This is a genomic window from Longimicrobiales bacterium (genome assembly GCA_035764935.1).
Taxonomy (GTDB): Bacteria; Gemmatimonadota; Gemmatimonadetes; order Longimicrobiales; family RSA9; genus DASTYK01.
The window spans coordinates 1-100301 of record DASTYK010000162.1 but is presented as its reverse complement, the minus strand read 5'-3'; the positions used below and the strand labels follow the sequence as shown (position 1 = coordinate 100301).

89 protein-coding genes and 1 tRNA gene are annotated in these 100301 nt (G+C 68.4%); 25 read left to right on the top strand and 65 right to left on the bottom strand.

Annotated elements, in window-relative coordinates:
- From VFU06_14415 to VFU06_14400, 4 genes are all read right to left on the bottom strand, one after another.
- A partial coding sequence (locus VFU06_14415) for an aminotransferase class V-fold PLP-dependent enzyme (GenBank protein ID HEU5210583.1) occupies positions 1-475 on the bottom strand: 475 nt, incomplete at its 3' end.
- Positions 468-773 carry a hypothetical protein gene (locus VFU06_14410; protein HEU5210582.1) on the bottom strand — a complete coding sequence of 102 codons (306 nt, stop codon included), beginning with the start codon at positions 771-773 and terminating at the stop codon, positions 468-470. The genes VFU06_14410 and VFU06_14415, both read right to left, overlap by 8 nt.
- Positions 770-1609 (bottom strand): ATP-dependent sacrificial sulfur transferase LarE, encoded by an 840-nt coding sequence (larE, locus tag VFU06_14405; GenBank protein ID HEU5210581.1) that lies wholly within the window; start codon positions 1607-1609, stop codon positions 770-772. The genes VFU06_14410 and larE overlap by 4 nt, the downstream gene beginning before the upstream one ends.
- A 246-nt stretch (positions 1610-1855) precedes the next feature.
- On the bottom strand, positions 1856-3385 hold the full coding sequence (locus tag VFU06_14400) for a YifB family Mg chelatase-like AAA ATPase (GenBank protein ID HEU5210580.1): 1530 nt from the start codon (positions 3383-3385) through the stop codon (positions 1856-1858).
- 284 nt (positions 3386-3669) lie between these two features.
- On the opposite strand from VFU06_14400, the gene VFU06_14395 reads away from it, so the two are divergent.
- Positions 3670-5169, top strand: a complete 1500-nt coding sequence (locus VFU06_14395) for a trypsin-like peptidase domain-containing protein (GenBank protein HEU5210579.1) — start codon at positions 3670-3672, stop codon at positions 5167-5169.
- A 93-nt stretch (positions 5170-5262) separates the two neighbouring features.
- Here the strand turns inward: VFU06_14395 and VFU06_14390 are convergent, their stop codons facing one another.
- Positions 5263-8997 (bottom strand): ATP-binding protein, encoded by a 3735-nt coding sequence (locus VFU06_14390; GenBank protein HEU5210578.1) that lies wholly within the window; start codon positions 8995-8997, stop codon positions 5263-5265.
- Between the two features lie 59 nt (positions 8998-9056).
- Here VFU06_14390 and VFU06_14385 point away from each other — a divergent pair, with 59 nt between their 5' ends.
- The 8 genes from VFU06_14385 (at position 9057) to bshB1 (ending at position 17497) form a co-directional block, all read left to right on the top strand.
- Positions 9057-9794, top strand: coding sequence for a creatininase family protein (locus VFU06_14385; GenBank protein HEU5210577.1), 738 nt, complete (start codon positions 9057-9059; stop codon positions 9792-9794).
- A 153-nt stretch (positions 9795-9947) separates the two neighbouring features.
- Entirely contained in the window at positions 9948-10643 is a 696-nt protein-coding gene (locus tag VFU06_14380; protein HEU5210576.1) for a hypothetical protein, read from the top strand.
- 133 nt (positions 10644-10776) lie between these two features.
- Entirely contained in the window at positions 10777-12273 is a 1497-nt protein-coding gene (locus VFU06_14375) for a TolC family protein (protein HEU5210575.1), read from the top strand.
- On the top strand, positions 12273-13583 hold the full coding sequence (locus tag VFU06_14370; GenBank protein ID HEU5210574.1) for an efflux RND transporter periplasmic adaptor subunit: 1311 nt from the start codon (positions 12273-12275) through the stop codon (positions 13581-13583). Before VFU06_14375 ends, VFU06_14370 begins: the two co-directional genes overlap by 1 nt.
- Complete coding sequence (locus VFU06_14365; GenBank protein HEU5210573.1) at positions 13583-14290, top strand: ABC transporter ATP-binding protein; 708 nt, start codon at positions 13583-13585, stop codon at positions 14288-14290. Before VFU06_14370 ends, VFU06_14365 begins: the two co-directional genes overlap by 1 nt.
- Positions 14287-15528 (top strand): ABC transporter permease, encoded by a 1242-nt coding sequence (locus VFU06_14360; protein HEU5210572.1) that lies wholly within the window; start codon positions 14287-14289, stop codon positions 15526-15528. Before VFU06_14365 ends, VFU06_14360 begins: the two co-directional genes overlap by 4 nt.
- Positions 15529-15531: 3 nt before the next feature.
- Positions 15532-16770 carry an ABC transporter permease gene (locus tag VFU06_14355; GenBank protein HEU5210571.1) on the top strand — a complete coding sequence of 413 codons (1239 nt, stop codon included), beginning with the start codon at positions 15532-15534 and terminating at the stop codon, positions 16768-16770.
- Between the two features lies 1 nt (position 16771).
- Positions 16772-17497 carry a bacillithiol biosynthesis deacetylase BshB1 gene (gene bshB1 / locus VFU06_14350; GenBank protein HEU5210570.1) on the top strand — a complete coding sequence of 242 codons (726 nt, stop codon included), beginning with the start codon at positions 16772-16774 and terminating at the stop codon, positions 17495-17497.
- Between the two features lie 283 nt (positions 17498-17780).
- On the opposite strand, the gene VFU06_14345 is transcribed toward bshB1, so the two are convergent.
- The gene (locus VFU06_14345) at positions 17781-18017 is read right to left on the bottom strand and encodes a hypothetical protein (protein HEU5210569.1); all 237 of its coding nucleotides are present in this window, start codon (positions 18015-18017) and stop codon (positions 17781-17783) included.
- A 189-nt stretch (positions 18018-18206) separates the two neighbouring features.
- Here VFU06_14345 and VFU06_14340 point away from each other — a divergent pair, with 189 nt between their 5' ends.
- Both VFU06_14340 and mnmA read left to right on the top strand, forming a co-directional pair.
- The gene (locus VFU06_14340) at positions 18207-19361 is read left to right on the top strand and encodes a cysteine desulfurase family protein (GenBank protein ID HEU5210568.1); all 1155 of its coding nucleotides are present in this window, start codon (positions 18207-18209) and stop codon (positions 19359-19361) included.
- 77 nt (positions 19362-19438) lie between these two features.
- Positions 19439-20515: a tRNA 2-thiouridine(34) synthase MnmA gene (mnmA, locus tag VFU06_14335; GenBank protein ID HEU5210567.1), complete on the top strand. Its 1077-nt coding sequence runs from the start codon at positions 19439-19441 to the stop codon at positions 20513-20515.
- Positions 20516-20567: 52 nt separating this feature from the next.
- Here mnmA and VFU06_14330 read toward each other — a convergent pair whose 3' ends face one another.
- The 13 genes from VFU06_14330 to dnaX all read right to left on the bottom strand — a co-directional run bounded on the left by VFU06_14330 (position 20568) and on the right by dnaX (position 30338).
- On the bottom strand, positions 20568-20801 hold the full coding sequence (locus tag VFU06_14330; protein ID HEU5210566.1) for a hypothetical protein: 234 nt from the start codon (positions 20799-20801) through the stop codon (positions 20568-20570).
- Positions 20802-20805: 4 nt separating this feature from the next.
- A complete protein-coding gene (dnaJ, locus tag VFU06_14325) occupies positions 20806-21951 on the bottom strand; it encodes a molecular chaperone DnaJ (protein HEU5210565.1) in 1146 nt (381 codons plus the stop codon).
- Between the two features lie 4 nt (positions 21952-21955).
- Complete coding sequence (locus VFU06_14320; protein ID HEU5210564.1) at positions 21956-22540, bottom strand: nucleotide exchange factor GrpE; 585 nt, start codon at positions 22538-22540, stop codon at positions 21956-21958.
- A gap of 81 nt (positions 22541-22621) precedes the next feature.
- A complete protein-coding gene (locus tag VFU06_14315) occupies positions 22622-23470 on the bottom strand; it encodes an alpha/beta hydrolase (GenBank protein HEU5210563.1) in 849 nt (282 codons plus the stop codon).
- Positions 23467-24726 (bottom strand): competence/damage-inducible protein A, encoded by a 1260-nt coding sequence (locus VFU06_14310; protein HEU5210562.1) that lies wholly within the window; start codon positions 24724-24726, stop codon positions 23467-23469. The genes VFU06_14315 and VFU06_14310 overlap by 4 nt, the downstream gene beginning before the upstream one ends.
- The gene (gene pgsA, locus VFU06_14305) at positions 24723-25376 is read right to left on the bottom strand and encodes a CDP-diacylglycerol--glycerol-3-phosphate 3-phosphatidyltransferase (protein HEU5210561.1); all 654 of its coding nucleotides are present in this window, start codon (positions 25374-25376) and stop codon (positions 24723-24725) included. The genes VFU06_14310 and pgsA overlap by 4 nt, the downstream gene beginning before the upstream one ends.
- A gap of 1 nt (position 25377) precedes the next feature.
- The gene (locus tag VFU06_14300) at positions 25378-25956 is read right to left on the bottom strand and encodes a gliding-motility protein MglA (GenBank protein HEU5210560.1); all 579 of its coding nucleotides are present in this window, start codon (positions 25954-25956) and stop codon (positions 25378-25380) included.
- A 13-nt stretch (positions 25957-25969) separates the two neighbouring features.
- Positions 25970-26461, bottom strand: coding sequence for a roadblock/LC7 domain-containing protein (locus VFU06_14295; protein HEU5210559.1), 492 nt, complete (start codon positions 26459-26461; stop codon positions 25970-25972).
- Positions 26458-26775 (bottom strand): hypothetical protein, encoded by a 318-nt coding sequence (locus VFU06_14290; GenBank protein HEU5210558.1) that lies wholly within the window; start codon positions 26773-26775, stop codon positions 26458-26460. The genes VFU06_14295 and VFU06_14290 overlap by 4 nt, the downstream gene beginning before the upstream one ends.
- A gap of 19 nt (positions 26776-26794) precedes the next feature.
- Positions 26795-27382 carry a recombination mediator RecR gene (gene recR / locus VFU06_14285; protein ID HEU5210557.1) on the bottom strand — a complete coding sequence of 196 codons (588 nt, stop codon included), beginning with the start codon at positions 27380-27382 and terminating at the stop codon, positions 26795-26797.
- Positions 27379-27702, bottom strand: a complete 324-nt coding sequence (locus VFU06_14280) for a YbaB/EbfC family nucleoid-associated protein (protein ID HEU5210556.1) — start codon at positions 27700-27702, stop codon at positions 27379-27381. Before VFU06_14280 ends, recR begins: the two co-directional genes overlap by 4 nt.
- 184 nt (positions 27703-27886) lie before the next feature.
- Positions 27887-28249: a YraN family protein gene (locus VFU06_14275; GenBank protein HEU5210555.1), complete on the bottom strand. Its 363-nt coding sequence runs from the start codon at positions 28247-28249 to the stop codon at positions 27887-27889.
- 256 nt (positions 28250-28505) lie between these two features.
- Positions 28506-30338 (bottom strand): DNA polymerase III subunit gamma/tau, encoded by a 1833-nt coding sequence (gene dnaX / locus VFU06_14270; GenBank protein ID HEU5210554.1) that lies wholly within the window; start codon positions 30336-30338, stop codon positions 28506-28508.
- A gap of 248 nt (positions 30339-30586) precedes the next feature.
- On the opposite strand from dnaX, the gene VFU06_14265 reads away from it, so the two are divergent.
- Positions 30587-31027, top strand: a complete 441-nt coding sequence (locus VFU06_14265; protein HEU5210553.1) for a CoA-binding protein — start codon at positions 30587-30589, stop codon at positions 31025-31027.
- A gap of 20 nt (positions 31028-31047) precedes the next feature.
- Here VFU06_14265 and aroF read toward each other — a convergent pair whose 3' ends face one another.
- The 35 genes from aroF to recA all read right to left on the bottom strand — a co-directional run bounded on the left by aroF (position 31048) and on the right by recA (position 66920).
- Positions 31048-32079, bottom strand: a complete 1032-nt coding sequence (gene aroF, locus VFU06_14260; GenBank protein HEU5210552.1) for a 3-deoxy-7-phosphoheptulonate synthase — start codon at positions 32077-32079, stop codon at positions 31048-31050.
- A 100-nt stretch (positions 32080-32179) separates the two neighbouring features.
- Positions 32180-33310 carry a DegT/DnrJ/EryC1/StrS family aminotransferase gene (locus VFU06_14255; GenBank protein HEU5210551.1) on the bottom strand — a complete coding sequence of 377 codons (1131 nt, stop codon included), beginning with the start codon at positions 33308-33310 and terminating at the stop codon, positions 32180-32182.
- Positions 33311-33329: 19 nt separating this feature from the next.
- Complete coding sequence (locus tag VFU06_14250) at positions 33330-34091, bottom strand: MBL fold metallo-hydrolase (protein HEU5210550.1); 762 nt, start codon at positions 34089-34091, stop codon at positions 33330-33332.
- A complete protein-coding gene (locus VFU06_14245; protein HEU5210549.1) occupies positions 34088-35074 on the bottom strand; it encodes an SDR family NAD(P)-dependent oxidoreductase in 987 nt (328 codons plus the stop codon). The genes VFU06_14250 and VFU06_14245 overlap by 4 nt, the downstream gene beginning before the upstream one ends.
- A 41-nt stretch (positions 35075-35115) precedes the next feature.
- Complete coding sequence (locus VFU06_14240) at positions 35116-38508, bottom strand: AAA family ATPase (GenBank protein ID HEU5210548.1); 3393 nt, start codon at positions 38506-38508, stop codon at positions 35116-35118.
- Positions 38505-40046 (bottom strand): SPOR domain-containing protein, encoded by a 1542-nt coding sequence (locus VFU06_14235; protein HEU5210547.1) that lies wholly within the window; start codon positions 40044-40046, stop codon positions 38505-38507. The genes VFU06_14240 and VFU06_14235 overlap by 4 nt, the downstream gene beginning before the upstream one ends.
- A gap of 231 nt (positions 40047-40277) precedes the next feature.
- Positions 40278-40709: a ribosome silencing factor gene (gene rsfS, locus VFU06_14230; protein ID HEU5210546.1), complete on the bottom strand. Its 432-nt coding sequence runs from the start codon at positions 40707-40709 to the stop codon at positions 40278-40280.
- 136 nt (positions 40710-40845) lie between these two features.
- Positions 40846-41307 carry a 50S ribosomal protein L9 gene (gene rplI / locus VFU06_14225; protein ID HEU5210545.1) on the bottom strand — a complete coding sequence of 154 codons (462 nt, stop codon included), beginning with the start codon at positions 41305-41307 and terminating at the stop codon, positions 40846-40848.
- 12 nt (positions 41308-41319) lie between these two features.
- The gene (locus VFU06_14220) at positions 41320-42270 is read right to left on the bottom strand and encodes a DUF2232 domain-containing protein (protein ID HEU5210544.1); all 951 of its coding nucleotides are present in this window, start codon (positions 42268-42270) and stop codon (positions 41320-41322) included.
- Positions 42248-42469 carry a 30S ribosomal protein S18 gene (gene rpsR, locus VFU06_14215; GenBank protein ID HEU5210543.1) on the bottom strand — a complete coding sequence of 74 codons (222 nt, stop codon included), beginning with the start codon at positions 42467-42469 and terminating at the stop codon, positions 42248-42250. Before rpsR ends, VFU06_14220 begins: the two co-directional genes overlap by 23 nt.
- 1 nt (position 42470) lies before the next feature.
- A complete protein-coding gene (gene rpsF / locus VFU06_14210) occupies positions 42471-42833 on the bottom strand; it encodes a 30S ribosomal protein S6 (protein ID HEU5210542.1) in 363 nt (120 codons plus the stop codon).
- A 71-nt stretch (positions 42834-42904) separates the two neighbouring features.
- Positions 42905-44014, bottom strand: coding sequence for a redox-regulated ATPase YchF (ychF, locus tag VFU06_14205; GenBank protein HEU5210541.1), 1110 nt, complete (start codon positions 44012-44014; stop codon positions 42905-42907).
- A gap of 71 nt (positions 44015-44085) precedes the next feature.
- On the bottom strand, positions 44086-45270 hold the full coding sequence (locus tag VFU06_14200) for a M20/M25/M40 family metallo-hydrolase (GenBank protein HEU5210540.1): 1185 nt from the start codon (positions 45268-45270) through the stop codon (positions 44086-44088).
- A 65-nt stretch (positions 45271-45335) separates the two neighbouring features.
- Positions 45336-47477 carry a sodium-translocating pyrophosphatase gene (locus VFU06_14195; protein ID HEU5210539.1) on the bottom strand — a complete coding sequence of 714 codons (2142 nt, stop codon included), beginning with the start codon at positions 47475-47477 and terminating at the stop codon, positions 45336-45338.
- 68 nt (positions 47478-47545) lie between these two features.
- Positions 47546-48109, bottom strand: coding sequence for an aminoacyl-tRNA hydrolase (gene pth, locus VFU06_14190; protein ID HEU5210538.1), 564 nt, complete (start codon positions 48107-48109; stop codon positions 47546-47548).
- Between the two features lie 16 nt (positions 48110-48125).
- The gene (locus VFU06_14185) at positions 48126-48785 is read right to left on the bottom strand and encodes a 50S ribosomal protein L25 (protein ID HEU5210537.1); all 660 of its coding nucleotides are present in this window, start codon (positions 48783-48785) and stop codon (positions 48126-48128) included.
- Positions 48786-48795: 10 nt separating this feature from the next.
- Positions 48796-49746, bottom strand: coding sequence for a ribose-phosphate pyrophosphokinase (locus VFU06_14180; protein ID HEU5210536.1), 951 nt, complete (start codon positions 49744-49746; stop codon positions 48796-48798).
- A gap of 140 nt (positions 49747-49886) precedes the next feature.
- Positions 49887-50471, bottom strand: coding sequence for a hypothetical protein (locus tag VFU06_14175; GenBank protein HEU5210535.1), 585 nt, complete (start codon positions 50469-50471; stop codon positions 49887-49889).
- A 159-nt stretch (positions 50472-50630) separates the two neighbouring features.
- Complete coding sequence (locus tag VFU06_14170; protein HEU5210534.1) at positions 50631-50792, bottom strand: hypothetical protein; 162 nt, start codon at positions 50790-50792, stop codon at positions 50631-50633.
- A gap of 150 nt (positions 50793-50942) precedes the next feature.
- Positions 50943-51013, bottom strand: a tRNA-Gln gene (locus VFU06_14165).
- A gap of 73 nt (positions 51014-51086) precedes the next feature.
- A complete protein-coding gene (gene ispE / locus VFU06_14160) occupies positions 51087-51935 on the bottom strand; it encodes a 4-(cytidine 5'-diphospho)-2-C-methyl-D-erythritol kinase (protein HEU5210533.1) in 849 nt (282 codons plus the stop codon).
- A complete protein-coding gene (locus VFU06_14155) occupies positions 51935-53023 on the bottom strand; it encodes a lysylphosphatidylglycerol synthase transmembrane domain-containing protein (protein HEU5210532.1) in 1089 nt (362 codons plus the stop codon). The genes ispE and VFU06_14155 overlap by 1 nt, the downstream gene beginning before the upstream one ends.
- Positions 53020-54318: a hypothetical protein gene (locus tag VFU06_14150; protein HEU5210531.1), complete on the bottom strand. Its 1299-nt coding sequence runs from the start codon at positions 54316-54318 to the stop codon at positions 53020-53022. Before VFU06_14150 ends, VFU06_14155 begins: the two co-directional genes overlap by 4 nt.
- On the bottom strand, positions 54318-55091 hold the full coding sequence (locus VFU06_14145; GenBank protein ID HEU5210530.1) for a pyridoxine 5'-phosphate synthase: 774 nt from the start codon (positions 55089-55091) through the stop codon (positions 54318-54320). The genes VFU06_14150 and VFU06_14145 overlap by 1 nt, the downstream gene beginning before the upstream one ends.
- Positions 55091-55987 carry a Rossmann-like and DUF2520 domain-containing protein gene (locus tag VFU06_14140; protein ID HEU5210529.1) on the bottom strand — a complete coding sequence of 299 codons (897 nt, stop codon included), beginning with the start codon at positions 55985-55987 and terminating at the stop codon, positions 55091-55093. Before VFU06_14140 ends, VFU06_14145 begins: the two co-directional genes overlap by 1 nt.
- Positions 55984-57234 (bottom strand): GTPase HflX, encoded by a 1251-nt coding sequence (hflX, locus tag VFU06_14135; GenBank protein ID HEU5210528.1) that lies wholly within the window; start codon positions 57232-57234, stop codon positions 55984-55986. Before hflX ends, VFU06_14140 begins: the two co-directional genes overlap by 4 nt.
- A gap of 128 nt (positions 57235-57362) precedes the next feature.
- Positions 57363-57842 (bottom strand): LEA type 2 family protein, encoded by a 480-nt coding sequence (locus VFU06_14130; protein HEU5210527.1) that lies wholly within the window; start codon positions 57840-57842, stop codon positions 57363-57365.
- Between the two features lie 89 nt (positions 57843-57931).
- Positions 57932-59338, bottom strand: coding sequence for a replication-associated recombination protein A (locus VFU06_14125; protein ID HEU5210526.1), 1407 nt, complete (start codon positions 59336-59338; stop codon positions 57932-57934).
- 20 nt (positions 59339-59358) lie between these two features.
- Positions 59359-60081, bottom strand: coding sequence for a ZIP family metal transporter (locus tag VFU06_14120; protein HEU5210525.1), 723 nt, complete (start codon positions 60079-60081; stop codon positions 59359-59361).
- Complete coding sequence (locus VFU06_14115) at positions 60078-61430, bottom strand: CCA tRNA nucleotidyltransferase (protein ID HEU5210524.1); 1353 nt, start codon at positions 61428-61430, stop codon at positions 60078-60080. Before VFU06_14115 ends, VFU06_14120 begins: the two co-directional genes overlap by 4 nt.
- Positions 61427-61828 (bottom strand): ferritin family protein, encoded by a 402-nt coding sequence (locus tag VFU06_14110; GenBank protein HEU5210523.1) that lies wholly within the window; start codon positions 61826-61828, stop codon positions 61427-61429. The genes VFU06_14115 and VFU06_14110 overlap by 4 nt, the downstream gene beginning before the upstream one ends.
- Positions 61825-62412: an SIS domain-containing protein gene (locus tag VFU06_14105; GenBank protein ID HEU5210522.1), complete on the bottom strand. Its 588-nt coding sequence runs from the start codon at positions 62410-62412 to the stop codon at positions 61825-61827. Before VFU06_14105 ends, VFU06_14110 begins: the two co-directional genes overlap by 4 nt.
- Positions 62409-62756: a hypothetical protein gene (locus VFU06_14100; protein ID HEU5210521.1), complete on the bottom strand. Its 348-nt coding sequence runs from the start codon at positions 62754-62756 to the stop codon at positions 62409-62411. The genes VFU06_14105 and VFU06_14100 overlap by 4 nt, the downstream gene beginning before the upstream one ends.
- Complete coding sequence (gene alaS, locus VFU06_14095) at positions 62756-65434, bottom strand: alanine--tRNA ligase (protein HEU5210520.1); 2679 nt, start codon at positions 65432-65434, stop codon at positions 62756-62758. Before alaS ends, VFU06_14100 begins: the two co-directional genes overlap by 1 nt.
- A gap of 427 nt (positions 65435-65861) precedes the next feature.
- A complete protein-coding gene (gene recA / locus VFU06_14090) occupies positions 65862-66920 on the bottom strand; it encodes a recombinase RecA (GenBank protein ID HEU5210519.1) in 1059 nt (352 codons plus the stop codon).
- A 315-nt stretch (positions 66921-67235) separates the two neighbouring features.
- On the opposite strand from recA, the gene VFU06_14085 reads away from it, so the two are divergent.
- Positions 67236-68807 carry a L,D-transpeptidase family protein gene (locus tag VFU06_14085; protein HEU5210518.1) on the top strand — a complete coding sequence of 524 codons (1572 nt, stop codon included), beginning with the start codon at positions 67236-67238 and terminating at the stop codon, positions 68805-68807.
- Positions 68808-68840: 33 nt separating this feature from the next.
- On the opposite strand, the gene VFU06_14080 is transcribed toward VFU06_14085, so the two are convergent.
- The 7 genes from VFU06_14080 to VFU06_14050 all read right to left on the bottom strand — a co-directional run bounded on the left by VFU06_14080 (position 68841) and on the right by VFU06_14050 (position 75047).
- Positions 68841-69176, bottom strand: a complete 336-nt coding sequence (locus tag VFU06_14080) for a zinc ribbon domain-containing protein (protein HEU5210517.1) — start codon at positions 69174-69176, stop codon at positions 68841-68843.
- Positions 69177-69205: 29 nt separating this feature from the next.
- Positions 69206-69424: a hypothetical protein gene (locus tag VFU06_14075; GenBank protein ID HEU5210516.1), complete on the bottom strand. Its 219-nt coding sequence runs from the start codon at positions 69422-69424 to the stop codon at positions 69206-69208.
- Between the two features lie 288 nt (positions 69425-69712).
- Positions 69713-71209, bottom strand: coding sequence for a glycerol kinase GlpK (gene glpK / locus VFU06_14070; protein HEU5210515.1), 1497 nt, complete (start codon positions 71207-71209; stop codon positions 69713-69715).
- Positions 71206-71835 (bottom strand): nucleoside triphosphate pyrophosphatase, encoded by a 630-nt coding sequence (locus tag VFU06_14065; GenBank protein ID HEU5210514.1) that lies wholly within the window; start codon positions 71833-71835, stop codon positions 71206-71208. Before VFU06_14065 ends, glpK begins: the two co-directional genes overlap by 4 nt.
- A complete protein-coding gene (dtd, locus tag VFU06_14060) occupies positions 71832-72278 on the bottom strand; it encodes a D-aminoacyl-tRNA deacylase (GenBank protein HEU5210513.1) in 447 nt (148 codons plus the stop codon). Before dtd ends, VFU06_14065 begins: the two co-directional genes overlap by 4 nt.
- A complete protein-coding gene (gene glmS / locus VFU06_14055) occupies positions 72278-74116 on the bottom strand; it encodes a glutamine--fructose-6-phosphate transaminase (isomerizing) (protein ID HEU5210512.1) in 1839 nt (612 codons plus the stop codon). Before glmS ends, dtd begins: the two co-directional genes overlap by 1 nt.
- A gap of 127 nt (positions 74117-74243) precedes the next feature.
- Complete coding sequence (locus VFU06_14050) at positions 74244-75047, bottom strand: alpha/beta hydrolase (GenBank protein HEU5210511.1); 804 nt, start codon at positions 75045-75047, stop codon at positions 74244-74246.
- Between the two features lie 173 nt (positions 75048-75220).
- On the opposite strand from VFU06_14050, the gene VFU06_14045 reads away from it, so the two are divergent.
- The 5 genes from VFU06_14045 (at position 75221) to VFU06_14025 (ending at position 80778) form a co-directional block, all read left to right on the top strand.
- Positions 75221-76375: a cystathionine gamma-synthase gene (locus VFU06_14045; GenBank protein ID HEU5210510.1), complete on the top strand. Its 1155-nt coding sequence runs from the start codon at positions 75221-75223 to the stop codon at positions 76373-76375.
- A gap of 80 nt (positions 76376-76455) precedes the next feature.
- On the top strand, positions 76456-77436 hold the full coding sequence (locus VFU06_14040) for a M48 family metallopeptidase (GenBank protein HEU5210509.1): 981 nt from the start codon (positions 76456-76458) through the stop codon (positions 77434-77436).
- 91 nt (positions 77437-77527) lie between these two features.
- Positions 77528-78817: a phosphoribosylamine--glycine ligase gene (gene purD, locus VFU06_14035; GenBank protein HEU5210508.1), complete on the top strand. Its 1290-nt coding sequence runs from the start codon at positions 77528-77530 to the stop codon at positions 78815-78817.
- The gene (gene mutM / locus VFU06_14030) at positions 78801-79625 is read left to right on the top strand and encodes a bifunctional DNA-formamidopyrimidine glycosylase/DNA-(apurinic or apyrimidinic site) lyase (protein HEU5210507.1); all 825 of its coding nucleotides are present in this window, start codon (positions 78801-78803) and stop codon (positions 79623-79625) included. The genes purD and mutM overlap by 17 nt, the downstream gene beginning before the upstream one ends.
- 40 nt (positions 79626-79665) lie before the next feature.
- Positions 79666-80778, top strand: coding sequence for a UvrB/UvrC motif-containing protein (locus VFU06_14025; GenBank protein ID HEU5210506.1), 1113 nt, complete (start codon positions 79666-79668; stop codon positions 80776-80778).
- Positions 80779-80797: 19 nt separating this feature from the next.
- On the opposite strand, the gene VFU06_14020 is transcribed toward VFU06_14025, so the two are convergent.
- From VFU06_14020 to VFU06_14005, 4 genes are read right to left on the bottom strand one after another with little or no spacing between them, the layout of a single operon-like run.
- Entirely contained in the window at positions 80798-81265 is a 468-nt protein-coding gene (locus VFU06_14020) for a metallophosphoesterase family protein (GenBank protein ID HEU5210505.1), read from the bottom strand.
- Positions 81266-81270: 5 nt separating this feature from the next.
- A complete protein-coding gene (locus VFU06_14015; protein ID HEU5210504.1) occupies positions 81271-81849 on the bottom strand; it encodes a flavin prenyltransferase UbiX in 579 nt (192 codons plus the stop codon).
- A gap of 31 nt (positions 81850-81880) precedes the next feature.
- Complete coding sequence (locus VFU06_14010) at positions 81881-82819, bottom strand: UbiA-like polyprenyltransferase (protein HEU5210503.1); 939 nt, start codon at positions 82817-82819, stop codon at positions 81881-81883.
- Positions 82820-82845: 26 nt separating this feature from the next.
- Entirely contained in the window at positions 82846-84201 is a 1356-nt protein-coding gene (locus VFU06_14005; protein HEU5210502.1) for a M24 family metallopeptidase, read from the bottom strand.
- 127 nt (positions 84202-84328) lie between these two features.
- Between VFU06_14005 and VFU06_14000 the strand changes: the two genes are divergently transcribed.
- The 7 genes from VFU06_14000 to treY form a co-directional block, all read left to right on the top strand.
- Entirely contained in the window at positions 84329-86323 is a 1995-nt protein-coding gene (locus tag VFU06_14000) for an alpha-1,4-glucan--maltose-1-phosphate maltosyltransferase (protein ID HEU5210501.1), read from the top strand.
- Positions 86316-89624, top strand: coding sequence for a maltose alpha-D-glucosyltransferase (treS, locus tag VFU06_13995; GenBank protein HEU5210500.1), 3309 nt, complete (start codon positions 86316-86318; stop codon positions 89622-89624). Before VFU06_14000 ends, treS begins: the two co-directional genes overlap by 8 nt.
- Complete coding sequence (gene malQ / locus VFU06_13990) at positions 89621-91654, top strand: 4-alpha-glucanotransferase (GenBank protein ID HEU5210499.1); 2034 nt, start codon at positions 89621-89623, stop codon at positions 91652-91654. Before treS ends, malQ begins: the two co-directional genes overlap by 4 nt.
- Positions 91651-93555 carry a 1,4-alpha-glucan branching protein GlgB gene (glgB, locus tag VFU06_13985; GenBank protein ID HEU5210498.1) on the top strand — a complete coding sequence of 635 codons (1905 nt, stop codon included), beginning with the start codon at positions 91651-91653 and terminating at the stop codon, positions 93553-93555. The genes malQ and glgB overlap by 4 nt, the downstream gene beginning before the upstream one ends.
- A 49-nt stretch (positions 93556-93604) precedes the next feature.
- Positions 93605-95440, top strand: coding sequence for a malto-oligosyltrehalose trehalohydrolase (gene treZ / locus VFU06_13980; protein HEU5210497.1), 1836 nt, complete (start codon positions 93605-93607; stop codon positions 95438-95440).
- Positions 95437-97857, top strand: a complete 2421-nt coding sequence (locus VFU06_13975) for a DUF3536 domain-containing protein (GenBank protein HEU5210496.1) — start codon at positions 95437-95439, stop codon at positions 97855-97857. The genes treZ and VFU06_13975 overlap by 4 nt, the downstream gene beginning before the upstream one ends.
- Positions 97854-100301 (top strand): malto-oligosyltrehalose synthase (gene treY / locus VFU06_13970; GenBank protein HEU5210495.1); only part of this gene is annotated, 2448 nt, incomplete at its 3' end. The genes VFU06_13975 and treY, both read left to right, overlap by 4 nt.

Sequence of the window (100301 nt, the reverse complement as noted above, 5' to 3'; positions counted from 1 at the left end):
TCGCTGTCCCCAGCACGTTGGACGCCGCCGTTATGGCCAGCAGCCGCGCGCCGCACAGCAGCGTCCGCGCGACGTCCAGGTCCAGCGTTCCGTCGCGCGCCGCAGGAATTTCGCGCACCGCGACACCGCGTGTGCGCTGCAGCACGCTCAGCGGACGCACGATCGCATTGTGCTCGTACGGCGTCGTCACCACGGCATCGCCGTCGTTCAACACGCCGAACAGAGCGGTGTTCAGTGCGTGCGTTGCGTTGAGCTGGAATGCGATGCGCCCGGTATCACCCGGGATATGGAGGAGCTCGGCAAGAAGTTGTCGGCAGCGGAGTGTCAGCCTGCCGGCGTCGATCGCGAGTCGGTGCCCCCCGCGACCCGGCGTCGCGCCGTTGGTTCTCAGCCAGTCCGCGATGCTGTCCGCGACAGCGGCCGGCCGGATCGCGGACGTCGCGGCGTAGTCCAGATACACGATGTCGTCATGCATCCGGCACGATCTCGATGGTCACGTAGCGGAACCCGAGCTTTCGCAGCTCCGCGGCACAGGCTCGGACATCATCGATGCGGCCTGGCGGCGCGGCCACGACCAGCATGTCACCCGCGTGTCCCGCGCGGTCCACGTCGCCGCTCAATCCGCTCGCAGCGAGTACCGCCCGTGCACGCTCCAGCTCGTCTGCGACAGCGGCGCCGCCGCGATCTGCCTCATCGGACGCGGCCGGTCCGCCGCTGCGGGCAGGCAGCCCGTTCTCGGGCCCTGAGGAGCGGTCCAGGTCAGCGTCGCTCATGCGCGCCCGAGCTGCACCAGCGGAAGCACCTCGTTCAGCGCACCGCGGCGGTAGCCGTGCACGTCGAGCAGCACGCGCGTGAAGCCGGCCGCTCGCACGGCCGCCGCCCACTTCCCCGCTTCCGCCGCCGCCCGCTCGATGTCCTGGGGGATCAGCTCCAGGCGGGCGGCATCACCATGATGCCGCACCCGGAATTCGCGCAGTCCCAGCGAGCGCAGGTTCTCTTCGGCGCGTTCCACCATGGAAAGGCGCTCACGGGTGACCGCCAGGCCGTACGGCAGGCGCGACGCGAGACACGGGGCGGCGGGCTGATCCCATGTGGGGAGGCCGAGCATGTGGGAGAGCATCCGGATGTCGCGCTTGGTGAGACCGGCCTCCTGCATCGGCGAGCGCACGCTGTTCTCGAGTGCCGCCTGCGCGCCCGGCCGGTAGTCACTCGCATCATCCGCGTTCGCGCCATCGACGACCGCCGCGATGCCGTGCTCGTCCGCAACCGCGCGCAGCTGACTCCACAGCTCGCTCTTGCAGAAGTAGCAGCGGTTTGATGGGTTCGCAGCGTAGTTCGGATCGTCCAGCTCGTCCGTGTCGATCTCGACGTGCGGCACCCCGAACTCGCGGGCGCACTGCCGGGCGACGTCGAGCTGGAGCCCCGGCACGGATGCGCTGCGCCCGGTAACGGCCAAAACTCGCTCCGGCCCCAGCGTCTGCACTGCTGCGACCGAAAGGAACACCGAGTCCACACCACCCGAGTAGCCGACGCAGACCGACCCCAGCTCGCGGAGGATCTGCTGGAGCCGCTGGTAGCGCGACCCGGTTTCGTTCGTGAGCTCTTCCATCTCCTCGCCTCCTGCCCGCCAAGCTACCGGCACGCCGGACGGGCAACAAGCGACGCCCGGCCTCGGCCGCACCGAACGCGGTGTCGTGCAGGGCCTCGTCGGCAGGTACTACCCCGGCCGGGCGGCGAGTCTGTTCCGGCAAGACGGACGGCAGGTCTCAGGTGGTCGCAGGCGAGCCCCGACGGAACCCGGCCGACGCGACCGGAAGTGGCAGGCGCGGGGCAGTTGGCCAGCCACCGCAACCCGTCAGTGCGCAGGCACCAGTGGTCGTTCGAGGGAACGGTACTGCACTGCCTCCGCGACGTGGACGGGTGCGATGTGATCCGTGCCGGCGAGGTCCGCAATCGTGCGCGCGAGCCGCAGCACCCGGTAATACGCTCGCGCTGACAGCCCGAAACGACGGATCGCCGTGCGCAGCAACGACTCCCCCGCTGCATCCACGGTGCAGTACGCGCGCACGTGCCGCGGCTGCATCTGCGCGTTCGCGTGAATCCCCGCCTCTGCGCGGAAGCGCCGCTCCTGCCTTGCGCGCGCGGCCTCGGTCCGCACCCGAATGGATGCGCTGCTCTCACCATCGCGTGCACCGAACAACTCGCGCTCACTGAGCGCCGCGACTTCGACCTGCACGTCGATCCGGTCCAGGAGCGGACCGGACACGCGCCCGCGGTAGCGCACGACCTGCGCGGGATGGCAGATGCAGCTGCCCGCGGAACCGTGATGCCCGCACGGGCACGGGTTCATCGCTGCGACCAGCATGAATGACGCGGGAAAGGTCGCCCCGCCCCGTGCGCGCCCGATATGGATGACCTGGTCCTCGATCGGCTGGCGGAGGGCCTCCAGCGCGCTGCGACGGAATTCCGGCAGCTCGTCCAGGAACAGCACCCCCGCATGCGCCAGCGATGCCTCACCCGGCCGCGGGATCGTGCCGCCACCCACGAGCCCTGCCTCGCTGATCGTGTGATGCGGCGCCCGGAACGGCCGCGTGCGCAGCAGCCCGCTCCCGGCCCGCAGCCGGCCCGCGACCGAGTGGATGCGTGTCACGTCGATTGCCTCGGAACGCTCCAGCGGGGGCAGAATCGTCGGGAGCCGCCGCGCCAGCATGGACTTCCCGGCCCCGGGCGGTCCGATCATCAGCAGGTTGTGCTGCCCGGCCGCCGCCACCTCGAGCGCACGCTTCACGTGCCCCTGTCCCTTCACCTCAGCGAAGTCGACCGCCCACGGATCGTCCTCCGGTGCGGGCGCACGCTCCGCGGCGGTCAGGGCATCGACGCCCGACAGGTGAGCGACGACGTCGTCGAGCGATTTCGCGCCGAGCACCGAGATCCCGTCCACCTCGGCCGCTTCCGCGGCGTTTGCCGCTGGCAGAATCAGGGACCGGAGACCGGCCGCCCGGCAGCAGAGTGCGATCGACAGGGCGCCCCGCAGCGGCCGCAGCTCACCGTCGAGACCCAGCTCACCGGCGAGGAGCACGTCGGTCGCCGCGTCCGACTCCAGTGCCCCCGTAGCCACGAGGATACCGATGGCAATGGGCAGGTCGAAGCCGCTGCCCGATTTCGGCACGTCGGCAGGTGCGAGATTCACGACGATCCTGCGGGGTGGGACCGGCCTCCCGCTGTTTGCAAGAGCCGCGGTCACACGCTCGCGCCCCTCTCGCACGGCACCCTCGGCCAGCCCCACCACGTTCATGCAGGGGAGGCCGTTCGCCAGGTCGACCTCGACGCGGACCGGATACGCGTCGATTCCGAACACTGCAGCACCGGTTACCTGCGCGAGCATGCGCAGCCCCCTTCCGCGGGCCGCGCCCGCACGAGCACCAACCGCTCTCCCGGTTCGTTCATGCGCAGGACGATCGCGGTCCCTTCGGGGCGCGGCCATGGATGGATCGGGCGTGTGCAGGGGCAACCGTCCACTGCCCTCCGGGATCCGACCCCGTGACGGCGCCGTACGGCCCGCCGTCGGAACAATCGATGGACAACCTGTTATTCTGACAGAGCGGCGGGGCATGCGCCCTGCACAGTCCGATTCAGCTGGTTACCGCGCTGATCCAGGAAGGAACGACGATGGTGAAGAAGACGTTCGGCTACGCGTCCATGATCGCCGTCGTATCGGCAGCAGCCCTCGGCTGCTCCGGCGGCGATCCTGCCCAGGCACAAACGAGTCAGGCGGCCCGCAACGAGGTGCGCGACGCCCTGGGCGATGTCCCGATCCGACTCGACACGCTGACGGCGAGCAGCCTCTCCGGTGCGTTCCGCAGCGCTGCCGCAACGGCGCTGCCCGCCGTCGTGCAGGTCGACGTGCAGTCCCGCATGACAACCGGCTCTCGCCGGCTGCCCTTTGCGATTCCAGGCATACCGCAGGACGAGGCACCTGTCCAGCGCGGGACCGGCAGCGGCTTCATCATCGACGAGCAGGGCCACGTGATGACCAACAACCACGTGGTCGAGGGTGCCGATCGCATCATCGTCCGTCTCGCGGATGGCCGCGAATACGACGCGTCCATCGTCGGCGCCGACCCCAACACCGACGTCGCCGTCATCCGGATCAACGGTGCGGACGGCGAATCGTTCCCCGTTTCGCAGTTCGGGGACAGCGACGCGATCAAGGTCGGTGACTGGGTGCTCGCGCTCGGCAACCCGCTCGGTCTCGACTTCACGGTGACGGCCGGCATCGTCAGCGCGAAGAACCGCAACATCAACATCCTGAGCAACGAGGCGGGCACGCAGCTCGAAGCCTTCATCCAGACCGACGCCGCGATCAACCGCGGCAACTCGGGCGGACCGATGGTCGATCTGCTCGGGCGAGTCGTAGGCATCAACACTGCCATCGAATCAGGCACCGGTTTCTTCGCCGGTGCCGGCTTCGCCATTCCGATCAACCTCGCCCGCAAGGTCGGCAGTGACCTGATCGAATACGGTGTCGTGCACCGGCCACGCCTCGGGATCCAGATCACGGAGGTGGATGCCGCCGACGCCCAGGTCTACAAGCTGCCTGGTGTGGCCGGCGCCGAGATCTCGACGCCGCCGGAGCCCGGCACACCCGCCGCCGAGGCGGGCCTCGAGATGGGCGACGTCATCGTGAGCATCGACGGCGACGAGGTGCGCACCGTCGCGGAGCTGCAGGCACGCGTCGCACGCATGCGTCCGGGCGAGACAGTGGATGTGGGGATCATCCGCTACGGCAACCGCATGACACGCCAGGTGCGGCTCGGTGAGTTCGAGCAGGTCGCCGCGCGTCAGCCGCGCACGAACGACGGACCGAGCAGCGAGATGCGCCTTGGATTCCGCGCGATGCCCGCACCCCCGGAGAGCGCGGAGCTCGTGAACGAGCGCGGCGACCGGTTTGTCGCAATCGCCGAGATCGATCCGACAGGCCCTCTCGCAGGGTTCCGTATCCCGCGTGGGGCAGTCGGTCCCGTGATCCTCAAGCTGAACGGTGAGGATGTACGCAGCGTCGCCGATGTCCAGCGAATTGCCCGATCGGTGAAGTCCGGCGACGTGGTCTCGATGGTGTGGGTGAACGAGAACGGCCAGCCCACGATCCTGAACTACCGCGTGCGCTGACAGGTCCTGACGGCAGCGTCGTTACGTCGCGTTGCAGGTAAGTAAGAGAGAGGCCCGGTCGCCGCCACGGCGGCCGGGCCTCTCCACTGCCGTTCACTCCCTGCTGTCATCGAACCGGTGCAGCCGGAGAGGCGGTCGACCGTCGTCGGCAGCCAGCATCCGCACGTGCATCACTGTCCCGGTGCCTGGGGTGCTCTCGACGGTGATCGTACCTCCCCAGCTCTCGACGATGCGTCGCACGATTGCGAGGCCCAGGCCCGTGCCTGACGAGCGTGTGGAGAAATGCGGATCGAAGATCCGCTCCTGCAGCGATTCGGGTATCCCCGGCCCGTCATCGACGACATCCAGCGCAACGCCGTCACCGACGGCATAGAGCTGCACCTCGACCAGCCCCTGGCCCTCGAGCGCGTCGCGGGCGTTTTCCAGCAGGTTCAGAATGACTTCCTTGAGCTCACCCGAACGCGCACGCACGAACGGCAGGCCCGGCTCGATCGACGAGCGGAACTCGATGGCAGAGTCCGAGCTGCGATACAGCGTCAGCGCGTCCCGCGCGACCGCGGTCGCATCGACCCGCTCCACGGGTCCGACCTCCGTTCCGGGCGCGCCGTAGCGCGAGAACGCGCGTGCGATCTCGGTGAGCCGATCGATCTCGCTCAGGATCTGCGTCACGTTGTCGTCGAGGATGTCGCCGAAGTCCGGCCGCCGATCCCGATACGCCCGTCGCAGGTGCTGCACGGAGAGCTTGATGGGCGTGAGCGGATTCTTGATCTCGTGTGCGATCTGCCGCGCCATCTCTCCCCAGGCGAGCACGCGCGCCGTGCGCAGCTCCTGTGTGCGCGCACGGCGCAGGCGGCGCACCATGCGATTGAACGAAGCGAAGAGCTGGCCGAACTCGCCGGATGGCGGCTGCGGCAGGCGAACGCGGAGACGGCCCGCACCGACTGCGGCCGCGGCACGCCGCAGCTGACCGATCGGGCCGGCCAGGGTGCGGCCCACCAATACCGAGAGCGCGAGCGAGAGCAGTGCGCCGACCAGCGCGGCGAAAAGCACGAGGTGCGCCAGCTCGCGCTGCCGTACGGCCGTGTCGCCCGCCGCGAGCGCCATGGGCACCGCCAGTGTGCCGGTTGCCGGCAGGCTGTGGAACGCGGTCAGGAACGGCCGGTCACCGATCGTGCGGGTTTCAACGGCGGCAAGCTCATCACCGCCCTCCAGGGACAGGTACACGGCGGGCGGCATCCACGCACCGTACACGCCGAGTGCGAGCGCCTCCGGCGACGACACGTTCGCCAGCTCACCGCGGAAGTAGTAGAGCACGTCACTGCCTGCATGCTCCGCAAGCTCGTGCAGGTTTCCGTCGACGTCGGGAAACTCCAGGACCGCGACCGCCGCAGCGCGCTGCGCTACCGCGCGGGTGGCGCGAGCGACCTCGCCTGCGAGCGCACCGTACGTCGCCCAGCCGAACACCGCGGTCGGCAGGAGGAAGAACGCGAAAAGCGCTACCGTGATCCGGGCGCGGAAGCTGCCCATCCAGCGCAGCCACCCGTGACGCGGCTTCGGCGCGGCTCCGCGGGCGGCGCAGCCTCCGTACCAGAGCATGACCAGCAGCCCGAGGTCGAGCACCAGGAGCAGCATGCCGCGCGCGAGGCGCACGCCGAGTGACGGCAGACGCACTTCCAGGTGGGCGTGAAAGGCCCCGTCCGGGAAGCGGACGAGAGTATCACTGCGCCACCCGCTTTCGCCCGGGACCCAGAGCGTGCCCTCGCCCAGCTCGACGCCCAGGCGCGCGGGCACGAGGTTCAGACGTGTGTCCTGCGCCGGCACGGCACCGAGGAAGGGCGCGATAACGCTGGTGCGTTCGAGCGAGCGGCGCGGTGGCACCGTGAACGTGATGATCCCGTCGCCTGCCAGCGGTACCGTGAGCAGACGACTGATCGCCGGGTTGTCGGCAAGTGCCTCGAGGTGAGGCTCGCGATCGTCGTGCTGCAGGCGCGCGATGCGGGTGAGCATCTGCGGAAGCGTATCGGGCGTAGCCATGTCACCCAGATTGAGCTGGGTCTGAGGTTGCCCGTTCGCATCCCACAGCACTGCCTGTACCGGGTACGACTCGCGCGCCATGCCGCTGGCCACCCAGGCACGGTAGAGAAGCTGCACACCTTCTTCGCCGGCTGCATACCGCCGTTGCGCTTCGCGCCCGAGATCCACCAGCAGGTAGTCGAGATACGGATCGGGCTGCATGCCGAGCGTGCCAACCTCACGCTCCGCATCATCGAGTCGTGCGCCGACGTGTGCTGCCCACACGTGCGGGATCACGGCGGTCCCTGCGAGCCATCCTGCAGCGACCCAGCGCAGCAGGCGGCCGGTGCTGCCAGTGAGACCGGCGAGCGCTGTGCCCAACAGCAGGAAGGGCGCGAACCAGAGGCCTGCGCTCCACAATTGCGCCCCGTTGAGCGGCTCCAGTCGCATGTGCAACAGCACGGCGAGCGCAACGCTCAGCGCCAAGCCGAGAATGGCGAGCCCGAGCTCGACCCTCGCGCCGCCCCAGGAGCGCAGGCGGGGCACGACGAGCGGCGGACGCTGCGGCAGCGCGAGCGCCGTGATCATCGTGAGCAGCAGCACGAGGGCGATCTGCAGGCCGAACCAGAGCGCGCCGCTCGTCGTCATGAGCTGCTGGGCCGCCGCGGCCAGCAGCAGCCGCAGGCCGGCCATGTAGCCGATCGCAACAGCGGCTGCACCCGCAATCAACAGCAGGCGGGTGTTGCGCCGCGGAACAGGCAGCCTCGCGGTCGCGGCGATACTCGCCAGCGGCAGCAGCAGGAGAAGCAGTGTGCCGAGCGTGATGTCTGCGAGCGGCAGCAGGAAGTAGAGGGGTGAAAAGAGTACGTTGGCGTCGAACGCAGAACCGATCGGCGCGAGCAGCAGGACCGGAATGGCGAGCAGCAGCGGCAGCACGCTCGGCCAGCGCGCCGTCGGTTGCGCCTGGGCCATGCCGATCGCCAGCAGCACGAATGCGAGCAGCCCGGCGATCACGGCGATGCGTTGCACCGTGCGCTCCACGTCCTCGCGCGCCTGTGCCTGCGTCAGGCGCTCGAAGCTGCCGTGCACGACTGTGTCGGCCCCTTCGACGAGCACCCAGTCCGCGTCGACGCCGCCGCCCGAGCGGAAGACCGGCCGGGCACCGGTCCGCTCCTCGAAGACACCGGTGAAGCTGCTGCTGCCGTGATCCTGGACGAGGCCCGTCTCCATCAGCATCGCTGCTACCACGTGCTGGCGGTTGCCGGCGACGGGGCGGGACAGGTACAGGTAGGAGTAGAGTGGGCGCTCGGCGAAGTGCGTTCCGCTCGGCACGCGCCGGACCGCTTCCGGGAGACTGCCGCGATGATCGCCCGCCCACGCGAGCAGGTCGCCACCATGTGTGAACAGGGCGAGCGCGTCCACCCCGGTTCGTTGGCGCACACCCTCGAGCTGCTGGAACAGCGTGCTCCCCGGTGCGGCGCGCAGCGCAGCCTCGGCCGCGAGATCCGTGGCGGTGACCGCGCGCTCCAGTGCGCTCTCCATGCGCCGCTCGAGCTGCTTCGCGAGGCCGACCTCCCGCTCGCGCACGATGGCGTCCCAGTCGTGTTCGATCGCGCGGAAACGCCTGCCCGCGTCCAGCCCCGCCAGCAGCGCGATTGCGACTGCAGCGAGCGCGGCATATAGGAAGGGGCTCGCGCCTTCACGACGGGCTGCCAGCACCGCGGCGCTGGTGATCAGCGTCGTCGCCACGAGATACCCGGCCTGGATCTGGCGTGCCCACGCCAGAACAAGGAATATGCTCAGTGCGGTGAGCACCCAACCCACACGCGCGCCGCGGATGCGCGCCAGAACGTCAGACCAGGATGCCGGCGTCAATGGAAGAGTTACTCGGTCTCGATGAACTGTCCTGGATCGATGTGGCGGCCCACCTCGCACGGGATCCGCGCCTCATCATACCTGCCGGCGCGCTGGAGCAACACGGTCCCCACCTTCCGCTCGGCTCCAATGTCCTTATCGCTCGCCACATCGCCGGGGACCTTGCGCGCGAGTTCCACGTCCTGCGGGCGCCGACCGTTCATTACGGCGTCAACGTCGCCAGCGACCGCGCATACGCAGGAACCGCATCGCTGATCCAGAAGACGCTGCATCGCGTAATGAACGAGCTGCTCGCCGCGTGGGAAGCACAGGGCATTCGCGAATTCATCATCATCACCGCACACCGTCACGAGCCTCACCTCGACGCCCTCGCGACGCTCGTGACGCGGCAGGCGCGGGTACGCGTCCTCTCGATCTGGGACATCGACTTGGCCGACCTGCTCGAGGCACAGCCAGGCCCGCTCCACGCCGGCGAGGCCGAAACCTCCGTGATGCTGCACCTCTACCCCTCCCTGGTACGCATGGAGCGCGCACGAGACTTCGAGCTGTCCGAGGAGTCATTCCGGCGCTATGTGCGTGACCAGCTCCCCAGCCCGCCCCCCGGCGGCGCCGGCGTCGTCGGCCGGCCGTCGTTCGCGACAGCGGAAAAGGGTGCCGCAATCTATCAGCGCATGCTGATGGCCATTCAGCGAGCCGTATTCCTGCCGGCGACGGAGGCCGACACCGATACGCTCTGACCGCTGATTCGCCTCCATTCACGTGATCTGGCGCGGTTGCCCGCTCCCTGCGCCTGCTGCGATACTTCAGGCTGCGCCAGAGGTTCCTGCCTTCGAACCACCCCTCCCCCGCCGGGGTAGAGGGTGCAACTGCCGAAACAACTGGGAGAGCCCATGCAGATTCGCAGAATGCTCACGATCGCAGGCGCCGCGCTGCTGGTGCCAGTCGCCCTCCAGGCGCAGACAGCAACGCTCGACGAGGGGGCGTTCCGGCTGCTCGTGGATGGCCGCGAGGTCGGCACCGAGACCTTCTCGATCCGCCAGAGCGGCGAGGGCGATCGCGCCGTCGTCATCGCGCAGGGACGCGTGGTCCTGGCGGACGGGGGCGGCGAGCAGGTCGTCTCTTCGCTCCAGCTCTCCGGCACGCCACTGCGGCCCGCCGCGTATGACCTGCAGGTCCAGGGCGGCGACGCCGAGCGCATCGCGGGCCGCGTCGTTGGTGGCCGCTTCAGTGCCCGGATCGTCCGCCCGTCGGGCGAGCAGATGCGCGAGTACCTGGTCAGCGACGGCGCGGTCATCGCCGACGAAGGCGTCGCGCATCACTATTACTTCCTGGCGCAGCGCGTGAACGGAAAGGACGGTCGCGTTCCGCTCGTGATCCCGCGCTCGAGCCGCCAGGTGTGGGCGAATGTAAGCGTGACCGACGGTCAGAGCGTTCAGATCGGCGGAAGCAGGGTGGCCGCCCGTCGCCTCGACGTACAGCCCCAGGGTGGCGATGCAGCGCAGGTCTGGGTCGATGCGCAGAACCGCGTGCTGCGTGTGGCGATTCCGTCCTCCAGCTTTGTCGCTGAGCGCACCGCAGCTCCATGACCGTGGCGCCGGGCCGATCGCCCGGCCGTGAAACCCGCGCGGGCGGCGCGCCGTAGGGCGCGCCGTTCGTGCACTCCCGACACAGGAGACCGCGTTGTTGCAGACTCATCGATGCAGATGTGCCATTCCGGTCGTGGCGCTGCTACTCGCTCCGCTGTCCTCGTTTCCGACCGCCAGCGCGCAGCAGCCACCGGAGACGCTCACCCTCGAGTACGCACTGCAGCTCGCCCGCGATCACAATCCGGATTACCTCGCCGCCGCCAACGACTTGCAGCTCGCGGACTGGAACGTCCGCGCCGCGTATGGCGATCTGCTGCCGGGCGCGAGCGTTTCCGGCAGCATGAACTACCAGGCCGCAGGCGAGCAGCGCTTCGGGGTCATCACTGGCAGCGATCTCGGCATCGGCAGCTCCACCGACTACTACGCCTCGAGCTACGGGCTCAATCTCAACTACAACCTGAGCGGAGCATCGCTGTTCGCGCCGTCGCGTGAGCGCGCTGCCCGGCGGGCCACGTCTGCATCCATCCGCTCGGCTCGCTCCGCGCTCGAGACCGACGTGACGGTGCAGTACCTGGCAGTGCGGCGCGCGCAGGATGCGGTTACGCTGGCCGAGCAGGAGCTCGCGCGCGCGACGGAGAACGCTCGCCTTGCCGCCGCGCGTGTCGCGGTCGGCGCCGCGATCCCGCTCGAGCAGACACAGGCAGAAGTCGAGCGCGGCCGGGCCGAGGTCGCGCTGCTCACGGCACGCAACGAGCTGCGCACGCAGCGCCTGGTGCTGGGCCAGATCATCGGCCGCCCGCTCACCGACAACGTCACCCTCTCGACCGAGTTCGAGGTGCAGGACGTTCCCTGGGAGCTGGACACGCTGCTCGAAAGCGCGCAGGGCGCCAACCCGGACATCCTCGCGGCGCGCGCCGGCGTGACCGCTGCCGAGGCAGGGGTGCGCATGGCGCGCTCGGCGTACTTCCCCACGCTCAGCATGTCCGCCGGCTGGTCGGGATTCGCGCGCGAAGCGGGCAACACCGGCCTCCTGATCGAGCAGGCGCGGGGGCAGATGCAGTCGGCACGGCTACAGTGTGAGCGTGAGAACCTGATCAGTGCAGGCCTCCCGACACCGCTGCCGGGCACACCCCGCGACTGCAGCCAGTTCACGCTGACCCCGCAGCAGGAGTCGGCGATCCGGGCGGACAACGACGTGTTCCCGTTCGGCTTCTCCCGTGAGCCGTTCAGCGCGCAGCTCACCCTCTCGCTGCCGATATTCAACGGCTTCGATCGCGAGCGGCAGCTTGCCCAGGCGCGCATCGCCGAGGACGATGCTGCGCAGCGGCAGCGTGCCGAGGAGCTGCGGATCCGCACAACCGTTGAACGGGCCCTGCTGAATCTGAGAACCGCCCGCGAGGCGGTCGTGCTCGAGGAGCGCAACCGCGAGCTGGCAGATCAGCAGCTCGAGCTCGAGCGCGAGCGTTACCGCGTTGGCGTCGCATCCTTCGTCGAGCTGCAGGAGGCGGAGACGCTGAAGGCGCGAGCGGACCGCGACTACCTCGTCGCACTCTACACATTCCATGAGAACCTCACCGCGCTGGAGGCCGCTGTCGGCCGGCCGCTGCGCGTGAACCCCGGAGAGGGCTGATGCGCAGGAAGACGAAGCTCATCATTGGTGGCGGCGCCGTTCTCGCCGTCATCGCCATTGCGACGCTCTCCGCCCTGCGCGGCAATGACGGCGTCGCAGTCCGGATCGAGCCGGTGCAGCGCCGGGACCTGGTCGCAACCGTCACTGCCAGCGGCTGGATCGAGCCGAACCGCAAGGTCGACGTGCAGGCCGACATCATGGGACGGATCATCGAGCTGCGCATCGTCGAAGGACAGCAGGTCAGCCGCGGCGACATCCTGCTGCGTATCGACCCGTCGCAGTACGAGGCGTCCGTGGCCCGCGCGCGCGCCGCGGTGAACGAGGCCGGTGCACGTGAAGCGCAGGCCCGGGCGAACCTGATCCAGGCGGAGCGACAGGCCCAGCGCATGCGCACGCTGGCGCAGCAGGAGAACATGGTGAGCCCGCAGCAGGTCGAGGAGGCCGAGACGCAGGAGCTCGTGCAGCGACAGCTGCTCGAGGCCGCCAAGTTCGGCGTCGCCCAGGCACGGTCCGCCCTGGTCGAGGCGCAGGACCTGCTCTCCAAGACCGTGATCCGCGCACCGATGGACGGAGTCGTAACTCGCCTGAACGTGGAGGAAGGCGAGACCGCCATCGTCGGCACCATGAACAACGTGGGATCGCTGCTGCTGACCGTCGCCGATCTCGGCGCCATGGAGGCCGTGGTACGCGTGGACGAGACCGATGTGCCGGAGCTCCACGTGGGTGACAGCGCCGTCGTGCAGATCGACGCGTTCCCCCGGCAGATGTTCACTGGCCGAGTGACAGAGATCGGCCACAGCTCGGTCACGCGCCCGGTCGCTGGTGGCGTCGCCTCAGCCAGCGGCGCGCAGGCCGTCGACTTCGAGGTTCGTATCCGCCTCGACAACCCGCCGCCCACGCTGCGCTCGGACCTTTCGGCCACGGCCGATATCGTCACGGCCCGCCGTGAGGGCGTGCTGTCGGTCCCGATCATCGCGCTCACCGTCAGGGAGCGGACGGGCACACAGCCGCTCCCCCAGGAAGACCCGACCGCCCAGGCCGCGGCCGAGCGGGCCGCAGGTGCCGATGAGCAGGGCGACCAGGAGGGGGTGTACGTCGTGCGCAGCGGCAAGGCGGAGTTCGTTCCCGTCCAGGTCGGCATCGCCGGCGCACAGCACTTCGAGGTGCTGAGCGGCGTGACCGAATCGGACTCGGTCGTGGCAGGCCCCTATGAGGCGATCCGCACCCTGGAGGATGGCCAGGCGGTGCGCCCGATGGGGACGCCGCCCGGCGGGCGCGGCGCCGCCGCGGCGCAACCCGCGGGCAACTGATGAACGGCGAGGTCATCCGGACCGAAGGGCTCCGCAAGGATTACGTGCTGGGCGCGGAGACGGTGCACGCCCTGCGCGGCGTGGACCTGCTCGTTCAGCGCAACGAGTACATCGCGATCATGGGCCCCTCCGGCTCCGGCAAGTCGACGTTCATGAATCTGATCGGCTGCCTGGACACACCAACCGGTGGACGCTACTGGCTGAACGGTGAAGAGGTGTCCGAGCTGGACGATGACCAGCTCGCCCGCATCCGCAACCGCGAGATCGGCTTTGTTTTCCAGACGTTCAACCTGCTGCCGCGCGCGACGGCGCTGCACAACGTCGAGCTGCCGCTCGTGTACGCGGGGGTCAATGCGAAGGAGCGACGCGAGCGTGCGGAAAACATGCTGGAGCGCGTCGGCCTCGGCGATCGCATGACGCACCGGCCGAGCGAGCTGTCGGGCGGCCAGCGCCAGCGCGTCGCGATCGCCCGCGCGCTCATCAACAACCCGTCGCTGCTGCTCGCGGACGAGCCGACCGGCAACCTGGACTCGCAGACCGGCGTCGACATCATGAACCTGTTCGCCGAGCTCCATGCCCACGGCCAGACGATCATGCTGGTCACGCACGAGCATGACATCGCGGACCATGCGCAGCGCACCGTCACGCTGCGGGACGGCATCATTTCAGACGACGTCCCCAACGCCCGCTACACTGCCGCCCGATGAATCCGGTCGAAGGCATCCGCCTCGCCCTGCAGCAGATCCGGGCGCAGAAGCTGAAGAGCTTCTTCGCCGTGATCGGCGTCGTCATCGGCGTCATGTTCCTGATCACTGTCGTCAGCGTGGTCGAGGGGCTGAACACGTACATGGAGGAGGACTTCGCCGGGGCGATCTACGGCCTGAACACGCTCACCGTCACACGCATCCCGTCCGTCAACTTCGAGTCGGACCCGGACGTGTGGCGCGCGTACCGCCGCCGCCCGCTGCTCGAGTTCGACGACGCAGAGTCCATCGAGGCGTCCCTCACCGTGCCGGCGCTGGTCGGCGTGGAGAGCTCGAGCAACGGCACACTCGTCAGTGATCGCGGCATCACGATCGAGAACGTGTGGCTGACCGCCGCGTCCGCCGACCTGTTCCGCATCCGCAACATGGACGTGGAGCGCGGCCGCGCCTTCACGGCACCCGAGGACCGGAGCGGTGCCAACGTCGTCGTGCTCGGCGCGGAGGCAGCGGACGCGCTCTTCCCCTCCCTCAACCCTCTCGGGCGAACGGTCAAAGTCAACAACGTGCCGTTCCGCGTGATCGGGGTGCTCGAGAAGCAGGGCTCCCTCTTCGGCATGTCGCTCGACAACCGTGCCATGGCCCCCGCGCACTCTGCAATGGGCCGGATGGTCAACCCGCACGGCGTCGTCGACAACATCCTGGTCCGGCCGGACGACACGAGCCAGATGCAGGCGGCCCAGGCCGAGATCGAGGCTACGATGCGCATCCGGCATCGCCTGCGCCCCGGCGAGGACAACGATTTCGCGATCGAGACGGCGGAGGAATCGCTCAGCTTCTGGGACAACATCAAGCGGGTGCTGATGGTCGCCTTCCCGATGCTGGTCTCGATCTCGCTGGTGGTCGGCGGCATCGTGATCATGAACATCATGCTCGTCTCGGTGACGGAACGGACACGCGAGATCGGGCTGCGCAAGGCACTCGGTGCGCGCCGTCGGGACATCCACCTGCAGGTGCTCGTCGAATCAGCGACGCTCTCGGGCGCCGGCGCCATGCTCGGCATCGGCATCGGCCTGGTGCTGGCGCAGATCGTGAGTGCCATCTCTCCGATGCCGGTCGCGCTCGCGCCGGTCTGGATGGCCGTTTCCGTCGCGCTCGGTGTCGGTGTCGGCGTGATCGCCGGGATCTACCCTGCATCGCGCGCGGCAAAGCTCGATCCCGTGGTCGCATTGCGGCAGGAGTAGCCCATGCGCATCGAGAGCCTCCAGGAAGGCGCGCGCCTCGCGATCGACCAGCTGCGTGCCAACAAGTTCCGCTCCGTCCTCACGATCATCGGCATCGTGATCGGTGTTGCGACGGTCATGGCGATGAGCGGAATGATCAACGGGATCCGCAGCAGCGTGATGGGCGCGTTCGAGGCGAGCGGTCCCAACAACTTCATGGTCGCCCGGTTCAACTTCAATTCGGTGCGTATTGTGAGCGACGGCAGCGGTCCGCCCTGGGGGGACAACCCGGCGATCACGGTGCAGGAAGCGCGCGCCATCGAGCGACTCCCGTCGATCCGCGCGGCTCATGTCGGGCTCGACCTGCAGGAGGAATTCTCCTTCGAACGGCAGCGCGTGGCATCCGTCGCGATTTCGGCGCGCGATGCCGGCTGGACCGAGTTCACGCAGGGCAGCATGATCGCCGGTCACGACATGCTGCCTTCCGACGTACGAGCCGCAGCGCGCGTCGTGGTACTGTCCGCTCCGCTGGCCGAGACGCTCTTCGGTACACTGGACCCGATCGGTCGGACGGTTCGCATCCGCAGCGTGCCCTTCCAGGTGATCGGTGTGTTCGAGCAGGAGGAGAACGTATTCGCCAGCCTGCAGAAGAACTTCGCGGTGATGCCGTTCAGCTCCGCGATCAAGCACCTCGACGCGTGGGACGGGATGCTGCTGGTGTTCGCAGTGCCGCGCTCCGGCGTCCCGCAGGAGCAGGCAATCGACGAGGTGATCACGCTGCTTCGCTCCACGCGCGGTGTGAGACCGGCGGAAGACAACAACTTCGCGATCATCCGCCAGGAGGAGATGGTCGAGACCTTCAACCGCATCACGGGCATCTTCTTCCTGGTGATGCTGCTGCTGTCTTCCGTTGCGCTGATGGTCGGCGGCGTCGGCGTGATCGCGATCATGATGATCGCCGTTACCGAGCGCACGCGGGAGATCGGGATCCGCAAGGCGCTCGGCGCGACCAAGCGGGAGATCCTCTGGCAGTTCCTCTTCGAGGCGACGACCGTGACGGTGATCGGCGGCGCCATCGGCATGGTGCTCGGTGGCGGCCTTGCCCTGCTGGTCGCAGCGCTGACACCGATTCCCGCGTCCGTGCCGGTCAGTGCGATCATCGCCGCTCTCGGCATGGCGACCGTCGCCGGCGTGCTCTTCGGGCTGTGGCCCGCCTGGCGAGCGGCGGGGCTCGACCCCGTCGAGGCACTGCGCTACGAGTGACATGAGCGAAGTCGACCTGCTGGCGATCATGGCGCACCCGGACGATGCCGAGCTGCTGTGCGGCGGCACACTGGCGCGCGCCGTCGATTCCGGTTACCGCGTCGGTGTGCTCGACCTGACCAGGGGCGAGAGCGGGACGTGGGGCAGCACAGAGGGACGCGCCCGCGAGGCACAGGCAGCGGCGGACATCATCGGGCTGACGCTGCGTGCCAATGCCGGCCTCGCGGACAGTGCTCTCGTGAACACGCCGGAAACGAGACTGGTCGTTGCAGGACACCTCCGCGCGCTGCGCCCGCGCACCGTGATCCTGCACTGGCCCGATCACGGCCGGCATCCCGATCATCGCATCGCCAGCCAGCTCGCCTACGATGCCTGCTTCGTCGCCGGGCTGCGCCGCGCAGCGATCGACGGCGCGCCGCACCGCCCACAGAAGATCCTCTACGCGATGAGCTACCGGGAAGAGGCGGTAAAGCCGAGCTTCGTCGTCGACATCACCGACCAGATCGAGCGCAAGTTGGAGGCGATCTTCGCGTTCGGCACCCAGTTCGAAGGCAAGACGGCGATGGGCGATGTGTTCGGCGGCGGTGAGCGACCACTGCGCGAGCAGCTTCTCGCGCACGCCGCACACTACGGATCGCTGATCCGCCGCCCCTACGGCGAGCCGTACTGGATGCGCGAAACGATGAAGGTCGACGACGTCGTCACTCTGGGCGTGGAAAGCATCTAGGGCTTCTTGTTCTACCACAGAGAACACAGAGGACACGGAGTCTCGTTCACTGCTGAGGCGCTGAGCGCGGCGAGGTGGGGCGTCGTCGGGAGGTGCACAACACGACTACTCCGGACGAGCTTACATCGTTTGTTGTAGCGCATGTTTCGCCAGGCAGCGTATCGGCGATACGCGCGTTGATGTCGCATGCCGGAACGTCAGCGAAACCTCCGCGCCCTCAGCGTCTCGGCGGTGAATTACAACTCTGTGAATTCGGTGTTCTCTGTGGTAGAAAAGAAGGAAGCTACGCGAGGCAGCGGACCTCGATCACCAGCCGCCTCCAGCTCGGCTCCTCCCGTCCGCCGACCCGCACCGCCCGCGCAGTTGCACGACCGCCGCGCAGCATCCAGGGCGTGAGCCACGATTCGATCTCGGGCGGCAGATGGCCGATCAGGTCGCCTTCGGGCAGGTGAACCCATACGCCGGGTTCCTCCTCGAGGGGCGGCCCTGGAATCAGCAGCAGCTCGTCGCCGGCATGCACATCCCTGAGATGGCTCGCACGCTGGCCGAAAACGGTGCCGTGGACGGTGGCGCGGAAGCAGGGGGGCCGCCCCGGGGGAAGCGGTGGTGGACGGCGCAGCATGTTTTTAAGTTACCCACGGTCAAATCAGTGCGCCACGGGCGGCGGCATACGCCCGCAGGCGTAATGCCGGTCAGAGCGGGAGGCGCTGTGGAGCCAATCTATCTCGATCATGCCGCGACGACGCCGATGCGCAGCGAAGTGCGAGAGGCGATGCTGCCGTTCCTCGGCGAGCGCTGGGGCAATCCGTCCAGCGTGCACCGCTGGGGCCGCAGGGCGCGCAACGCGATCGAGGAAGCGCGCGACCGCGTCGCAGCCGCGCTGGGCGCGCATCGCAGCGAGATCGTGTTCACCGGTGGCGGGACGGAGGCCGACAACCTGGCGATCCTCGGTTGCTGGCGGCAGGCGCGCGCGGAGGCGGGGCGTGCCGTCGTCGCCTGCTCGGCGATCGAGCACAAGGCGGTGCTGGCCAGCGTGAAGGCGGCCGAGGCGGAGGGGGCGGACGTCGTCATTCTCGGCGTCGACGGCGCTGGTCGCGTACCTGCAGATACGGCAGCGGAAGCAATCGCCGCGCGTCCGTGCGTACTCAGCGTGATGTGGGGCAACAACGAGATCGGCACGCTGCAGCCGATCGCGTGGCTTGCACGGCAGTGTGCGGACAGCGGCGTCGTGTTCCACACGGATGCCGTCCAGGCGTTCGGCAAGGTGCGCGTTCGCGTCGACGAGACACCGTGCGCGCTGCTTTCCATCAGCAGCCACAAGATCAACGGACCGCAGGGTGTCGGCGCGCTGTTCGTGCGCGACGGTGTGACGCTGCACCCCTCCCTTTTCGGCGGCGGCCAGGAGCGGCAGCTGCGCCCCGGCACGGAGAACGTCGCCGGAATCGTGGGCTTCGCGCGTGCCGCCGAGCTGGCGGCGCAGGAGCAGGACAGCGAAGAGCAGCGCGTGCGCGCGTTGCGGGACGAGCTCCAGCGGCGGCTTGTTGCCGCAGCGGATGACATCATCGTGCATGGTGGCGATGCCGAGCGGTTGCCGCACGTGCTGAACATCGGCGTGCCCCATTGCGATGCGGCTGCCCTGCTGATCGGGCTGGACCTCGAGGGGGTGGCCGTATCCGGCGGCTCGGCCTGCCAGAGCGGGAGTGCCGCCCCCAGTCACGTCCTGTCCGCCATCGGCTCCAGTGCCGAAGGCATGGCCGCGATCCGGATGTCGCTCGGCCATGGCACTACCAGCGCGGAGATCGAGCGGGCAGCGCAGGCGTTCAGCAAGGTGGTCGGCCGCATACGAGCGGTCGCAGCTCACTGAATGCGCGACGGTGCGGTGGACCTGCCTGCCGACGTGCCGCCCGGACCCTCGTCACGGTTCGTCGGTAGTACTCCCGCATGAAGAAGCAGTCGATCCTGGTGGCCATGTCCGGCGGCGTCGATTCGTCGGTCGCGGCCGCGCTGGTCGTGGAGCAGGGCCACGACGTCGTGGGCGTCACCATGAAGACGTTCTGCTATGGCGAGGGCAAGCCGCAGGGACGCACGTGCTGCGGACTGGACGGCATCCTCGACGCCCGCCGCGTTGCCGAGACCCTCGGAATTCCGCACTACGTCATCGACATGGAGGAGTCGTTCACGGCGGCCGTGATCGACGACTTCGTGAGCGAATACGCGGCCGGGCGCACGCCCAATCCGTGCGTGCGCTGCAACTCCAATACGAAGATTCCGCACCTGCTCGAGCGAGGTCGCATGCTCGGCTGCGACCTGATCGCGACCGGCCATTACGCGCGCACGGAGGTTCGTGCGGACGGCGGCGTACGCATGCTGCGCGGACTCGATCGCTCCAAGGACCAGACGTACTTCCTGTGGGGCGTCCCCGCCGACGTGGCACCCCATCTCCGCTTTCCGGTCGGTGAGCTGACGAAGCCACAGGTCCGGGCCCGTGCGCGGGCGCTGGGCCTGGTCACCGCGGACAAGCCCGAATCCCAGGAGATCTGCTTCGTCCCGGGTGGCGATTACACGGAGTTCCTGGCGGACCGCCTGGGCGCGGACCATCCCTCGCTCGTGCCCGGCTCCCTCGTGGACAGTGCAGGCAACGAGATCGGCCGACACGAGGGCTACGCGCGCTACACCGTGGGCCAGCGTCGCGGCCTGGGCGGTGGACGCGGAACGCCGCTCTACGTGATCGGCGTGCGACCGGAGCGCAACGAGGTGGTGGTCGGCGCGAGCCATGCATTGACGCGCGAGCGCTTCTCGCTCGTCGATCTGAACTGGATCGCAGCGGCGCCGACGGAAGGCGAGTCGGTCCTCGTACAGATCCGTCACCGCGCGGCCGTTGCACCCGCTCGCGTCGAGGCCATTCACGATACCGATGTGACGCTCGTCTTCGACGCACCACAGCGCGCGGTCACACCCGGTCAGTCGGGAGCGGTCTATCGTGGGGAGGAGCTGATCGGCGGCGGCAGGATCCGGTAGTGTCATCGAGTGCCTGTGCGCCCGGCGCAGCCGCCGGGCGCACACGCATCGTTCAGCCGATCTCGTGCGAACGCCTGAGCATGTCCAGCAGCTCCGCCGGCGCCGCTTTCAGAATGATGCGAGCCGCATCGGCAGAGTCGTCGTCGGTCTCGACGAAGCGCGGGCGGACCCGCCGGTCGGTGACACAGTGGAACACGATTCGCACGTCGTCATCGAAACCGAAGTTGCCGCCCGACGGGAAGGCCTCCCAGACGAGGAAATTCTCGTCCTGAAATGTCCTGCTCATCGCCTCAGTACCTCAGGTTGGTCGCGCGCGCAAAGTCGCGCATGAGCTCCGCCTGCTGATCATCGAGCGTTTCCGGCACTTCGATCTTCACCTGCACATACTGATCGCCGCGCCGGCCGCCTTTTTCGATCCCTTGCTGCGGGATGCGAAAGCGCGTGCCGGACTGCGTTCCGGGCGGAATCCGCAGCGCGACCTTCCGGCCGTCGACAGTGCGAACGCGGATGCGCGAGCCCAGCGTCGCCTGCGCGACGTTGATCGGCACGGTGCAGTGCACGTCGAGCCCGTCGCGGCGAAAGAAGCGATCGGGCTGGACACGGAACGTGACGATCAGGTCGCCCGCGGGAGCGCCGGCGTTGCCGCGCTCTCCCTGCCCCGAGAGTCGCAGCCTGGAGCCGGTATCCACGCCCGATGGAACGTTGAGCAGGATCTGCCGCTGCTCGCGCACCTGGCCGCTGCCGCTGCAGACCGGGCACGGCTGGGTCGGAACACTGCCCCGCCCCAGGCAGACCGGACACGGCCGCGTCACCGCAAAGCCGCCCTGGCCGAAGGAGATGGTGCCTGAGCCGCTGCACTCCGGGCAGGTCTTCGGCTTGCTTCCCGGTGCGTTGCCCGAGCCGCCGCACGTCGCGCAGGAGTCGGTTACCGGAACGCTGATGTTGACTCTGCCACCGCGTGCTGCGGTCTCGAACGGGATCTCGACCACGTATTCGACGTCCTGTCCACGCTGCGGGGCGCTGGTGCGACCGCGCGTACGCTGCTGCTGCTGCTGCTGCTGGCGCCGCCGATCGAAGAACGAGCTGAACAGGTCGCCCAGTCCACCCAGGTCACCCAGGTCCTCGAAGGTGAAGCGCTCCTCGTGCACGCCGCCCGGAGATGGGCGCGTGCCCGCCGCCCCGTGCCCGAAGCCGAAGCCGCCGAGCGGCCCCATCTTGCGCATCTGGTCATACTGCCTGCGCTTGGTCTCGTCCGACAGCACGGCGTACGCTTCACCGACCTCCTTGAAGCGTTCGGCCGCCTGTGGATCGCTCGGGTTCGCGTCCGGATGATTCTGCTTGGCGAGACGGCGGTATGCCTTCTTGATGTCGTCGGCGGTAGCGCTCTCCGAGACGCCGAGGATCTGGTAATAGTCCTTCGAGGCAGTAGCCGACATCGGCTCAGTCCTCGTGCTGGTATACGCGCACGCGCGCCGGCCGGACCAGGTGTCCGCTGAAGCGGTACCCCTTCTGGTACACGTCTGCCACCAGCCCGTCCTGCGCGGGGTCATCGGTGGCGACGATGCCGATCGCCTCCATCGCATTGGGATCGAACACCTGCCCCGCAGGATCGATCGCCTCGAGTCCGGCCGTGTTCAGACTCTGCAGCAGCTTGCGTTCGACCAGCTGAATCCCCTCGAGGATCGATGCGGCCGCAGCCGTGTCCGTGTAGTCGCCGACGCGCTCGAGGTCGTCGATGGGCTCGAGCAGCCGACGCACGAGATCGCCCTGCGCGCGCGTGTAGTTGTCGGCCCGCTCGCGCTCCGTGCGCTTCCGGTAGTTGTCGAACTCCGCGGCCAGTCGCAGATGACGATCCGAAAGGGTGGCGAGCTCGGCCTGCAGCGCCTCGAGCTGCGAACCCGCCCCGGACGCTTCGGCGGCCGCCGCGCCATCGTTCGTATCGCTCTCATCCATTGCGGCCGTCACACCGTTCTCCGGGGTGCCCTGCCCCGGCTCCGCGAGTCGTCCGTCCTTGTCTTCCACCATGTTCCCCTGCTGGCTGTACTGCCGCCGTACCGGTGCAAGCGCGGGACCACCCACGCCTGCCGATCCGGCACCTATCTTCGCCTAAAGCCGAGCAATGAGCCAGTCCCGCACTTCCCGGATCGTGGCTGCGTGGTCCGGCTCGTTGAGCAGCTCATGATAGTGTCCCGGATAGATGCGGATCGTGACATCGTCCGGCGGGAGTGAGCGGGCGAAGGCGAGTGTGCGCTGCGCGTCGACGATGCGGTCGGCGTCCGGCACCATCAGGAGGAGCGGCGTGCGGATGCGGTCACCACGACGCTGAACGGCGCCCATCGCGACGGACGCTTCGGTGAACAGGCGCGGCGTGATGCGGTCGTGAACGAGCGGGTCCTCGCGGTACGCGCGCACGACCTCCGGGTCCCGCGAAAGGGCGTTCGTATCGATGCCGTTCCTGATCGGGATCGACGGCAGCACCCGTGTGAACACACCCGCCATCGTCGTCTTCCAGCGCGGAATCTCGGCCGAGGTGCCGAGCCAGGGCGCCAGGACGATCCCACCCCGGAAGCGGGCATCGTACTCCTCGAGGTAGCGGAGCGCGACCAGCCCACCCATGGAATGACCGAGCAGAAACATGGGGAGCCGCACATCCACCAGCCCGCTCACCTCGCGCACGAAGCGGTCGAGGTCCTGCAGCAGGACATCGAAGCGGTCGGCGTGCCCGCGCCGTCCCTCCGACACTCCGTGCCCGCGCTGGTCGAAGGCGTATGTCGACACACCGCTCGCCGTCATGGCCTGCGCAAACCGCTCGTACCTGCCGGAATGCTCACCGAGCCCGTGTACGACGACGAGCGCGGCGCGCGGCTGCGGCACTTCCAGGGCGCGGTATCGGAGCCGAACCCTGCCGACACCTTCGAAGGCGCCCTCGCTGCTGCGTGCGCCGACGGCGCTCATGCGCTCTCCTCCTCGAGCAGCATGCGACGCAGGAGCTCCAGGGCGGCGACTGCCGACCGCTCGCGGACATCTTCCCGCGCACCGGGCACGGAGAGCCGCCGCGCCTCCGAGCGGGCCGGTGTCTCCACGGCAATGAAGACCGTACCAACCGGTTTACCGGGCGTGCCGCCTTCGGGTCCGGCCACACCGCTGATCGCAACACCGCATTCTGCGCCGGTAAGGCGCCGGACTCCGGAAGCCATCGCGCGAACGACCGGCTCGCTGACCGCTCCCTCGCGATCGATCACGGCCGCGTCGACGCCGAGAACCCCGGTTTTCACGGCGTTGTCGTAGGCGACAACGCCACCGAGCACGTACTCCGACGAGCCGGGGACGTCCGTCAACAGCTTGGCAGCGAGTCCGCCCGTGCAACTTTCCGCCAGGGCGACGCGCCAGGCGCGGGCGCGGAGCGCGCGTCCGACGACCGCGGCATGGACATCGCCGCTTCGTCCGAAATGGGCGCGCCCGATCCGCTGACTGAAGAGCGACTCGGCGCGCGCCAGCGCTGCGTCGGCTTCCGCCGGTGCCATGCCGCGAGCCGTTATGCGAATGTCGACGCCGGCGAGCGTGGGCAGGAACGCCACATCGAGCGGCTCGATCCCCTCGATCAGGTCGGCAACCTGCTCAGCCAGGCGGGACTCGCCGACACCCGTCGTGCGCACGCGCACGCTGCGGACAGGGGGCGCGTCCGGGAACCGGGCACGCAGGCGGGGCACGACCTCCTCCGCTCCCAGTGTGTGCAGCTCGACGGGCACGCCCGGCAGCACGATCACGATACGATCCTCGTGCTCGATCCAGAGTCCGGGCGCCGACCCGCGCGTGTTGTGCATCAGCTCGCCGCCGCGCGGTACCATTGCCTGGCGCAGATTGTTCGCGGGCATCGGGATCCCGCGCCGGGTGTAGCGCTCTTCCAGTACCGTGACCCACCGCTCGTTCTGCTCCAGCGGCCGGTCGAGCACTGCGGCGATCACCTCGCGCGTGAAGTCGTCGTGTGTCGGCCCCAGCCCGCCGGTCGTGATGACCACGTCCGCGCGCGCCAGCGCTTCGCGCAGCGCAGCCGACATCAGCTCGAAATCGTCGACCACGGCCGTGCGCCGAAGCACCGGCAGACCCGCGTCAGCGAGCGCGGCACCCAGCCACGCGGAATTCGTGTCGATCGTTTCACCGAGCATCAGCTCGGTGCCGATCGCCACGATCTCGATGACGGGCGTGCTCATCCCGTGCTGGCGGCTCGCAGCAGCCGCCGCCATTCAATGAGGTAGATGACGAAGGAGTAGACGGTCAGCCACAGCGCAATCGCGAGCGTCAGCACGAAGACGGTCCCGTGGAAGATCTGCCAGCGCTCCCACCAGATGCCGACCCAGGACCGGTTCACTGCCGCGCTCTGGAGCGCATACCAGAAGATGGTCGTGCCGATGAAGATGTTCTGGAACACGGCCTTCAGCTTGCCCGAGCCGCCTGCGGCGATGACGATGCCACCTCGTGCCGCGTAGGAGCGGATCACGGTGACGAGCAGCTCCCGGCCGAAGATGACGAGCAGGACCCAGAGCGGCAGCTCCCCCAGCAGCGGCAGCGGCGCATCCGGCGTGTCACGCCGCGACAGGATGTAGAACGGGATGAACGTCGCAACGAGCAGCAGCTTGTCGGCGAGCGGATCCACGAGCTTTCCAAAGTTCGAGATCCAGCCGTGCTTCCGCGCGAGGTAGCCGTCCCAGAGGTCCGAGAAGGCCGCGATCAGGAATACGATGAACGCCGTGAAGCGGGCCGTGAACGTCGGCACGAAGAGCAGCACGTAGACCACCGGGGTGAGCGCAATCCGCGCCACGGTGATCGCATTCGGCAACGTGCTGCGCTCGAACAGCGCCATATCAGCCGAGCGACTTGAGGACCAGCTTGCTGACCGCGCGCAGCGTGTCGAAGACGCCATCCCCGCGAACCGCGACAGCCTCGAACTCCGGCAGCCCGCCGGGATTCAGTTGTGCGCTCAGCTCACTGACCGGCACCGCGTTCGGCAGGTCCCGCTTGTTCCACTGCAGGGCGATGGGGATCTGCGTCGCATCGTAGCCGTAGTCGGCGAGATTCTCGTACAGGTTCTCCATCGCCGCGATATTCGCGTCCATCCGCTCCGCCTGCGAATCCGCGACGAACACGATGCCGTCCACGCCCTTCAGGATCAGGCGCCGACTCGCGTTGTAGTAGACCTGTCCGGGCACAGTGTAGAGGTGGAAGCGCGTCTTGAAGCCGCGGATCGCACCGAGGTCCACGGGCAGGAAGTCGAAAAAGAGCGTGCGCTCCTGCTCGGTGGCGAGGGAGATCAGCTTGCCGCGCGTCTCCGGGTTCACCTTGCCGTAAACATACTCGAGATTCGTCGTCTTGCCGCCCAGCCCCGGACCATAGTACACGAGCTTGCAGTTGATTTCGCGGCTCGCGTAGTTGATCATCGACATCGGCCGTTTCCCCTCACTCCGAGAAGAGGCGGTCGATCTCGCTCTCGACCTCCTCCACCCATTCCGCATCCATTTGGACGTGCTCGCCCGGAACCCCGCGCGCAACGGCGTCGTCGAACACAACACCGAGCTGCGGCACGTACTTCCGGCTCATCACGCGCACCAGGCCGAGCGTGGTGTGCGCATCGAACAGTGTTGCCAGAATCGCCCGCCCTCCGATGTCCGCCAGGTACATGGACTGCTGCTCACCGTGGTGATAGAGCGAGGCAAACTCGCGCTCACCGAGCAGTACGGCAAGCTGATCGCCGGCCGCAAAGTCTGCGGCGGCGAGGGACGCGAAGGTCGTGACGTCGAACGCACCCTGCTCACCTGACTGCGTGATCAGCCGGCCTGCCCGATCGAGCAGCATGGCCGTGCGGACCCCCGCCTCGCGCAGGTATGCGACGAGCAGATCATCCAGACGCTGGTGTTCCTGTTGTCCGAGAAAACCGATGCCGTCGCTCATCCCGCGAATCCGGCGCGTAGCTCGCCGGCGCCGAGCGTACGCTCCATGCGGTCCAGGATGTGGGCAGCCCGTCGCCGCAGCAGCGGGCGCTGCTCCCATGCCACGAAATCGCGCAGCAGCTGCACCAGCTCCACCGATGCGTTGGCTCCCGCAATGTGGCTGAGCGCAGCGAAACGGCGCAGCGCACGCGGACTGAACAGCCCACGCTGGTGGCGCTCGAGCTGATCACGCACGATCAGTGTACCGACCGTTGCCGCCACTCCCACGGCAACGAGCACGATTCCCGTCGTCTTCAGGATGCGACTGCGCTCCATGACTCGTCCGGCTCGAGGGTCAGAGCTCGCGGCGACCCGAAAGGGCCTCCGCGATCGTTACACCGTCAGCATACTCCAGGTCGCCGCCAACCGGCAGCCCGCGCGCCAGGCGGGTCACTCGCACGCCGAGCGGCCGGATCATCTTCTGCAGATACAGCGCCGTCGCTTCCCCCTCCACGCTCGGGTTCGTCGCGACGATCACCTCGCGCACCACGCCGTCCGACAATCGGCCGAGCAGCCCCTGGACGTTCAGCTCGTCCGGGCCGATCCCCTCCAGCGGCGAAATGCGGCCGCCGAGCACGTGGTATAGTCCCCGGTACTCGCCCGTCCGCTCGATCGGACCGATGTCCGACGCCTCCTCCACCACGCAGATGAACGTACCGTCCCGCCGCGGGTTCGAGCACAGCGCGCACGGATCCGTCTCCGTCAGGTTCCCGCACCGCGAGCACGGGTGCACCTGCTCCGCCACCCGCTCCAGCACCCGTGCCAGCCGACGCGATTCCTCCGCCGGCCGCTTGAGCAGGTAGTATGTCAATCGAAGCGCGGTCTTCCGGCCGATGCCCGGAAGCCGCGCCAGCTCCGTCGTCAGGTCCTCGATCGCACTCACGGGAACTGGGGCAGATTGAAGGGCAGCGGGAACCCGCCGGCAACCTTCTTCAGCTCCTCCTCGTATACCTGCTGCGCCCGCTGCTGGGCCTCCGCCACCGCCGCCGTCACCAGGTCCTCGAGCATCTCCACGTCCGAGGGGTCCACCACCGTCGGGTCGATCTTCACCTCACGCACGCGACCCCGCCCGTCGGCGGTCACCGTGACCATCCCACCGCCGCTCGAGCACGTCACCGTGCGATTCCCGAGTTCCGTCTGGAGTTGTGTCAGCCGGGCCTGCACCTGCTGGCCCATCTGAAAAAGCTGCTGGAAATTCGTCATGGAAAATCCGGACATCGCCTTCTGAAAGCGTTCCCGAGTATAGACGTCCGCCTTCGCCGCTCGCAAGGAGAGGACCCGGCCGTCCTGCGACATGATGGTACCCCGCGGGGTAGGCGAGTTCCTGTCTCTTTGTGCCTCAAAGGGCACGGGTCGCTGGCCGAGCCTGGCCGGCGGCTGGCAGCCCTCACAATCGCCAGGCGTCCTCCACGTGCTCGATGTCGAGCCGCCCGTCCGGCCGCACCGTTACACTGCACAGGTCGAAGCGGAACGCGGCGCAGGACGGCCGGTTCCGGCAGATCCATGCGTGAGCCGCGGCGGCCAGGTCGCGTCGTTTGGACAGAGTGATCGCCTCTGCCGGCTGGCCGAAACGGCTGCCGGAACGGCACTTCACCTCGATGAACGCGATCAGCTCACCGCGCCGGGCGATCACGTCGATTTCCTTGTGCCGGAAGCGCCAGTTCATGGCGAGCACCGACCAGCCGGTGCTGTCCAGGTGGTCGGCGACGGCCGCCTCGGCGCGCCGGCCCAGCTCATGGGATTCAGCCATGGCTCGACGGTGACATCCGCGCCGGGGCGGCGCGATGTCTGTTTTTTCCCGCGTTGAAAGTCTCGTTGTTAACCACGGAGACCACAAAGGACACGGAGGTCACTCGCCCGCCGCACAGGACACCGAAAAAATGAACGCTGCTCCGGCCCGGAAGCAGCGTCCGCCATGATTCCTTCGCGACTCTCATAGTCCCCCGCGGTAATCAGCTCTGCGCCCTCTGCGTCCTTCGTGGTTGAAAACGGTTGGAAGAGAGCACTCAGTCGTCGATCAGCTCCAGGTCCCAGGCCTCGACCGCTCGAGCCAGCATTGGCTGCTCGCGGGCGATGCGCGCCAGCCGGTCGGCGCGGACCTGCTCGGGGGTGAGGCGCCGGGGCGTGGCGGCCTCGCCGAGACTGGCCGCCTGGACCACGAGCTGGACGGTGCGGCCGAGTGCGTCGCTGAACGCCTGCTCGAGTGCGCGGGCATCGCGGCTGTCGCCGCTCAGGCGCTCGAGTCCGGGCCCCGGCGGAACCGACAGCACCACCCTGTCGGGACCCTGCTCTTCGACGCGTGCGACTTTCAGGAAGATGCCGAGCCCGTGCGGAATCCGGCTGCCGTCGCGCTGGAGGGCGCGCAGGGCGGCCGCGGCGGTGGCGCTGCGCGGAGCCACGGGAGCGGGCTGGTCGTTCGCGGTCGCGAGCGGAGCGGCCTGGTTCGATGCCGCCGGTTCCGCGACGGAGGGCGCGGGCGGGGCTGGCGCAGGCCCGGTGGCCGGAGCCTGTGCGGCAGGCGCGGGGGTGCGAGGACGCTCCTCTACGGCCGCTGCCGTCCGCGCCGTCGCTTCCCCGCCTCGCCCCGCCCGGCGCGGCGCGGAGGAGGCTTCAGGTCCCGGGGGATCGGGGATTGCCCGGGGCGAGCGCTCCGGCGGAGGCGCTCCGCCCGCAGCGCGGAGCAGCTCTTCCACGGCAATGGTACGGTCGAGGTATGCGAAGCGGAGGAGCAGCACCTCGAGCATGGTGCGTGGGTTGGCGCTCTTGCGGAAGCGGCCCTCGGTGTCGAGCTCCGACGCGAGCGCGAGCATGCGCAGCAGGTCGGTCGCCTCGAAGCGTGCAGCGACGTCCAGGTAGTGCTGGCGCAGGTCGTCGCGGACCTGCATCGCGTCCGCGCCGTCGTACTTGCCGATCAGCAGCGTGCGCAGCACGTCGGTGAGCCCGCGATAGAACTCGGTGAGGTCGTACCCGTCGTCCAGGATGCGCTGCACGAAGCGGAACACGTCGCCCGCGCGGCGGTCGGCCAGGATGCCGAAGAGCTCGAGGTAGAGCTCGTCGCCGATCAGGCCGAGCACGCGCGTGACGTCGTCGACCGTGACGGTGCGCCCCGAGAAGGACAGCACCTGGTCGAGCAGCGAGAGGGCGTCGCGCAGCCCGCCGTCGGCGCGCCGCGCGATGGGCAGCAGTGCATCGTCGCTGGCCTCGATCCCCTCCTCGGCCAGGATGGTCTTCAGCCGGACCACGATGTCATCGACCCCGATGCGCCGGAAGTCGAAGCGCTGCGTGCGCGACAGGATCGGTGCCGCGGCCTGCTGGATCTTCTGCGGCTCGGTGGTCGCGAAGACGAAGATCACGCGCGGCGGCGGCTCCTCGAGGATCTTGAGGAGCGCGTTCCATGCCTCGCGCGTGAGCATGTGCGCTTCGTCGATGATGTAGACCTTGAAGCGCTCATCGCCGGTCGGCGCGTACATGGCGCGCTCACGCAGGTCGCGGGCGTCATCGACGCCGCGGTTCGAAGCGGCGTCGATCTCCACGACGTCGAGCGAGGTGCGTCCGGCCCAGATGCGCTCGCACGACTCGCAGCGTCCGCACGGCTCGCCCGGCTTCAGCCCGTCCGCGGTCTCCTCCGTGACGCGGTTCGGGCAGTTGAGCGCCATCGCGAGCACGCGCGCCGCCGTCGTCTTGCCTACCCCGCGAGGACCAGAAAAGAGATACGCGTGGGCGACCCGGCCGCGCGCGACGGCCGCGCGCAGCGTCTCGGAGACGTGCGCCTGCGTCGCCATCTCGGCGAAGTTGCGTGGACGGTAGGTACGCGCGAGTGCGGCGCGGGTCGTGGCCATGGACTGCACCATCACGACGAGGAATTGCGAATCGAACGGGGATGCTACTGCGATTGACGGCAGCCGTGCAACCCGAGGCTACAGCATAGAAATCGCCCCAGGAAATCCGTAGCGACGCTCACGTCACTTACCGCTGCTGCCTGCGGGGCCCTGACGGGGTTCGTGAGCTCGCGCCCTACGTTTCCTGGGGCGACGTTCTTGCATCAAAGCTAACTGCAGCAACGAAATGGGTCAACCCGAGGTGAGCAGTGGCGACACAGGCGAACGAGAACCTGATCACGACGACGGAAGGGATGCGGGACGTGCTCCGCTCGGCGAAGCGGGTGGCGATCATCGGCATCAAGCCGGAGGACCGCGCGACGGCGCCGGCGTTCTATGTGCCCCGTTACCTGCAGGGCGCCGGCTACGAGATCGTCCCGGTGCCCGTGTACTACCCGGAGGTCACCACGATCCTCGGTGAGCGCGTCTACCGCAGGCTGACGGACATCCCCGGGGACATCGATCTCGTGGTGGTGTTCCGCCGGTCCGGCGACGTGGCAAAGCACGTGGACGAGATCCTCGAGAAGAAGCCGGACGCGGTCTGGCTGCAGCTCGGGATCCGCAACGACGAAGCGGCAGCCCGCTGGGCTGCCGCCGGAATCAAGGTGGTGCAGGACCGCTGCTCGATGGTGGAGCACCGCAGTCTGTAGGCTGCTGCGCTCTTGCCGCTTCAGACCGCCAGCTTTGCGATCGGCGCGGCGAGCCGGCGGCCGATCGCGTCGGCGATCCCGCCGACCTGTTCGACCAGCTCGTCGAACTGCTCCGGCCAGAGCGACTGGGCGCCGTCGGAGAGTGCGCGATCGGGGTCCGGATGCACCTCGATCAGCAGGCCGTCGGCGCCCGCTGCGACCGCCGCACGCGCCATCGGCGTCACCTTCGCGCGGATGCCCGTCCCATGGCTCGGGTCCGCGATGATGGGCAGGTGCGAGAGCGCCTTCACCACGGGGATGGCGCTCAGGTCGAGCAGGTTGCGGGTCTGGTCGTCGAAGGAGCGGATGCCGCGCTCGCAGAGGATGACCTGCTCATTGCCTTCCGCGAGGATGTACTCGGCGCTGAGCAGCAACTCCTTGATGGTGGCGGAAAGGCCGCGCTTGAGCAAAATCGGCCTGCCCGTACGACCGGCGCGTCGGAGCAGCGGATAGTTCTGCATGTTGCGCGCGCCGATCTGGATGATGTCGGCGTACTCCGCGACCACGTCTACCGTTTCCGTCTCCAGCGCCTCGGTGACGATGGCCAGTCCGCTCTCCTCACGTGCCCGCGCGAGCATGCGAAGCCCCTCGACACCAAGTCCCTGGAATGCGTACGGCGAGGTGCGCGGCTTGAACGCGCCGCCGCGCAGCACGGTTGCCCCGCTCTGCCGGAGCCGGTGCGCGATGCCGACGATCTGCTCGAGTGACTCGACCGAGCACGGCCCGGCCATCAGCACGACCTCGTCGCCGCCGATGCGCGTGCCGTTGGCGAGCTCGACAATGGTCGGCTCCTGGCGCCATTCACGCGAAACCTGCTTGTACGGCTGCGTGACGTGGATGACCTGCAGGACATTGGGCAGGCCCTCGAGGCGGGCGCCATCCACCTTGCCGTCATTGCCGATCAACCCGATCGCGGTGCGCTGGCGCCCCGGGATCGGTCGGGCCTCGTAGCCCATCTCGCGGATGACGTCGATGACCCGGCGGACGTCGGCCTCCGCCGCGCTGTTACTCATGACGACCAGCATACTTCCGGCTCACGAAGGAGTAAGCGGCGCGTGGGACGCGCCTCCCGGAAGCTAGCGGTGGTCCGCGACGGCGTAAAGCAGCCGCCGTTCAGCGCGTGGCGTAGAAGTCCTCGATCGACGCGACCACCCGCTGCAGCGCGACGTCCTCCAGCTCGGGGTAGATCGGCAGCGCGAGCACTTCGTGCGCGGCGCGCTCCGCGTGCGCAAAATCGCCCGCGCGATAGCCCAGGTCGGCGAAGCACTCCTGCATGTGCAACGGCAGCGGGTAGTAGACCTCCGTGCCGATTGCATCCGCCGTCAGGTGGTCCCGCAGAGCATCACGGTCGGGCACGCGGATCACGAACTGGTTGTAGATGTGCCCGGGCACGTCCCCGGGAAGCGTGACCTGCTCGAGGTCCGCCTGCGCGAAGAGCTCGCGGTAGCGTGCGGCATTGCGACGACGCGCTTCGTGCCACGCATCGAGGTGACGCAGCTTGACCCGCAGCACAGCCGCCTGCAGCGCGTCCAGCCGGAAATTGCCGCCAACCATGCTGTGGAAGTACTTGGGCTCCATGCCGTGGACGCGCAACTGGCGCAACAGCCGGTCGAGCGACCCGTCCGATGTCGTGACCATGCCGGCGTCGCCGAAGGCACCCAGGTTCTTGCTCGGGAAGAACGAGAAGGCGCCGATGTCGCCGATCGCTCCTGCGCGTCGGCCGGCGCCGTCCCGAGCACCGATCGCCTGCGCCGCGTCCTCCACCACCGCCACACCCGCGCCGCGCGCAACCTGCATCACGGTATCCATGTCCGCGAGCCTGCCGAACAGGTGCACGGGGATGATCGCTTTCGTCCGTGGAGAAAGCGCCGCCTCGACGCGTGCCGGGTCGATGTTGAACGTGTCCGGGTCGATGTCCACGAAGACGGTGCGTGCGCCGAGCCGTGCAACGGTGCCGGCGGTCGCAAAGAACGTGAACGGCGAGGTGATCACCTCATCACCGGGCCGCACACCCAGCGCCATGAGCGCGACGAGCAGCGCATCCGTGCCCGACGATACGCCGACAGCGTGCGCGGTGCCGCAATAGTCGGCCATCTCGCGCTCCAGCGCGTCGACCTCGGGCCCGAGGATGAAATGCTGCGATTCCACAACGCGCCTGATTGCCTCCTCGACGTCGTCGCGCAGCGATGCGTACTGCGCGCGCAGGTCGAGGAGCGGCACGCGCTGGACTGCTTCCCTGCTCATGCGTGTGGCTCCGTGCTGCTCATCGTAGTCTCATTCCATCGGCCGCCACGACCGTGCGGCCCTCCCAGCCGTGTGCACGCAGCTGCTCCGGTACCGTGCTGCGCTCGAGGTGCGGATAGACATGGGTCACCACCAGGCGCCGTGGCTGCGCGCGCAGCGCGAGTACCGCGAGCGACGAGGGCGTCAGGTGAATGTCCATGGCCTGCTCGTCCGGTACGGAGCACTCCGCGACCAGGTCGTCCACGCCGTGCAGGAAGTCGGCAACGTCGGCAGACGGCCCGGTATCGCCGGTGTAGCCGATCGTGCAATCGGCCGAGCGGACGCGGTACGCGATCGAGTGCTCCGTGTGTGGTGTTCGTGTGACGCTCAGCTCCACCCCGCCTGCGTGAACTGAGCCGCCCGGCACGATCTCGCACACGTTCACGCCGAAGGACGCGTGCGTGACGTAGTCACCGAACGCGCGGCTCATCGCCTGCAGCCGCCGGCGTGTTCCGCGCGGTCCGATGATCGTCAGCGGCTCTTCGCGCGGCGGATACATCCCGTACTGCAGCGCGAACAGCAGCGCCGGGACGTCGCCGATGTGGTCCGTGTGGAAGTGTGTGAGGGCAAGGTGCGTGAGGCGCTGCCACGGCAGCCGATGCCGGGCAAGGCTGTAGACGATGCCGGGGCCGCAGTCCAGGAGGAGAACCGTGTGTTCCGCCTCCACGAGGTACCCGGAACAGACGCGCTCACCGTCAAGCGCCGCGGTACCGCAGCCGACGACGGTGAGCCCGGTGCTCAATCCGTCCGGATCTCGCGCGCCCACTCGCGGTTCTCGTTGTACCAGTCGACCAGGTTGCGTACGCCCTGTGCGAAGCTGGTCTGCGGCCGCCACTCGAGCAACCGGCCCGCCTTGTTGATGTCGGCCCACGTCGCCAGCACGTCCGCCGGATGACGCGGCTGATTCACGATGTTCGCCTGCCTGCCGGTATACTCCTCGACCAGTCGCACGGCGTCCGCGAGCACCACCGGCTCATCGGAGCCGAGGTTGATGATCTCGTAACCGAGCGGCCGCATCGAGGCGATCGTTCCCCGCGCCACGTCGTCGACGTACGTGAAGTCCCGCTCCTGCCTGCCGTCCCCGAACACGGTGACGGGCTTCCCTTCACTGATCCACTGCACGAACCGGAACAGGCTCATGTCCGGCCGGCCTGCGGGGCCGTACACCGTGAAGTAGCGGCAGATGGAGACGTCGATCTGGTACAGGTAGTGGTACGTGTAGCAAAGCGCCTCGGCCGCCTTCTTCGAGGAAGCATAGGGCGAGAGCGGGCGGTTGGTGTCCGCGTCCTCACTGTACGGGCGCGGATTCTCCGTGCCATAGAGGCTCGACGTCGATGCCAGCATGAACTTCCCGACGTCGTGCTTCACGCACAGCTCGAGCAGGTTCAGCGTGCCCGTCGTATTGGTCTCGATGTAGACCCAGGGATTTTCCACTGACTGCCGCACGCCGGCCCGTGCCGCCAGGTTGATCACGCCGTCGATCGGCCCCTCGTCCGCTGCATCGCGAAACAGCCGCTCGACGCCGCTGCGGTCGCAGATGTCGAGCTCGTGAAAGCTGAAGCCGTCACGGCCCTGCAGGTTGCGCAGCCGCCAGTGCTTCAGCCGTACATCGTATGCATCATTGAGGTTGTCGACGCCGATCACGCGGTCCCCGCGTGCGAGCAGCTGGTCTGCCACGCGGGATGCGATGAAGCCTGCGGCGCCGGTCAGGATGTAGTTGGCCATGTCTCAGAGCACAGGACGACGAGTGTACCGGAGAGTCATCGTCACCCGACGACGCTCCCGTTTCCGTTTGCTGCACCGGCCAGCACCTCGTCGAGCTTGACGCCGACGATGCTGCTGATGCCCGGGTCCTCCATGGTCACGCCGTACAGCCAGTCGGCGCTTTCCATGGTCCTCGGATTGTGCGTGATGACGATGAACTGCGTCGTCTGCTTGAACTCCTTCAGCATCGCGATGAAGCGGCCGATGTTCGCTTCATCGAGTGGTGCATCGACCTCGTCGAGCACGCAGAAGGGACTCGGCTTGACCAGGTAGATCGCGAACAGCAGCGCCAGCGCGGTCAGCGCGCGCTCACCACCGGACAGCAGGTGGATGCGCTGCGTGCGCTTGCCCCGCGGCGATGCGGCGATATCGATCGGCGACTCCAGCGGATCCTCCGGATCTTCCAGGCGGATGTCGCACTCGCCGCCCTCGAAGAGCGTGGTGAACGTCTTCTGGAAGTTCTGCCGGATCTGCTCGAATGTCTGCTGGAACAGCTCCTTTGCCGTGCGGTTGATCTGCCGGATCGCCGACTGCAGGTCGTCACGCGCCCTCGTCAGGTCGTCGCGCTGCGTCTGCAGGAACTCGAGCCGCTGGCTCTCCTCGGCGTGCTCCTCGACGGCGAGCATGTTGATCGGCCCGAGGCGCTCGATGTCTGCACCGATCGCCTGCAACTCGGCGCGCAGCACATCCGGGTCGCCATCGACGATCTCCGCCTCCTCCATCAGCTCCTCGAACGATCGGCCCCACTCCGCCTCCAGGCGCTCGCGCACGCGGCGCTCCGCAGCCTGTGCTTCCGTGCGCTGGATCTCGAGCCGATGGCGCAGCTCGCTCCGCTCGTCGGCGGCGCGCCGGAGGCTGCGCACCTGCGTCTCCAGCTCCACCGCGCTGTCGGCCGCCTCCGCGAGCGCATCGTCCAGCCCGCGCAGCTCCACGGCAACCTCGTCGCGCTGGGCGAACATCTCTTCCAGCCGCTCGGCCGCCTCGGCGCGTCGCGCGCCGAGCTGCGTCAGGCTGTCGCGGTGCTCCGCCTCTTCGCGCTCCAGCGACTCCAGCCGCTGGCCGATCTGCACCTGCTCCTCGCGCGCGGCCGCCAGCCGGCGCTCGAGCGCGCTGAGCGCACCTTCCGCACGTGCATGCGCCACCCGCAGCTCGGCCTCCTCGTCGCGCACCTGCTCCCAGGCCTCCTCGCGCTCCGAGAGTGTCTGCGTGGCTTCCTGCCAGCCGGCGCGGTGTGCGAGGAGCTGCTCCTCGAGACCGGCGCGCTGTGCCCGCATCTGCTCGGCGTCGCTGCGCGACTTCTCGATGTGCCCCAGCAGCTCCGCGCGCCGGCGCTCCAGCTCCTCACGGGCGCGCGTGACCCGCAGATGCTGACCGGAGCGGTTCGCCTCGTCCGCGCTCGCGCGCCGCAGGTCCAGCTCGACCGCATCGACACGCGACTTGAGCTCACGCAGTGCCATCTCGGCCGCGGCCACTGCCTCGGCGGCTTCGGTGCGCGCGTCCGCCCGGCGCGTGCGCTCCGCTTCCGCGGTTTCTGCCGCGGCGAGCCGTTCGCGCAGTCGCTCGCGACGCCCGATCAGCACGGGCTCCGCTGCCGGCTCTCCGACGAACTCGATGACGTCGAGCAGTGCCTCGAGCCGGGGCAGCGCGTCCTGCGGCAACAGCGCCACCGTGCCGTGCCGGTTCTCCTGCGCGGCGAACCAGTCGCGGAAGCGCTGTCGCGCGTCCGGATCCTTGACGACGAGTGCCTGCAGCAGCGAGTTCAGCGCACTCTCGACACTGGACGCCCGCTCGGCGGGAAGCCGCAGGAACTCGGCGACCGGGCCGAGCACACCCGTCAGCTCACCACTGGCGTCCATCGCCGCAGCGACGATCGGTGCAAAGCCGTGGTGCTCGCGCTCGAGCGTCTCGAGCGCCGCGGCCTGGGATGCCAGTCGGCTCGCCTCCGCATCCGCGGCGGCCAGCGCCTCGCGCGCCTCCTGCTCGGCGCGCCGCAGCACCTGCAGCTCTTCCTCGGCGGCCGCATGCTGCGCGCGCAGCGTGTCGAGCTGGGAGCCCAGCGTGCGCGTCTGCTCGGCAAACAGGTCGCCCTGATCGTCCAGCCGGCTCAGCTCGGCGCTCAGCTCGTCGCGCTCGAGCTCCAGCTCCTCGAGGCGGTTCAGCGCGTCATTCGCGCGTGCCTCCGCGCCGCCCGCGTCGGCCTCCAGCCGCGCGAGCGTCCGCGTGAGCTCGGCCTCGTGCGCGCGCGCCTCCTCGTCGGCGCGACGCACGTCCGTGACCTCCTGGCGAAGCGCAGCCTGCCGCTCCTGCACCTCCGCGACACGACCGCTCAGCGACTCGACGATGCCCTGCTGCCCCGCATGCTCCGTCTGCAGCGACTGCAGCTCGCTCTCGAGCGCCTGCAGCCGCGCTGTCCGGTCGCCACGCTCGGCTGCGATCTGCTCGAGCCTGCGCTCCGCGTGCGCCCGGCGCTCATCCGCAATCGCGATCTCGCGCTCGCGCTCCGCGACCATCCGCGCCAGCTCCTCGAGACGCGCCGCCGCCGCGTTCCGCTGCCGGCTCGCTTCCGTCGATTCCAGGCGACGTCGCTCCAGCTCGGCCTCTGCCGTGCTCAGCGCTGCGCGCGAAGACGGGTCCTCCTCCTCGATGCCCGCGAGCCGCGTCGTCGTACGCTCGATCGTGTCACGCACCTGCTCGAGCTCGGCGCGCGCGACCGTCACCTCCAGGCCGAGACGCCGTGCGCGCAGCTCCTCGTAGCGCTTCGCCTTGCCGCGCTGCCGTGCCAGGCTGCGCACCTTGGACTCGACTTCTGCGACCAGGTCCTCGAGGCGTGCCAGGTCGGCCTCGGCAGCCTCGAGACGGCGCTGTGCCGACTTGCGACGATCCTTGTAGCGCCCGATCCCTGCCGCTTCCTCGAACATGTGCCGACGATCATCGGGGCGGTCGGACAGGATACGATCGACCATGCCCTGCTCGATGACGGTGTACGCGTTCGCGCCCAGACCCGTGTCACGGCAGATGTCGAAGATGTCGCGCAGACGAACGGACTGGCGGTTGAGCAGGTAGTCGCTGCCGCCCTCCCGGAAGACCACGCGCCGGATCTCCACCTCGCTCTGCGGGACGGGCAGCCGCCCTTCCTCGTTGTCGAAGGTGAGCGCCACTTCCGCCCGGTTCAGCGGCCTGCGCTGCACCGTGCCCTGGAAGATCGCCTCCTCCATCTTGGAGCCGCGGATCGCGGATGCGCGCTGCTCACCCAGCACCCAGCGGATCGCGTCACTCACGTTCGACTTGCCGCAGCCGTTCGGCCCGACGATCGCCGTGATGCCCTCGTGGAAGTGCAGCTCGGTGCGATCCGCGAACGACTTGAATCCCTGCAGTACCAGACGACGAAGCTTCATTGGGCGCTGCTGCCTACTCTCGTGACGAGTGAGTCCTGCACACCGGCATTGCGCAGGAGCTGTCGCATGACCTCCGCTTCACCGCGGCCGCTGTACGCACCGGCGTACACGCGGAAGCGCTCGCCGTCCGCCGCGGCGATGCGCACGATATAGGTCGGGATGTCGAGCTGCTCGAGCTCCGTCTGCCGCTCACGCGCGGCGCTGTCCGTCTCGAGCTCTGCTACCAGGAACGCGAGCGGCGTCGCGTGAACGTCGTTGTCGATGCGCCCGCTGCGAAGCCCGTTGCGCACCATCTGGTCGGCAACGCTGTCGGCGTACGCCGTGTCAGGCATGGGGCCCGCGAACACGCGGTAATACAGTGTGCTGTCCACCAGCGTCGGCGAGATCAGGAAGCCCACGTCCGGCTCGATCGCCGTGAGCGCGCGCTGCCGTTCGAGTGCGGCCGGCAGACTGGTATACGCCTCCATGGCGACCGACAGCGGCAGCGGCCGCACCGGCCCGCTCGCAACCGGCAGCGCCGGTGTCGCCACGGCCGAGTCGACCGGCGCAATGGGCGCAGGATCGCGACGCGACGCAAGCCAATCGCGTCCCCAGAAGTGCCACGCTCCCGCCAACAGGCTGAACAGCAGCACGACGAGCAGGGTCAGCAGCATCGCACCGGGCCCGGACCGCGTGCGTTCCGGCGGCTCCGGAAACACCGGCTGCTCCAGGTCGGACGCGGCCTCGACGGGGACGACGCGCTCCGTCGGCAATGGCGGCGCGGTCCGACCGGCAGCGGCGTCTGCCTGCTCCGTGGGCCGGCCGAGCACCGTCGCACGCTGCTGCATGCGCAGGTCGGCGATGTGCGACTCGCGCGCCTCGCCCTGCGGCAGACGAAGCCGCTCGAACTCCGCGTCCGGGCGTCGCGCCGCGACGCGGGCCCCGGCATCCGCAGCCGCGCCGCCCGCCGATGGCTGGAGCACCCCCCGCAGGTCGGCGCTGAACTGCTCCGGATCGACCTCGTCGTCCGCGGCCGCGAGAAGTACCACCGCGCCGACCCGCTCGGCCAGGGCGTCGACACCGGGCGCGCCCGCGGTCGCGTACACCATGAGACGACGGCCGATCGACAGCGTGTCCTCGAGCAGTCGAGACCACGCGCCGTGCCGCATCACCCCCTCTGGATCGAGGACGTACGCACCCGCCGGGATGAACTCGAAGGGATACCCTTCGACCGTGCGGCGCACGCGCCGGAGCGAGGCGCCGAACTGAAACACGTCCGCGACCCCCTCGCCGTTCTGCTCCGCCAGGAACCCGTGCAGCTCGGGCGACTCCAGGGAAGCGTCGGCGAGGATGACCGTGCCCGATCGCTCCGTCCACGCCGTCGCCAATGCGATCGCCGTGCGGGCGGCCCAGCCGTTCGCACGCGCACCCGGCGCGGCGAGCAGCAGCACACCCGCGAGCTCCGCGTCCGGCCCGCCGAACAGGAGCGATAACACCTCGTCGTCGACACCGTCCTGCAGATCAAACGGCGTCGGTTTCGGCCACGAACCGGCTGTCATGTATGCTTGTTATGCGATCCGCGTCGTACGCGATGCTCCGCTGGCCGCAGCCCGCGGGCGCCGCGCGTACCCCGGGTCGGGGACGGCGTAATGTATCCCGGCTCCACCGCCGGCGGTAGGGAATGCGTGGAAATCACCGCAGGCACGCGGCGTCCCGGAACCACTTGACAGGACACGAAATTCCTGCGTGCGCCGCTCGGACCTCGGCATGGGATCCGAGCGTGGCGCCTCTCAGCTCTCGTCGGGAAAGGCGTGCGAGGGGGCGTCGCCCCACAGCCGCTCGAGCTGGTAGAACTCGCGCGCGGCCGGGTGGAACACGTGAATCACGAAGTCGATGTAATCCATCAGCACCCAGCGGCCCGTGCGCACCCCCTCGATGTGCATCGGCTTGACGCCATCCTCCCGCAATTCCTCGAGGATGTGGTCCGCAACGGCCTTGACGTGCGTGTCGGACGTGCCGGTGACGAGCAGGAAGTAATCCGTGGCGTTGGAGATCCCGCGCAGGTCGAGCAGCAGCATGTCCCGCCCCTTGCGATCCTTCGCCAGGTCGATCGCGCGTGCGAGTGCTGCCGGCACCTCCATGCCGTCGCCGACCTGCACCACCCCGCCGTCGCTCTCCACCGAACCGCTGCGCGTCGTCCGCGCCCGCTCCTGATCGTTCATTCCCGTCCGCGCTCCAGAATTGTAGCCACCCCGGCACATCGCACGATCGAGGCCGATCCGGCCGATGTGCGGGTGGAAAACGACATGCGGCGGCCGTCCCGTGGACCGCCGCCGCAGAAGGCAGACAGCAGTGCTGCTACTCCGCCTTGATGACCCAGACCTTGACCTCGGGCTTCACGTCCGTGTGCAGCCGCACCGGCACGTTGTAGACGCCGAGCGCCTTGATCGGCTCTTCGAGCTCGATCCAGCGGCGATCCACCTCGAAGTCCAGCCCCTGCTCCTTCAGCCGCCCCGCGATGTCCGCGGCCGTGATCGAGCCGAACAGCTTGGACTCCTCGCCCGCGTTTACGTGGAACGTGAGCGACACGGTCTCGAGCTGCGCAGAACGGCGCTTGGCCTCGAGGTAGTCCCGGCGGGCACGCACCTCGACCCGCTTCCGCTCCTCCTCGAGCTGCCGCATGTTCGCCGCCGTCGCCGCGTACGCGAGCCCCTGCGGCAGCAGGTAGTTCCGGGCGTAGCCGGCACGCACCGAAACCACTTCGCCCGCTTCGCCCAGCTTGTTGATGTCCTGCCGCAGAATCAGCTTTGTCGTCTTCATCTTCGCGCTCCGTCAGGAGGACGGCGGCGCCGCAACGCGCCGCGCCCGAATATCCAACCACGTATCCGTTACGCCGACCAGGACCGTCATGGCCATGATCAGCGGATAGAGAAACAGCAACAGCACACCGCTGACTACGAGCCCCAGGGGCCCCGGCACTCCGGCAACCACCAGCAGCACGGCCAGCCCGCGCAGCGCGTAGAGCGCCGCCATGAACGTCAGCAGGTTCGTGCCCGCACGTTCCGCCGCCGCTCCCAGCGGCAGCACGAGCAGCAGCATCCCCGCAATCAGCACCCAGACGAGATCATCCGGGAACCGGAACTCCCGCAGCGGCCTGAGCGGCGCCGCATCCCCGATGCCCAGGCGCCGGTACACGAACCACGCAACGGCCAACCCGGTCAGCGAGCCGAGCGCGAGCAGCGCAGGAAACACCAGCACCTGCAGGTCCGCCGCGGCGAACATCGCTTCCTGCACCTGCGCCGACACCCGCTCGAAGCCGAGCATCTGGGTGAACAGCGCGATCGACTCGGAAGCGGCCGTTCGCATCTGCTGGCTCACCAGTCCTTCGACGAAGGACGGCCCGGGCCGGCTCGAGGCGACCACCAGCGCGGCCGACGCCATGGTCGCCGCCACGCTCGCCAGGCCACGCACGATGAACGAGCGGCGCGGCCACATCGCGCCGAACGCGATGAACCAACCCGCCAGCAGCAGGGCCCAGCCGCGCTCCACGTACCAGAGCGCGCCGCTCCGACTGCCGCTGAACAGGAACCAGAGCAACAGCGCCGCACCCACGACCAGCGGCGGCCGCCGCGGCGGCAGTGCAATCAGCAGGAGCGCGAACGGAACGAGGATCAGCAGCGTCGGGTGAAGCGACCAGAGCAGCAGCGTCGCAACGCCCAGCGCGATCGCCGACCCCCAGCCGCGCCGCCCGGGCCCGGCCTCAGTCCGAGTAGCGTCGGACATACGGGACCAGCGCCAGATAACGCGCCCGCTTGATCGCGGTCGTCACCTGCCGCTGGTGCCGCGCGCACATGCCCGTCATGCGACGCGGGAGCATCTTGCCCTGCTCGGTGATCAGACGGCTCAGCGTCTTCTCGTCCTTGTAGTTGATCTGGCGAATCCCCGCCTCACAGAGCGGGCACGCCTTTGCGCCGCGACGCATGCTACTCCTCCTCGTCGTCGTCGTCATCGCTCGGCCGGTCCGCGCGCGTCGCAATCGACATCGGCGCCGCCGGCTCACCGTCGTGCAGGACGACGAGGTAACGCAGCAGCTCCTCGTCCAGCTTCAGCAGACGCTCGAACTCCGGCAGCGATTCGGCCGCCGCGTTGAACTGCACGACCACGTAGCGGCCGCTCGTCTGCTTGCGGATGGGATAGGCGAGCTGCCGACGGCCCCAGTCGTCGCGGGCGGTGATCTCGCCCGCGCCGTTCTGCGTCAGCAACTGGTGATAGCGATCCAGCTTCTGCTCGATCGCCTCGTCGGCGACCTGCGGATCGAAGATGTAGACGACCTCGTAGCCTCTCACGATTCCTCCGGTCTGTGCGGCCCCTCCACCGTGGCGGGAGGGGCAGGAGTCCAGCCTTGTAGTATACCGCCTCAGACGTTGAACCGGAAGAGCAGGATGTCGCCGTCCCGGACGACGTACTCCTTGCCCTCGCTCCGGACCAGCCCCTTTTCCCGCGCTTCCTTCTGCGAGCCGGCCGCCACGAAATCGTCCCAGCCGAGCGTCTCCGCGCGGATGAAGCCGCGCTCGAAGTCCGAGTGGATCTCGCCCGCCGCGCCCGGCGCCCTGGTGCCGCGACGGATGGTCCAGCAGCGGACCTCCTTTTCCCCGGCCGTGAAGTAGCTGATCAGGTCGAGCAGCTCGTAGCCGGTGCGGATCAGGCGGTGCAGCCCGGGCTCCGCGAGCCCCAAGTCCGCGAGGAACGCCGCGCGCTCCTCGGGCTCGAGCTCGATCAGCTCGGCCTCGATCCGGGCCGAGAGGGGCACGATCTCGGCGGGCTCGCCGTCGGCCTCGATCGCCTGGCGCAGCCGCTGGACGTACTCGTTCTCGCCTCCGGGCAGGTCGCCCTCGGCGATGTTGGCGACGTACAGCTCGCGCTTGGCGGTGAGCAGGTTGTAGGTGCGCAGCAGGCGCGCTTCCTCGTCGTTCTTCAGCTCCACGAGCCGGGCGGGCTTGCCATCGCCCAGGAGCGCGTGCAGTCGCTTCAGCAGGTCGAGCTCGGCGACGGCCTCCTTGCCACCGGTCCGGGCCTCCTTCTCCGCGCGCTGCAGGCGGCGCTCGATCTGCTGGAGGTCCGAGAGCGCGAGCTCCAGGTTGATGATCTCGCGATCGCGGACTGGATCGACATCGCCGGCGACATGCGTGACGTCGGGATCCTCGAAGCAGCGCACGACGTGCACGATCGCGTCGACCTCGCGGATGTTGCCGAGGAACTGGTTGCCCAGGCCTTCTCCCTCCGATGCACCCTTCACCAGGCCCGCGATGTCGACGAAGGTGACGACGGCAGGAACGGTGCGCTGCGGCTTGACGACCTGTGCCAGCAGGTCGACGCGCGGGTCCGGCACTTCGACCACGCCGACGTTGGGGTCGACCGTGCAGAAGGGGTAGTTCTCGGACGGGGCACCCGCCCCCGTCAGTGCATTGAACAGTGTCGACTTGCCGACGTTCGGCAGTCCGACGATTCCGAGTCGCAGATTGGGCATTCTACTTCGATCTCCTCAGCGCAGGCGCCAGCGCCCCGGAGAGGATGTCGCTTTCAGTCAATTCAGTGGTGTCACAGTGCGTTCTGCACAGCAGCGATCAGCTCTGGATACACCGCATACGCGGAACGTGCCTGCGCGAGCGAAAGCCGCTCGCGGTTCGTGTGGGCGTAGCGCTCCTCGCCCGGGGCGAAGCCGATCGTCGGAATGCCGTGCACGCCGCACGCGTGGCCGCCATCCGTGGCGAAGGTCCAGGGGCGCACCCCCGGTGTGTACGACAGTCTGGATTCGATGGCATTCACTGCCGCGCCGACGATCGGGTGATGCGGGCTCAGCAGGAATCCCGGGGTGAACAACCGCCGATCGTCCGCGCGGCCGGTCCACGTGCGCTGATGCTCGACGGCGTAGCGCACGTCGAGCGACAGGCCGTCGGGCAGCGACAGCGTTGCCAAGTGGGCGCGCAGCGTCTCCTCTGCAGCTTCGCGCGTCATGGCGGGCAGCACGCGCCAGTCGCAGATGATGCGGACGCGATCGGGGATCACGTTCCGGCTGCGCGGCAGCGTTTCCAGTGCAGTGGGTGCCAGCGTCGAGGGGCCGAGCACGGGATCGCTGTCCAGCGACGTCGCGAACTCTTGCAGTGCAGGCACCACGAGTGGCAGCGCGTCCATCGGATTCCTCGCACGCTCGGGCGCACTCGCGTGACCGGCCAGACCCTGGATCTCCACGACGAGCTCCGCCCGGCCGCGGTGGCCGATGCACACGTCACCGTTCGTGGCCTCACCGATGATGATGGCGCCCGCGTCTGCTGCGCCGCTCTCGAGGAGCTGCTCCATGCCCCAGCCACCGCGCTCCTCGAGCACGGTATGCGCTACGATCACGTCGCCGGCGCCTGGCCTGTCCAGGAAGTGCGCGGCCGCGTACGTCTGCAGTGCGAGCGGCCCCTTGATGTCCATCGCGCCGCGGCCATGCAGGAACTCACCGTCCAGATGCGCAGCGTACGGTGGGTGCTCCCACGCCGCCTCGTCACCGACGTCGACGACGTCCATGTGGGAGTTGAGCAGCACCGCCGGCTTTTCGCCGCGCCCTGGTGCGCGGCCGATCACGTTGCCGGCGTCGTCGCTGCGAACATCGTGAAAGCCGAGGTCGTTCATCTCGGCGATCACGCGACGCGCGACGTCCCCTTCGTTGCCCGGCGACCCGGGAACCCGGATCAGCGCGCGTGCAAACTCGATTGCCGCTTCAAACGACAGGTCTCGCATCATCCTCCAAGCGAGAAGGCCCGGGGCGCACGCACCGGGCCTTCACGTCCAACGGCGTCGACCGATCAGCCGAGCAGTGCGGTGAACGCGGTGCGGATCGCGTCGAAGAACGCCGCACCCTGGTCAGCGCCCTCCAGCGGTGTGGCGCCGTGAATCCGCGCGAACCAGGGCGCGAGCACGAGGGCAACCACGCTCATCAGCTTGATCAGGATGTTCATTGCGGGACCGGCCGTGTCCTTGAACGGATCACCGACCGTGTCACCGACGACGGCTGCCTTGTGCGGGTCCGAGCCCTTGCCGCCGTGCGCGCCCGTCTCGATGTACTTCTTGGCGTTGTCCCATGCGCCGCCGGCGTTGGCCATGAACAGGGCCATCAGGACGCCGGTCACGGTCGCGCCCGCGAGCATGCCGCCCAGCGCGTTGATGCTGAAGTAACCGACGACCACGGGCGCGATCACGGCAACCAGCCCCGGCACGACCATTTCGCGCAGCGCGGCCCGCGTCGAGATGTCGACGCAGCGCGCGCTGTCCGGCTTTGCGGTACCCTGCATGAGGCCGGGGATCTCGCGGAACTGGCGGCGCACTTCCTCTACCATGCCCGCGGCGGCGCGGCCGACAGCGGTCATCGTGAGTGCGGCGACGAAGAACGGGATGGTCCCGCCGATCAGCATGCCCACGGTAACCGCGGGGTTGATGATGTCGAGCCCCGTGTCGCGCAGGCCGACCGCGGACGCGTACGCGCTGAAGAGCGCAAGTGCGGTGAGCGCGGCCGAACCGATCGCGAAGCCCTTGCCGATCGCGGCCGTCGTGTTGCCAAGTGAGTCGAGCCGGTCGGTGATCGAGCGAACCTCGGGTCCGAGGTGGCTCATCTCGGCAATACCACCCGCGTTGTCCGCAATCGGACCGTACGCGTCGACCGACATCGTCACACCGACGGTCGCGAGCATGCCCACGGCGGCGATGCCGATCCCGTAGAGGCCGGCCGTCCAGTAGGAGACGCCGATGCCCGCGGCGATCAGCAGGATCGGCGCAGCAGTCGACTGCATGCCGACGGCGAGGCCCGCGATGATGTTTGTGGCGGAGCCGGTCTCGCTCGCCTGCGCGATGTCACGCACCGGCTTGGCGGCCGTGTAGTACTCCGTTGCGAGGCCGATCAGGACACCGGCCAGTGAGCCGGCCACCAGCGCCCAGAAGGGGCCATGCTCGCTGTAGCCGCGGCCCGCGACCGGATCGAAGATCTCGAAGCCGAGACCGCCGACGATGAAGTACATCGCCACCAGGAAGAGGATGGCGGCTATGAACGTGACGTTCCGCAGCGCGGACGCGGGGCTGAACTTCTCCAGCACCTTCATCAGCCCGATGCCGATCAGCGACGCGATCAGGCCGACGATGATCGTGATGATCGGCAGCGTGACGGCCTCCATCCGGCTGCCGGCATAGAGCGGGCTGGTCGCCGCGATCGCGATCGTTGCGATCACGGACCCGACGTACGACTCGAAGATGTCCGCACCCATGCCCGCAACGTCGCCGACGTTGTCGCCGACGTTGTCCGCGATGGTCGCCGGGTTGCGCGGGTCGTCCTCCGGGATGCCAGCCTCGACCTTGCCGACGAGGTCCGCACCGACGTCCGCCGCCTTGGTGTAGATGCCGCCGCCCACGCGCGCAAAGAGCGCAATCGAGCTCGCACCCATGGCGTAGCCGCTGACGATCTCGCCGAACCGGACGAACTCCGCGTCGCTGATGGCAGCCGCGCCCTCGAGGAAGAACCAGATCCCGATGCCGAGCAGGCCGAGCGCCGCGACCGACAGGCCCATGACCGCGCCACCGAAGAAGGCGACGCGCAGCGCCTTGCTCTGCCCCGATTCCTTTGCGGCGGCAGCGGTGCGCACGTTCGCCCGTGTCGCGGCCGTCATGCCGAAGAAGCCCGCGAGCACGGAGCTGAGCGCGCCCGTGACGTACGCGATCGCGGTCGTCCAGCCGATCGCCCAGCCGAGCAGCGCCGCGACCACGATCACGAAGATCGCGAGCACCGAATACTCGCGTCGCAGGAACGCCATGGCACCTTCGTGGATCTGATCCGCCAGATCCTGCATCACGTCGGTGCCCGCGCTCTGCCGGCTCACGTACAGGTAGAGCACGAGCGCGCCCAGGAGTCCGATCACTCCCAGGATGGGCGCCCACTGTGCGAGCGTCGTCAGGTCCGTCACAACTCCTCCGTGCGTATGGCGCCCGGCGGGCGCCTGTTCGGTGTCATTCTCGAGTCACGACTCGGCGCTCAGGCGTTGACCGCCTGCATCGCCGCTTCCGTCCCTTCGTCCAGCCAGCGCCGCACACCGTTCACCGCGCGCGGAAAGGCGTCCAGCACTTCGGCTTCTTCCTCCGGCGAGAACGGGCCGAGCACCCAGTCCGCCAGGTCCATGTCCGGTGGAGCCGCACCTACCCCGATCCGCAGTCGCGCGTACTCGCGCGTCCGCAGTCCTGTCTCCACCGACTTCAGCCCGTTGTGTCCTCCGGCGCTGCCGCCCGGACGCAGGCGGAGCCTGCCGACCGGCAGTGCGACGTCGTCCACGACCACCAGCAGGTCCTGTGTGACGTCGAATCCTTCGAACTGCAGCAGTGGCGCGAGCGCGTCACCGCTGCGGTTCATCCAGGTGAGCGGCTTCATCAGCACGACGTCGTGGTCGGCGACGACGCCTTCGCTCACTTCCACGATGCCCGCGCGGCGGAACGGCGTCGTGCCCCATTCCTCGCGCAGCTCATCGAGCAGCCACCATCCGACATTGTGGCGCGTGGCTGCGTACTCCGCTCCCGGATTGCCGAGCCCGCACACGAGCTTCATGGCGAGCCCGGACGGATCAGGACTCGGAGCCCTCTTCCCTGGCGCGGCGGATCACTTCCGGCTCACCGCCCTCGCCCTCGGCCACTTCCTCGGCACCCGGCTCCGCGACGCCCGCCTGCGGCGGGATCACGCTGCAGATCGTGCGCTCCGGATCCTGCGTCGCCTCGACGCCATCGGGCAGCGGCACATCGCCCACGTGCTTCGAGTCGCCGATCTCCATCCCCTCGACGCTCAGCTCGACGAACTCCGGAATGTTGTCCGGCAGGCAGCGCACTTCCAGCTCCGTGAGTGCGTGCTGCATGAGGCCACCGGTCCGGACACCAGGCGCCTGCCCGACGAGGCGGATCGGCACCTCGACCGTGATCTTCTCGCCGGCGTGAATCTGATAGAAATCGACGTGCAGGATCACCGGCCTCGACGGGTGCCGCTGCACCTCCTTGGCGAGCGCCTTGACCGCCGCGCGCTCGCCGCTGATCTGGAGCTGCACGATCGTGTTCTCGAGATGCACGCGCTGCATCAGCAGCTCGAGCTCGTGCGCGTCCACCGAAAGCGAGCGCGTCTCCTCGCCTCGGCCGTACAGCACGACCGGGATCCGGCCGGCACCGCGCAGCTTGCGCGCCGTGCCCTTGCCAGCCGATTCCCGTGTTTCCGCCTTCAGTTTGGGCTGTGCCACCATGATATCTCCTTCAGTCGAACAGCTGGCTGACCGACTCGTTCAGGTGCGTGTAGCGGATCGCTCGCGCCAGCAGGTCCGCGACCGAGAGCACGCGCAGCTTCGGGAACTGCTTTTCCTTCGGCAGCGCGAGTGTATTCGTGACGACGACTTCGCAGACGTCGCTGTTCTGCAGCCGGTCGACCGCCGGACCGGAAAGCAGCGCGTGCGTGGCGGCCGCATGGATCTCCTTTGCGCCGCGCTCCTTCAGCGCCGCGACCACGCTCACCAGCGTGCCCGCGGTATCGATCATGTCGTCGACGATGATGCAGTTGCGGCCCTCCACCTCGCCGACCACCTCCATCACCTCGGCGATGTTCTGCTGCGGCCGGCGCTTGTCGATGATCGCGAAGCTGGCATTCAGCCGGCGCGCGAAGCCGCGTGCCATCTTGGCCGCGCCGACGTCGGGGGCGACCACGACCGGCTGTTCCAGCTTCTTCTCGCGGAAGTAGCCGGTGAGCACCGGCGCGGCATAGAGATGGTCGACCGGGACGTCGAAGAACCCCTGGATCTGGTGCGTGTGGAAGTCGATGCCCAGCACCTTGTCCGCGCCCGCGGCCTCCATCAGGTTCGCGACCAGCTTCGCGCCGATGGCAACGCGCGGCTGGTCCTTCCGGTCCTGCCGCGCGTAGCCGTAATACGGCACGATGGCCGTGACACGGGCCGCCGAAGCCCGCTTCGCCGCGTCGAGCAGCAGCAGCAGCTCCATGATGCTGTCGGCCGGCGGCGGTGTCGGCTGGATGATGAAGACGTCGCGACCGCGCACGTTCTGGTTCAGCCGCACGAAGATCTCGCCGTCCGCGAACCGCTTGATGGTCACGTCGGCGAGCTGGAGTTTCAGATGCTGCGCAACCTCCTGCGCGAGCGGCTGGTTGGCCGTCCCGCTCAGGAGCATCAGATGCGACGTCGACGAAGATTCCGTCATCGAGCCTGGGTGTCACGGGCAAAGTACGACAGCCGTGGAACCTAGCCCGATTCGTCAGGGGGTGTCAACCGCGCGGGACCTGCCCTGCCGGGGGCGGCAGGCGCGTCGAGCCGGTGTGCGCGAGCGGGACCGGACGGGGCTCAGCGCGGCAGATGCACGTCCGCCAGGCGGGCCATGGTGCGCTGCAGCACCGAGTGCGCACGACTCCCGGTGAGGACCACCGCGCCGAGATAGTAGGAGACCGCACGGCCGATCCCCACGTAGTCGTCCAGGAGGGCGGTAAAGCCGATCGCGTTGTCGACGTGTGTCTGCATGATCGCCTCTTCCGCGCGCGCCAGCGCCAGCTCGATCATGGTCTCCGTCTCGTCGCTGCGCTGCTGGCGTCGCCGCATGCCGCGCACGAGGGCGTCGGGCCGGAATCGGCGCCAGCCGGCGTCATCCTGGTCATCGACGCCCGCGGCGGGCAGGCTGGGCAGCCGCATCGGCCGGGGTGCGACGACGCGCGTGGGGGACTGGGCGGTCTCCGCCGCGGGAGCTGCCGGCTCCGGCACCGGCTCCAGCGCGACGAGAACGCGGGTGCGAACCGCCGTCGCCATGGTCTCGTCCAGGTCCATCTCTGCGAGGTAGCGCGCCAGCGCGTCCTCCATGTCGAGGCGGTCGCGCAGGAGCGAGACGAATTCGTTCGCCTCGACGACGTGCTGCTCGACGAGCGCCTCCCATGCCATGGCCGTCGTGACCTCGAGGCGGCGTAGAACCGATTCAGGCAGTCTGCGGGATGGTATGCGGGTCGGACGTGCCATGCAGTCCCCGGTTGGCTTCGCGGTGGTCCGTGATGGTACCGCGAAGCCCGTGCCGGAGCAAACGGCAGGGGAAACGGGCCTGTGCTACCGGTCTACGACGACGACGCGCCCGCTCGTACGCACCGCCAGGCGCTCCGCGGTCAGGATCGCGAGTGAACGCCACTCGTGCACGGAGAAGTACCCGGGCCCATACACGATCCAGTGTCCGGCGATCGGTTCCACCGTGATCAGCTTCGATTTCTGCATGCTGCACCCGCACCTGCGTCGGTGTCCGGTAATGCCTGACCGTATGATAGCAAACCGGTGTGACAGCGTGGGCGAGTGTGAACGGATTGAAATGTGGCGGGGAGCGGCGCAACGCTTCGATCGCAGAGCCGTGCAGCGGTGTGCTGCAGATTCCCGGGGGTGGATTCGAACCACCACTGGAGGATCCAAAGTCCTCAGTCCTGCCATTAGACGACCCGGGATTGTGCGAAAAAGCTAATCGTGTCGCGCAGTCGGATCAACGAAGCAGTCTGGCAGATGCCGGGCAGCGAGTCTTCAGACCCCCGCCTCCGTCCGGAACACCTGCAGGTCGGCCTGCGCTGCGCGCAGCGCGGCGGCCGCGGCGTCAGCGGCGTCGGGCAGGTCGAAGATTCCGAACACCGCGGAGCCACTGCCCGTGAGCTGCGCGATGCGCGCACCATGCGAGCGGAGCAGTGCGAGCACGGGTGTGAGTGCGGGGATCTCCGGAAGCACGACGCGCTCGAAGTCGTTGCACGCGACATTCGCGAGCGCATCCCATGTGTCGAGTGCGGCCGCATCGATGAGAGCGGGTCCCGCTTCGCCGAGTCGGTCGCCGAGACTCGCGTACGCCTGCGCGGTGGACACTGACGCCGCGGGCATCACGACGACGGCCGGGGCGGCCCCCGGTCCGGAGTGCGCCAGCATGCGCTCCCCGCGTCCCCAGGCGAGCGCGAGCGGAGCATCGGTCATGAAAAAGGGAACGTCGCTTCCCAGGGACGCGGCGATCCGGAGCAGGCGTTCCTTACCGAGCGCGTTCTCGTGCGTGCGATCGAGTCCGCGCAGCGTCGCCACGGCGTCGCTGGAGCCGCCGCCCAGTCCGGCACCTGCGGGTATCCGCTTGTGGAGGGTGATGTCGTGGTACGGCTGGACGCCTGCTTCGTCGAACCACGCGCGCGCTGCGCGCATGACCAGGTTGTTCTGTGCTGGCCCCAGCTCGGCGCCCTGCACGTCCAGCGTCAGCCCTGGTGAAGTCCGCGGCTCGATGACCACCTCATCCGCGAGTCCGATACGACAGAAGATCGTCTCGATCTGGTGATAGCCGCTCGTCTCCCGTGCGAGCACGACCAGCCGGAGGTTGATCTTCGCGTGGGCGCTGAGACGCATCACTGCTGCTCGCCGTGCGCGGGCTCGATTCCGGTCTCTTCCTCCACCTGCTCCTCGACCACTTCCTCGGTTTCCGCGACCTCGCGCAACGACAGACCCAGGCGCCACGCGTAGAAGAGTCCGATCAGCGTGATCGGGATGAAACCGGCGAGGTGGAATCCGATCGCGTAAGCGAGAGCCTGCGCGCGATCAGCACCGAAGATGCCGACCAGCACCAGGCGGGTCGCGCCTTCGAAGGGGCCGAAGAACCCTGGCCCGGACGGTATGCTGACTGCCAGGGCGACGGCGGACTGCAGAAAGAGTGCGGCCTCGAAGGGCAGGCGCATGCCGAACGCCAGCAGACCGATATAGAAGCCAAGTGCATTGAACAGCCACAGCACGAGCGACCATGCGGACGTGCGCAGCACGAGCCATGGATTGCGCAGTGCGCCCACACCGGCAAGGAAGGACTCGAGTGCGTCGATGAGTGGCCGCTCGAGCTTTTCGGGAAGCAGCTTCGCGACGATGCGCTGGAACAGGCGCACGGACCGGACGGGCTGCCAGACGAGCAGTCCGAGGATCACGATCGCCAGGGTGATCATCACGCCGAGCCCGCGTGCAACGGCGAGGTACGTGTTGCTCTCGACCAGCGGGAAGCCGGGCAGCGACACCGCCACGAACAGCAGCAGCACGACGAAGATCCCGTCGAAGAGCCGCTCGATCACGAGCGAGCCGAACGACGCCACCATGGACACACGTTCCATGCGCGCGAGCGCATAGACGCGCGCGAACTCACCCACCCGCAGCGGCAGCAGGTTGTTCCCCATGAAGCCGATCGAGACGGCCGCAAAGCGCGAGCGGAACGACGTGTCGGGGGCGGCCGCGGCGAGGATGCCCTTCCAGCGCCATGCGCGGATCCAGAAGACGCCGGTCGCTGCGGCCGCGGCAAGAAGGAAGAGCAGCGGATCCGCGAGCTTCAGCTCCGCCCAGATGGCGGCGGGATCCTCTTCATGGAAAGCCCACCAGAGCAGTGCGACACTGATGCCGATGCCGATCAGCGCCCGCCAGTCCAGCAGAGAACGCCGACGGCCAGCCGTCCGAGCGCTCACTCCCGCGCGAGCCGCAGCAGGTCGTAGAGCTCCGCCAGCGCTTCGCGTCCGCCACGCGTGTCCGCGAGCATCCGCTCCAGTACGGGTCGCAGCTCCGCGGCCCGCTGCAGCGCGCGCTCGCCGCGGTACTGCAGCTCGCGGACGTCGATTCCCTCGGGCGGTGGAGCAGGTGCCGGCCGTGGGGGCACGGAGCCCGGCGCACCGGGCGCCGGTCCAGCGTTCGTGGCAGACGTCGGCCCACCGGGTGCAGACGGGGCTCGAGGTGAGGCCGGGCCGGATTCCGGCTGTGCAGACGCACTCGCTGCGATGGGCGCCGACTCTGCAGGCGCGTCTTCAGTGGGTGACACTGGCGCGCCGGTATCCGTTGCATCGCCGCCGGTTGCATCGTCGCCACGCGCAGAGTGTTCCGGTGTGCCGAACGATTCAGCCGGGCCAGCACCCGCGGACGTGACCACCTCCTCCAGCACCAGCTCGTCCTGCGCCTGCGGCTGGCTCAGGCCGTCCTCGTGCGCCGTCGATATCGCTTCACCGATGCCGTGACGCTCCAGCAATTCGTGGCGCAGCACACGCAGCCGGCGCAGCGCCGTGGTGACGTCCGGCTGCCTGCCCGTCTCGAGGAGCGGAGCGGCCGAGGCCAGGACATCGCGTGCACAGCGGAAAACGTCCAGCCACTCATTGCGGACGGCGACGTCCAGCTTGCCGATGATGCTGGTCAGGTCTTCCACTGCACGCAGCGATTCGGCGAGCACAGGAATCTCTTCCAGTCGCGCCGAGCCGAGCAGGCCACGCTGTCGGCGCAGCACGGCCTTCAGCGGCTCGCGGTTCATCCCGTCATCCGTGAGTGCCGCAATGCTGCGGTCGAGCTCGGATGCGATGCCGGCTACCTCGTGCGCGGCGTACTCGAGGAAAGCGCGCGTCTCCTGTGCCCCGCCCTGTCGCGCCGGGTGCTGCTCCGCGCCCACCCCGACCTGGTCCCAGCGCGCGACGATCGCGTTTGCGCGTGCCTCGGCATCGGCGCCGCGCGCGATCGCGCGAACGTCCTCGACGCTCGCGCGCAGGCGATCGGTCATTGCGTTATCGAAAGCGAGCGCGCCGGTCAGGAGCTCGCGCGTCGCATTCTCGAGGACGCGGGCGGCGCGATACGCTGCATCCTCGCGGGCGATCTGTGCGGCTCCGCGAATCGCGCGCGCCGAGCGGTGCAGCTGCCCTGCGTCCGTCGTTTCGGCGAGCGCAGCTTCGAATCGCTCCAGGTGGTCCGTGACTTCGGAGACGAAGAAGTCGTGCAGTGTTGCCATCAGGCGTCTCCGTTGCGGCCCGCGCCGTCACGCGCAGCACGGACGAGCTCCGCCATGTCACGTACGGCGCGTTCCATCCCCGTGAAGAAGGCGCGGCTCACGACGCTGTGGCCGATGTTCAGCTCCTCGATCTCCGACACGGCCGCGACGGCCCCGACGTTCTCGTACGTCAGGCCGTGTCCGGCATGCACTGCCAGGTTGCGAGCGGCACCGTGTGCGGCGGCCCGCTCCAGCCGCTCGAGCTGCTCCCGCACGCCACGTGCGTGGTCCCGCCCGTGGCGCAGCTTGAACGCCTCGGCGTACTCACCCGTGTGCAGCTCGACCGCGTCCACACCCATGCCGGCGGACACGTCGATGTCGTGCACATCGGGATCGATGAACAGGGACACCCGGATGCCGGCGTCGTGCAGTTCCTGTACGGCGAGTTCCACGCGTCGGCGTGCATCGACGTCGCGAAGCGCGAGTCCACCTTCCGTCGTGACCTCCTCGCGACGCTCCGGCACGAGCGTGGCCGTCATCGGCTTCAGCTCACGCGCGATCGCCAGGACGTCGCTGGCAGCGGCCAGCTCGAGGTTCACGCCCGTTCGCACCGTCTGCATCAGGAGGCGCACGTCGCGGTCCTGAACGTGGCGGCGGTCCTCCCGCAGGTGCACGGTGATGCCGTCGGCCCCGCCGAGCTCCGCCAGAACAGCAGCACGCACGGGGTCGGGCTCATCCGTGCCGCGCGCCTGCCGCACCGTAGCGACGTGATCGATATTGATGTGGAGTCGCATCAACCGCCCGTAAGCAGGGCTTCCATCTCCGCGGCGCGCTGCGGGTCGAGTCCGGCCGCGCGCGAGAGCCGCAGGAGTTCCATCCCGAGCGCGCAATATAGCGTCCGCTCCTGCCCCGACAACCGAGCGAGGTGCAGGCGCACGGTATCCACGTCGCCGCGGCCTACTGGCCCGGTCAGCGCGCCCCGTACGCCCAGGTTCTCCAGGTTGTCGAGCGTGCCACGCACCAGGGGAAGCAGCCCCTGCACGGCCTCACCTTCGGAGATGCCAACCTCCTCGAACACACGCACCGCAGCCGCGAGCACGGCCACGAGCCCGTTCGAGGCGAGCACAGCACCGGCGTGGTAGAGCGGCCTCATGGCCGGCGGCACGAGCACGGTGTAGCCGCCCAGCGCATCGGCGATCCGGCGACCCGCCGCGATCGCAGCAGGCTCACCCGCGAGCGCGAAGGTCACACCCGCCATCCTGTCCGCTGCCAGCCACGGGTCCGCGACCGCCTGCAGCGGATGGATCGAGCCCACGGCATACCCGGTATCGTGCAGGGGAGCGAGCACGTCCGCCGTCAGTGCACCGGCGAGGTGCAGTGCTGCACAGCCGCCGGGGGCCGGCCCCGTGCGCGCAAGGTCGTATGCGACCTCCGGCAGCGCCTGGTCGGGAACGGCGAGAAGAGCCACGGTCGTACCGCTCGGCAGGGGGGCCGGCCAGATGCGGTACTCGACCGCAGGCTCGTCGTCCTCGGTGTCCTGGTGGGCTGCCGCATCGAATACGGGGTGCGGCGGCGGCTCGATTGCCCGGCCGTAGAAGACCACGCGATCGGCCGCACCGCTGCGCACGAGCGCGGCGCCGAGCGCCAGCCCCATGCGGCCGGTGCCGATGATGGCGACGCGCTCGTTCACGCGCCGCTCACACTGACGCCTTCGCGGCGCCGCAGCCGCCCCACGATGGCGATCGGCAGCCGCGCGACGAGTCCGACGGTCGCACCGTCTTCGTCGCGCTGCAGCACTTCGCCGTCCCGGTAGATCGATGCGATCGTCTCGCCGTCGCTGGCGGGAATGCGCAGGTGCACCTCGGGCCTGCCCACGCGCACTTCCTGCAGCAGCAGCGCACGCAGCGGATCGAGTCCCCCCGGCGCCTGCGCCGAGACGAACACCGCAGGCTCATCGAACAGCGCGGCAACACGCTGGCGCAGCTCTTCCTCCTCGCGATGCGTGAGCTGGTCGACCTTGTTGAACACCAGGATGGTGCGGGCGTCGCTCAGGTCGAGCTCTGCGAGCACCTCGTCTACGACCTGCTTCTGCTCGAGCCAGATCGGCGCTGCGGCATCGATCACGTGCAGCAGCACGTCCGCCTCCCGCGCCTCTTCCAGCGTGGCGCGGAAGGATGCCACCAGGTTGTGCGGCAGCTTGCGGATGAACCCGACCGTATCGGTCACCAGCACCTTCGTGCCGCCACCGACATCGACCGAACGGGTGGACGGATCGAGCGTGGCGAACAACCGATCCTCGACAAAAAGATCGACGCCGGCCAGCTCGCTCAGAATCGATGACTTGCCCGCGTTGGTGTAGCCGACGAGCGCCGCGCGGAACTCACGCGAGCGGCCGCGCCGCTGCGTCGCCCGCCGCCGCGCGACCACCTCGAGCTTCTCGCGCAGATCGCCGATCCTGCGACTGATCAGGCGCCGGTCCGTCTCGAGCTGCGTCTCACCCGGTCCGCGGAAGCCGATACCGCCCCGGATGCGCGACAGGTGCGTCCACATGCGCTTCAGGCGCGGAAGCATGTACTGCAGCTGCGCCAGCTCGACCTGCATCTGCGCTTCCGCGGAACGCGCCCGGGTCGCGAAGATGTCGAGGATGAGCTCCGCTCGATCGACGATCCGCGTCTTCAGCGCATCCTCCAGGTTCTTGCCCTGCGCCGGGGAGAGCTCCTCGTCGAACACCACGAGGCCCGCGCCCGTCTGCTGGATCAGCTCCCGGAGCTCCGCAACCTTGCCTTCGCCGATGAAGTACTTCGGGTGGGGTGAGTCGAGCCGCTGCCGCAGTGAGCCGACCACTTCTGCGCCGGCCGTGTCGACGAGCCTGCCCAGCTCCTCCAGGTGCTCGGTCGCCTCCTCCGCTGGCATCTCCTTCAGCGGCGCCGCGACCAGTACAGCCCGCTCGCGCGGGGCCTCTGTCGAAACCGTGCGGTCTATGGTCGTGCTCCTGTTCGGGTGTGCCTCGTCCTACGTTGCGGATTCCGCCGGTCCGCCGCCAGAGCGCGCGTGCGCCGCACTCGTCAGTGCACCCCGCTCAGCGTGACACTGCCCTCGTGCCGGTACGGCACGGTCCGCGTCACCGGGTCCTCCACGTCCACCTCGCCCCGCACGCGGTACTGGATCACACCGCGGTCCAGGATCGGTCGGAGCAGTCCGCCCATATCGCTGAAGCTGAACTCGATCGGGATCTCCACGTACGCGGCGCTGTTGGCCGGTACGCGCACCTCTTCCTCGAACGCCCCCGTCGCCAGCGGCCGCCAGGTCACGGCATCCGCCGTGTCGGATTCGGCGACTTCGATCAGGTAGTCCAGCCGCTCTGTCCGCAGGTCGAACCCGTTCGGGTTCTCGACGTGGACACGGGCGACCAGCGTACCGCCACGCAGCCCGATCGACTGGAGGCGGAATGTGTCGAGTGTCACGACGGGCTGTCGGAACACGGCCGAACAGGCGCCGAGGATGAGCACTCCGGCAAACAGCACTGACGAAAGATGACGCTTCATGAAACAGTCTCCGGTAGACGACAGGTCACGCTTCGATCTGCCATTCGCGTGCCGCACTGGCGTACCGGTTCGCTGGTGTTCCGGTTCCCTCATCCGCCGCCGGCGTCCTCTGCGGGATCGTGCCCCTCATTACCCGCATCCCCGCCCTCGCCCTTCAGCCGCGCCCACCAGCTGAGCCGCCTGGCGATCTCACGCTCGTATGCGAACGGGCCCGGCTCGTAGAACGTTTCGCCGCGCACCTCGTCGGGGAGGTACTCCTGCGGGAGGTAGCGATCGGGCGAATCGTGCGCGTAACGGTAGCCCTGGTGGTAGCCGAGGTCCTTCATGAGCCTGGTGGGCGCATTCCGGATGTGCATTGGCACGGGTGCGGCGGGGGTGCGACGCGCCGCCTCCAGCGCCGCGTTCAGCCCCCGGTATCCCGAGTTCGACTTGGGCGCCGTCGCCAGGTAGATGGTCATCTCCGCGAGCGGCAGGAACCCTTCCGGTGGCCCGAGCACCTGGAACGCTTCGCGGGCCGCAACCGCGATCCGCAGAGCCTGCGGATCGGCGAGGCCGATGTCCTCCGCGGACATCGCGATCCCGCGACGGAACAGTGCCAGCGGATCGCCGCCGCCGTCGATCCAGCGGGCCATCCAGTACAGCGCCCCATCCGGATCGCTGCCGCGCAGCGCCTTGTGATACGCCGACAGGATGTTGTAGAACTCCTCGCCCGACTTGTCGAAGCGCGCGAAGCGCAACTGCATGGCCTCGCGTGCGACCTCCACGGTCAGCGTCCCGCCGGCACCGGCCATCTCCGCTGCTGCCTCGAGCCCGTTCAGCGCACGGCGTGCATCGCCATCCGCCTGCTCCGCGAGAAACGTGAGCGCGTCGTCCGCGACCTGGATGTGCCAGGATGCGAGGCCACGCTCCTCGTCCGTGAGCGCGCGCTGCAGGATGGTACGGACGTCGTCCACGGAGAGCGGCTCGAGCACGAACACGCGCGAGCGGCTGAGCAGCGCGCCGATCACCTCGAACGACGGGTTCTCGGTCGTCGCCCCGATCAGTGCAACCGTGCCCTTCTCGACGTGCGGCAGAAACGCGTCCTGCTGCGCCTTGTTGAAGCGGTGGATCTCGTCACAGAAAAGGATCGTGCGGCGCTGCATTGCGCGCCGGCGCGCTTCGGCTTCCCGGATGATCTCGCGAACGCGCGCCACGCCTTCCGTAACGGCACTGAACTCGACGAACGCAGCGTTGGTACGCTCCGCGATGATGCGTGCGATCGTCGTCTTGCCGGTACCGGGCGGGCCCCAGAGGATGATGCTGCCGATCGCATCCTTTTCGATCAGCTCGCGCAACGCGCGACCGGGTGCGAGCAGGTGCTGCTGCCCGACGTAGTCCTCCAGCGTCCTCGGCCGCATCCGCGCCGCGAGCGGGGCACCGGCGACAGGCCCTTCGCTGCCGCCCGCACTGGCGGCTGCGTCGCCGTCGTGCCCCTCGAACAGATCGAACTCGCTCATGCCTTCGGATACACGCCCGGTCAGTGGGCGTGCCCCACCAGCAGGGACGTCAGCCAGTATGCGGCGACGCCGATGAATACGCCCACCTGCACTTTCCAGTCGTGCTCGTGCTGGGATTCCGGAATGAGGTTGGACGCCGCCACGTAGATGGTCACCCCTGCAGCGACCGCGAGTCCGTAGTCGGCCAGCAGGGTCATGCCGGGAGTGATTGCCCCACCCGCCACGGTCGCCAGCGCGATCAGCACGACGGCCAGCATGGTGCGCCGCCGCGAGTTCCCGCTGGCGCGCATGACGCTTGCCAGCGATACGCCCGTGGGGATCTTGTGCAGCAGCACCGCCGTGAACACGAGTACGCCCAGGCTGTGGCCGCCCAGGAATGCACTCGCGATCGCGACACCGTCGAAGAAGGAATGCGGCAGCAGCCCGATCAGCGCCCAGACCCCGATGCCCTTCGATACCATGGCCTCGGTGTGCGTCTCTTCGCCGTAATGGAAATGCGGCGTCAGCACGTGCTGCGTGAGGTGCACCAGCAGGTAGCCGATCAGGACGGCGAGCGCACCGCCCCGGGCGTCCATCGCCGCGGGCAGCATGGCGAGCAGTGCGACGGCCAGCATGAAGCCCGCCCCGAAGCCGACCAGGATGCCGAGCGCAGCCCGGCTGACGTTGCGGCGGAACGTCACGAGCGCGCCGCCCAGGACGTCGCCGAGCGCCGCGATCACGGAGTAGAGCAGTCCCTCGATCACCGGTCGATCAGCTCCTGCTCGATGATCGCGACCAGCCGCTCCCTGGTGTTCAGCTCCGGCTCCTCGATGACGCGCTCGAGAAGGGCACCGAGGATCTCGCCGAACCGGGGACCGGGCTCGAGCCCCAGGCGCTTCAGGTCTCCGCCGTCGACGGCCAGCCCGCCGGTGGTGAGCACCGGCCTGCCGAGCATCACTGCGTGCGCATGGCGCCACCGGGTGCAAAGATCGCGGTCGCCCCGCTCTACCGGGTGGGCACGCCAGAGCGCGAAGCGCAGCCGGAACAGGTCGCCGACGCGGTGGGGCTCGACATCGCGCAGCCAGCGCCGCACGCCGGCGTCGGGCGCATCCGGCGGGAACAGTGCACTCTGCAGACGCACCAGCGCTTCGACGTGCTCGATGTCCGCGTTGGACGCGCGCAGGCGCCTGAGCAGCTCCCCCGTCTTTCTGGCACCGATCTGCTCGTGCCCCACGTAGCTCCAGCCGCCGCGCAGACTCCTGGTGCGTGCGGCCGGCATTCCGATCCCGTGCAGCAGGGCGGCCAGGCGGAGCCGGACGCGGTGTCGTGGAACGGCATCCACGGCGCCCAGCGAGAGCGTCCACACGTCAGGTCCATCCTCGCTCGGCTGCACGCCGACGGTAGCTGCCAGCTCCGGGTAGAGCACCTCGAGGGCCGAGGACGCACGATACAGCTCGAGCGTGCGCGACGCGCGTGTCGTCTGCTGCAGCACCTTGGTCAGCTCCTCACGCACCCGCTCCACGCTGAGCCGCGTCAGCTGCGGCGTCGCCGCCTGGAGCGCGCTCCACGTCGCCTCATCGATCGTGTAATCGAGGTGGCCGGCGAAGCGCAGCGCGCGCAGCACGCGCAGGTAGTCCTCGGCAAAGCGGTCCTTCGCATTACCGACCGTGCGGATCACCCGCGCCTCGATGTCGTTCAGACCGCCATACGGATCGTACAGCTCCGTGGTCGCGGGATCCCAGGCGAGCGCGTTGATCGTGAAATCTCGGCGCGCGAGGTCGTCCTCGATGCGGTCGGCGAAGGCGACGACTGCGTGGCGGCCGTCAGTCTCGACGTCCTTCCGGAACGTCGTCACCTCGTACATCACGCCGTCCTTCCACAGCACCCCGACCGTGCCGTGCTCGATGCCGATCGGCACTGTCCGCCGGAAGATGGACCGCACGTCCTGCGGGCGCGCGCTCGTCGCGATGTCCCAGTCCGTGGCCGGTACTCCGAGCACGACGTCGCGCACCGCACCACCCACCGCCCAGGCCTGGTGCCCGTGGCGACGCAGCTTCCCGGCAATCTCGTGGACGGCTCGTGGCGCCTGCAGCTGGCGTGTCGTACGGCTCACGCGTCCATCCACTTGCCGCCTAGCTCACGCGCGTGGGCGCGCTCCGCTTCCAGGAAGGCCTCGATCATCGTACGCGTGTCGGCATCCAGCTCCTGGGCGAGCAACATCTCGTAGCGCGCGATCTCGTCCGCCTCACGCGCATGCGCCGAATCCTCCCAGGTATCGAGATCCGTGGACGGCGGCTCCAGCAGCGAGAGGTCGGCCAGCGGCTCGTTCAGCTCCACCAGTCGCGCCGTCAGGCGGGACAGGTGATGCTGCTCGTCCGCGTGCAGCCCGTTCAGTCGCTCGGACAGTGCCGCGTCACGGCGCTCCTCGGCCAGTGCGGCAAGCGCGCGATAGAACAGCGCCTGCTCCTTCTCGGCCGCACGCGCGTCATGCAGAAACGTGATCGTGCTCACGATGCCTGTTCTCCGCGCAGCCGACGCTCGATCTCGTCGCACACCGCGTGTCCGATCGCGAGCTGCAGCTCCTGTGCGTGCGCGCCGTCGTCCAGGGGAAGGACCACGGCACGGTCCACCAGCTCCCTGAGCTGTCCACCGCCACGCGCAAGCAGAGCGATCGTGCGCACGCCCCCTTCCTTCGCGGTGCGCGCTGCAGCCAGCAGGTTGGGCGAGTTGCCGGATGTGGAATGCAGAACGAGCAGATCGCCCGGCCGGCCGAGCGCCTCGACCTGCCGCGCAAACACCTCGACGAAGCCCATGTCGTTCGCGGCGGCGGTCAGCAGCGACGTGTCGGTCGTGAGCGCGATCGCAGGCAGCGCACGGCCTTCCCGGCGGAACCGCACCACGTACTCCGTCGCGAGGTGCTGCGCGTCGGCCGCCGAGCCACCATTGCCGCAGAACATGAGCTTGCCGCCCGCATCGAACGTGGCCGCCACGTCAGAGACGATGCCGTCCAGCTCCCCCGCCAGTGCTTCCACCGTCTCGCGCGCTGCCTCGGCCAGCGCGAGCAGATGCGCGCCGACAAGGGGTGACGTGCTCACTGCTCCTCCAGCAGTGCGACGAAATGCTCTGGCGCGAGCGCGCCGGGTACGCCGTCGCTCGCCGCGCTGGCACACGCATGCGTGATCAGGGCATCCGCCGCGAGCAGGTCCGATGCGGCCTCTTCGGTGCTGATCGCAGAGAGCGCACGACGCAGCGCGGCCAGGCCGGCCGCGGCAAGTGTATCCGGATCAGCGCCGGTGGACAGCGCGGGTGTATCCGCGGACGCGTGCGTCCCGCCATTCGCGGCATGCCCGTCATCGCGGGCGCGCGGAGCCGTCTGCGCGAGCAGCTCCGCCATGCGGCGGGCCAGCGGCACCGGGACATCGGTCGGGTCGATGCTCATCACTTCGCCTTCGCGAGCTGTGAGCGCAGCACATCGGCCGCACCGGCGAGCGCCGCATCCACTTTCGATGCGTCGGCGACGCCGCCCTGCGCCATGTGCGGGCGACCGCCGCCCGACCCGCCTGCCGCCTTCGCGACCTCCCGAACGATCGTGTCGGCGCGGATGCCCCTGGCCAGCAGGTCGTCGGTCACCACGCCGAGCAGCGACACGCGCTCGTCCTGGCGCCCGGCGAGGATCGCGACACCGTTCTGCATGCGCTCGCGCAGCTGGTCGCCCAGAGCGCGCAGCTCGTCGGCCGCGGCAATGTCGATGGCCGCGGCGATCAGCCGCACGCCGTCGATCTCCTGCGCAGCGGACAGCAACTCGCCGACGCGGTCACCCGCGCCCGCGGTGCGTGCCCGCTCGAGCTGGCGACGCAGATCACGCTGCTCCTCCGTGAGCTGCTCGATACGACGCAGCAGCGTGTCGGGCGTCGTCTTGAGCATTGCTGCCGCCTGCTCCAGCATCCCGTCGCGCTCCACGCTGCGACGGTACGCCTCGCGGCCGGTGACCGCCTCGATACGGCGGATACCCGCCGCCACGCCGCTCTCGCTCACGATCCGGAACATGCCGATGTCGCTCGTGTGACTCACGTGCGTGCCGCCGCACAGCTCGACGCTGACGTCCGGGATCGTGACCACCCGTACCACATCACCATACTTCTCGCCGAACAGCGCCATCGCGCCACGCGCGACGGCCTCGCGATACGGCGCCTGCTCGGTACGCACCGGATGGTTCGCCAGGATCGCGTCGTTCACACGCTCCTCCACCTCGCGGATCTCGGCCGGCGTCATCGGCTTCGAGTGCGCGAAGTCGAAGCGCAGGCGGTCCGGCGCCACGAGGGAGCCGCGCTGCACGACGTGATCGCCCAGCACGGCGCGCAGCGCCGCGTGCAGCAGGTGCGTCGCCGTGTGGTTGCGCTGCGTGTCCAGCCGTGACGGCCGCTCCACGGTGGCGACCGCCGTGAACGGTGATGCTCCCGCCGGGAACTCGCCCTCGACGTCACCGATCACCGCAACCCGCCCGCCAACCCGGCGCACCTCATCGACCACCATGCGCCAGCCATCGCCGCGAACCTCACCGCGGTCGCTGACCTGGCCGCCCGCCTCGGCGTAGAACGGGTTGCGCGCGAGCTGCAGCGCCGCGCGACCGTTCTCCCGCCGCACCGCGATCACGTCCGTCTCGAGCGTGGTGTACTCGTAGCCCACGAACTCCTGCGCGGGCGCGTCGACCAGCTCATCCCAGCCATGAGCCAGGGAGTCTGCAGCTTCGACACCCGCCGCGCGCCGATCCTGCCGCGAGCGTTCACGCTGCTCCTCGAGCGCGCGCTCGAACCCCTCCTCGTCGAGACGGTAACCCCGCTCGCGCGCGATCAGCTCCGTCAGGTCGAGTGGAAAGCCGAACGTGTCGTACAGCCGGAACACGTCCTGTCCTGCGACGACCGGGAACGGCTTCGTCCCCTGCTCGATCGCCGACCAGTCGGTCTCCGGCAATGCCGGCGCAATCTCGTCGAAGCGGCTCATCCCGCTGTCGATGGTGGAGAGGAAGCGCTCCTCCTCCTCCCGCGTGGCGCGCAGCAGGTGGTCGCGCCGGTCGCGCAGCTCCGGGTACGCGTCGCCCATGATGTCGACCACGCGATCGACCACGTGCACCAGTGTCGGCTCGCGCCGGCCGAGCAGCCAGGCATGCCGCACCGCACGGCGCAGCACGCGGCGCAGCACGTAACCGCGCCCCTCGTTCGTCGGGTACACGCCGTCCGCCAGGAGGAACGCGACGGCACGCGCGTGGTCGGCCAGGACGCGGTAGCTCACGCCCCGCGGCGAGTCCGCGTCGTACGCCTCGCCGACGACCTCGGCGCCCCGCTCGATGAGCGGAACGAACAGGTCGGTCCGGTAGTTGGAATCGACGCCCTGCAGCACGCTGGCCAGCCGCTCGAGCCCCGCACCCGTGTCGATCGACGGCTTCGGCAACGGCGTCAGCGTGCCGTCGGCCGAACGGTCGTACTGCATGAACACCAGGTTCCACAGCTCGAGGATATCGCCGCGCTCGCCGAGCGCCTCGAACTCCTCCTGGGTGACCTCCGCGCCGAGGTCCGACCCCGTGCGCAGGTCGTAGTGAATCTCCGAGCACGGCCCGCACGGACCCGTCTCGCCCATCTGCCAGAAGTTGTCCTTGTCGCCCAGCCGGAAGATGCGATGCGGCGGCAGCCCCGCGACTTCCTCCCACAGCTTCGCCGCCTCGTCGTCCGTGTAGTGCACCGTCGCCCAGAGCCGGTCCTTCGGAATACCGTACTCCTCCGTGATCAGCTCCCAGGCGAAGCGGATCGCGTCCCGCTTGAAGTAGTCGCCGAAGGAGAAGTTGCCGAGCATCTCGAAGAACGTGTGGTGACGGCGGGTCACACCGACCTCCTCGAGGTCGTTGTGCTTGCCACTCACGCGCAGGCACTTCTGCGACGTCACCGCGCGGTTGAACGGCACCGTCTCCTCGCCCAGGAAGATGCGCTTGAACTGCACCATGCCGGCGTTGGTGAAGAGCAGCGTCGGATCGTCCTGCGGCACGAGTGGCGAGCTCGCCCGGATGGCGTGGCCCTGGCGCTCGAAGTACTCGAGGAAGCGGCGTCGGATGTCGGCAGCGTTCATGCGTCGTCGTCTGGACAGTGTGTACGGACCGAACCCGGGAATATAGAGAACGATGAAAGGCTGGACGAGGCACACTGGCTGGACACCGGTGATCGGGCTCGCCTCCGTGCTCTCCTGCGCCTGCGGCGAAGCAGCGACCGACGGCGCTCCATCTTCAGGCGAGCCCTCCGCCGTCGCGGGCGCCCGGGCTCCCGCGACCGTGCCGACCTCGCCGGCTGCAGAGGGCGGCCTCGCCCGCGCGGGTGTCTGGTAGGCGAAGTCGCCTGCGCACGCCCCGGCCGGCTTCCGGCCTCGATGAGGCGCCGCCCGGAACCGATGGCCCGCCCGAGGTGCTGTGGTCTCCCGACGGCCGGCGGGCCATGAAAACGATGAAGAGGCGGAGCCCGCAACAGTGGCCCGCCTCTTCGGATTCCGGCGCAGTCGTCCGTCAGTCGTCGTACCCGCCGTCGTCCGAGCTGGCACCGCTCGTCGTGCCCGGCCCGCGGATGCTCAGCACCTCGCGCACGCGCGTCTCGATCTCCTGCGCCGTCTCCGGGTTGTCCTTGAGGTACTGCTTCGCGTTCTCGCGACCCTGGCCCAGACGCGTGTCGCCATAGGAGAACCACGCGCCGGACTTGTTCACGATGTCGTTCTCGACGCCGAGATCGACGAGCAGGCCCGTATGGCTGATGCCCTCGTTGTACATCACGTCGAACTCGGCCTGCTTGAAGGGCGGCGCGACCTTGTTCTTCACGATCTTCACACGCGTCCTGTTACCCGTCAGCTCCTGCCCTTCCTTGATCGCGCCGATGCGGCGGATGTCCAGGCGCAGCGATGCGTAGAACTTGAGCGCGCGGCCGCCCGTCGTCGTTTCCGGGTTGCCGAACATCACGCCGATCTTCTCGCGGATCTGGTTGGTGAAGATCACGCACGTGTGCGAGCGGTTCACCGCGCCCGTCAGCTTGCGCAGCGCCTGGCTCATCAGCCGCGCCTGCAACCCGACGTGCGAGTCGCCCATCTCGCCCTCGATCTCCGCCCGCGGCACCAGCGCCGCGACCGAGTCGATCACGACCACGTCCACCGCGTTGCTGCGGATCAGCAGCTCAGCGATCTCCAGCGCCTGCTCGCCCGTGTCCGGCTGGCTGACCAGCAGGTTCTCGATGTCCACGCCGAGCTTGCGCGCATACTCGATGTCCAGCGCGTGCTCCGCGTCGATGAACGCGGCGACGCCGCCGGTTCGCTGCGCGTTCGCGATCACGTGCAGACACAGCGTCGTCTTACCGCTCGACTCCGGACCGTAGATCTCCGTGATGCGGCCGCGCGGGATCCCGCCGATGCCGATCGCCGCGTCCAGGTTGAGCGCGCCCGTCGGGATCGCCTCCACCGCGGTGCGCGCTCCGTCCACGCCCATCCGCATGATCGAGCCCTTGCCGTAGTTGCGCTCGATCTGCGTGATCGCGACGCTCAGCGCCTTCTGCTTGTCCGCCGAGATTTCCACCGTGGCCATATCCTCACCAGGAGATTCAGGGGCTGCCGGGTCGCCGTCGAGCGATCCGGCCGGCAATATACCTTTCGGCTGATCTTCGGGCAATGCCGATGTGCGACGTAGACGGCTGCTGCGCTGGAGCGTGCTGGACATGGGGCCTCCCTCGGGTTGACAGGTCGAACCGAAGGATTCGCTCCGTTCCGGGGCGGCCGAATGGCTGAACCGGCCGTTGACGCTCGTCGCCGCTCGCTGTCGGCATTTCCGCGGGAGTATCCAGTGTTTCCCGACACCAGCCTCGTCCCCGCAGTTTAGCATACGGGAGTGACAGGAGGAACCATGATCGGTGCAAAGGCGCCGCTCGTCCTGACCGCGTTCCTGGCTTTCTCCCCCGGCGCGCCCGCGGATGCACAGACCGCATCGCTGGCGCGCAGCCTGGCGGAGCTGCGCGCGGGCCGCACGATCCGCGTGCAGGGTGCGCGCGTCGAGCCGTCGCCTGAGCTGCTCTCGCTGTACGGGTCGGACACCGTGGCGATCTGGGGCACGGATGCAGCCGCCAGTCTGAGCATCGCAGTCCGTTCTGCCGTGCACGATGGCCTGACCCCGGACCACTACCACGTGCGTGCGCTCGACGCCGGATCCGCGACCGACGATCCGCTGCTCGACCTCGTGCGCACGGATGCGCTGGTCCGCCTCGCGCGCGACCTGCGCAACGGCCGCGGCCGCCCGACGGCCGAAGCGCGCGCGGCGGCACCAGCCGCGGGACCCGATGAGCTGCTTCCCGTGCTGCAACGCACCGTTTCATCCGGCGACGTCAGCGGCACACTCGCGTCGCTCCGTCCCCGGCACTTCATCTACCAGGGCCTCCGTGATGCGCTGGCCCGGTTGCGCGGAATCGAGGCAGGCGGCGGCTGGGAGCTCCTGCCGGCCGGGCCGTCGTTGCGTCGTGACTCGAGCGACATCCGCGTTCCGCTGCTGCGCGCGCGCCTCCGCCTCTCGGGTGATCTGACTTCAACGGACAGTGCAGCCGGCTCACCGCTCTTCGACGCCGAGCTGGAGGCGGCGGTCCGCCGGTTCCAGCATCGCCATGGTTTGAACGAGGACGGCATTGTCGGGCCGCGCACGCGCGCCGCGCTGAACGTGCCCGTCCAGGATCGCATCGCTGCGGTGCGCGTGAACCTGGAACGTGCGCGCTGGATCGCACGTGATCTCCCGCGACGGTTCATCGTCGTGAACATCGCGGGTGCGCGCGCCTACGTGCTCGATGGGGGGAAGGTAGTCTTCGAGACCCGCGCGATCGTCGGCAAAACGGCAACCACTACCCCCGTGTTCACGGCCACAATGACACAGGTCGAGCTCAACCCGACATGGACGGTTCCACGCAGCATCAATGGGGAGGTACTGAGCTCGATCCGCCGGGACGCCAGCTACCTCTCGCGCGAAGGCATCCGTGTGTTCACGCAGAGCGGCAGGGAGGTGCCGCGCGCAAGTATCTCGTACGCCAGCTACACGGGGCGCAGCTTTCCCTACGTGTTCCGCCAGGACCCCGGGCCGGCCAATGCGCTCGGTCGGATCAAGCTGCTCTTCCCGAATCCGTTCGACGTGTACCTGCACGACACACCGGCGCGTGGCTTGTTCGCCCGGGAAGAAAGGCTCTTCAGTCACGGATGTGTGCGCATCGAGCGGCCGGTGGAGCTCGCCGCGCTCGCGCTCGATGATCCTGCCTGGATGGTGGAAAGTCTGGAAAGCGCGATCGCGGCCGGTCGTACGCGCACGATCGAGATGCGCGCACCATTGCCGGTCATGATCCTGTACTGGACCGCCTCGATGGACCTGCACGGTGAGCTGCACTTCTATGCCGACGTCTACGAGCGCGACACCGAAATTCTCGCCGCGCTGAACCGGCCATAGTGGCTCGACAATCGATCGCCCGCCTGCTCCGGGTCAGCTCCGCGGCAGTGCGGCCTCCGCAGAGCCGTCGGCTGCTCCGTCGGCCGGCTTCAGCTCCGTGCCGCACTCCGCGCAGAACCGGCTCGTCGCAGAGTTCGCGAAGCTGCACTTCGGGCAGAGTGTTCCCGCACGCAGTGCCTCCCGGTACTGCGTGATCTCCCGCTCCAGCTCCGGCGGCCCGACCGCACCGGCACTCCTGGCGTCCGTCGCCTCGATCATGCTCGGATCCGGATCGAGATGCGGATCCATGCCGCTGCCGCGGCGCAGAAGCGGGTAGGCCACTGCGGCCACGGCGACGAGGCCGATCACGATCATCAGGAAGGTCTCCATCGGTACGGATCTCCGGGCTTCGTCGGTGTTCAGCGGTTCAGTGAGAGCAGTCCCCACGCGGCGAGTGTGCCGAGTGCGTCCCAGGTGAGGTCCTTCAGGGAGAACGGTCCGCCGCGCGCCTGGTCGAACAGCTCCTTGCCCAGGCCTGCCGCGAGCGAGCCGGCGAGCGCAGCGGCCTGCGCGTCGCCGTGCGAGGCACCGGCGCCGCGCAGCATACCGTACCCGAACATTGCCGTGCCGTAAGCCATCGCGAAATGCTGCACCTTGTCCACTGCGAACCACTCGTCGCGTGGATTGCGATCGCCGACGATGCCGCGAACGTGTGGCCGCCGGGCGCTGGAACTGCACCTGGTCGATACCGTGTGCGTGTGAGCGCCCATTGGTCTGGTGACATCGCTCGCCGGCGCTCCCGACTCGACAGGAGCACACCGCGTCGTGGCCGGATCAGGCATTCGGGGACCCGCTCCGGTGTACGGTTCCACCACCGCCAGCTGCGCGAGCACGAGTGCGACTAGCGCGGTCTGCATGCGACGTCGTCATCCTTCGTGCCGCGCCCAGGCGAGCGCGGCGTTGACCGCCCGCCGCCAGCCCCGCAGCAGTGCTTCCCGCTCCTGGCGATCCAGCCGCGGCGTGAACACGTCCGGCTCCTCCGTCGCCTCGCGGAACGCATGGGCGTCCCGCCACACACCCGCCGCGATGCCGGCCAGGCCCGCCGCGCCCATCGCGGTCGTGTCAACGATCTGTGGCCGTCGTACGGGAACGCCGATCAGGTCGGCCTGGAACTGCACGAGCCAGTCGTTGCGGGTGGCACCGCCGTCCACTGCCAGCTCGGTCGCGAGCAGCCCGGAGTCCTCTACCATGGCGCGCAGCACATCGTACGTCGCATACGCCATGGACTCGAGCGCCGCGCGTGCGAAGTGCGCCCGGCCACTGCCGCGTGTCAGCCCTACGAGCATGCCGCGCGCCTCGGCCTCCCAGTGCGGCGCGCCGAGACCGACAAACGCGGGAACCAGGTAGACGCCGTCGTTCGACTGCAGCGAACGCGCGAGCGCTTCCGTCTCGGCCGCGTCCTCCACCACGCCCAGCTCGTCACGCAGCCACTGCACGGCCGCGCCCGCAATGAAGATCGCGCCTTCCAGGGCGTACGCGGGTTGCCCCGTTGCGTCGCACGCGACCGTCGTCAGCAGCCCGTTCTTCGAGTCGACGCGCTTGTCGCCGGTGTTGAGCAGCAGGAAGGCGCCGGTGCCGTACGTGTTCTTCGCCAGGCCTGGCGTGACGCAACCCTGGCCGAACAACGCTGCCTGCTGGTCGCCTGCCACACCAAGGATCGGGAGATCGGCGCCGATATGGGCTCCGTCAGCGACGCCGAACCCGCCGCTCGAAGAGCGCACCTCCGGCAGCACGCTCAGCGGCACACCGAACAGGTCGCACAGCTCCTCTGACCACCCCAGTCTGTCGACGTCGTAGAGCAGCGTGCGGGATGCGTTGGTCGGCTCGGTGACGTGAGACGCCCCGCCGGTCAGCTTCCAGATCAGCCAGGAGTCGATCGTGCCGAACGCCAGCTCACCGGCATCCGCACGGCGCCGCGCGAGCGAGACGTTCTCCAGGATCCACTCGAGCTTGGTGCCGGAAAAATACGGGTCGAGCACCAGGCCGGTGCGCTCGCGGACCCATGCCTCCCTGCCCTCCTGCTTCAGCGCACGGCAGCGCGCTGCCGTGCGCCGGTCCTGCCACACGATCGCCCGGTGCAACGGCTTGCCGCTGGCCCGGTCCCAGACCACGGTCGTTTCGCGCTGGTTCGTGATCCCGATTCCGACGACGTCGAGCTTCTCGCGACGACCCGTTTCCAGCGCCACACGTGCCTGCTGAGCCGTCACCCGCCAGATCTCGTCCGGGTCGTGCTCGACCCAGCCGGGTCGCGGGTAGTGCTGCTGGAACTCCGAGTAGGCGCGCGCACGAACGTGGCCCGCCTCATCGATGATCAGGCAGGTCGAGCCCGTTGTCCCCTGGTCGATCGCGAGCACCGCCTTCATGCGTCCTCCCGGTCGTCCACACCCGCGGCCGCGACGCGCCGCAGCCCGCCGAACGCATAGCGCCAGCCAAGCTGATCGAGCAGGCCCAGCATCCGGACCACGGGCAGGCCCATCACCGCGAAGAAATCGCCTTCGATACGCTCGACCAGCGTTGAGCCGAACCCCTGGATGCCGTACGCCCCGGCCTTGTCCATCGGCTCCCCGGTCGCAACATAGTCGCTCGCAGTCTGCTCGTCGAACGACCGGAACACGACATGCACCCGCTCCACTGCAGAGACGACACGCTCCCCTTCGTATGCTATCGCGATACCGGTCTCGACGCCGTGCGCCCTGCCCTGCAGCTGCATCAGCATCGCGACGGCATCGCGGGCGTCGCCCGGCTTGCCGAGCACCATGCCGTCGACCACCACGACCGTGTCGCTGCCGACCACGAGTGCGTCCGGCCGCTGCCGGGCAACGGTCAGCGCCTTCTCGCGCGCCAGCCGCTCCGCGTGCGCGGATGGCGACTCACCCGGTACGTACGTCTCGTCGATGTCGGCGGGCGCGACGTCGAACGTCAGCTGCAATGCACGGAGCAGTTGCGCACGACGCGGCGACTGGGAGGCGAGGACGAGCGGCGGGTTCATCGCTCGAGCAGGAGTGTGACAGGTCCGTCGTTCACCAGCTCGACGTCCATCATCGTGCCGAAGCGGCCGGTCTCGACCGGTCCGGACGTCTGCGCGCGAAGCAGCTCGATGAAACGCTCGTAGAGCCGCTCCGCTTCCGCCGGCGGCGCCGCTTCGATGAAGCTCGGTCTCCGCCCCTTGCGGGCATCGCCGTACAGGGTGAACTGGCTGACGACGAGCAGCCCGCCGTTCACGTCCGCCAGCGAGCGCTCAAAGGAAGAATCGCCGTCACTCGCGCGGAAGATCCGAAGCGACGGGATCTTGGCCGCCATCCACGCGAGCGTATCCTCGTCGTCACTGGCGTTGAAGCCGGCAAGCAACAGCAGCCCCTGATCGATCCTCCCGACCACCTCGCCGGCCACGCGCACCTCCGCGCGCGTGACCCGCTGCACGACGACTCGCACTACTCTACCGTGACCGACTTCGCCAGGTTGCGCGGCATGTCCACGTTGCAGCCACGCATGACCGCGACGTGGTAGGCCAGGAGCTGCAGCGGCACCGTCGTGAGGACCGGCGTCAGCATGTCGATCGTCGGCGGCACCGGAATCAGGTGATCCACCATCCCCGACAGCTCGCCGTTGTTGCCGTCCGTCGTCACCGCGATGATGCGGCCGTGGCGTGCCTTCACTTCCTGGATGTTGCTCAGCACCTTCTGGTAGACCGCGTCGCGCGGAGCGATCACCACGACCGGCATGTTCTCGTCGATCAGCGCGATCGGACCATGCTTCATCTCCGCGGCCGGGAGCCCTTCGGCGTGGATGTAGCTGATCTCCTTCAGCTTCAGCGCGCCCTCGAGCGCCGTCGGGTAGTTGTAGCCGCGGCCGAGATACAGGAAGTTCGTCGCGTCCTTGTATGTACGCGCCAGCTCCCGGATCGCGTCGTTCAGCTCCAGCACCTGCTCCACCTTCTCCGGCAGCTGCTCCATCGCCTGCAGAATCTCGCGACCCTCCTCGGCGGTCATGGTGCCCCGGATGCGCGCCATGCGCACCGTGAACAGCGCGAGCGCGATGACCTGGCTCGTGAACGCCTTGGTCGACGCAACGCCGATCTCCGGGCCCGCGTGCAGGTAGATGCCGCCCTGCGCGTCGCGTGCAATCGTGGACCCTACGACGTTGATGATCCCCAGCACCGTCGCGCCCCGCTCCCGCGCCTCGCGCATCGCCGCCAAAGTGTCCGCCGTCTCGCCCGACTGGCTGATCGCGAGCACCAGCGTCCTGTCGTCGACAAACGGGTTCCGATACCGGAACTCGGAGGCGTACTCGACGTCGACCGGGATCCGCGCGAACTCCTCCAGCATGTACTCGCCGATCAGCCCCGAATGCCACGAGGTGCCGCATGCCGTGATGATGATGCGCTGGAAGGAAGCGAGCTTCTCGTCCTCCATGTTCAGCCCGCCGAACTTGACCGTGCCGTCCTTCTCGATCGCCCGACCCCGCATCGTCTGACGGAGCGTCTCCGGCTGCTCGAAGATCTCCTTCAGCATGAAGTGGTCGTGGCCGCCCTTTTCAATGGCGTCCAGGTCCCACTGGATGTGCGCGATCTCCTTCGTCACCTCGCCGCCGCTCAGCTTCATCGTGCGGTGGCCCTCCGGCGTCAGTACCGCCATCTCGCCGTCGTCGAGGTAGATCACCTGGCGCGTCTGCGCCAGCACTGCAGCGACGTCGCTCGCGATGTAGTAGTCGTTCTCCTCGCCGACACCGATCAGCAGCGGACTGCCCTTGCGCGCCGCGACCAGCTTGTCCGGATCACGGCTGCTCATGATCGCCAGGCCGTACGCACCCTCCACCTGCTGCAGGGCCGCCCGCACCGCCTCCTCCAGCGAATCCTCGTACGCTTCCTCGATCAGGTGGACGATCACTTCCGTGTCCGTCTCACTCGTGAACGTGTGACCGATCGCCTCCAGCTTGCGCCGGAGCGTGCCCGCGTTCTCGATGATGCCGTTGTGGACGACTGCGAACTCCGACTTCTCGTCCACGTGCGGGTGTGCGTTCACCTCCGTCGGCGCACCGTGCGTCGCCCAGCGCGTGTGCGCGATCCCGATCGTGCCGGTCGGCTGGCTCCCGTTCTCCAGCCGCTTCTCCAGCTCCGAGATCTTTCCCACCGACTTGCGGATGTCGAGCTTCCCGTCCACGAGCACACTGATGCCCGCCGAGTCGTACCCCCGGTACTCCAGTCGACGAAGCCCCTCGATCAGCAGCGGCGCAGCCGTGCGCTCACCGATATAGCCGACAATGCCACACATTGGTTCTCCCAGGATTTCAGCCGACGGTGTCGTCCGGACGACCGCCCCCAGATGCAAGAGTCCGGCCCTGTCTGGACCGACAACCCGCCCAACGTAAATGCCGGGCGAGACTCCTGCAAAACGCGGGTCAGTCCGGCAGATGCCGTGCGAGCAGGGCGACGACGGCGTCGGGGTTGTCGGCGTTCAGCCAGTGGCCGCCGTCGACCTCGTGCAGGAACACGCGACCACCGCTCGACGCGCGTTCGATCCGCTCGAGGGTCTCGGCGGTGAGGATGGATGAATCGGACGCCTTGACGACGTGGAGCTGCACGCCCCCCGGCGGCTCATCGACCACCTTCCAGAGGTCGGTCGCAAAGAAGTCGCGCAGCAGCTCCTCCATGGCATTCAGATCGAAGCGCCAGCGGTAGCCATCGGGACGATGGACGACGTTGGTGGCCATCCAGTGCGCAATGGGTGTTGCAACACCGCTGCGCTCCAGTGCGGCGATCAGGTCGTCGCGGGAGGGGAAGACGTCCGGTAACGAGCGGAGGATGCGCAGCATCGCCCAGGCGCTGCCGCCGGGCTCGCGCGCCTCGGGCGTCGAGTCGATGACCCAGACCTGTCGAAGTCCGTCCGGGTGCTGGCGGAGGTACTCGAGCGCCACCTTGCCGCCGAAGGAGTGGCCGACCACTACGGCGGGCGTGGCCTCGAGCGGCGCGGCCAGCGCGGTGAGGTCGTTGGCGGCGGCAGCGATCGTGTGCGGAGGGGCGAACCCGAGTGAGCCGCCGTGCATGCGCAGGTCGACCATAGCCGCGCCCCATTCGGGACGCTGGCGCACGACCCGGCGCGCGACGCTGTTCCAGTTCCGTCCCTGGCCGAAGATGCCGGGAAGAAACAGCATCCAGCTCGAGGGCTCGTTCTCCCTGACGATATCGTAGTTCAGCTCGCTCACGCCCACTCCTCGTTGCGACTCTGCTGCGCGCCGCGGCAGTCGTGCGACCGCGCGGCGGGTTCCCTGGATTCCGCCGGCGCAAAGTAGCGGGTTGCATGGTAGAGCCCTAGTCTTGGAGCCGGTCGGTGCCATTCACTCCAGAGGCCGGGCCCCGTGCGCCGGTGATGAGGATCATGTCCGACACCCAGGATCGATTCGCAACGCGTGCGGTGCACGCGGGCCAGACGCCGGACCCGAGCACCGGCGCCATCATGCCTCCCATCTATCAGACCTCCACGTACGTGCAGCCGAAGCTCGGCGAGCCTTTGCACGGCTACGAGTACGCGCGTGTGCAGAACCCCACGCGCGAGGCGCTGGAGCGGAACGTCGCCGCCCTCGAGAGTGGCAGGCACGGCGCCGCCTTCGCCAGTGGGCTGGCGGCCACGGAAGCGATCCTGAAGCGACTCTCGGCTGGCGATCACGTGATCTACGAGGAGAACGTCTACGGCGGGACGCACCGGATGTTCGTCCAGGTGCTCGCACGCCTGGGCCTGGAGTTCACTGCGGTAGACACCCGCGATCCGCAGAACGTCCGCGACGCGCTCCGACCGAACACGAAGCTCCTGCATCTCGAGACGCCGACCAACCCGATGATGCGGCTGTGCGACCTGCGCGCCCTCGTGGAGATCGCTGATCAGGCCGGCGTGACCGTCTGCGTCGACAACACCTTCGCGTCACCGTACAACCAGCGGCCGCTGGAGTTCGGTGCGCACGTCGTCGTGCACTCGAGCACCAAGTACCTGAACGGTCATTCGGACGTGATCGGCGGCATCGCGGTCACCAGTGACGATGGAATCGCCGACGAGCTGCGCTTCCTGCAGAAGGCGGCCGGCGCGGTTCCGGGTCCGTTCGACTCCTGGCTCGTGCTGCGCGGGACCAAGACCCTGCACGTCCGCATGGAGGCGCACAACCGCAACGGGCAGCGGATCGCCGAGTTCCTGGCCGGTCACGACGGCGTCCAGGCCGTGCATTACCCGGGATTGCCGACGCATCCGCAGCACGAGCTGGCGAAGCGGCAGATGCGTGGATTCACCGGCATGATCAGCCTGGAGCTCGGTTCGCTGAAGCGTGCGCGCCAGGTCGTCGAGCGCACGCGACTGTTCTCGCTGGCCGAATCTCTGGGTGGCGTGGAGTCGCTGATCGGACATCCCGCCATCATGACGCATGCGGCCGTGCCCAGGGACATGCGCGACCGCATGGGCGTCACGGAAGGGCTGATCCGCCTCTCGGTCGGCATCGAGGACGTGGACGACCTGATGGAGGATCTCGACCAGGCGCTGCGGGCCTGAGCGCGGGCGGCGGAAACCCCGGCCGCGGCCGGGGCGTACGGCCCGCGTGATTCTCTCTCCCGATCTCCCGGAGCTCTGTCATGGCCGACTCCCAGCTGCCGCGTGCGCGGCGTATCCTGACCGGCATCGACTCGTCGACGTGGGAGCACCCTGCCGACCGCGCAGCGCTGATGGCGCTCCGACGCGTGCCGGCCTTCGATACCGTGCTCAAGAAGGTCTTCGGCCTGTTCGGCGAGAAGCCCATCCGCCTCGCGTTCCAGTCCAACGCGGTCCGTGTCAGCGAGAACCAGTTCCCCTGGATCTGGGAACGGTACGTGGAGGTGTGCGAGACGCTCGATGCGCCCCGCTACGAGCTGTTCGTCTCGCAGACGCCGCTCGTCAATGCGGGCGCGTACGGCATGGAGAAGCCGTTCATCGTCCTGAACAGCGGTGCGGTTCGCCTGCTGGACAGGGAGGAGCTGACCTGGCTGCTCGGCCACGAGCTCGGCCACATCATGAGCGGCCACGTGCTGTACCGCACGATGACGGTGCTGCTCCTGCAGCTCGCCCAGCTGGGCTTCCCCGTCGTCGGTCTCGCGGCGCGCGCCGTACTCGTCGCACTGCTCGAGTGGAACCGGAAAGCAGAGCTGTCCTCCGACCGCGCCGGCCTCCTCGCCGTCCAGAATCCCGAGGCAACGCTGAAAGGCTTCATGAAGCTCGCCGGCGGAGGAAGTGACGAGGAGACGAACCTCAACGAGTTCCTCGTACAGGCCGAGGAGTACCGCACCAGTGGTGATGCGGCCGATCTCGTGTTCAAGGTGCTCAACCTGCTCGGCACGACGCATCCGTTCCACGTACTGCGCGCGGCGGAAATTCGCGACTGGATCGAGGCGGGTGAGTATGACCGCGTGCTGCGCGGCGAGTATCGCCGGCGGGGTGAGGCGTACGAGCCGTGGCGGCAGGACGTCGCGGAGGCCGCCCGCTCCTACCGCGAGGACGCACAGGACCTGGCCCGCCAGTTCGGCGACGCGCTCCGCTCGGCGCGCGAGAGGTTCAGCGAGTCGTTCCGCGCCGCTCCGTAGCGGCTGCCGCCCTCCTTCCCTACCTTACCGCCGATCGCCGCCCCGTCCGTTCCGCGGGGCGGCTCATGTTTCAGCCCGAAGCCATTCAGCCATGAAGATCCTGATCGTCGGCCACGGCGGACGCGAGCACGCGCTTCTCCGCAAGCTCCGCGACGACGCTCCTGATGCCTCCTTCTACATCACGCGCGGCAACGGCGGCACCGCCAGCCTCGCGGAACATGTTCCGATCTCGCCCGGTGATCCGGGCGCACTGGTGTCCTGGGCCGATGCCGAGCAAATCGATCTGACGGTAGTCGGCCCGGAAGCGCCGCTGGCCGATGGCATCGTGGACACGTTCCAGGAGCGTCGCCTGCCCATCTTCGGGCCGACACGCGCTGCGAGCGGGATCGAGGCGTCCAAGGCGTTCTCCAAGCGGCTGCTCCGCGAACACGGGATCCCCACCGCCGCATTCGGAACGTTTGAAACGCTGCACGACGCGGAGCACTACATCCGCCAGCGCGGTGCGCCCATCGTGGTCAAGGCGTCGGGCCTGGCGGCCGGCAAGGGCGCGATCGTCTGCAGCAGCGTCGAGGAGGCGGTCGAAGCCGCGCGCGAGATGCTGCAGACGGACGCATTCGGGAGCGCCGGTCACACCATCGTCGTCGAGGAGTTCATGGAGGGCGAGGAGCTTTCCGTGTTCGCGCTGTGCGACGGCGAGCACGCGCTGCCGCTTCTCCCATCCCAGGATCACAAGCGGCTGGGCGAGGGTGACCGCGGGCCGAACACCGGCGGCATGGGTGCCTATGCTCCGGTTTCGCTCGCCACCGCGCCACTGCTCGAGCGCGTCCAGCAGGAGATCCTCCGCCCGACGCTGGCCGCAATGGCGGCAGAGGGCCACCCCTTCCGCGGACTGCTGTACGCGGGCCTGATGATCACGGACGAAGGCCCCAGAGTCGTCGAGTTCAATGCGCGCTTCGGCGACCCGGAGACGCAGGTCGTGCTGCCTCTCATGGCCTCGTCACTGCTCGAGCCCATGCTGGCCATTGCGCGGGGCGGCAGCATCGCCGGCGTGACGCCGGCGTGGAAGGATGCAGCAGCGCTCACCACGGTGCTGGCCGCCGCCGGGTATCCGGATCGCCCGCGGCGGGGCGACGAGATCCACGTCCCCGCGACGTTCGAGGATGCCGACGACGTCTTCGTCTTCCATGCCGGCACGAGGAGGGTCGACGGCAGGCTCCTGACGGACGGGGGCCGTGTGCTCGCCGTGACCGCCGTAGCCCCGACGTTGTCAGAAGCGGCCGAGCGCAGCCGGGCAGCGGCAGAATCCATCACGTTCGCGGGGCGGCAGTACCGCCGCGACATCGGCTGGCGGGAGCTCGCGCGCAGTGCCGGAGCTGCCTGAAGCGGAGACCATTGTCCGCACGCTGCGCACGCGACTGCCCGGTGCGCAGGTGACCGGCGTGTCGGTCCGTCACGAGGACGTGCTCGCCCCGGGGCTGACCCCGAGAACGCTCGCGGCGCGCCTGCGCGGGCGCCGGATCGCAGATGTCGCGCGGCGCGGCAAGAACGTGATACTCGTCTTCGAGGGTGATCTCCGACTTGTGATCAACCTCGGCATGACCGGCCGCGTCGTCACGACGGACGCACCGCGGGCCGCCGAGATGCGACACGTCGCCGTGCGCTTCGAGCTGGATGATGGCCGCGCCATCCTGTACGATGACGCGCGGCGCTTCGGCCGCCTCGACCTGCGTGACGCGGAGGGCTGGCAGAAGCGCGATGCGGAGCTGGGACTCGAGCCGCTCGGTGACGAGTTCACGGCCGAGGCGCTCCGCGCACTCACGCGCGGTTCCATTACGCCGATCCGCAACCTGCTCCTGGACCAGCGCAAGGTGGCGGGCGTCGGCAACATCTACGCGAACGAGGCGCTGTTCCGCGCCGGCATCCGGCCGACGCGGCGTTCGCACCGGATCACGCGCCGGGAAGCTGCCTCCCTGCGCGAACACCTGCGCGACGTCCTGAACGAGTCCATCGCCAGCCGCGGCACCACGATCAGCGACTATCGCGACGCGTTCGGCGAGAGCGGCGGGTTCGTTCAGTGGCTGCGCGTGTACGACCGCGCCGGTGAGCCGTGCCTGGTGTGCGGCACGCCGATTCGCCGTGTCGTGCTGACGAATCGATCCGCGTTCTACTGCCCCGTCTGCCAGCGCTGACGGGCTGGACCGCGGCGGCCGTCCTGCATAACGTGCGCACATGCTGATCGCGCAGCGCCCCCGCCCCGCGGACGAGCTCCGATCCGACGTGCGTGCCCGCGCCGAGAACCGGCCCGGCGTGTACCGCATGATCGGGCCGGGCGATCAGCTGCTGTACGTCGGCAAGTCGATCCGTGTGCGCGGCCGCCTGCTCTCCTACTTCCGCTGCACCCCCGACGAGAAGGGACACGAGATCATCCGTCACACCCACCGCATCGAGTGGGACTACGTGCCGAGCGAGTTCGCGGCGCTGCTGACGGAGATGCGACGGATCCAGCACGCACGCCCCGTCTACAACGTCGAGCACAAGCGCGACCGCGCATTCTGCTTCGTCAAGATCACGCGTGAGCAGGCGCCCCGGCTCGTGATCGCCCGTGAGGTGGGCGACGATGCCGCGCAGTACTATGGCCCGTTTCGTGGACGCGAGCGCGTGCGCAGCATGCTGCGCGAGGTGCGGGACCTGCTCGAGCTGCGTGACTGCAAGCCGTCGACTCCGATGCTGTTCGCGGAGCAGACCGACCTGTTCGGCTCGGTGGAGCGGGCACCGCTCTGCATGCGCGGGGAGGTGCACAAGTGCCTGGCGCCCTGCGCAGCACGCTGCAACCGCACGGAGTACCGGGAACAGGTCGAGCTTGCGCGCCGCTTCCTGGACGGAGACGTCGACACACCGCTGGCGCTGCTGCGCGCGCGGATGGAAGACGCGGTGCGTCGCATGCAGTTCGAGTACGCAGCAGACCTGCGCGACCGCGCAACCCGGCTCGAGGTGGCGCGAGACGAGCTGGTCGCGCTGCGCGGCCTGATCGACTCGCTCACGTTCGTCTACCAGCCGCAGGGATACAGCGGGATGGACGAGCGCGTGTACATCGTGCGCCGCGGTGCGATACACGCCGAGCACCCTGCACCCCGCTCCCCCGCAGAGCGCGACCGCATCCTCGAGCACGCAGGCCGGATCTTCCAGCGGCGCGAGTACGGCATGAACCGCATCCGCCCCACGCAGGCCGCCGAGATCCTGCTTCTCGCCAGGTGGTTCCGGCTCAGGCCGCACGAGCGGGAGCGGGTCTGGGCCGACGTGCCGGGCACGTCCAGGCCGCAGACCGCACCGGGGATGTTCTAGAAGGACAGTAGATCGAGGGCTACAGCTCGATCAGCTCCGTGCGCAGTTCGTCGTCCTCGATGCGCAGCAGCATCAGCGAAGGACGCAGGCCGAACCGCGGCGCACCCGCACCACCCGGGTTCAGCACCAGGCATCCGTCGACCTCGCGCTTTGTCGGCCGGTGCGTGTGCCCGTACACGATGATGTCGGCGCCCGCATGCGTGAGCTGCAGCGCACCAGGCGTTGGAGAGCCGAGCTGGTGGCCGTGCGTCACGACCACGCGGCGACCGGCGAGCTCGAGCTCCCCCACCTCGGGCACCGCATTCCGCACGTCGAGCCCGTCCGTGTTCCCCCAGACGGCCGTCACCGGTGCGATTGCCTCCAGCTCGGTCAGCAGTGACAGCGGACCGATATCGCCCGCGTGCAGGATGTGCTCTACGCCCTCGAAGTGGGTGAACACTTCGGGTCGGAGCAGCCCGTGTGTGTCGGAGATGATGCCGATGCGCATGCCGCTCAGTCCGTGCCGGGTGCCACCTCGCCCGACTTCCAGCGTGGCCCTACGGCCAGCTCGATGCCGAGGTGCTGCAGGATCCGCCCCACCACGAAATCGATGAGGTCCTCGATGCGCTCGGGCCGGTGGTAGAAGCCCGGTGACGCCGGCAGAATCGTCGCCCCGGCATGGGTGAGACGGAGCATGTTCTCGAGGTGGATCGCGGAGTATGGCGTCTCGCGCGGAACCAGGATCAGCCGACGGCGCTCCTTCAGCGCGACGTCCGCGGAGCGTTCGATCAGCGAGCGCGTCGTGCCCTGTGCGATGCTGGCGAGTGTCCCCATCGAGCACGGGCAGACGACCATCCCGCGGGAGGGCGCCGACCCGGACGCGGGGGTCGCACCGCGGTCGTCGTCGCCGTACAGCACGACACGCCGCCACGGTCCACTCGCCGCCCGCAGTTCCGCCTCGCTGCTGATGCCCAGCTCCTCTGCGAGCAGGCGCCAGCCGGTACGCGACACGATGAGACCCACGGGCACGTCGGCCTCATTGAGCGCGCGCATCAATCGAACCGCGTACGGTGCCCCGGACGCGCCGGTCATGGCGAGGGTTACGGACGGATCGCCGGCCATGTCAGCCCGCAGCCACCAGCGCGAGCCGGTCTGCCAGGGTGAAGGCGAAGAGCGACATCGAGACGGCCACGTTCGTGTGGAAGAACGCCCGGTCTACGGTGGCCAGGTCGAGCCTGCCGCTCTCCGCACCGCGCACCGCCCGGTGCTCGTGCAGCAGCAGCATGACCACGACAGCGACCCCGACGAGGTACAGTCTGCCGACCGGAAACAGCTGGAAGATGCCGATCGCGAGGAAGATCGCGGCCGCGATCGCGTGGAACAGCCGTGCGAGGCCGAACGCACCGCGCGCACCGAGGCGGGCCGGAATCGAGTGCAGGCCGTGCGTGCGGTCGAAGTCGAGGTCCTGCACGGCATAGATCACGTCGAAGCCCGCGACCCAGAACATGACGGTGGCCGCGAGAAGCGGCAGCCCGTACCACGGCTCCGGCCAGGTCCCCGCTACGGCGAGAAAGGCGCCGACGGGCGCAATCCCGAGCGCCAGCCCGAGGATGTGGTGCGCGCCCGCGGTGAAGCGCTTGCCGTACGAGTAGAAGAAGATCCAGCCGAGCGCGATCGGTGAGAGCATCCCGCAGAGCGGGTTGAGCAGCCACGCCGCCGCGACGAACACCGCTGATGCCACGACGACGGCCGCACGCGCCTGGTTCAGCGTGAGCCGCCCGCTCGGCAGCTCGCGTCCTGCCGTCCGCGGGTTCAGCGCGTCCCAGCGGCGATCGACGATGCGGTTGAAGCCCATTGCCGCAAAGCGCGCCGCCGTGAACGCGATCACGATCCACAGCACGGTCCCGACACGGAGCCGATCGACGTGCTCGTACGAGGCGAGCAGAGCACCCACCCCGGCAAACGGCAGCGCAAACAGCGTATGCGGCAGCTTGACGAAGCTGGCATACCGAGCGGCAAGCGACTCACCGCTGAAAACCTGGCCTTCGGTACGTGACGACATGGCGTGAAGCTATCCGATTTCGCCGATCAGTGCACGAGGTGGAAGCGTTCCTGCCGCGCCAGGACCCAGTGCCGCTCGCCTTTGCCGTCCAGGTGCGCTTCCTCCTCCAGCGCCATCCGGACCGGCTGGTTGCCCCATTCCGGCACCGGTGTCGTAGCCTGCAGCTCGATGGAGAACCATGTGTTCGGCACGAGCGTAACCTCGCCACGGCCGGGCACCCCCTCCTGGCGGTCCCAGAGCCCGATGGTCGGGCCGGCGCCGTGGCCGTGATCGCCGATCGGATGGGTATAGACGGTGCCGTCGATCCCCTCCTCCCGCATCCGCTCGAGCGTGCGTGCCAGCACCTCGTTGCCGGTGCGGCCGGGGTGCATCTCGTCCAGCAGCAGGTCCTGCAGCCGGTTTGCGTTGCGCAGTGCTGCCTGCAGCCCCGCGGGTGCCTCGCTCTCCCCTTCCCGCAGGACGTAGCCCATGTGCTGCGTGTCCGTATTGAGCCCGTAGACGGTGAGACCGACGTCGCAGTGCAGCAGGTCGCCGCGCACGATCACCGGATTCGCAGAGTCACTCATTTCCACGCCCCGGCGCTGCACCGTGATGGAGGGCTGAAACCATGTCTCCAGCCCGAGATCGTTCAGGCGCTGGCGCCACCACCACACGACGTCCTCCGTGCGTGTGACTCCGGGCGTGATCACGCGCTCGGAAAACATCTCGGCGATCAGCGCGTGCACCTGCTGCTGCATCGTTCGGTACGTCGGGAGCATCTCGGGCAGCCGCTCCTCGATGAAACGGAGCGGCAGCAGCTCACGGCGCACCACGCGGTCCGCGAAGGGCCCCAGTGCACGCTCCATCTGTTCCCACTCGCCCGCCGTGAGACCATCGGAAAAGGCGTGCGTCGCGGAGGCGTTGACGGCGATCCGCTCCGGGTTGCGCGCTTCGACCACACGCGTCAGCAGCGTCCACTGCTCGGGGCCGAACGGCTCCGCCGCGCGTCGCATCGCGCCCGCGCTGCCGATGGCGGCGTCCGGGTCGCGGATCACCTCGTAGAGCCCGCCCTGCGACGTCCCTCCGATCGCCAGCCGCTCGATGCCATGCTCTTCGCCCCGATCGTGAAAGACGTAGATGGTGCGCCGGCGCGCTGCCATCGTCGTTGGTGAGACGATCGACCAGAACACCGGGTCCTCGTTGTACTCGCGAACCGGGATCACCCACATGTCCACGCCCTGCTCGCGCATCAGCCGCGGCAGCACCCGTTCCAGCCGGGCCTCCAGCCACGACTGGCGCAGCTCTGCCTGCTCGCGGAGCGTGCCGAACGGTCTTTCGGATTGCGCGCGGGCTCCTGCCGGCAGACAGAGCACGAGCAGCGCGGCGGTGATCCAGCGACGCAATGCGACCTCCGGGCACGAAGGATGAAGGGCGGAAACGCGGCTAATCTACCACCCTGCAAGCTTTTTGCAGAGGCGGTCCGTCCGGCCCGGCACGCGGGCCGCACACTGATAATCAGCGCGGAGCGGGATGCCAGCACGAACGGGACAACGGGAGGCCGGCGACGGGCGCCGGCGTGTGGTGATCGAGGGGGTTCAACCGGAAATCGACTGCGGCCGCTTCCCGATCAAGCGTGTGATCGGCGAGCCGGTCGTCGTGGAAGCCGACATCTTCGCTGACGGGCATGACGCCCTGACCGCGCGGCTGGTCTGGCGACACGAGAGCCAGCGCAGCTGGCGCGGTATCGACATGGAGGCGCTGGTCAATGACCGCTGGCGCGGCAGCTTCACGGTCGACCGGCTCGGACGCTACCTGTACGGCCTCGTGGCCTGGGTCGACCCGTTCAAGACCTGGCGGCGCGACCTCGAGAAGCGCATCGCGGCCGGCCAGGACGTCGACGTCGACCTGCAGATCGGCGCCGGGATCGTGGAAGCTGCGGCCCGGCGCGCGGGGGAGCGCGATCGTGAAACGCTCATCGCAGCGGCGCAGTCACTGCGCACCGGGGACCTCGACACGCGGCTAAGGACGGCCGCCGCGGATCGGCTCCAGCGCATCGTGTCGCGCTACCCGGATCTCGACCACGCGACCCGCTACCACCGCGAGCTGCCGGTCGTCGTGGACACGCCGCGCGCAAACTTCAGCGCGTGGTACGAGCTGTTTCCCCGCTCCACCGGGCCCGCGGGCCGCCATGGGACCCTGCGCGACGTGATCGACCAGCTGGACTACGTCGCGGAGCTCGGCTTCGACGTGCTGTACCTGCCGCCGATCCATCCGATCGGCCGGACCCGGCGCAAAGGGCCCAACAACCGGGAGGTCGGTGGGGACAGCGCCCTGGGCAGCCCCTGGGCGATCGGCGCCGCGGAGGGCGGCCACAAGGCCATCCACCCCGAGCTCGGCACGCTCGACGACCTCCGTGCGCTCGTGGCTGCCGCGCGTGACCGCGGCATCGAGCTCGCCCTCGACATCGCGTTCCAGGCCTCGCCCGATCATCCGTACCTGCGCGAGCACCCGGAGTGGTTCCGCAAACGACCGGACGGAACGATGCAGTATGCGGAGAATCCGCCGAAGAAGTACCAGGACATCTATCCATTCGATTTCGAGTCCGAGGACTGGCAGTCGCTCTGGGAGGAGCTCGAGAGTGTCTTCCGCTTCTGGATCGAGCAGGGCATTCGAACCTTCCGGGTCGACAATCCGCACACCAAGGCCTTCGCCTTCTGGGAATGGACGATCACCCGGCTGAAGGCGGAGTTTCCGGATCTCGTCCTGCTGTCCGAGGCGTTCACGCGCCCGCGCATCATGTATCGCCTCGCCAAGCTCGGCTACACGCAGTCCTACACCTACTTTGCATGGCGCTACACCAAACAGGATTTCATCGAGTACATGACGGAGCTGACGCAGACGGAGGTGATCGAGTACTTCCGGCCCAGCTTCTGGCCGAACACGCCCGATATCCTGACAGAACAGATGCAGAGCGGCGCCAGGTCCGTATTCATCACCAGGTTTGCCCTGGCCGCAACGCTGTCGTCCAACTACGGCATCTACGGACCCGCTTTCGAGCTGATGGAGCACACGCCGCGTGAGCAAGGCAGCGAGGAGTACCTGGACTCCGAGAAGTACCAGCTGCGCGACTGGGACCTGGAGCGAGAGGACAGCCTGCGCGACTTCATCGCCCGGGTGAACACGATCCGGCGCGAAAACCCCGCGCTGCACACCAATCGGACGCTGCGCTTCCACCGCATCGACAACGACCAGTTGCTCGCGTACACCAAGCAGAGCCTGGATGGCCGAAACGTGGTGCTCGTCGTCGTCAACCTGGACCCGAACTGGACACAGGCAGGCTGGGTGGAGCTGCCGCTGGAGCAGCTCGGACTGCCGGAGGCGTCGCCCTACCTCGCGCACGACCTGCTGACCGGCGCGCGCTACTCCTGGCAGGGTGCGTGGAACTTCGTGGAGCTGAACCCGGCCGCCGGGCCGGTTCACATCATGAGACTGGAGCCACTCGAGGAGGGACCGCCGCATGCCTAGACGACGCACCCAGGCACCGACGGACCCGCTCTGGTACAAGGACGCCATCATCTACGAGCTTCATGTCCGCGCCTTCGCCGACAGTGACGGTGACGGCATGGGCGACTTTGCGGGGCTCACCGAAAAGCTCGACTACCTGCAGGAGCTGGGTGTAACCGCGCTCTGGGTGCTGCCCTTCTACCCGTCCCCCTGGCGCGACGACGGCTACGACATCGCCGACTACACGAGCGTGCATCCGGCGTACGGCGTCATGGCCGATTTCCGCCGCTTCCTGAAGGAAGCGCACAAGCGCGACCTGCGCGTGATCACCGAGCTGGTCATCAATCACACGTCCGATCAGCACCCCTGGTTCCAGCGGGCTCGCCGTGCCAGGCCCGGCTCCGTCGCGCGCGACTTCTACGTGTGGAGCGACACCCCGGAGAAGTACCGGGAGGCCCGCATCATCTTCAAGGATTTCGAAAGCTCCAACTGGGCGTGGGATCCGGTGGCGAAGCAGTACTTCTGGCACCGCTTCTACTCGCATCAGCCTGATCTCAACTACGACAGCCCGGCAGTGCACCAGGCCATCTTCCGCGTGATGGATTACTGGTTCCGCATGGGCGTCGATGGAATGCGGCTGGATGCGATCCCGTACCTGTACGAGCGCGAAGGTACCAACTGCGAGAACCTGCCGGAAACGCACGACTTCCTGAAGAAGCTGCGCTCGCATCTCGATGCCAACTTCGAGAACCGGATGCTGCTCGCAGAGGCCAACCAGTGGCCGGAAGAGACGGTGCCCTACTTCGGGGATGGGGACGAGTGTCACATGAACTTCCACTTCCCCGTCATGCCCCGCCTCTTCATGTCGATCCAGATGGAGGATCGCTTCCCCATCATCGACATCCTTCGTCAGACGCCGCCGATCCCCGAGAACTGCCAGTGGGCGACGTTCCTCAGGAACCATGACGAGCTGACGCTCGAGATGGTGACCGACGAGGAGCGGGATTTCATGTACCGCGTATACGCGAACGATCCCCAGGCGCGTATCAACCTCGGGATCCGTCGCCGTCTGGCGCCGCTGCTCGGCAACAACCGCCGCAAGATCGAGCTGATGAACGCGCTGCTGTTCTCACTGCCGGGCACACCGGTGCTCTACTACGGCGACGAGATCGGGATGGGCGACAACATCTATCTCGGTGACCGCAACGGCGTGCGCACTCCCATGCAGTGGTCACCGGACCGGAACGCAGGCTTCTCGCGGGCCAACCCGCAGCGCCTCTACCTCCCCGTCATCGTGGATCCCGAGTACCACTACGAGACGGTGAACGTGGAGGCGCAGCAGGCGAATCCGAGCTCGCTGCTCTGGTGGACGCGACGCCTGATTGCGTTGCGCAAGCGATTCAAGGCGTTCGGCAGGGGGACGATCGAGTTCCTCTACCCGGAGAACCGCAAGGTGCTCGCGTTCATCCGGCGCTACGACGACGAGTGCATCTTCGTGATTGCGAACCTGTCGCGTTTCTCCCAGTACGTACAGCTCGACCTTTCGCACGTGCGCGGCTCGATCCCCGTGGAGCTGTTCGGCCGCTCGGAGTTTCCGCCGATCGGCACCGAGCCGTACGTGCTCACGCTCGGGCCACACGGCTTCTACTGGTTTTCCCTGCTTTCGCCGCGTGCGGAGACGGCCGTTCCTCTCTCCTCGGAGCTGCCCGGCATCGCCCTGCCCACCACCGGTCTCGCCGGCGCAATCGACGGCGCGGAACGACTCGGGCTCCTGCCGGTGGTGAGCGAGCAGATGCAGGAGGCTCGCTGGTTCCAGGGCAAGGCGCGCAAGGTTCGGGGCGTGATCATTCCCGATCGCCTGACGCTGCCGCTCCGTGACCGGGACGAGACGGCCGAAATCGCGATCGTCCATGTCGACTACATCGAGCATGATGCGGACGACTACGTTGTGCCGCTCGCGCTGACCCAGGGATCGTCGGACGCTGTACGTCGCGCCTCGCTCGCGACGATCGAGGGCGAGACCCGTCGCATCGTGGATGCGCTCACGCTGCCCGCCACACACCTCGCGCTTCTCGACCTGATCGTCAACCGGCGCCGCGCCCGCGGCAGGCATGGAGAGCTCGTGGGGATTCGGACGCCCGTGCTGCGCGGCCTGCTGCGCGAGCGGGGGATGCCCGAGGAAAGCCGCCTCTTCTCTGCAGAGCAGTCGAACACGTCGATCGGCTTCGGCGACACGTTCGTGCTCAAGGTGTTCCGACGCCTGGAAGATGGTGAAAGCCTGGACCTGGAGATCGGTCGCTTCCTCAGCGAGCGCAACTTCCCGTACGCTCCGCGCGTGGCAGGGGCAATCGAGTACCGGCGCGATGGCAAGGCCCGCACCCTCGCGGTGCTGCAGGAGTTCGTACCCAACGAGGGGGATGCGTGGGGACTCACGGTGGACGCGGTCGCCGAGGCGTACGAGCGTGCCGCGACGCGCGCGACGGGGCCACTCGCCCGTGAGGCGGTCACCACGGCCGCACTGCTCGATTCCGCTGCCGGCACGGAGCTCCCGCAGGAGGACCGGGAGCTCGCCGGCACCGCGCTCGAGCGCGCCCGCCTGCTCGGGCAGCGTACTGCAGAGCTGCACATGACGCTCGGCAGCGACACGCGCAGCGACGCCTTCGCGCCCGAGTCGTTCACGATGTTCTATCAGCGCTCCCTCTATCAGTCGATGCGGAACCTGACCGGGCGAACACTGCAGTTGCTGCAATCCCAGCTGGAGCGGCTGCCGGAGGGGGCGCGCAGGGACGCCACCGTGATCCTCGACCTCGAGGAACGCCTGCTCGGCCGCTTCCGCCGGATCATCGACGGCAAGCTGCATGGCCAGCGGATCCGCACGCACGGCGATTATCACCTCGGCCAGGTGCTGTTCACCGGTCGCGACTTCGTCATCACGGATTTCGAAGGTGAGCCCGCGCGGCCGTTGAGCGAGCGGCGCATCAAGCGCTCGCCATTGCGCGACGTCGCAGGGATGCTGCGGTCGTATCATTACGCGGCGCACTCCAGCATGCTGGACGCGGATATCACGGCTACGCACGAGCGCGTTGCGCGCATTGCCTTCGGCGAGAGCTGGTACCATGCCGTCGCGACCGGCTTCCTCCAGCAGTACCTCGAGACCATGGGCGACACGCCACTGCTGCCGCCCACGCGCGCAGAGATCGAGATCCTGCTGGACGCCTACCTGCTGGAGAAGGCCGTCTACGAGCTCGCATACGAGATGAACAACCGGCCCGCCTGGGCTGCCATTCCGCTGCTCGCGGTGCGGCAGCTGCTGCAGAAATGACGCGGCGCCCCTCGGATCGGCAGTTGCTCCGCCGGCTCGCGCGTGCCTGGGGAGTACAGTCCTCGTACACGGACGGCGAAGGACGGCGTCGCCACGCGCATGACGAGGCGCTGCTCGGAGCGCTCCGGGCGCGCAGGGCACCGGTCGAGTCGATCGCGGACGTCCGCGACGCGCTCAGGGATCGCGAAAGAGTTCAGTCGCAGCAGGCGATCGAGCCGGTCGTCGTCGCCTGGGACGGACGTATGCCGCGCGTAACGCTGCGCGCCGGACGAGGCGCACGCAGCGCGCGCTGCACGCTGGAAACGGAGGATGGCGAGCTGCGCACCTGGGATATCGGCCTGCGCAACGGTCGCGGCACCATCCATCTGCGCGAGCGTCTGCCGCTCGGCCGGCACGTGCTCCGGATCGACGCAGGAACGACCGAGCACCTTGCGTGGATCCTGTCGGCACCTCGCCAGGCGTACACGGTCGACGGGCTGCAGTGGGGCGTCTTCGCACCCGTTTATGCGCTTGCGCGCGAGGGCACCTGTCACGGCTCGTACACCGAGCTGCACGAGCTTGCGCGCGGCATGCGCAGGCGCGGAGCCGCCCTGGTCGCGACGCTGCCGATCCATGCCGCGTTTCTCGACGCACCGCTCGACCCGAGCCCGTACTCGCCGGCCAGCCGCCTCTTCTGGAACGAGCTGTACGTCGATCCGGCGCCGTTCGCTGCCATGCCCCGCAATGATGCCCACGCCGAGCTTGGAGAGTGCATCCGGTCCGGCTACGTCGATTACCGTGCTGCGGCCGCTGTTCATCGCCGACTGCTTCAGCCGGTCGCCGATCGCCTGCTCGCACCCGACGGCGATCCCGACGCAGCCGCGTTCGCGGCGCGTCCCGACGTGAGCGACTATGCGCGGTTTCGCGCAACCGGTGACCGGCTGCGGACCGGCTGGCGGGAGTGGCCCGCGCGGTTGCGCGACGGGCGCATCCGTGACGACGATCCTGATCCTGCGAGCGCCCGCTACCATGCCTTCGTGCAGTGGGCGGCAGAGCGACAGCTCGGCGCGATCTCGGCGGATCGCGAAGCGGCCGGTCTGTACCTCGACATGCCGCTCGGTGTGCATCCGGACAGCTACGACACCTGGCGCTACCGCGAGATCTTCGCCACCGATGCGTCCGCCGGCGCACCACCGGACGTGCTGTTCAGCGGTGGCCAGGACTGGGGGTTCCCGCCGATGGATCCCGATGCCCTGCGCGCCGACGGTTACGCCTACCTCGCTGCAGCGCTGCGCCAGCAGTTCCGCCACGCCAGCGTGCTGCGGCTCGACCACGTCATGTCGCTGCACCGGCTGTACTGGATTCCGAGCGGGCTGCCGCCCACCGAAGGCGTCTACGTGCGCTACCCCGAAGACGAGATGTTCGCGGTGCTCACCCTGGAATCCATGCGTGCGCACGGCGCCATCGTCGGTGAGGACCTCGGTACCGTCGCCGAATCCGTGCGACGCCGCATGGAACGCCATGCGATCCACCGGATGTTCGTGGTGCAGTACGAGGTGAATCCCGAGGCCAGACCGCCCATGACAGCGCCGCCTCGCCGCAGCGCTGCCTCGCTGAACACGCACGACATGCCGACGTTCACCGGATTCTGGCAGGGGCGCGACATCGGCGACATGCGCGACCTCGGACTGCTCGAAGAGAGCGGCGAGGAAGCCGCCCGGACGCAGCGGGCGCGGCTGCGCTCGGCACTGGCGCGCCATGTGCACCTGTCGGAACGGGCCGCAAAGGCCGAAGATCCCGCACCCATCCTGGACGCACTGCTCGAACGGCTGGCATCCGGCCCCGCCGCCATCGTGCTCGTCGGGCTGGAGGATCTATGGCTGGAGCCCGAGCCGCAGAACGTGCCCGGGACCGGCCCGGAAACGCGACCGAACTGGCGGCGCAGGTTCCGCTACCCGTTCCCTGGCGTACTTCACCGTGCTGACGTCAACGAGCGACTCGAAGCCATCGCCGAGGCGCGCCACACCGCCTCAAGCGAGGAGCAGGAATGACAGAGACATTCATCTCGGAACACGACCTGTACCTGTTCAACGAGGGCACGCACAACCAGCTCTACCGCCGGCTGGGCGCGCACGTCGGAAGCATGAATGGCGCGGAAGGCACTCATTTCGCCGTATGGGCGCCGAATGCGCGGTCGGTTTCCGTGTTCGGGGACTTCAACGACTGGAGACCGGGCGAGGTCGTGCTGGAACCGGTTGGTGTCTCCGGGATCTGGGCCGGCTTCATCGATGGCATCGGACCCGGAACGACGTACAAGTATCACATCATCTCACAGCACCACGGCTACCGCGTCGAGAAGGCGGATCCGTTCGGCTTTCTGCACGAGATGCCTCCCCGCACCGCGTCCATCGTGACGACCCTCGGGTACGACTGGGGTGACGACCGCTGGATGCAGCAGCGCCGCGACCGCAATGCACTCGGGGCGCCGATCTCGATCTACGAGGTGCACCTCGGCTCCTGGATGCGGCCCGCGGAGCACGGTCGCTTCCTCGGCTACCGCGAGCTTGCGCCCCGGCTGGTCGAGTACGTGACGACCATGGGGTTCACCCACGTCGAGTTCCTGCCGGTCATGGAGCATCCGTTCTACGGGTCGTGGGGTTACCAGACCACCGGTTACTTCGCGCCGACGTCGCGGTTCGGCACGCCGCAGGACTTCATGTATCTCATCGATTTCCTGCACCAGCACGACATCGGCGTCCTCCTGGACTGGGTGCCGTCCCACTTTCCCGGCGACGAGCACGGCCTCGCCTACTTCGACGGCACGCACCTCTACGAACACGCCGATCCGCGCCAGGGATTTCACCCGGACTGGAGCAGCTACATCTTCAACTATGGGCGCAACGAGGTCCGCAGCTTCCTCCTCAGCAGCGCACGCTTCTGGCTCGACGAGTACCACGTCGACGGGCTGCGGGTCGACGCCGTCGCGTCGATGCTGTACCTCGACTACTCGCGCAAGGAAGGCGAGTGGATCCCCAACACGTTCGGCGGTCGCGAGAACCTCGAGGCGATCGAGTTCCTCCGGCGGCTGAACTCCGACGTGTACGGCGCGCACCCGGACGTGCAGACGTACGCCGAGGAGTCGACGGCATGGCCCATGGTGTCACGACCGGTGTATGTCGGTGGGCTCGGCTTCGGCATGAAGTGGGACATGGGCTGGATGCACGACACGCTCGAGTACATCCGCCACGACCCGATCCACCGGCGCTACCACCACGGTGAGCTGACCTTCCGGATGGTGTACGCCTTCAACGAGAACTTCGTGCTCCCGCTCTCGCACGACGAGGTGGTGCACGGCAAGGGCTCGCTTCTCGACCGCATGCCCGGCGATGAATGGCAGCGGTTCGCGAATCTGCGGCTGCTCTACGGGTACATGTTCACGCAGCCGGGCAAGAAGCTCCTGTTCATGGGCGGTGAGTTCGCGCAGGGCCGGGAGTGGAGCCACGAATCGTCGCTCGACTGGCACCTGCTCCAGTATCCGCATCACGATGGCATGCGTCGCTGGGTCGCCGACCTGAATCGCATGTACCGCGAGGAACCCGCCGCACATGCGCTGGACTTCTCGCATGAGGGCTTCCGCTGGATCGACATGCACGACAGCGCCAACAGCGTGCTCAGCTACATGCGCCGCGGACCCGACCCGGCAGACACGCTGCTCGTGGTGTGCAACTTCACTCCCATCACGCGTGAAAACTACCGGCTCGGTGTGCCGGCTATCGGGTTCTGGCAGGAGATCCTCAACAGCGATGCCGTCGAGTACGGCGGCAGTGGTGTCGGCAACTTTGGTGGCGTCGAAGCGACGCCCTTGCCGTCACACGGTCAGCTCCGATCGATCACCCTCACGCTGCCACCCCTCGCGACCCTGGTGCTCAAGCGCAGACCGGAGGGCGCGTGAACACCCGGCGTTCCGCCACCCTGCTGTCGACGCACCCGCCGGAGCGCCTGTGACGCCGCGTCCTCCACTGCCCCTGGGCGCCCGGCTGGATGGCCCACGCGCGACATTCTGCGTATGGGCACCCGCCGTCCACTCGATGGCGCTGGTGCTGGATGGGCCACTCCGCCGCACGCACGCAATGGCGCGTGACGACAACGGCTACTTCACGGCTACGCTCCCGGATATCCGGGCCGGCCAGCGCTACGGCTTCCGGCTCGACGGGGACGATGTGCTGCCGGACCCCGCGACCCGCTGGCAGCCCGATGGAGTGCACGGTCTGTCCGCTGTCCAGCCCACGACGTTCGCATGGACCAGCAGCGGGTGGAGCGGACTTCCGCTCGAGAGCTACGTCCTCTACGAGCTGCACGCAGGCAGCTTCACACCAGAGGGAACGTTGGACGCCGCTGCCGGCAGACTTGCCGAGCTGCGCGAGCTGGGGATCACGGTCATCGAGCTGATGCCCCTCTCGCAGTTTGCCGGCACGCGCAACTGGGGCTACGACGGCGTGCATCCATTCGCCGTGCAGAACAGCTACGGTGGACCGGACGCCCTCAAGCGCTTCGTCGATGCCTGTCACCGGGAAGGGCTCGGCGTCTGTCTCGATGTCGTGTACAACCACCTCGGGCCCGAAGGCAATCACCTCTCCCGATTCGGACCATACTTCACCGACCGCTACAACACGCCCTGGGGCGACGCACTCAATTTCGACGGGCCGGACTCCGATCACGTGCGTGCGTTCTTCATCGAGTCCGCGTTGCAGTGGATCGACGAGTACCGTATCGACGCATTACGCCTGGACGCGATCCACGCGATCGTGGACACCTCTGCGTACCCGTTCCTCCGTGAGCTGGCGGATCGCGTGCACGCCCGGTCGGAGGAGCTCGACCGGCAGGTCGTGCTCATCGCCGAAAGCGACCTCGCCGATCCGCGCGTGCTCCGTAGCGTGCAGCACGCTGGCCTGGGCATGGATGCGCAGTGGCTGGACGATTTTCACCACGCGCTCCATTCGCTGCTCACAGGCGAGCGTGACGGCTACTACCAGGACTACGGCGGCATCGAGCATCTCGCCCGGGCATACGGGCGCGGCTACGTATATGCCGGCGAGTACTCGGGGTACCGCCGGCGTCGTCATGGAGCCGCAGCGAACGACGTCGCGCCGGCGAGCTTCGTGACGTTCATTCAGAATCACGATCAGATCGGCAACCGCATGCTTGGCGACCGGCTGGCGGGGCAGCTGACACGGGAGCAGAACCAGCTGGCGGCGGCCGCACTGCTGCTCTCTCCGTTCACGCCGCTGCTGTTCATGGGCGAAGAGTATGGCGCGGAGACACCATTCCCCTATTTCGTGAGCCACACCGATGAGGAGCTGGTGGCAGCCGTGCGCCGCGGGCGCACCGAGGAGTTCGCCGGCTTCGGCTGGGCCGACGACCCGCCGGATCCGCAGGCCGGCGGAACCTTCGAGTCTGCCGTGCTGAACTGGTCACTGCGCGAAACAGGTGAGCACGCGGCGCGGCTCGCTCTGTACCGCGAGCTCCTGGCGATCCGCCGCGAGCTGCAGGAATTACGGCCTCGATCGTTCGACGAGATCGATACCGCTGTCGATCCCGCGACCCGGATGCTGCGCGTCACGTGCACCACTCCCCGCGGCGCAACCGCGCTTTACCTCCATTTCGGGGACATGCCCGCAACTGCGACCGTGCCCTCCGGAGGCACATGGCGTATCCGGCTCGACACTGGAGCGGGCCCCGCACGCGGGCGCAGCGATGAAGTCGTGCCCGCAGACGCCAGCCTGGAGCTGGCGCCGTGGTCCGCCGTTCTGCTTCTGCGTGAGGGGCTCGAAGCATGAACCGCTACGTATGCGTCCACGGCCACTTCTACCAGCCGCCGCGGGAGAACGCGTGGCTGGAGGCGATCGAGCTGCAGGACTCTGCCTACCCGTACCACGACTGGAACGAGCGCGTAACGGCGGAGTGCTATGCGCCCAACGCCGATTCGCGCATTCTCGACGGCGCCGGCAGAATCGTTCGCATCGTCAACAACTACGCACGCATCAGCTACAATTTCGGTCCCACGCTCCTCGCGTGGCTCGAGCAGCATGCGCCGGAGACGTACGAGTCCATCATCGCCGCCGACGTGCAGAGCGCCGAGCGCTTCGGTGGCCACGGGTCCGCACTGGCGCAGGCGTACAACCACCTGATCCTGCCGCTTGCGAATGCCCGCGACAAGCGAACCCAGGTGCTCTGGGGAATCGAGGACTTCCGTCACCGCTTCGGCCGCGTGCCGCTCGGCATGTGGCTGCCGGAAACCGCGGTCGATACACCGACACTCGAGGTCCTGGCCGCAAGCGGGATTCGCTTTACAGTCCTGGCGCCGCATCAGGCAGAGGCCGTACGCGCGCTGAGCGGTGGCGAATGGCATGACGTGAGCGGCGGTCGCGTCGATCCGCGCGTGCCGTACCTCGCGCGCCTGCCGAACGGCCGGGAGATGGTCCTCTTCTTCTATGATGGACCCGCATCGCGCGCCGTGGCATTCGAGGGGTTGCTGCGCAGCGGTGAACGCCTGGCCGGGCGGATGCGTGAGCTGCTGCGCCCCGGCGACGAGCCGCAGCTTGCGCATATCGCTACGGACGGCGAGACGTATGGCCACCACCATCGTCACGGCGACATGGCCCTCGCCTACGCGCTGCGCCTGATCGACGAGGACCCGACCCTCACGCTCACCAACTACAGCCAGTTCCTCTCGCTCTGCACACCGCGGCACGAGGTCCGCATCGTGGAGAACAGCTCCTGGAGCTGTGCGCACGGTGTGGAGCGCTGGCGCTCCGACTGCGGATGCAGCACGGGCGGGGTACCGGGCTGGAACCAGGCATGGCGCACGCCGCTGCGTGCCGCCCTCGACTGGCTGCGCGACGAGGTGACCCCGCACTTCGAGGAGCACGCCTCACAGCTGCTGCGAGACCCCTGGGAGGCACGCGACGACTACGTCTCGGTGGTGCTCGACCGATCCGCGCGCAACGTGGATGCCTTTCTTGCCCGCCATGCGCTGCGCCGCTTCTCTCCCGCGGACGAGGTGCGCACACTCGAGCTGATGGAGCTGCAGCGACATGCCATGCTCATGTACACGAGCTGTGGCTGGTTCTTCAACGACGTCTCCGGCATCGAGACCGTGCAGGTGCTGCAGTACGCGGCTCGCGTCGCCCAGCTGTCGGACGACCTGTTCGGCCGCCCTCTGGAGCCGCAGCTCATGGAAATGCTCGAGGGGGCAGTCAGCAACGTGCCGGAGGCCGGCAACGGCCGCCGCATCTATGAGGAGCAGGTCCTGCCGAAGCGTGTCGACCTGCTGGCGGTCGCCGCCCACCACGCGGTCAGCTCGCTCTTCGAGGGTACGCCTCACGGCGGACGGATCTATTCGTATCGTGTCGGGCTCGAGCAACACGATCAGAAGAAAGCGGGTGATGCGACCCTGGCAGTCGGGCGCTCACGTGTCTCGTCGGAGATCACGCGCGAGTCCGAGATCGTGACGTATGCACTGCTGCATTTCGGCAGTCACAGCCTGTCCGGGGGAATCCGCCGCTACATCGGGGAAAACGAGTACGAGGCGCTGGCCGGGCAGATGCTCCGTTCCTTCGAGAGCGGCGACCTCACGGGTGTCATCCGGCTGCTAGCGGAGTTCCCCGAGTACAGCTTCTCGCTCAAGTCGCTGTTTGCGGATCGCCAGCGCGAGATCCTGTTCAATCTGCTGCGCATTCCCGTCCGGCAGGCAGAAAGCACGTACCGGCGGCTCTACCGCGAGAACGCGACGCTGATCCGCTTCCTCCTCGACATGGGGCTGCCCCTGCCACGCGCGTTCACAATGGCTGCGGAGTTCGTGCTCAACCGCGAGCTGCGGCGCATCTTCGAGGCCGAAGCGATCGACCTGGAGCGGGCGCGCTCGCTGCTTGGCGAGGCGACCGAGCTCAAGGTCCGGCTCGATGAAAGCGGCCTCTCCTACGTCGTCGAACGCGCGCTCGAGAACCTGGCTGCGACGCATCGCAGCCGGCCGTACGACATGGCCACGCTCGAGCAGCTCGTCGACCTCGCCACGCTCGCGCGCAACCTGCCCTTCGAGGTCGATCTCTGGAAGACACAGAACCTGTTCTACGCCACCGTGCGCGACACCCTCGCAGAAACCAGGGCACGGGCAGACGTCGGTGATGCACGCGCCAGCCAGGCGCTGCCGCTGCTGCATCGCCTCGGTGAGCACCTGAGCGTCGCGGTTCAATGAAACCGCCGGTCGCGACGTACCGCCTCCAGCTGCATGAGGCCTTCACGCTTCGCGACGCCGCGCACATCGCGCCGCTGCTCCGGCGGATCGGCATTTCGCACCTGTACCTGTCGCCCGTCACGCAGGCGACCGCCGGGAGTGAGCACGGCTACGACGTCACGGATCCCACGCGGATCAACGACGAGCTTGGCGGGACCGAAGCAATGGCGGAGCTCGCCGCCGTCGTGCGCGCACACGGCATGGGCGTGCTGCTCGATATCGTGCCGAACCACATGGCCGCGTCCGCGGAAAACGAGTGGTGGGCGGACCTGCTGCTGAACGGCGCGGCTTCGGCCCACGCCACCACGTTCGACACTCCACTGGTCGACTCCGAGGCGGGACGGCTGCTGCTGCCTGTCCTGGGGGCCCCTCTGGAGGAGGTGCTTGCCGCAGGCGAGTTGCAGCTGGCCGAGCGCGATGGCAGGCGCGTGTTGCAGTATCATGACCACTGGTTCCCCGTACCCGACTCCGCCGCCGCCCACGACGCCGTCACCCCCGCGCTCCTCGCGTCCCTGCCCTACACACTCGCTGACTGGCGCACCGTCCAGGAGCAGAGCGGGTACCGCCGCTTCTTCGACATCACCGGCCTCGTGGGCGTGCGCGTCGAGGATCCGGACGTATTCGAGCGAACCCACAGCGGCATCCTCGACTGGCTCGCGAATGGCTGGATCGACGGGCTGCGCATCGATCACATCGACGGACTGCGCGACCCGGCGAACTACCTCCGGCAGCTCGCCCGGGCGACATCTCGAAGCCACGCTCGAGGTCGCTGCTACACCGTCGTCGAGAAGATCCTTGCTTCCGACGAGCACCTGCCGCAGGCGTGGGGGACCGACGGAACCACCGGCTACGAGATGATGCGCGTCGCATCCTCGTTCCTCGTCGATCCCTCCGGTTACCACAGGCTCGAAGACCTGCTCCGGCGGGTGACGGCCGACATGCGCGAGTTCGATGAGCTCGTCTACACCTGCAAGCTCGACGTGCTGGACAACCTGTTCCCTGCCGAGCTGCGGGATGTCGCGGAACGACTGGCCGAAATCACCGGGCTGCCGCTGGACGACTGCACGCGGGCGTTGCGCGAGCTGACTGCAGCACTCGATGTCTACCGTACCTACGTGAACGCCGAGGGAGCCGCGCCCGCCGATCGCATGCGCATCGATGCGGCGCTGTCAGCCGCACGGGCTCGCCTTCCCGACGCGGACCACCCGGTGCTTCACACGATCTGCGAAACCCTGCTGCTGGATGCTCCCGACGCCGCTGGAGAAAACCGCGAGCGCGTACTGGAGGTGGTTGCGCGCTGGCAGCAGCTCAGCGGGCCCGCCATGGCCAAGGGCTTCGAAGACACGGCTCTGTACCGCTGGCCGGCGCTGCTGGCGGTGAACGACGTGGGTGGCGAGCCGGGCGAAAGCATGAATGCGTCCGACATGCATGCGTTCTTTGCCTACCGTGCCGAGCACGAGAGTGGAGCGTTGAACGCGACGTCCACGCATGACAGCAAGCGCAGTGAAGACGTGCGCGCGCGGCTTCTGGTGCTGAGCGAACGCGCGCAGGAGTGGGCCGCGGCGGTGGAACGCTGGCTGCCGCAGACCCGCCGCGGCACAACACAGATCGCGTCGCGCGATGAGCTGCTGCTCCTGCAGACCGTGGTCGGCGCATGGCCGCTGGACGGACCGCCGGACGAGGATTTCGCGCAGCGGATCCGCGATTACATGCGAAAGGCATCGCGTGAAGCCAAGCAGGAGACGAGCTGGCTGAGGCCCGATGAGGACTACGAGGCTGCCCTGCTCGGCCACGTCGATCGGCTGCTGACCTCCCCGGAGCTCGCACAGGTCCGCGAGGAGCTGCGCGCCTTTGCGGGCCGCATTGCGCTGCACGGCGCCGTGAACTCACTGGCGAAGGTCGTTCTGCGCTGCGCAGCGCCGGGCATACCCGACACGTACCAGGGCACCGGGCGGTGGCGCTTCGACCTCGTCGATCCCGACAACCGCCGACCGGTGGATTACGACGAGCTGACGGCGCTCACCGACAGCCTCGAGGAGGTGGTAGAGCACCCCGATGCGAGGGCGGTTGCGGATCTGCGCGAGAACTGGCGTGACGGGCGCATCAAGCTGTTCCTGCTCATGACGCTGCTCCGCGCGCGCCATCGCCATCCGGCATTCGCAGGTACATACGAACCAGTCGAGGTGAGTGGCGACCGTGCCGATCACGTCCTCGCGTTCCGTCGCCGCCATGACCCGGATTCGGTGATCGTGATCGTGCCACGCTGGCCCGCGCGGCTCGCACCGGCGCAGGGCTGGCCCCTCGCCGAGGCGTGGGGAAGCACCACCATCCACACCGGCGGCGGAATCCTGCGCAACGTGCTGGATGGCGCCAGGATTACCCCCGAGCGCGACCGTATCCGCCTC

Coding starts and splice junctions, on each gene's coding strand:
- VFU06_14410 (HEU5210582.1), bottom strand. CDS start 773: ATGAGCGACGCTGACCTGGACCGCTCCTCAGGGCCCGAGAACGGGCTG.
- larE (HEU5210581.1), bottom strand. CDS start 1,609: ATGGAAGAGCTCACGAACGAAACCGGGTCGCGCTACCAGCGGCTCCAG.
- VFU06_14400 (HEU5210580.1), bottom strand. CDS start 3,385: ATGCTCGCGCAGGTAACCGGTGCTGCAGTGTTCGGAATCGACGCGTAT.
- VFU06_14395 (HEU5210579.1), top strand. CDS start 3,670: ATGGTGAAGAAGACGTTCGGCTACGCGTCCATGATCGCCGTCGTATCG.
- VFU06_14385 (HEU5210577.1), top strand. CDS start 9,057: ATGGAAGAGTTACTCGGTCTCGATGAACTGTCCTGGATCGATGTGGCG.
- VFU06_14380 (HEU5210576.1), top strand. CDS start 9,948: ATGCAGATTCGCAGAATGCTCACGATCGCAGGCGCCGCGCTGCTGGTG.
- VFU06_14370 (HEU5210574.1), top strand. CDS start 12,273: ATGCGCAGGAAGACGAAGCTCATCATTGGTGGCGGCGCCGTTCTCGCC.
- VFU06_14365 (HEU5210573.1), top strand. CDS start 13,583: ATGAACGGCGAGGTCATCCGGACCGAAGGGCTCCGCAAGGATTACGTG.
- VFU06_14360 (HEU5210572.1), top strand. CDS start 14,287: ATGAATCCGGTCGAAGGCATCCGCCTCGCCCTGCAGCAGATCCGGGCG.
- VFU06_14355 (HEU5210571.1), top strand. CDS start 15,532: ATGCGCATCGAGAGCCTCCAGGAAGGCGCGCGCCTCGCGATCGACCAG.
- bshB1 (HEU5210570.1), top strand. CDS start 16,772: ATGAGCGAAGTCGACCTGCTGGCGATCATGGCGCACCCGGACGATGCC.
- mnmA (HEU5210567.1), top strand. CDS start 19,439: ATGAAGAAGCAGTCGATCCTGGTGGCCATGTCCGGCGGCGTCGATTCG.
- VFU06_14330 (HEU5210566.1), bottom strand. CDS start 20,801: ATGAGCAGGACATTTCAGGACGAGAATTTCCTCGTCTGGGAGGCCTTC.
- dnaJ (HEU5210565.1), bottom strand. CDS start 21,951: ATGTCGGCTACTGCCTCGAAGGACTATTACCAGATCCTCGGCGTCTCG.
- VFU06_14320 (HEU5210564.1), bottom strand. CDS start 22,540: ATGGTGGAAGACAAGGACGGACGACTCGCGGAGCCGGGGCAGGGCACC.
- VFU06_14315 (HEU5210563.1), bottom strand. CDS start 23,470: ATGAGCGCCGTCGGCGCACGCAGCAGCGAGGGCGCCTTCGAAGGTGTC.
- VFU06_14310 (HEU5210562.1), bottom strand. CDS start 24,726: ATGAGCACGCCCGTCATCGAGATCGTGGCGATCGGCACCGAGCTGATG.
- pgsA (HEU5210561.1), bottom strand. CDS start 25,376: ATGGCGCTGTTCGAGCGCAGCACGTTGCCGAATGCGATCACCGTGGCG.
- VFU06_14300 (HEU5210560.1), bottom strand. CDS start 25,956: ATGTCGATGATCAACTACGCGAGCCGCGAAATCAACTGCAAGCTCGTG.
- VFU06_14295 (HEU5210559.1), bottom strand. CDS start 26,461: ATGAGCGACGGCATCGGTTTTCTCGGACAACAGGAACACCAGCGTCTG.
- VFU06_14290 (HEU5210558.1), bottom strand. CDS start 26,775: ATGGAGCGCAGTCGCATCCTGAAGACGACGGGAATCGTGCTCGTTGCC.
- VFU06_14280 (HEU5210556.1), bottom strand. CDS start 27,702: ATGACGAATTTCCAGCAGCTTTTTCAGATGGGCCAGCAGGTGCAGGCC.
- VFU06_14275 (HEU5210555.1), bottom strand. CDS start 28,249: ATGGCTGAATCCCATGAGCTGGGCCGGCGCGCCGAGGCGGCCGTCGCC.
- dnaX (HEU5210554.1), bottom strand. CDS start 30,338: ATGGCCACGACCCGCGCCGCACTCGCGCGTACCTACCGTCCACGCAAC.
- aroF (HEU5210552.1), bottom strand. CDS start 32,079: ATGAGTAACAGCGCGGCGGAGGCCGACGTCCGCCGGGTCATCGACGTC.
- VFU06_14255 (HEU5210551.1), bottom strand. CDS start 33,310: ATGAGCAGGGAAGCAGTCCAGCGCGTGCCGCTCCTCGACCTGCGCGCG.
- VFU06_14245 (HEU5210549.1), bottom strand. CDS start 35,074: ATGGCCAACTACATCCTGACCGGCGCCGCAGGCTTCATCGCATCCCGC.
- VFU06_14240 (HEU5210548.1), bottom strand. CDS start 38,508: ATGAAGCTTCGTCGTCTGGTACTGCAGGGATTCAAGTCGTTCGCGGAT.
- VFU06_14235 (HEU5210547.1), bottom strand. CDS start 40,046: ATGACAGCCGGTTCGTGGCCGAAACCGACGCCGTTTGATCTGCAGGAC.
- rsfS (HEU5210546.1), bottom strand. CDS start 40,709: ATGAACGATCAGGAGCGGGCGCGGACGACGCGCAGCGGTTCGGTGGAG.
- rplI (HEU5210545.1), bottom strand. CDS start 41,307: ATGAAGACGACAAAGCTGATTCTGCGGCAGGACATCAACAAGCTGGGC.
- VFU06_14220 (HEU5210544.1), bottom strand. CDS start 42,270: ATGTCCGACGCTACTCGGACTGAGGCCGGGCCCGGGCGGCGCGGCTGG.
- rpsR (HEU5210543.1), bottom strand. CDS start 42,469: ATGCGTCGCGGCGCAAAGGCGTGCCCGCTCTGTGAGGCGGGGATTCGC.
- ychF (HEU5210541.1), bottom strand. CDS start 44,014: ATGCCCAATCTGCGACTCGGAATCGTCGGACTGCCGAACGTCGGCAAG.
- VFU06_14200 (HEU5210540.1), bottom strand. CDS start 45,270: ATGCGAGACCTGTCGTTTGAAGCGGCAATCGAGTTTGCACGCGCGCTG.
- pth (HEU5210538.1), bottom strand. CDS start 48,109: ATGAAGCTCGTGTGCGGGCTCGGCAATCCGGGAGCGGAGTACGCAGCC.
- VFU06_14185 (HEU5210537.1), bottom strand. CDS start 48,785: ATGGTGGCACAGCCCAAACTGAAGGCGGAAACACGGGAATCGGCTGGC.
- VFU06_14180 (HEU5210536.1), bottom strand. CDS start 49,746: ATGACGGAATCTTCGTCGACGTCGCATCTGATGCTCCTGAGCGGGACG.
- VFU06_14175 (HEU5210535.1), bottom strand. CDS start 50,471: ATGGCATGGGAGGCGCTCGTCGAGCAGCACGTCGTCGAGGCGAACGAA.
- VFU06_14170 (HEU5210534.1), bottom strand. CDS start 50,792: ATGCAGAAATCGAAGCTGATCACGGTGGAACCGATCGCCGGACACTGG.
- ispE (HEU5210533.1), bottom strand. CDS start 51,935: ATGCGTCTCAGCGCCCACGCGAAGATCAACCTCCGGCTGGTCGTGCTC.
- VFU06_14150 (HEU5210531.1), bottom strand. CDS start 54,318: ATGGCAACACTGCACGACTTCTTCGTCTCCGAAGTCACGGACCACCTG.
- VFU06_14145 (HEU5210530.1), bottom strand. CDS start 55,091: ATGCGACTCCACATCAATATCGATCACGTCGCTACGGTGCGGCAGGCG.
- VFU06_14130 (HEU5210527.1), bottom strand. CDS start 57,842: ATGAAGCGTCATCTTTCGTCAGTGCTGTTTGCCGGAGTGCTCATCCTC.
- VFU06_14125 (HEU5210526.1), bottom strand. CDS start 59,338: ATGAGCGAGTTCGATCTGTTCGAGGGGCACGACGGCGACGCAGCCGCC.
- VFU06_14100 (HEU5210521.1), bottom strand. CDS start 62,756: ATGAGCATCGACCCGACCGATGTCCCGGTGCCGCTGGCCCGCCGCATG.
- alaS (HEU5210520.1), bottom strand. CDS start 65,434: ATGAACGCTGCCGACATCCGACGCCGCTTCCTCGAGTACTTCGAGCGC.
- recA (HEU5210519.1), bottom strand. CDS start 66,920: ATGGCCACGGTGGAAATCTCGGCGGACAAGCAGAAGGCGCTGAGCGTC.
- VFU06_14085 (HEU5210518.1), top strand. CDS start 67,236: ATGATCGGTGCAAAGGCGCCGCTCGTCCTGACCGCGTTCCTGGCTTTC.
- VFU06_14080 (HEU5210517.1), bottom strand. CDS start 69,176: ATGGAGACCTTCCTGATGATCGTGATCGGCCTCGTCGCCGTGGCCGCA.
- VFU06_14075 (HEU5210516.1), bottom strand. CDS start 69,424: ATGGCTTACGGCACGGCAATGTTCGGGTACGGTATGCTGCGCGGCGCC.
- glpK (HEU5210515.1), bottom strand. CDS start 71,209: ATGAAGGCGGTGCTCGCGATCGACCAGGGGACAACGGGCTCGACCTGC.
- VFU06_14065 (HEU5210514.1), bottom strand. CDS start 71,835: ATGAACCCGCCGCTCGTCCTCGCCTCCCAGTCGCCGCGTCGTGCGCAA.
- glmS (HEU5210512.1), bottom strand. CDS start 74,116: ATGTGTGGCATTGTCGGCTATATCGGTGAGCGCACGGCTGCGCCGCTG.
- VFU06_14045 (HEU5210510.1), top strand. CDS start 75,221: ATGTCCGACACCCAGGATCGATTCGCAACGCGTGCGGTGCACGCGGGC.
- VFU06_14040 (HEU5210509.1), top strand. CDS start 76,456: ATGGCCGACTCCCAGCTGCCGCGTGCGCGGCGTATCCTGACCGGCATC.
- purD (HEU5210508.1), top strand. CDS start 77,528: ATGAAGATCCTGATCGTCGGCCACGGCGGACGCGAGCACGCGCTTCTC.
- VFU06_14025 (HEU5210506.1), top strand. CDS start 79,666: ATGCTGATCGCGCAGCGCCCCCGCCCCGCGGACGAGCTCCGATCCGAC.
- VFU06_14020 (HEU5210505.1), bottom strand. CDS start 81,265: ATGCGCATCGGCATCATCTCCGACACACACGGGCTGCTCCGACCCGAA.
- VFU06_14015 (HEU5210504.1), bottom strand. CDS start 81,849: ATGACCGGCGCGTCCGGGGCACCGTACGCGGTTCGATTGATGCGCGCG.
- VFU06_14010 (HEU5210503.1), bottom strand. CDS start 82,819: ATGTCGTCACGTACCGAAGGCCAGGTTTTCAGCGGTGAGTCGCTTGCC.
- VFU06_14000 (HEU5210501.1), top strand. CDS start 84,329: ATGCCAGCACGAACGGGACAACGGGAGGCCGGCGACGGGCGCCGGCGT.
- treS (HEU5210500.1), top strand. CDS start 86,316: ATGCCTAGACGACGCACCCAGGCACCGACGGACCCGCTCTGGTACAAG.
- malQ (HEU5210499.1), top strand. CDS start 89,621: ATGACGCGGCGCCCCTCGGATCGGCAGTTGCTCCGCCGGCTCGCGCGT.
- glgB (HEU5210498.1), top strand. CDS start 91,651: ATGACAGAGACATTCATCTCGGAACACGACCTGTACCTGTTCAACGAG.
- VFU06_13975 (HEU5210496.1), top strand. CDS start 95,437: ATGAACCGCTACGTATGCGTCCACGGCCACTTCTACCAGCCGCCGCGG.